Origin of the sequence: uncultured Devosia sp., assembly GCF_913055165.1 — a bacterium.
In the GTDB taxonomy this organism is placed as follows: Bacteria; Pseudomonadota; Alphaproteobacteria; order Rhizobiales; family Devosiaceae; genus Devosia.
The window spans coordinates 1-114,664 of sequence record NZ_CAJXJS010000002.1 but is presented as its reverse complement, the minus strand read 5'-3'; the positions used below and the strand labels follow the sequence as shown (position 1 = coordinate 114,664).

105 protein-coding genes and 5 tRNA genes (1 of these 110 cut by a window edge) are annotated in these 114,664 nt (G+C 60.8%); 65 read left to right on the top strand and 45 right to left on the bottom strand.

Translation table 11 applies throughout. The features are described from left to right. On the top strand, positions 1–211 hold the 3' portion of the coding sequence (locus QZ564_RS01660; protein WP_297103723.1) for a DUF192 domain-containing protein. The gene continues 278 nt to the left of window position 1, outside the view; only the last 211 of its 489 coding nucleotides appear in the window; the start codon falls outside the window, past its left edge; it ends in the stop codon at positions 209–211. On the opposite strand, the gene QZ564_RS01655 is transcribed toward QZ564_RS01660, so the two are convergent. Then, positions 195–881: a hemolysin III family protein gene (locus QZ564_RS01655; RefSeq protein ID WP_297103721.1), complete on the bottom strand. Its 687-nt coding sequence runs from the start codon at positions 879–881 to the stop codon at positions 195–197. The genes QZ564_RS01660 and QZ564_RS01655 overlap by 17 nt on opposite strands. Before the next feature lie 43 nt (positions 882–924). Here QZ564_RS01655 and QZ564_RS01650 point away from each other — a divergent pair, with 43 nt between their 5' ends. After that, a complete protein-coding gene (locus QZ564_RS01650) occupies positions 925–1,560 on the top strand; it encodes a metalloregulator ArsR/SmtB family transcription factor (protein ID WP_297103719.1) in 636 nt (211 codons plus the stop codon). Between the two features lie 42 nt (positions 1,561–1,602). Here the strand turns inward: QZ564_RS01650 and QZ564_RS01645 are convergent, their stop codons facing one another. The 3 genes from QZ564_RS01645 to QZ564_RS01635 all read right to left on the bottom strand — a co-directional run bounded on the left by QZ564_RS01645 (position 1,603) and on the right by QZ564_RS01635 (position 3,688). Then, the gene (locus QZ564_RS01645) at positions 1,603–2,349 is read right to left on the bottom strand and encodes an HAD hydrolase-like protein (RefSeq protein ID WP_297103717.1); all 747 of its coding nucleotides are present in this window, start codon (positions 2,347–2,349) and stop codon (positions 1,603–1,605) included. A gap of 159 nt (positions 2,350–2,508) precedes the next feature. Continuing rightward, positions 2,509–2,585: transfer RNA gene (locus QZ564_RS01640), tRNA-Arg, on the bottom strand. 56 nt (positions 2,586–2,641) lie between these two features. Further along, complete coding sequence (locus tag QZ564_RS01635; protein ID WP_297103715.1) at positions 2,642–3,688, bottom strand: LacI family DNA-binding transcriptional regulator; 1,047 nt, start codon at positions 3,686–3,688, stop codon at positions 2,642–2,644. A 224-nt stretch (positions 3,689–3,912) separates the two neighbouring features. On the opposite strand from QZ564_RS01635, the gene QZ564_RS01630 reads away from it, so the two are divergent. From QZ564_RS01630 to QZ564_RS01595, 8 genes are all read left to right on the top strand, one after another. Further along, entirely contained in the window at positions 3,913–5,139 is a 1,227-nt protein-coding gene (locus tag QZ564_RS01630; protein ID WP_297103713.1) for an ABC transporter substrate-binding protein, read from the top strand. 56 nt (positions 5,140–5,195) lie between these two features. After that, positions 5,196–6,101, top strand: a complete 906-nt coding sequence (locus tag QZ564_RS01625) for a sugar ABC transporter permease (RefSeq protein WP_297103834.1) — start codon at positions 5,196–5,198, stop codon at positions 6,099–6,101. A gap of 49 nt (positions 6,102–6,150) precedes the next feature. Beyond that, positions 6,151–7,032 carry a carbohydrate ABC transporter permease gene (locus QZ564_RS01620; RefSeq protein WP_297103832.1) on the top strand — a complete coding sequence of 294 codons (882 nt, stop codon included), beginning with the start codon at positions 6,151–6,153 and terminating at the stop codon, positions 7,030–7,032. Between the two features lie 4 nt (positions 7,033–7,036). Continuing rightward, positions 7,037–8,122: a sn-glycerol-3-phosphate ABC transporter ATP-binding protein UgpC gene (gene ugpC, locus QZ564_RS01615; protein ID WP_297103711.1), complete on the top strand. Its 1,086-nt coding sequence runs from the start codon at positions 7,037–7,039 to the stop codon at positions 8,120–8,122. A 167-nt stretch (positions 8,123–8,289) separates the two neighbouring features. Beyond that, on the top strand, positions 8,290–9,039 hold the full coding sequence (locus QZ564_RS01610; protein WP_297103709.1) for a sugar phosphate isomerase/epimerase: 750 nt from the start codon (positions 8,290–8,292) through the stop codon (positions 9,037–9,039). A gap of 2 nt (positions 9,040–9,041) precedes the next feature. Next, entirely contained in the window at positions 9,042–10,184 is a 1,143-nt protein-coding gene (locus tag QZ564_RS01605) for a Gfo/Idh/MocA family oxidoreductase (RefSeq protein WP_297103708.1), read from the top strand. 165 nt (positions 10,185–10,349) lie between these two features. Then, complete coding sequence (locus tag QZ564_RS01600; protein WP_297103706.1) at positions 10,350–11,408, top strand: sugar phosphate isomerase/epimerase; 1,059 nt, start codon at positions 10,350–10,352, stop codon at positions 11,406–11,408. A gap of 112 nt (positions 11,409–11,520) precedes the next feature. Beyond that, positions 11,521–12,672, top strand: coding sequence for a Gfo/Idh/MocA family oxidoreductase (locus tag QZ564_RS01595; RefSeq protein WP_297103704.1), 1,152 nt, complete (start codon positions 11,521–11,523; stop codon positions 12,670–12,672). A gap of 31 nt (positions 12,673–12,703) precedes the next feature. Here the strand turns inward: QZ564_RS01595 and QZ564_RS01590 are convergent, their stop codons facing one another. The 3 genes from QZ564_RS01590 to QZ564_RS01580 form a co-directional block, all read right to left on the bottom strand. Beyond that, complete coding sequence (locus QZ564_RS01590; protein ID WP_297103702.1) at positions 12,704–13,567, bottom strand: TraB/GumN family protein; 864 nt, start codon at positions 13,565–13,567, stop codon at positions 12,704–12,706. A gap of 98 nt (positions 13,568–13,665) precedes the next feature. Further along, positions 13,666–13,971: an ETC complex I subunit gene (locus QZ564_RS01585; RefSeq protein WP_297103700.1), complete on the bottom strand. Its 306-nt coding sequence runs from the start codon at positions 13,969–13,971 to the stop codon at positions 13,666–13,668. Positions 13,972–13,999: 28 nt separating this feature from the next. Further along, positions 14,000–14,076, bottom strand: a tRNA-Pro gene (locus QZ564_RS01580). A gap of 102 nt (positions 14,077–14,178) precedes the next feature. Here QZ564_RS01580 and QZ564_RS01575 point away from each other — a divergent pair. After that, positions 14,179–14,931, top strand: a complete 753-nt coding sequence (locus QZ564_RS01575; protein WP_297103698.1) for a phosphatase PAP2 family protein — start codon at positions 14,179–14,181, stop codon at positions 14,929–14,931. Here the strand turns inward: QZ564_RS01575 and metC are convergent. Further along, positions 14,913–16,100, bottom strand: coding sequence for a cystathionine beta-lyase (gene metC, locus QZ564_RS01570; RefSeq protein ID WP_297103696.1), 1,188 nt, complete (start codon positions 16,098–16,100; stop codon positions 14,913–14,915). The two genes, QZ564_RS01575 and metC, sit on opposite strands and share 19 nt — an antisense overlap. Positions 16,101–16,318: 218 nt before the next feature. On the opposite strand from metC, the gene QZ564_RS01565 reads away from it, so the two are divergent. From QZ564_RS01565 to QZ564_RS01545, 5 genes are all read left to right on the top strand, one after another. Beyond that, positions 16,319–17,335 carry an amino acid ABC transporter substrate-binding protein gene (locus QZ564_RS01565; RefSeq protein ID WP_297103694.1) on the top strand — a complete coding sequence of 339 codons (1,017 nt, stop codon included), beginning with the start codon at positions 16,319–16,321 and terminating at the stop codon, positions 17,333–17,335. Positions 17,336–17,510: 175 nt separating this feature from the next. Beyond that, on the top strand, positions 17,511–19,046 hold the full coding sequence (locus QZ564_RS01560; protein WP_297103693.1) for an ABC transporter permease subunit: 1,536 nt from the start codon (positions 17,511–17,513) through the stop codon (positions 19,044–19,046). 10 nt (positions 19,047–19,056) lie between these two features. After that, on the top strand, positions 19,057–20,193 hold the full coding sequence (locus tag QZ564_RS01555; protein ID WP_297103691.1) for an amino acid ABC transporter permease: 1,137 nt from the start codon (positions 19,057–19,059) through the stop codon (positions 20,191–20,193). A gap of 5 nt (positions 20,194–20,198) precedes the next feature. Further along, a complete protein-coding gene (locus QZ564_RS01550; RefSeq protein WP_297103689.1) occupies positions 20,199–21,002 on the top strand; it encodes an amino acid ABC transporter ATP-binding protein in 804 nt (267 codons plus the stop codon). A gap of 102 nt (positions 21,003–21,104) precedes the next feature. Continuing rightward, positions 21,105–22,127, top strand: coding sequence for a transporter substrate-binding domain-containing protein (locus tag QZ564_RS01545; protein ID WP_297103687.1), 1,023 nt, complete (start codon positions 21,105–21,107; stop codon positions 22,125–22,127). 12 nt (positions 22,128–22,139) lie between these two features. On the opposite strand, the gene QZ564_RS01540 is transcribed toward QZ564_RS01545, so the two are convergent. The 10 genes from QZ564_RS01540 to QZ564_RS01495 all read right to left on the bottom strand — a co-directional run bounded on the left by QZ564_RS01540 (position 22,140) and on the right by QZ564_RS01495 (position 30,985). Next, positions 22,140–22,853 (bottom strand): alanyl-tRNA editing protein, encoded by a 714-nt coding sequence (locus QZ564_RS01540; protein ID WP_297103685.1) that lies wholly within the window; start codon positions 22,851–22,853, stop codon positions 22,140–22,142. 8 nt (positions 22,854–22,861) lie between these two features. Then, positions 22,862–24,313 (bottom strand): cardiolipin synthase, encoded by a 1,452-nt coding sequence (cls, locus tag QZ564_RS01535; protein WP_297103683.1) that lies wholly within the window; start codon positions 24,311–24,313, stop codon positions 22,862–22,864. Positions 24,314–24,407: 94 nt separating this feature from the next. Next, complete coding sequence (locus QZ564_RS01530) at positions 24,408–25,457, bottom strand: cysteine synthase A (protein ID WP_297103681.1); 1,050 nt, start codon at positions 25,455–25,457, stop codon at positions 24,408–24,410. A 162-nt stretch (positions 25,458–25,619) separates the two neighbouring features. Continuing rightward, on the bottom strand, positions 25,620–27,038 hold the full coding sequence (locus QZ564_RS01525) for a deoxyribodipyrimidine photo-lyase (protein ID WP_297103680.1): 1,419 nt from the start codon (positions 27,036–27,038) through the stop codon (positions 25,620–25,622). A gap of 54 nt (positions 27,039–27,092) precedes the next feature. After that, on the bottom strand, positions 27,093–27,545 hold the full coding sequence (locus tag QZ564_RS01520) for an SRPBCC domain-containing protein (RefSeq protein ID WP_297103678.1): 453 nt from the start codon (positions 27,543–27,545) through the stop codon (positions 27,093–27,095). Further along, entirely contained in the window at positions 27,542–28,762 is a 1,221-nt protein-coding gene (locus tag QZ564_RS01515) for an MFS transporter (RefSeq protein WP_297103676.1), read from the bottom strand. The genes QZ564_RS01520 and QZ564_RS01515 overlap by 4 nt, the downstream gene beginning before the upstream one ends. 94 nt (positions 28,763–28,856) lie before the next feature. Continuing rightward, a tRNA-Asn gene (locus tag QZ564_RS01510) sits at positions 28,857–28,932 on the bottom strand. A gap of 95 nt (positions 28,933–29,027) precedes the next feature. Continuing rightward, entirely contained in the window at positions 29,028–29,639 is a 612-nt protein-coding gene (locus QZ564_RS01505; RefSeq protein WP_297103675.1) for a molybdenum cofactor guanylyltransferase, read from the bottom strand. After that, positions 29,636–30,823, bottom strand: coding sequence for a benzoate/H(+) symporter BenE family transporter (locus QZ564_RS01500; protein WP_297103672.1), 1,188 nt, complete (start codon positions 30,821–30,823; stop codon positions 29,636–29,638). The genes QZ564_RS01505 and QZ564_RS01500 overlap by 4 nt, the downstream gene beginning before the upstream one ends. An 88-nt stretch (positions 30,824–30,911) precedes the next feature. After that, positions 30,912–30,985 (bottom strand) — tRNA-Cys (locus QZ564_RS01495). 143 nt (positions 30,986–31,128) lie between these two features. Here QZ564_RS01495 and QZ564_RS01490 point away from each other — a divergent pair. The 7 genes from QZ564_RS01490 to QZ564_RS01460 all read left to right on the top strand — a co-directional run bounded on the left by QZ564_RS01490 (position 31,129) and on the right by QZ564_RS01460 (position 38,970). Further along, the gene (locus QZ564_RS01490) at positions 31,129–31,341 is read left to right on the top strand and encodes a hypothetical protein (RefSeq protein WP_297103670.1); all 213 of its coding nucleotides are present in this window, start codon (positions 31,129–31,131) and stop codon (positions 31,339–31,341) included. Positions 31,342–31,433: 92 nt separating this feature from the next. Continuing rightward, on the top strand, positions 31,434–31,619 hold the full coding sequence (locus tag QZ564_RS01485) for a hypothetical protein (protein WP_297103668.1): 186 nt from the start codon (positions 31,434–31,436) through the stop codon (positions 31,617–31,619). Between the two features lie 84 nt (positions 31,620–31,703). Continuing rightward, on the top strand, positions 31,704–32,357 hold the full coding sequence (locus QZ564_RS01480) for a protein-L-isoaspartate O-methyltransferase (protein ID WP_297103666.1): 654 nt from the start codon (positions 31,704–31,706) through the stop codon (positions 32,355–32,357). A gap of 126 nt (positions 32,358–32,483) precedes the next feature. After that, positions 32,484–33,851 carry a TolC family outer membrane protein gene (locus tag QZ564_RS01475; RefSeq protein WP_297103664.1) on the top strand — a complete coding sequence of 456 codons (1,368 nt, stop codon included), beginning with the start codon at positions 32,484–32,486 and terminating at the stop codon, positions 33,849–33,851. 184 nt (positions 33,852–34,035) lie between these two features. After that, a complete protein-coding gene (locus QZ564_RS01470) occupies positions 34,036–34,788 on the top strand; it encodes a DUF2497 domain-containing protein (RefSeq protein ID WP_297103662.1) in 753 nt (250 codons plus the stop codon). Between the two features lie 415 nt (positions 34,789–35,203). Continuing rightward, positions 35,204–37,957: a valine--tRNA ligase gene (locus QZ564_RS01465; protein ID WP_297103660.1), complete on the top strand. Its 2,754-nt coding sequence runs from the start codon at positions 35,204–35,206 to the stop codon at positions 37,955–37,957. Between the two features lie 5 nt (positions 37,958–37,962). Next, positions 37,963–38,970 carry a CorA family divalent cation transporter gene (locus QZ564_RS01460; RefSeq protein ID WP_297103658.1) on the top strand — a complete coding sequence of 336 codons (1,008 nt, stop codon included), beginning with the start codon at positions 37,963–37,965 and terminating at the stop codon, positions 38,968–38,970. Positions 38,971–38,985: 15 nt separating this feature from the next. Here the strand turns inward: QZ564_RS01460 and QZ564_RS01455 are convergent, their stop codons facing one another. Continuing rightward, positions 38,986–40,668: an ABC transporter ATP-binding protein gene (locus QZ564_RS01455; RefSeq protein ID WP_297103830.1), complete on the bottom strand. Its 1,683-nt coding sequence runs from the start codon at positions 40,666–40,668 to the stop codon at positions 38,986–38,988. 806 nt (positions 40,669–41,474) lie between these two features. On the opposite strand from QZ564_RS01455, the gene QZ564_RS01450 reads away from it, so the two are divergent. Further along, positions 41,475–42,281 carry a tetratricopeptide repeat protein gene (locus tag QZ564_RS01450; RefSeq protein ID WP_297103655.1) on the top strand — a complete coding sequence of 269 codons (807 nt, stop codon included), beginning with the start codon at positions 41,475–41,477 and terminating at the stop codon, positions 42,279–42,281. A 4-nt stretch (positions 42,282–42,285) separates the two neighbouring features. Here the strand turns inward: QZ564_RS01450 and xth are convergent, their stop codons facing one another. From xth to QZ564_RS01435, 3 genes are all read right to left on the bottom strand, one after another. Then, positions 42,286–43,065: an exodeoxyribonuclease III gene (xth, locus tag QZ564_RS01445; RefSeq protein WP_297103828.1), complete on the bottom strand. Its 780-nt coding sequence runs from the start codon at positions 43,063–43,065 to the stop codon at positions 42,286–42,288. 14 nt (positions 43,066–43,079) lie between these two features. Next, positions 43,080–44,180: a serine hydrolase domain-containing protein gene (locus tag QZ564_RS01440; RefSeq protein WP_297103827.1), complete on the bottom strand. Its 1,101-nt coding sequence runs from the start codon at positions 44,178–44,180 to the stop codon at positions 43,080–43,082. A 69-nt stretch (positions 44,181–44,249) separates the two neighbouring features. Next, entirely contained in the window at positions 44,250–44,603 is a 354-nt protein-coding gene (locus QZ564_RS01435) for an iron-sulfur cluster assembly accessory protein (protein ID WP_297103653.1), read from the bottom strand. Between the two features lie 86 nt (positions 44,604–44,689). Between QZ564_RS01435 and QZ564_RS01430 the strand changes: the two genes are divergently transcribed. From QZ564_RS01430 to QZ564_RS01380, 11 genes are all read left to right on the top strand, one after another. Next, positions 44,690–45,838, top strand: coding sequence for a deoxyguanosinetriphosphate triphosphohydrolase (locus QZ564_RS01430; RefSeq protein WP_297103651.1), 1,149 nt, complete (start codon positions 44,690–44,692; stop codon positions 45,836–45,838). 186 nt (positions 45,839–46,024) lie between these two features. After that, on the top strand, positions 46,025–47,770 hold the full coding sequence (gene argS / locus QZ564_RS01425) for an arginine--tRNA ligase (RefSeq protein WP_297103649.1): 1,746 nt from the start codon (positions 46,025–46,027) through the stop codon (positions 47,768–47,770). A gap of 73 nt (positions 47,771–47,843) precedes the next feature. After that, positions 47,844–49,892, top strand: a complete 2,049-nt coding sequence (locus tag QZ564_RS01420; protein WP_297103647.1) for an SPOR domain-containing protein — start codon at positions 47,844–47,846, stop codon at positions 49,890–49,892. 68 nt (positions 49,893–49,960) lie between these two features. Beyond that, positions 49,961–50,749, top strand: a complete 789-nt coding sequence (locus QZ564_RS01415; protein ID WP_297103645.1) for a ScpA family protein — start codon at positions 49,961–49,963, stop codon at positions 50,747–50,749. Next, positions 50,746–51,417, top strand: a complete 672-nt coding sequence (gene scpB, locus QZ564_RS01410; RefSeq protein WP_297103643.1) for an SMC-Scp complex subunit ScpB — start codon at positions 50,746–50,748, stop codon at positions 51,415–51,417. The genes QZ564_RS01415 and scpB overlap by 4 nt, the downstream gene beginning before the upstream one ends. Positions 51,418–51,539: 122 nt before the next feature. Beyond that, entirely contained in the window at positions 51,540–51,758 is a 219-nt protein-coding gene (locus tag QZ564_RS01405; RefSeq protein WP_297103641.1) for a twin-arginine translocase TatA/TatE family subunit, read from the top strand. Positions 51,759–51,818: 60 nt separating this feature from the next. Then, positions 51,819–52,625: a Sec-independent protein translocase protein TatB gene (gene tatB, locus QZ564_RS01400; RefSeq protein WP_297103639.1), complete on the top strand. Its 807-nt coding sequence runs from the start codon at positions 51,819–51,821 to the stop codon at positions 52,623–52,625. Continuing rightward, entirely contained in the window at positions 52,626–53,459 is an 834-nt protein-coding gene (gene tatC, locus QZ564_RS01395) for a twin-arginine translocase subunit TatC (RefSeq protein ID WP_297103637.1), read from the top strand. Between the two features lie 116 nt (positions 53,460–53,575). After that, positions 53,576–54,904 carry a serine--tRNA ligase gene (serS, locus tag QZ564_RS01390; RefSeq protein WP_297103635.1) on the top strand — a complete coding sequence of 443 codons (1,329 nt, stop codon included), beginning with the start codon at positions 53,576–53,578 and terminating at the stop codon, positions 54,902–54,904. Then, a complete protein-coding gene (gene surE, locus QZ564_RS01385) occupies positions 54,904–55,677 on the top strand; it encodes a 5'/3'-nucleotidase SurE (RefSeq protein WP_297103633.1) in 774 nt (257 codons plus the stop codon). The genes serS and surE overlap by 1 nt, the downstream gene beginning before the upstream one ends. Positions 55,678–55,862: 185 nt before the next feature. Next, positions 55,863–57,158, top strand: coding sequence for a M23 family metallopeptidase (locus tag QZ564_RS01380; protein WP_297103632.1), 1,296 nt, complete (start codon positions 55,863–55,865; stop codon positions 57,156–57,158). A gap of 69 nt (positions 57,159–57,227) precedes the next feature. Here QZ564_RS01380 and QZ564_RS01375 read toward each other — a convergent pair whose 3' ends face one another. Further along, the gene (locus tag QZ564_RS01375; protein WP_297103822.1) at positions 57,228–58,040 is read right to left on the bottom strand and encodes an ATP-binding protein; all 813 of its coding nucleotides are present in this window, start codon (positions 58,038–58,040) and stop codon (positions 57,228–57,230) included. 244 nt (positions 58,041–58,284) lie between these two features. Here QZ564_RS01375 and yajC point away from each other — a divergent pair, with 244 nt between their 5' ends. From yajC to QZ564_RS01355, 4 genes are all read left to right on the top strand, one after another. Further along, entirely contained in the window at positions 58,285–58,632 is a 348-nt protein-coding gene (yajC, locus tag QZ564_RS01370; protein WP_297103630.1) for a preprotein translocase subunit YajC, read from the top strand. Between the two features lie 62 nt (positions 58,633–58,694). Then, entirely contained in the window at positions 58,695–61,244 is a 2,550-nt protein-coding gene (gene secD / locus QZ564_RS01365) for a protein translocase subunit SecD (protein WP_297103628.1), read from the top strand. Continuing rightward, on the top strand, positions 61,228–61,635 hold the full coding sequence (locus QZ564_RS01360; protein WP_297103626.1) for an MTH938/NDUFAF3 family protein: 408 nt from the start codon (positions 61,228–61,230) through the stop codon (positions 61,633–61,635). Before secD ends, QZ564_RS01360 begins: the two co-directional genes overlap by 17 nt. Further along, complete coding sequence (locus tag QZ564_RS01355) at positions 61,635–62,480, top strand: phytoene/squalene synthase family protein (RefSeq protein WP_297103624.1); 846 nt, start codon at positions 61,635–61,637, stop codon at positions 62,478–62,480. The genes QZ564_RS01360 and QZ564_RS01355 overlap by 1 nt, the downstream gene beginning before the upstream one ends. A 22-nt stretch (positions 62,481–62,502) precedes the next feature. On the opposite strand, the gene QZ564_RS01350 is transcribed toward QZ564_RS01355, so the two are convergent. The 4 genes from QZ564_RS01350 to QZ564_RS01335 form a co-directional block, all read right to left on the bottom strand. Continuing rightward, positions 62,503–62,946 carry a YiiD C-terminal domain-containing protein gene (locus QZ564_RS01350; RefSeq protein WP_297103621.1) on the bottom strand — a complete coding sequence of 148 codons (444 nt, stop codon included), beginning with the start codon at positions 62,944–62,946 and terminating at the stop codon, positions 62,503–62,505. Beyond that, the gene (gene trmFO / locus QZ564_RS01345) at positions 62,943–64,325 is read right to left on the bottom strand and encodes a methylenetetrahydrofolate--tRNA-(uracil(54)-C(5))-methyltransferase (FADH(2)-oxidizing) TrmFO (RefSeq protein ID WP_297103619.1); all 1,383 of its coding nucleotides are present in this window, start codon (positions 64,323–64,325) and stop codon (positions 62,943–62,945) included. Before trmFO ends, QZ564_RS01350 begins: the two co-directional genes overlap by 4 nt. 126 nt (positions 64,326–64,451) lie before the next feature. After that, positions 64,452–64,601 carry a DUF1127 domain-containing protein gene (locus tag QZ564_RS01340; RefSeq protein WP_297103616.1) on the bottom strand — a complete coding sequence of 50 codons (150 nt, stop codon included), beginning with the start codon at positions 64,599–64,601 and terminating at the stop codon, positions 64,452–64,454. A 197-nt stretch (positions 64,602–64,798) separates the two neighbouring features. Continuing rightward, positions 64,799–64,951, bottom strand: a complete 153-nt coding sequence (locus QZ564_RS01335; RefSeq protein ID WP_254673066.1) for a hypothetical protein — start codon at positions 64,949–64,951, stop codon at positions 64,799–64,801. 260 nt (positions 64,952–65,211) lie between these two features. Here QZ564_RS01335 and QZ564_RS01330 point away from each other — a divergent pair, with 260 nt between their 5' ends. Beyond that, the gene (locus QZ564_RS01330; protein ID WP_297103611.1) at positions 65,212–66,108 is read left to right on the top strand and encodes a division plane positioning ATPase MipZ; all 897 of its coding nucleotides are present in this window, start codon (positions 65,212–65,214) and stop codon (positions 66,106–66,108) included. Positions 66,109–66,117: 9 nt separating this feature from the next. On the opposite strand, the gene QZ564_RS01325 is transcribed toward QZ564_RS01330, so the two are convergent. Continuing rightward, the gene (locus QZ564_RS01325; protein WP_297103609.1) at positions 66,118–66,534 is read right to left on the bottom strand and encodes a helix-turn-helix domain-containing protein; all 417 of its coding nucleotides are present in this window, start codon (positions 66,532–66,534) and stop codon (positions 66,118–66,120) included. A gap of 90 nt (positions 66,535–66,624) precedes the next feature. Here QZ564_RS01325 and QZ564_RS01320 point away from each other — a divergent pair, with 90 nt between their 5' ends. Further along, complete coding sequence (locus QZ564_RS01320) at positions 66,625–67,035, top strand: DoxX family protein (protein ID WP_297103607.1); 411 nt, start codon at positions 66,625–66,627, stop codon at positions 67,033–67,035. 52 nt (positions 67,036–67,087) lie between these two features. Here QZ564_RS01320 and QZ564_RS01315 read toward each other — a convergent pair whose 3' ends face one another. Next, positions 67,088–67,657 (bottom strand): DJ-1/PfpI family protein, encoded by a 570-nt coding sequence (locus tag QZ564_RS01315; protein WP_297103605.1) that lies wholly within the window; start codon positions 67,655–67,657, stop codon positions 67,088–67,090. A 161-nt stretch (positions 67,658–67,818) separates the two neighbouring features. Here QZ564_RS01315 and QZ564_RS01310 point away from each other — a divergent pair, with 161 nt between their 5' ends. After that, positions 67,819–68,976 (top strand): D-alanyl-D-alanine carboxypeptidase family protein, encoded by a 1,158-nt coding sequence (locus QZ564_RS01310; protein WP_297103602.1) that lies wholly within the window; start codon positions 67,819–67,821, stop codon positions 68,974–68,976. Here QZ564_RS01310 and QZ564_RS01305 read toward each other — a convergent pair. Together QZ564_RS01305 and QZ564_RS01300 are read right to left on the bottom strand one after the other, a co-directional pair. Next, entirely contained in the window at positions 68,973–69,215 is a 243-nt protein-coding gene (locus QZ564_RS01305; RefSeq protein WP_363311325.1) for a sulfurtransferase TusA family protein, read from the bottom strand. The genes QZ564_RS01310 and QZ564_RS01305 overlap by 4 nt on opposite strands. Further along, positions 69,205–69,684: a CAP domain-containing protein gene (locus QZ564_RS01300; RefSeq protein WP_297103600.1), complete on the bottom strand. Its 480-nt coding sequence runs from the start codon at positions 69,682–69,684 to the stop codon at positions 69,205–69,207. The genes QZ564_RS01305 and QZ564_RS01300 overlap by 11 nt, the downstream gene beginning before the upstream one ends. A gap of 246 nt (positions 69,685–69,930) precedes the next feature. Here QZ564_RS01300 and QZ564_RS01295 point away from each other — a divergent pair, with 246 nt between their 5' ends. Then, the gene (locus QZ564_RS01295; protein ID WP_297103597.1) at positions 69,931–71,445 is read left to right on the top strand and encodes a histidine kinase dimerization/phosphoacceptor domain -containing protein; all 1,515 of its coding nucleotides are present in this window, start codon (positions 69,931–69,933) and stop codon (positions 71,443–71,445) included. A 22-nt stretch (positions 71,446–71,467) separates the two neighbouring features. Here QZ564_RS01295 and QZ564_RS01290 read toward each other — a convergent pair whose 3' ends face one another. Then, on the bottom strand, positions 71,468–72,310 hold the full coding sequence (locus QZ564_RS01290) for a FadR/GntR family transcriptional regulator (protein ID WP_297103595.1): 843 nt from the start codon (positions 72,308–72,310) through the stop codon (positions 71,468–71,470). 168 nt (positions 72,311–72,478) lie between these two features. Next, positions 72,479–73,537, bottom strand: coding sequence for a sn-glycerol-3-phosphate ABC transporter ATP-binding protein UgpC (ugpC, locus tag QZ564_RS01285; RefSeq protein ID WP_297103593.1), 1,059 nt, complete (start codon positions 73,535–73,537; stop codon positions 72,479–72,481). Positions 73,538–73,869: 332 nt separating this feature from the next. Here ugpC (QZ564_RS01285) and QZ564_RS01280 point away from each other — a divergent pair, with 332 nt between their 5' ends. From QZ564_RS01280 to QZ564_RS01250, 7 genes are all read left to right on the top strand, one after another. Beyond that, positions 73,870–75,270, top strand: coding sequence for an extracellular solute-binding protein (locus QZ564_RS01280; protein ID WP_297103590.1), 1,401 nt, complete (start codon positions 73,870–73,872; stop codon positions 75,268–75,270). Positions 75,271–75,409: 139 nt separating this feature from the next. Further along, positions 75,410–77,371, top strand: a complete 1,962-nt coding sequence (locus tag QZ564_RS01275; RefSeq protein ID WP_297103587.1) for an ABC transporter permease subunit — start codon at positions 75,410–75,412, stop codon at positions 77,369–77,371. 77 nt (positions 77,372–77,448) lie between these two features. Then, positions 77,449–78,120 carry an FCD domain-containing protein gene (locus tag QZ564_RS01270; protein ID WP_297103584.1) on the top strand — a complete coding sequence of 224 codons (672 nt, stop codon included), beginning with the start codon at positions 77,449–77,451 and terminating at the stop codon, positions 78,118–78,120. A gap of 97 nt (positions 78,121–78,217) precedes the next feature. After that, a complete protein-coding gene (locus tag QZ564_RS01265) occupies positions 78,218–79,354 on the top strand; it encodes a sugar ABC transporter substrate-binding protein (RefSeq protein WP_297103581.1) in 1,137 nt (378 codons plus the stop codon). 69 nt (positions 79,355–79,423) lie between these two features. After that, entirely contained in the window at positions 79,424–80,950 is a 1,527-nt protein-coding gene (locus tag QZ564_RS01260; RefSeq protein WP_297103578.1) for a sugar ABC transporter ATP-binding protein, read from the top strand. Positions 80,951–80,955: 5 nt separating this feature from the next. Continuing rightward, entirely contained in the window at positions 80,956–81,993 is a 1,038-nt protein-coding gene (locus QZ564_RS01255) for an ABC transporter permease (RefSeq protein ID WP_297103819.1), read from the top strand. Between the two features lie 9 nt (positions 81,994–82,002). Next, positions 82,003–82,965, top strand: a complete 963-nt coding sequence (locus QZ564_RS01250) for an ABC transporter permease (protein ID WP_297103575.1) — start codon at positions 82,003–82,005, stop codon at positions 82,963–82,965. Between the two features lie 24 nt (positions 82,966–82,989). Here the strand turns inward: QZ564_RS01250 and QZ564_RS01245 are convergent, their stop codons facing one another. Genes QZ564_RS01245 through QZ564_RS01235 form a run of 3 tightly spaced genes read right to left on the bottom strand, consistent with a single transcriptional unit; the run spans position 82,990 to position 86,132 of the window. After that, the gene (locus QZ564_RS01245; protein WP_297103572.1) at positions 82,990–84,147 is read right to left on the bottom strand and encodes a mandelate racemase/muconate lactonizing enzyme family protein; all 1,158 of its coding nucleotides are present in this window, start codon (positions 84,145–84,147) and stop codon (positions 82,990–82,992) included. A 55-nt stretch (positions 84,148–84,202) separates the two neighbouring features. Continuing rightward, the gene (locus tag QZ564_RS01240) at positions 84,203–84,949 is read right to left on the bottom strand and encodes a ribonuclease activity regulator RraA (protein WP_297103568.1); all 747 of its coding nucleotides are present in this window, start codon (positions 84,947–84,949) and stop codon (positions 84,203–84,205) included. 22 nt (positions 84,950–84,971) lie between these two features. Further along, complete coding sequence (locus tag QZ564_RS01235; RefSeq protein WP_297103565.1) at positions 84,972–86,132, bottom strand: mandelate racemase/muconate lactonizing enzyme family protein; 1,161 nt, start codon at positions 86,130–86,132, stop codon at positions 84,972–84,974. A gap of 280 nt (positions 86,133–86,412) precedes the next feature. Here QZ564_RS01235 and QZ564_RS01230 point away from each other — a divergent pair, with 280 nt between their 5' ends. The 3 genes from QZ564_RS01230 (at position 86,413) to QZ564_RS01220 (ending at position 90,924) form a co-directional block, all read left to right on the top strand. Further along, entirely contained in the window at positions 86,413–87,114 is a 702-nt protein-coding gene (locus QZ564_RS01230) for a GntR family transcriptional regulator (RefSeq protein ID WP_297103561.1), read from the top strand. 110 nt (positions 87,115–87,224) lie between these two features. Continuing rightward, the gene (locus QZ564_RS01225; RefSeq protein ID WP_297103558.1) at positions 87,225–88,586 is read left to right on the top strand and encodes a mandelate racemase/muconate lactonizing enzyme family protein; all 1,362 of its coding nucleotides are present in this window, start codon (positions 87,225–87,227) and stop codon (positions 88,584–88,586) included. Between the two features lie 985 nt (positions 88,587–89,571). Continuing rightward, complete coding sequence (locus QZ564_RS01220) at positions 89,572–90,924, top strand: hypothetical protein (RefSeq protein WP_297103555.1); 1,353 nt, start codon at positions 89,572–89,574, stop codon at positions 90,922–90,924. On the opposite strand, the gene QZ564_RS01215 is transcribed toward QZ564_RS01220, so the two are convergent. Beyond that, on the bottom strand, positions 90,905–91,378 hold the full coding sequence (locus QZ564_RS01215; protein ID WP_297103552.1) for a transglutaminase-like cysteine peptidase: 474 nt from the start codon (positions 91,376–91,378) through the stop codon (positions 90,905–90,907). The genes QZ564_RS01220 and QZ564_RS01215 overlap by 20 nt on opposite strands. 330 nt (positions 91,379–91,708) lie before the next feature. Beyond that, positions 91,709–91,785: transfer RNA gene (locus QZ564_RS01210), tRNA-Arg, on the bottom strand. Between the two features lie 55 nt (positions 91,786–91,840). Between QZ564_RS01210 and QZ564_RS01205 the strand changes: the two genes are divergently transcribed. Continuing rightward, entirely contained in the window at positions 91,841–92,338 is a 498-nt protein-coding gene (locus tag QZ564_RS01205) for a peptide deformylase (protein ID WP_297103548.1), read from the top strand. Between the two features lie 50 nt (positions 92,339–92,388). Further along, positions 92,389–93,514 (top strand): peptide chain release factor 2 gene (gene prfB, locus QZ564_RS01200; RefSeq protein ID WP_297103544.1). Its coding sequence is split into 2 segments (ribosomal slippage): positions 92,389–92,457 and positions 92,459–93,514, totalling 1,125 coding nucleotides; the frame shifts between segments, so codons are not numbered across the junction. Positions 93,515–93,570: 56 nt separating this feature from the next. Here prfB and QZ564_RS01195 read toward each other — a convergent pair. Together QZ564_RS01195 and QZ564_RS01190 are read right to left on the bottom strand one after the other, a co-directional pair. Then, positions 93,571–94,701, bottom strand: a complete 1,131-nt coding sequence (locus tag QZ564_RS01195) for a M23 family metallopeptidase (RefSeq protein ID WP_297103541.1) — start codon at positions 94,699–94,701, stop codon at positions 93,571–93,573. 71 nt (positions 94,702–94,772) lie between these two features. Further along, entirely contained in the window at positions 94,773–95,261 is a 489-nt protein-coding gene (locus QZ564_RS01190; RefSeq protein ID WP_297103538.1) for a peroxiredoxin, read from the bottom strand. A gap of 212 nt (positions 95,262–95,473) precedes the next feature. On the opposite strand from QZ564_RS01190, the gene QZ564_RS01185 reads away from it, so the two are divergent. After that, positions 95,474–98,881, top strand: coding sequence for an AsmA-like C-terminal domain-containing protein (locus QZ564_RS01185; protein WP_297103536.1), 3,408 nt, complete (start codon positions 95,474–95,476; stop codon positions 98,879–98,881). Between the two features lie 50 nt (positions 98,882–98,931). On the opposite strand, the gene tyrS is transcribed toward QZ564_RS01185, so the two are convergent. Both tyrS and QZ564_RS01175 read right to left on the bottom strand, forming a co-directional pair. After that, positions 98,932–100,176 (bottom strand): tyrosine--tRNA ligase, encoded by a 1,245-nt coding sequence (tyrS, locus tag QZ564_RS01180; RefSeq protein ID WP_297103533.1) that lies wholly within the window; start codon positions 100,174–100,176, stop codon positions 98,932–98,934. 150 nt (positions 100,177–100,326) lie between these two features. Further along, a complete protein-coding gene (locus tag QZ564_RS01175; protein ID WP_297103529.1) occupies positions 100,327–100,989 on the bottom strand; it encodes an alpha/beta hydrolase in 663 nt (220 codons plus the stop codon). A 287-nt stretch (positions 100,990–101,276) separates the two neighbouring features. Here QZ564_RS01175 and QZ564_RS01170 point away from each other — a divergent pair, with 287 nt between their 5' ends. The 9 genes from QZ564_RS01170 (at position 101,277) to aroA (ending at position 109,923) form a co-directional block, all read left to right on the top strand. Further along, positions 101,277–102,422 carry an aminotransferase class V-fold PLP-dependent enzyme gene (locus QZ564_RS01170; protein ID WP_297103526.1) on the top strand — a complete coding sequence of 382 codons (1,146 nt, stop codon included), beginning with the start codon at positions 101,277–101,279 and terminating at the stop codon, positions 102,420–102,422. A gap of 63 nt (positions 102,423–102,485) precedes the next feature. Next, positions 102,486–104,015, top strand: a complete 1,530-nt coding sequence (gene sufB, locus QZ564_RS01165) for a Fe-S cluster assembly protein SufB (protein WP_297103523.1) — start codon at positions 102,486–102,488, stop codon at positions 104,013–104,015. 2 nt (positions 104,016–104,017) lie between these two features. Beyond that, a complete protein-coding gene (locus QZ564_RS01160; protein ID WP_297103521.1) occupies positions 104,018–104,380 on the top strand; it encodes an ADP-ribosylation/crystallin J1 in 363 nt (120 codons plus the stop codon). A 39-nt stretch (positions 104,381–104,419) separates the two neighbouring features. Continuing rightward, positions 104,420–105,181 carry a Fe-S cluster assembly ATPase SufC gene (gene sufC / locus QZ564_RS01155; protein ID WP_297103518.1) on the top strand — a complete coding sequence of 254 codons (762 nt, stop codon included), beginning with the start codon at positions 104,420–104,422 and terminating at the stop codon, positions 105,179–105,181. Positions 105,182–105,184: 3 nt separating this feature from the next. Further along, positions 105,185–106,396, top strand: a complete 1,212-nt coding sequence (sufD, locus tag QZ564_RS01150) for a Fe-S cluster assembly protein SufD (RefSeq protein WP_297103515.1) — start codon at positions 105,185–105,187, stop codon at positions 106,394–106,396. 136 nt (positions 106,397–106,532) lie between these two features. After that, positions 106,533–107,753 (top strand): cysteine desulfurase, encoded by a 1,221-nt coding sequence (locus tag QZ564_RS01145; RefSeq protein WP_297103513.1) that lies wholly within the window; start codon positions 106,533–106,535, stop codon positions 107,751–107,753. Positions 107,754–107,827: 74 nt separating this feature from the next. Beyond that, positions 107,828–108,160, top strand: coding sequence for an SUF system Fe-S cluster assembly protein (locus tag QZ564_RS01140; protein ID WP_297103817.1), 333 nt, complete (start codon positions 107,828–107,830; stop codon positions 108,158–108,160). Between the two features lie 52 nt (positions 108,161–108,212). After that, positions 108,213–108,593 (top strand): iron-sulfur cluster assembly accessory protein, encoded by a 381-nt coding sequence (locus QZ564_RS01135; protein WP_297103511.1) that lies wholly within the window; start codon positions 108,213–108,215, stop codon positions 108,591–108,593. Positions 108,594–108,645: 52 nt separating this feature from the next. Next, on the top strand, positions 108,646–109,923 hold the full coding sequence (gene aroA / locus QZ564_RS01130; RefSeq protein ID WP_297103508.1) for a 3-phosphoshikimate 1-carboxyvinyltransferase: 1,278 nt from the start codon (positions 108,646–108,648) through the stop codon (positions 109,921–109,923). Here the strand turns inward: aroA and QZ564_RS01125 are convergent, their stop codons facing one another. From QZ564_RS01125 to QZ564_RS01115, 3 genes are all read right to left on the bottom strand, one after another. Beyond that, positions 109,924–110,991, bottom strand: a complete 1,068-nt coding sequence (locus tag QZ564_RS01125) for a GGDEF domain-containing protein (protein ID WP_297103505.1) — start codon at positions 110,989–110,991, stop codon at positions 109,924–109,926. A 140-nt stretch (positions 110,992–111,131) separates the two neighbouring features. Further along, on the bottom strand, positions 111,132–112,526 hold the full coding sequence (locus tag QZ564_RS01120; RefSeq protein WP_297103501.1) for a DEAD/DEAH box helicase: 1,395 nt from the start codon (positions 112,524–112,526) through the stop codon (positions 111,132–111,134). Positions 112,527–112,857: 331 nt separating this feature from the next. Next, a partial coding sequence (locus QZ564_RS01115) for a DNA topoisomerase IV subunit B (RefSeq protein ID WP_297103499.1) occupies positions 112,858–114,664 on the bottom strand: 1,807 nt, incomplete at its 5' end.

Sequence of the window (114,664 nt, the reverse complement as noted above, 5' to 3'; positions counted from 1 at the left end):
CAATACCTATATTCCGCTCGACATGCTTTTCATTGAGGCCGATGGGACGGTGCTCAATATTCACGTCAACGCGCGGCCGCACGATACCACCTCCATCCCGTCGTCCGGCCCGGTTCAGTTCGTGCTGGAAATTCCCGGGGGGCGTTCAACTGAGCTTGGGATTGAAGCGGGCGATACTGTCTCGCACCCGCGGATCACATCCGGGCAATGACCATGCAGTCGATCACCGCCCACAGGTGAAGGCTGGCGCCGGCGACCACGAATACGTGCCAGAGCGCGTTTTGGAATTTCAGCTTTTCCCAGAGGTGAAAGACGATGCCAGCCGAATAGGTGATGCCGCCGGCGAGCAGCAGCCACAGGGTCGTGGACGGCAAGGCCTGCCCCAATGACTGGAAAACCAATACGCCGCTCCAGCCGATCGCCAGATAGAGCAGGATGGCCACTCTTCCGAACCGCTCCGGCACAATTAGCTTCAGGGCCACGCCAACCAGCGAGGCTCCCCACACCAGGCTCATCATCACGACACCGCTGGGCGTGCCGCCGATAACGGCCAGAAATGGCGTGTATGATCCGGCGATGAACAGAAAGATCGCGGCTTGGTCGAGTCTTGCCAGGTAATTCTTGGCCGGTGTGTTGGGCCATAGGTTGAACGCCAGGGAGACGCCCAGGACCACCACCAGGGTGGCGACATAAACGGCCAGCGCGGGGAAGGCCTCGGGGGCTGTCTGTAAAAGCGCCAGCGTCAGCAGGGCGGAGCCCGCCGCGATCGCCACGACCAGCCCCAGGATGTGCACCGCCGCGTCAACGACCAGTTCCGCTCTGGAATAGGCCCGGCGCAGGCGCATTCCCATCCGGGCACGTCGATTGGCGATACTGGTCATCATCCGTTCCTCCTTGCCTCCATGCTGTGGCACATATGTGACCATGACCTTTCTCGACCATCACACTTGGCGCGAGGGTGAACAGCGGACGAAAAATCCTGGTGAACAAAACGCTCATGCCAAAGAAGGCGTCTTGACGGGTAACGCTGCCGTTACTTTAACCAGTCACATGACCAAACGTTCCAAGCCCCCGATCGCCGTCTATTCTGCCTTGGCGGACGCCACTCGATGCCGAATAGTCGAGCTTCTTCTGCCCGGCCCCATACCGGTACATACGCTGGCCGATGCCTTTTCGATCAGTAGACCCGCGATCTCGCGGCACCTGCGGGTGCTCAAGACGGCCGGCCTGGTCATCGAAGTCAAAAAAGGGCGGGAAAACCTCTACACCCTGAAGGTCGCAAAGCTTGCAGGCGCAGTGAATTGGATCAACGGCATCGCCATGCCTGAGATCAAATCCGCTTCGGTTCAGGAGACGGCGGCCAATGTCGTCACGCCGCGGCCAGCAGAAGTTGAACCAACACCTGTCGCGAGTACAGGGAAGGCGAAGGCGCCATCGCGGCGTCGAATTCAGCAAGTTGATGGTGGTGGTGTGGCGGATGAGGCACCGCTATTTGCCCGTAAGCCGGAACGCATCGCGGAGCACGCCAAGGTGGTTACTCAGATGGGGTTTGATTTCTAGCTATCAATGCCGATCGGCGGGGCCGCTATCGCAAATGCGCCGCTAGATCAGGGGAGCGGGCAGGGGGCCCCCTATGGCGACATCTTCGTCACCTCGGTCAAACGCAAGTCGCACAGCCCGCTCAAAATCGGACGGTGTCCACATGATCTGCGCTGGCGATAGCCGGGCTTCCACAGCCCCCATGGCCGCACGCGCGCCCAAGGCGAAGGGCCGGATGGTCTGGCCGATAACCTGCGAGGCTGCCAGGGCGGCGCCGATATCCTTGCGCTGGTCACCGATATACCAGATCACGTCATTGCGCCGCAGTTCGCGGCCCATTCCTTTGAGGGCGACCACGATTGAGTCGGGCCATGGTTTCCCACGCGACACGTCCTCCCGGAAAACTGCAGAACTGAAAAACGAGTCGAGCCCGAAGGTGCGCAATACATCGTGGCCGTAGCCACGACCTAGTCCGTTGCTGACCACGCCGAGCGCCACACCTTCTTCCTTTAGTTTTTCCAACACGGTTCGCATGGTTTCGCACGGCTGGAGCATCTGCTCGACGCTCTTGCGGCGAACCTTGTGAATCACCCGATGAACGAGCAGTTTTGGCGGGCGCGCCGGAGCAGTCATTTGGCGCCGGGCAAGCCGGAAACGCGCCACCAGGCGACCGCCCCGGTGCGAGCAATCGTCTAGGAATTCCAGCATCTGCAGCACGCGCGGATTGACGTGGTGCACCAAGGTTCCATCGAGATCGAACAGGACGATGGTGGGTCGGTTTGCGTCGTCAGCCAGTGGATCTGCCCCCAAATTAGGCTGCTACGTTGGCGCAATTCGTGGATGTGGACAACCTTTATCGACATCCAGACCACCTTCTGGGGACAAATCAGCCGATCCGGATTCCCGATCGGTGCCCATGCGCCGCCGATGTTCACCCAAGCGGCCTGGCTATTGGTGAGATGGGCGAGGTGGCGATCCCGACAGGATTCGAACCTGTGACCAACAGCTTAGAAGGCTGCTGCTCTATCCAGCTGAGCTACGGGACCGGACCGAGGCCTGTTTACCTCATTTTGCCACCAAGGCCATACCCCTAGAGCAGCGATCAGTCCTGTCCTCTCATGGGCACATGCGCGGTACTTTCGCGCACAATCAATTCGGAGTTGAGAACGATTCGGAGCGGCGCGCGCTGATGGTCGTCATCTTCAAGGATATCAATCAGGGCTTCGGCCGCCATGCGCCCGATCAATTCGCGCGGCTGGCGCATTGTCGTAAGCGGCGGGGCATAGTGGGCCGCGACGCCCAGATCATCAAAGCCGACCAGTGAAATATCACGAGGACAAAGTATCCCGTATTGGCGGAGGCCGGACAGGAATCCGATCGCCGATTCGTCATTGGCCGCAAATACTGCCGTAGGCCGTTCGCTGAGCGACATGAAGTGAGCTGCTGCGGCAAATCCCCTCTCAATGTCGAAATTGCCCCGAAACAACCACTGCTGCCGCATGGCAAGACCCGCACGGTTCAGCGCGTTTGCGTACCCGGCCATGCGGTCGCGTGCCACGACGTTGTGATCGGGCCCCAGCAAATGCGCGATATGACGATGCCCCAAATCGATCAGGTGCCGGGTCGCGCGTTCGGCCGCCACGACATTGTCGGTTAGAACGGTGTGAAATCCGGAATTGGGTATCTCCTCGCAGGCCACGACCAACGGCACCGAATTGGGGGCGCGCACAAGCGCTTGCAGGGTGCCGGGATCGAGCGAGCCGTCGAGCAGCAGCAGGCCGTCCGCACGATTGGAAAGCATGTAGTCCTGGAGCCGTTGCGCGGGCGTTCGGGCCAGGAAGAGATTGGCAACAAGAACACCATAGCCCCGGTTGGTGGCCTCGCGCTCAACAGCATCGAGTATGGAGGAGAAAAAGGAATTGCGAATGTCGGGCAAGGCAACCAGGATCGTTTTTGCCGTGCGCTGGCGCAAGGAACGAGCCGCCTGGTTCAAAGTGTAACCGGTTACACGGATGGCCTCGGAAATGCGCGCACGTGTCCCCTCGCTGACCCTGTCGGGGCTCGACAAGGCGCGGCTTACAGTTGCGGTTGATACTTTCGCAAAGCGCGCAACATCTTGAATTGTCGGTGTTTTTCTAGTTTCGGTCATCCCTGGCAGCGCCCCCTCCCGCTGTCAGTCATGCAATCGGTCTAAATCGATCTTGACATCTCCGCAAGGCTTGTATGAAACTCTTGAAATCGATTGCACAACCAGTTTGCACTGAGCCGTGCAATCGATTACACACAGTTGTGGGCTGCCACATTGGAAGGGCAGCCATGCGACTGGTGCATCGCTGGAGCATTTGCTCCTCGTGTTCGTTGGGAGGACAACCTATGAAAAAGTTTGCAGTGGTTGCCGCTATGGCAACTGCTTTCCTTGGCTCCACGGCCTATGCAACCGATCTTGAAGTCACGCACTGGTGGACTTCCGGTGGTGAGGCTGCCGCTGTGGCCGAACTCGCCAAGGCGTTCGACGCTTCGGGCGACCACTGGATCGACGGCGCCATTGCCGGCGGCGGCGGTACGGCTCGTCCGATCATGATCAGCCGCATCACCGGCGGTGACCCGATGGGTGCGACCCAGTTCAACCACGGCCAGCAGGCCCTGGAACTGGTCGAAGCCGGTCTGATGCTCGATCTGACGGACGTTGCCGAAGAGAACAACTGGAAGGAAGTGGTGTTCCCGCCGTCCCTTCTGGATGCCTGCACCGTCGATGGTCGCATCTATTGTGCGCCGGTCAACATCCACTCGCCCGAATGGCTGTGGCTGTCGAACAAGGCCTACGAAGATGCCGGTATCCCTGTTCCGACCAACTGGAACGAATTCGTGGAAACCGCTCCGCAGCTCGAAGCTGCTGGCAAGATCCCGCTGGCTCTGGGCAATCAGCCCTGGCAGTCGAACCTGGCCTTCGGCGCCATCTCGATCGCCGTTGCCGGTCTTGACGTCTGGAAGCAGGTGAACGTCGAGAAGAACATGGACGTTGCCGCTGGTCCGGAATACGCCGCCGTCTTCCAGGCCGTCGCTGACGCTCGTGCACTGGCTGCCAAGTCCACCGTTCAGGACTGGAACCAGGCAACCAATCTCGTGATCACCGACGAAGCTGGTGGTCAGATCATGGGTGACTGGGCTCAGGGTGAGTTCCAGGTTGCCGGTGAAGTTGCTGGTGAAGACTACACCTGTCTGCCCGGTCTTGGTCTGAATGCCTATCTGTCGACCGGCGGTGACGCGTTCTACTTCCCCAAGCTCGACGATCCAGAGCAGGAAGCTGCCCAGAAGCGCCTGGCTGCTCTCCTCGTCTCGCCTGAAGTCCAGGTTGACTTTAACCTGAAGAAGGGTTCGCTCCCGATCCGCGGCGACGTCGACCTGTCGGCTGCCAATGACTGCATGAAGAAGGGTCTGGAACTGCTTGCTTCTGGCAACATCCTCCCCTCGGGTGACATGGTCTGGTCGCCGGACGTGACGAAGCAGAACGAAGACCTGATGGTCGAGTTCTGGAAGTCTGACATGTCGCCGGAAGACGCCCATGCTCAGTGGGTTGCCAACCTGAAGTCGGGTCTCTGATTTCGATCTGAATGCGGGGCCGCCTTTTCGGGCGGCCCCGAATCCGTCTTAAGGGAATAAGGGGGCGCAGAGTGGCAGGCTTTCAGCCCGGACGTCTGTTCCGAAATATCAACGCGAAGATCGCGGCCATTCCGATGGTCTTTACTGCGCTCGTCGTATTCGTCGGCGGTACTCTATGGACCGTCGTCTATTCTTTTACTGATTCTAAGTTGCTCCCCAGGCTGAACTTTGTTGGCTTTGAGCAATATGAACGTCTGTGGTCGACCAGCCGATGGCTCGTCTCGATCCAGAACCTGATGCTTTACGGCGTTTTCAGTCTGGTCTTTACCATCACGATCGGTTTTCTGCTGGCAGTCCTGATGGATCAGAAGATCCGCTTCGAAGACGCCTTCCGCACAGTCATGCTTTATCCTTTCGCCTTGTCATTCATCGTGACGGGCTTGGTGTGGCAGTGGGTTCTCAATCCCCAGTTTGGCATCGAGCATATCGCTCGCAGTCTTGGTATGGATTGGTTCTCCTTTGATCCCCTGAACAATCCGCAGACTGTCCTGTTTGGCCTGCTCATCGCCGGGCTCTGGCAGGGTACGGGTTTTGTCATGTGCCTGATGCTCGCTGGTCTGCGTGGTATCGACGAAGAAATCTGGAAAGCTGCGCGGGTGGATGGCATTCCGCGCTGGAAAGTCTACGTCTTCATCATCATTCCAATGATGCGCGCTGTCTTCATCACGACGCTGGTTATTGTCGCTTCCGGCATCATCCGCCTCTATGACCTTGTGGTTGCCCAGACTTCTGGTGGCCCCGGCAATGCAAGCCAGGTCCCGGCAATGTACGTGTACGACTACATGTTCCAGGCGCAGAATCTCGCCCAGGGCTTTGCGGCCTCGAGCATGATGTTGCTCTCGGTGTTGATCGTGCTCATTCCGTGGGCTTACCTCGAATTTGGAGGAAAGAAGCGTGTCTGATACCGCTCTTCCAGGCAGTGCAGCGGGCGTGTCATCGGCTTCGGCCGAAATGACCGGCGCCCGCGGTGCAAAGCCGCAGCGTCGCATCTCGCCACGCAACATCATGATCTACGGCACACTGTTTGTAGTGTGCGTATACTACGCCTTGCCTCTCTGGGTGATGATCATGACCTCACTCAAGGGCATGCCAGAGGTTCGTCTGGGCAATATTTTCGCTCCGCCTATGGAGGTCACATTCCAGCCTTGGGTGAAGGCCTGGGCGGAGGCCTGTACTGGCTTGAACTGTGATGGTCTTTCGCGCGGCTTCTGGAATTCCGCACGGATCACCATACCTTCGGTTGTGGTGTCCATCCTGATCGCTTCGATCAACGGCTATGCCCTGATCAACTGGAAGTTCAAGGGTTCGGACATCTTCTTCACGATCCTGATCTTCGGTTCGTTCATCCCTTACCAGGTGATGCTCTATCCGATGGTGATTCTGCTTCGCGAACTGGGTATTTACGGTACCTTGCAGGGGCTGGTTCTGGTGCATTCCATCTTCGGCATGCCGATCCTGACACTGCTGTTCCGGAATTACTTCTCCTCACTGCCTGAAGAACTGTTCAAGGCAGCACGCGTGGACGGGGCAGGGTTCTGGCGGATTTACTTCCAGATCATGCTGCCGATGTCGATCCCGATCTTCGTGGTGGCCATCATCCTTCAGGTGACTGGTATTTGGAACGACTTCCTGTTCGGCGTCGTGTTCACCAAGCCCGAGCTCTACCCCATGACCGTGCAGCTCAATAATATTGTGAACTCGGTTCAGGGCGTGAAGGAATACAACGTCAACATGGCGGCCACCGTGCTCACCGGTCTTGTCCCGCTATTCGTCTACTTTGTCTCCGGCAGGCTCTTTGTGCGCGGCATCGCCGCCGGTGCCGTGAAAGGCTAATCCCATGGACTATTCCATTCAGGTCAAAAATCTGACGCTCAACTTCGGCAATGTCAGCGTTCTCAAGAGCCTTGATCTCGATGTGAAGGAAGGCGAGTTCATCGTCCTCCTCGGCTCATCGGGTTGCGGCAAGTCAACCTTGCTCAACTGCATTGCCGGTCTGCTCGACATCACCGACGGACAGATTTTCATCAAGGGCAAGAACGTTACCTGGTCCGAGCCGTCGCAGCGCGGCATCGGCATGGTGTTCCAGTCCTATGCGCTCTATCCGCAGATGTCGGTTCGCGGGAACCTTTCGTTCGGCCTCAAGAACGCCGGTTTGCCCAAAGCCGAGATCGAACAGCGCGTGAAGCGCGCTGCCGAAATTCTTCAGATCGAACCTCTGCTCGAACGCAAGCCCGCGGCCCTGTCCGGTGGTCAGCGCCAGCGCGTTGCGATTGGTCGTGCCCTTGTGCGCGATGTGGACGTCTTCCTGTTTGACGAACCACTCTCCAACCTCGACGCCAAGCTGCGCTCGGACCTGCGAGTGGAAATCAAGCGCCTGCATCAGCGGCTGAAGAACACTATGGTCTATGTGACCCACGATCAGGTCGAAGCCATGACCTTGGCCGATCGCATCGCGATCATGCGCAATGGTGTCATCCAGCAGTTCGATACCCCCAGCGGCGTCTATAACCGCCCGGTCAATCTCTACGTCGCCAGCTTTATCGGCTCGCCGTCCATGAACTTCTTCGAGGGCAAGCTGACCGACGGTGGCAAGACCTTTGAGTTCGCCGATCTGCGCATCCCCGTTGGGGACTATGCCTTTGATAGCAAGCCCGCGGATGGGACCAAAGTGGTCCTGGGCATCCGTCCCGAGCATGTTTCGATCGGGGAGGAAGCTGCCAAGTCCAGCTTCTCTGTTCCCTGCGAAATCGAAATCGTTGAACCGATGGGCGCGGAAGTCGTCGCCTATACGCGCGTCGGCGGGCAGACTCTGACCTTCCGCTGCAGCAGCGACATCGAACTCAAGGATGGAGACAAGGTCACCCTTGGCTTCGATATTGCGCGAGGCTCCATGTTCGACGCCACAAGCGAGCGGCGCCTGTAGATTTCCCTGAAAAGCGAAAGGCGCCTATGGGCGCCTTTCCGCCGATTTTGGCACCCGATTTTACTTTTGCGGCAGTCGTTCTGTCCGGGCGCAGCGACGCTCGCCCCTGGTGAGGCTATCTCCCGGCGCGACCTGACTACGCACTCAATTTCACGATGAGGCCTAACATGGATTTTTCCTATCAGCTTTATAGCGCCCGCAACGAGGCGTCCCTCGACGAGACACTCAAGACCCTTGCGGGCCTGGGCTACACCCAGGTTGAAGGCTGGGGCGGCCAGTTCGCCGACCCGGCAGCACTCGCCCAGAGCCTCAAGAATGCCGGCCTGACCATGCCGACGGCTCATATGGGCTACGGCCAGTTGGAGGATACCGACGCAGCCCTCAAGATCGTCGATACCGTCGGCATCCAGACCGTCTATTGTCCAGCACCGCCTTCCGAGGCCTTCCGCACCGGTGGTGGCAACTGGCAGGAGTTCGCTGAGGGTCTCGCCAGGATCGCCGCGGCCTTCAAGGCGGCCGGCAAGGGCTTCGGCTATCACAACCACCACTGGGAATTCGGCAAGGACGCCAACGGCAAGACGCCGATCGAGCTGATCCTCGAGGCTTCGCCCGACACGCAGTGGGAAATGGACCTCGCCTGGGTCGTCCGTGCCAATGAAGATCCGATCTTCTGGATGGAAAAGCTGGGCAACCGCATCACCGCAGTCCACGTCAAGGACATTGCCCCTGCCGGTGAAAAGACCGATGAAGATGGCTGGGCGGATGTGGGGACTGGTACCCTGGACTGGCCGAATTACATCAAGGAAATCAAGGCCAAGACCAAGGCCCGCTACTTTGTGGCCGAGCATGACAAGCCGAGCGATGCCATTCGCTTTGCGCGCAATGCCGCAGCCGCCCTGAAGGGCTACGGAGTCTGACAATGGCAAAGACCTTTGGCGTCGGCATCATGGGTGCCGGCAACATCTCCGCCGCCTATCTCCGACTCGCGCCCCTGTTCAAGGGTCTCGAAGTGCGCGCTGTGGCCGATATTCGTCCGGAAGCAGCAAAGCTGCGCGCAGACGAGTTCGGCGTTGCCGCCCAGACTCCCGATGAGTTGCTCAAGAACAGCGAACTGGACGTCATCGTCAACCTGACGATCCCTTCGACGCACTATCAGGTGTCCATGGACATCGTGTCGGCCGGCAAGCATTCCTATTCGGAAAAGCCCTTTGTGCTGACCGTTGAAGAAGGTCTGGCCCTCAAAAAGGCTGCGGACGAGCGGGGCCTCAAGGTCGGATCGGCGCCCGACACATTCCTCGGCGGCGCCCACCAGCAGGCGCGCGAGATCATCGATAGCGGCAAGCTCGGCAAGATCATGAGCGGCACGACGCACGTGATGAGCCGTGGCATGGAGCACTGGCATCCCAATCCGGACTTCTTCTTCCAGCCCGGTGGCGGCCCCATCCTCGACCTCGGTCCGTACTACATCACCGATCTGGTGCATTTGCTGGGACCCGTGAAGAAGCTTTCGGCCTTCACCAATATGGCGCGTGCTGAGCGGGTCGTGACTGCCGACGGTCCAAACAAGGGCAGCATCATCAAGGTCGGCACCCCGACCACCATCCACGGAATTCTCGAGTTCCACAACGGTGCCGTCGTCACGATCGGCGCCAGCTGGGACGTTGCGGCTCACGGCCACCACAATATCGAGCTCTATGGCACGGACGGCTCCATCTTCGTGCCGGATCCGAACTTCTTCGGAGGCGACCTGGTCACCACGGGCATCGAGGGCACCCGCACTCCGGTCGAGCCGTGGGACCATCCCTTCGGCAAGCCCAACCAGGATCTCGACAAGGCCACTCCGCGCGCCAACTATCGTTGCGCCGGCCTGGCAGACATGATGCAATCCATCGAGACGGGCGAAACCGCGCGCTGCGGCCTCGACGTTGCCTTGCATGTCGTGGAGGTCATGACGGGCCTGCTCGAGGCCGGTGAGACCGGACAGGTGTTGACGCTGAAGACCACCTGCGAGCGGCCACGGGCACTCGGAATCGCCGAAGCACGGGCCTTGCTGCGAGCTTGATGAACGTGCCTCATTGACAGGCTCGCGATGCCGGTCAAGATTAGCGCCTAACATGTCAGGGCGGCGAGAAATCGCCGCCCGTCATATATGCGGGGCCACAACCCGCAGTGACTAAGGGACTGACCCCGTCCATGCGGCTTGCGGGGCAACAAGAGGAGAAACCACATGGCAACCACCATCAAGGGCCCGGCAATATTCCTGGCTCAGTTCGCGGGGGACACTGCGCCCTTCGACACGCTCGACAATATCTGCAAGTGGGCGGCCGATCTGGGCTATAAGGGCGTGCAGATCCCGAGCTGGGTTTCCAGCTTCATTGACCTCGAGAAAGCCGCAAATTCAAAGACCTACGCTGACGAGATCAAGGGCGTCGTCAACAGCCATGGCCTTGAGATAACCGAATTGTCGACGCACCTGCAGGGCCAGCTGGTTGCTGTGCATCCGGCCTATGACACGGCTTTTGACGGTTTTGCGCCCGCCAGCGTCCATGGCAATCCGAAGGCCCGCCAGGAATGGGCTGTCCAGACCATGCTGCACGCTGCCAAGGCCTCTCAAAACCTTGGGCTGACTGGCCACGCCACTTTCTCCGGCGCTCTGGCCTGGCCCTATGTCTATCCCTGGCCACAGCGCCCCGCAGGCCTGGTCGAGGAAGCCTTTGACGAACTGGCCCGCCGCTGGACGCCCATCCTCAATGCGTTCGACGAAGCCGGTGTCGATGTCTGCTACGAAATCCACCCCGGCGAAGACCTGCATGACGGCGTCTCGTACGAGATGTTCCTTGAGCGCGTGAACAACCATCCCCGCGCCAATCTCCTCTACGATCCGAGCCACTTCGTGCTGCAGCAGCTCGATTATCTGGACTACATCGACATCTACAAGGATCGCATCAAGGCCTTCCACGTGAAGGATGCCGAGTTCAATCCCACAGGCCGGCAGGGCGTCTATGGCGGCTTTCAGTCCTGGGTGAACCGGGCAGGGCGGTTCCGCTCGATCGGCGATGGCCAGGTCGATTTCCCGGCAATCTTTGCCAAGATGGCCGCCAATGATTTCAAGGGCTGGGCCGTGCTGGAATGGGAATGCGCCCTCAAACACCCCGAGGATGGCGCACGTGAAGGTGCCGAGCTTATCAAGAGCTACATCATCCGCGTGACCGAAAAGGCCTTCGATGACTTCGCCAGCGGTGGTACGGACCAGGCGGCAAATCGTAAGATGCTGGGTCTGTCCTGATCGGGACGCCCCTTCGGTCGTCATTGCCCGGCTGGTCCGGGCAATATGCTGGCCACTCGGTCAATCCGGGTGGTGACGACCGGCGAAAGAATGCAGAATTGGGAGAGACAAAATGGCAGAAAACGGCGCTAAGCCCATTCGCCTGGGCATGGTTGGTGGCGGTACGGGGGCCTTTATCGGCTACGTTCATCGCATAGCATCGCGCATTGACGGAGACTTCGAACTGGTCGCGGGCGCTCTCTCGTCCCGCCCTGAGGTCGCTAAGGAATCCGGCAAAAACCTGGGTCTGGCGGAAGATCGCGTCTACACCTCCTATGAGGAAATGGCCAAGGCCGAAGCCGCGCGGCCCGATGGCATCCAGGCCGTGTCCATTGTCACGCCCAACCATATGCACTTCGGACCCACCAAAGCCTTCCTCGAAGCCGGCATCCACGTTATTTGCGACAAGCCGATCACCTCCACCCTTGAGGACGCGCGCAAGCTGCTGGACATTAAGCCGGCCAAGGGCGCCAAATTCCTGCTGACCCACAACTACACCGGCTATCCGCTGATCCGTCAGGCACGGGAGTTGGTCGCCTCCGGTGCTTTGGGCAATATCCGCGTCGTGCAGGCCGAATACGCCCAGGACTGGCTGACCGAGGCCGCGGATGAAGATAACAAGCAGGCTGCTTGGCGCACGGATCCTGCGCGCTCCGGTGCAGGCGGCGCCATTGGCGACATCGGCACTCATGCCTACAACTTGCTGCGCTTCGTGACTGGCCTGAAGACCGAAGCCGTCGCGGCCGATCTGACCGCCTTCGTGCCAGGTCGCCAGCTGGACGACAATGTGCACATCATGTTGCGCTTCGAAGGCGGAGCCAAAGGCATGCTCTGGGCCAGCCAGGTGGCGGTAGGCAAGGAAAACGGCCTCCAGCTGCGCGTCTATGGCGACAAGGGCGGCCTCGAATGGAGCCAGGAGAACCCCAACTACATGTGGTTCACCGAGTTCGGCAAGCCGCGTCAGCTGATCACTCGCGGCGGCTCGATTTCGGTGCCGCCGGCCGCCTCGATGAATGTGCGCATTCCGGCGGGCCATCCCGAGGGCTACCTCGAAGCCTTCGCCACGCTTTACAGCCAGTTTGCTTCGGTCATTCGTGGCGACGGTGCCGACTTTGAAAAACTTCTGCCGACAATGGCTGACGGTATCGAAGGCATGCAGTTCATAACCGCCTCGGTGAAGTCCAGCCAGAACGACAGCCGCTGGACCAGGTTCAGCGACGTCTAGCGAACGCGCGGTGGGCCGGCGCAGAGCCGGCTCACTGCACTCTCTTGCTGGCGTAGCCACGCGCCTCGAGCAATCGCACCACGCTGGCGTTGCCGGCCAGATGCGCGGCACCTACGACCAGCAGCGCGGCCTCGTCAGCTTCCAGCATCTGCTCGATCTGCCCGACCCAGTTGCGATTGCGGTCGTCAATGAGTCGCTCGACCATCCCGTGGTCGTATCCCCCCATCTGTTCCGTAAAGATTTCGCCCAGAGACTCGGGCTCACCTCGCGTCCAGACGTCGACCATTCGGTCTATGTCGATCTGGAGGACGTGCAGGGTATCAATCGTGGCTTCAAGCATGGCGACCTGCTCCTCCATGCTTCCACTGGCAAGAAAGCGGAGCTGTTCCTCAGGCGTTTCGAGGAAGCCGGCATGCCCATCGGGCAGTTCTGCTGATAAGACGGCCTCTACGCCAAGCGGCGCCTCGTAGCCCGCGTCAAGCAGCGGACCGGTAGAAAGCGTGGTAGCCGCCATCCAGGGCTTCATTGTCAGCAGCATCGGCATTGGAATGCCGTATTGCCCTGCTGCTGTCCGGAGCTTTTCGGTCAGTTCCTCGCCGATCAGTTCGCTGAGCAGCGTGCCATCCCGGTTGAAACCCAGTTCGTACGATAGCGGCATCACCGCCATCTGGGCCTCCATGCTCACATCGGTCTCAAAATAGACCCTTACGGCCTTGGACAGCACCTTGTCGAACAGCGGACTGCGCCATTCCGTTTCGGCGGGCAGCAAATGTACCGAGCCGAACAGCCAGACTGAGCTGTCCTCGTCACTCACCTGCCACAGCGCCGGAGCCGCCATGGGGGCAGTCGACACGGCCAACCAGAAGGGAAGCGTGAAAATTGAGCGTATCAGCATGGCCATTCCGGTGTTCACGGGCTTTGCCAATGCTACCGCCGAAAAGCAAAGCGCCGCAATCTCTTGCGGCGCAAAACCGAATCAATCTGCTAGTAGAATCAGTGCGTCCAGGGCGTCTTGCGGTCTGCCCGGAAATTGTCCGGATAGCTGACGCGCTTCGGAGTTGGCTCATGAGCCGGCTGCACCGAGTAGGGGATGCCATTGCGCTGCGCATAGGCCTCGGCCGCTTCAAGCGTATCGAATGACAGGCGCACCTGCTGGTTCATGTCCGAGCTGCTGGTATAGCCCATCAGAGGGTCTATGCTGCGGGGAACCGCCGGTTCATGCACGAGAACCCATTGCTTGGACTTGCCCTTGCCGGATTGCATGGCATTGCGGGCGGGTCGGTATATGCGGGCGGTCATGCAAAGTCCTCAACACGATGCGGGCGAATGGTCGGAGTACAAAGATTCGAACTTTGGACCCCCGGTTCCCAAAACCGGTGCTCTACCAGGCTGAGCTACACTCCGACATCGCAACCTCCAGTTAGCGTGTTCCCTGATATAGGGCAAGTCCATCCATTCGATATCACCGCGCATTGACGCGGTCGTTCAAGGATACGAAACAAGGGCATGTTTGATTTCAGCCAAAGATGGCCGCTTGGCCTCACGCACAAGAACTGGCCGGACTATCTGGCGTGGCTGATTCTGGTCCTGTTTCTGCTGGTCTTTGTCGATGTATGGGTGTCCCAGTCGGTGCAGGCCTGGCCAGACGTCTGGCGCCAGCCCTTCGCCTTCATCACCGATTTCGGACTGTCCGATTGGGTGCTCCTGCCCAGTCTTGTCGTCTTTCTGGTCTCGCTGGCCGCTGTAAGGCTCCTCAGGCCGGGTTTCTACCGGCGCGTCAGCTGGGAAATGACACTGGTGTTCAGCTTCATTTTCCTCGGCGTCGGCGCGCCGGGCCTCCTGACCAACCTGCTCAAGCGATTCTTTGGCCGCGGCCGTCCGAGCCAGTTTGACGAGAGCGGCGCCTTTTCCTTCCAGCAGCTCCTGAACGACTGGACTTTTCAGAGCTTTCCTTCGGGCCACGCCACGACCGCCATGGCGCTGGCCTTTGTCATCGGCTTCATGGCGCCGCGTTTTTTCCGGCTGATCCTTCTGGTGAGCCTGGCGACTGGAATCTCGAGAATCGTCATTGGGATGCACTATCCCACCGACGTGGTCGCCGGTTTCGCCATCGGCACCATCGGCGCCTATGCGGTTCGCAACTTCTACGCCTCCCGCCGCTGGCTCTTTGCCTATCGTCGGGACGGGTCGGTTCGTTTCAGGGGGGCGCCCAATATGCGCAGGGCCTGGCGCCGTGTCATTCAGCGCGCACGGGCATAACGCTCAAGCGCGGCACGCAGATCCGCCTTGAGGTCTTCCACGCCTTCAAGGCCAATATGCACCCTGAAGAGGTTGCCCGGCTCATTCCATGGCACCACGGTGCGTGCCTTGGTTATTGTGACCGGCAGGCACAGGCTCTCATAGCCTCCCCAGGAATAGCCCATGCTGAAAATCTGCATGTGATCGACAAAGGCCGCGACCGCAGAGCGTGGAGCGGGCTTGAGCACAAAGGCGAACAGGCTTCCTGCGCCCGTAAAGTCGCGCTTCCACAAGTCATGGTCGGGGTGGCTGGGCAGGGCAGGGTGCAGCACATGCGCCACCTCGTCCTGCGCCTCCAGCCATTGCGCGATTTCCATGGCGCGCTCTTGGTGCTCTTTCATCCGGATCGCCAGGGTCCGGAGCCCCCTTGCCACCAGGAATGCCTCGTCGCCGGACGTGAAGAACCCCAAAAGGGTCCGCAACCGCTCGATATCGTCCCAGGCCTCCCGGGTCGCCGAGATGGTGCCAGCAAAGGCGTCGGAATGGCCCACGAACATTTTTGTGGCTGCGTGCACCACGATGTCGGCGCCTAGGGCCAGCGGGCGGTGGTAGAGGGGACTGGCCCAGCTATTGTCCACGATCAGGCGGGCGCCGCCAGCATGCGCGGCAGCGGCCAGGGCCGGGATGTCTTGAATTTCAAAGGTGAGCGAACCGGGACTCTCCGCCAGTACAGCACGCGTATTCCGTTGCAAAAGGTCGGACAATCCGGCGCCGATGCGGGGGTCATAGAATCTCACGCTGACGCCCATGCGCTCAAGAAAGCCGTCCGCGAACTTGCGTCCGGGTTCATAAGCGCTGTCCGTAATCAGCACATCGTCCCCGGCCTTGAGGCACGACATCAGGGCAATTGTGATAGCTGCAAGGCCCGAAGGCACCAATTTGGTTCGATATGCCCCTTCGAGCTCGCTGACCACGCTCTCCACCGATTCGGTCGTTGGATTGCCAGCGCGTCCATAGAGATAAGCTTGGGACTGTGCGTCCAGGTCGGCGAGGGTTTTGAACAGGACTGTAGAACCGCGATAGACCGGCGTATTGACGAAGCCGAACTGATTGTCGGGATTCCGTCCAGCATGGGTAAGCGCAGTCTCTATCGAGTGGGAGCGTCCTGACTCAGGTGGATTTTCAGGCATGATTCAATGTTGCTCAAAAACGGATCACGTCGCGCGTCTGGCTAAAAAAGAGACAGAGATATTGTCTCAACCCGCCATCGACCCTTGACGTTGGGGACATAAGAAGGTTGCATGCTTAGCAGCATCCAAACCGCGCACAAAGCGGTGGTGCTGTCGGAGCCGCGGGAAAAGGTCGGCTCCGAACACACAGGGTCAGGAAACAAAAGGCAAAAATACAAATGCAAAAAGCGCTCGTATCGATCGCAATCGCGGCTTCGCTGGGTCTCGGCGCGACAGCTGTCAACGCTGCTACCCTCGATGACGTGAAGGCCAAGGGCTACATCCAGTGCGGTGTCACTGGTGGTGTGCCAGGCTTCTCGGCCCCCGATGCCAACAACAACTGGACCGGCCTGGAAGTTGACTTCTGCCGTTCCGTCGCGGCCGCCATCTTTGATGATCCGGATGCCGTTCGCTACACCCCGCTCACCTCTCAGGAGCGTTTCGCTGCTCTGTCTGCCGGTGAAATCGACATCCTGTCGCGTACCACTACCTGGACCATGAGCCGCGATACCGACCTCGGCATCGTCTTTGCCGGCGTCATGTACTACGACGGTCAGGGCTTCATGGTCCGCAAGGCCGATGGCATCACCTCGGCTCTGGACCTGTCCGGCGCTGCCATCTGCATCGAGTCCGGCACCACTACCGAGCTGAATGCTGCCGACTACTTCGAAACCCATGGCATGGAATACTCGCCGGTCGTGTTCACCGACCAGGACGAAGTTGTGAAGGCCTTTGAAGATGGTCGTTGCGACGTCTACACCACGGACTCCTCGGCACTGGCCGCTGAGCGTTCCAAGTTCGGCAACCCCGATGATTACGCGATCCTGCCCGAAATCATCTCCAAGGAGCCGCTTGGCCCGTCCGTCCGTCAGGGCGACGATCAGTGGTTCTACATCAACCGCTGGACTTATTACGCGCTGCTCGAAGCTGAAGAGCTGGGCGTGACCTCCGAGAACGTTGATGAAATGCTCGGCTCGGACAATCCTTCCGTCAAGCGTCTGCTCGGCGTGGAAGGTGATTTCGGCACCCCGATCGGCCTGACCGCCGACTGGGCCTACCGGATCATCAAGCATGTGGGTAACTACGGCGAGTCCTATGCCAAGCATGTCGGTCCGGAAACTGACATTGGCCTGGAGCGTGGCTTGAACGCACTGTGGACCGATGGCGGTCTGCAGTACGCGATGCCCATCCGCTAAGGCGAAATCCAGTTCTGGCGCCCCCTCGGGGGCGCCAGTTCGTCGTGGGCAGGTGCGACGGTTGGCATTTCGTATGGGGATAACCCGGTCGCTGGGGCGATCGGGCTAAATTGAGTCATCCCTGAAATGGTCCAGTCGGAGCCGCACTGCCCTCTGCTAGGGGGACATCCGCCACATGGCCGTCCAGGATAATCTCGCGGCACCACCGCGAACAGCCTTCTACAATGATCCGGTAATTCGAGGCATTATTTACCAGATAGTGGTCGCCGGCCTCGTCGTCGCCTTCTTGGCGTGGATCATCTTCAATACAGCCCAGAATCTCGCGGCGCAGAACAAGTCGACTGGCTTCGGCTTCCTGTTCGAGACATCCGGTTTCGGTATCAGCTTCACTCTCATTCCCTTCGATCGGTCTTCCTATTATTGGCAGGCCTTTGTTGTCGGGCTCCTCAATACCTTGCTTGTTGCCGTCATTGGCATTGTCTTTGCGACCATGCTGGGCTTCGTGCTGGGTGTCGCGCGTCTGTCCTCGAACTGGCTGATTGCCCGGTTCGCGACGGTTTATGTTGAGGTGATCCGCAACATCCCACTCCTGCTGCAGCTCTTTTTCTGGTACTTCGCCGTTCTCAAGGCCATGCCTGCGGTGCGCCAGTCGTTCGAATTGCCGCTGAGCATCTTCGTCAACCAGCGCGGCATCATCGTCCCGCGTCCGCTGCCCGATGCGGAAATCTTCTGGGTCGTAGTGGCTGCGGCCGCTGCCCTGGTCGGGGCAATAGCGCTTGTGGTCTGGGCGACCCGTGTCCGTACGCGCACGGGGCATTACCCGGTTTCCGTTGCGCAGGGTTCCCGCTTTGCCGGGGCGATCGTCGCCTTCCTGGTCGGCTATCTGGCCATCAGCATGCTGGGATCAGTCGTTCCTGCGGTGTCCGCGGTGTCGTTCCTGCCCTTGATCGGGGCGCTCGTCCTGGCCGGCCTGTCTCTGACAAAATATGGCTTCTATGGCCGGGTTTTCATCGGAACGGCGATTGGTTGGGCCGTGGCCGACTTCCTGTTGTCAGGCATGTTTGGCTGGCTCCCTCGCGGTGTTATCGTCCTGGGGGCGGCCCTGATCGCTCTGGGCGTGGCCTGGACCATGCTGACCTCGGATCGGCGCCCGGCCGCTACAGAAGGCAAGTTCCCTCTGGCCTTGCCCATCCTGATCGTCGTTGCCATCCCGGCGCTCGTCTACTGGTTGACCGGGGCAAGCCTGGCCTTCGAAATCCCAGTCCTTGAACGCTTCAACTTTGCCGGCGGGCTGCAGCTCGTGCCGGAAATGGTGGCCCTGGTTGTCGGTTTGACCATCTACACGGCCGCCTTCATTGCCGAAAACGTGCGAAGCGGTATTCAGGCCGTCAGCAAGGGGCAGACCGAAGCTGCCTCGTCGCTGGGACTGCGGGAAGGTGACCGGCTTCGGCTGGTCGTGGTGCCGCAGGCCATGCGGGTGATCATCCCGCCCCTGACCAGCCAATATCTCAATCTGACCAAGAACTCATCACTGGGTGCAGCCATCGGCTACCCCGAATTGGTCAATGTGTTCATGGGCACCACGCTCAATCAGACGGGTAAGGCTATCGAGGTGATTGCAATTACCATGCTGGTCTATCTCACGCTGTCCTTGACGACGTCGGCGTTCATGAACTGGTACAATGCGCGTGTCGCGCTGGTCGAACGGTAGGAGGTCCAGCATGTCATTCTCCTATGTCCGCGATCACATGGTCGAGCCGCGCCCAGCGCCGGTGAATACGGCCGGACCCATAGCCTGGGCCCGCCGGAACCTGTTTGCGACACCCAGCGACAGTCTCATGACTATCCTGGCAATTGTGCTGTTGATCTGGGCCATCCCGCCCATATACGGCTTTGTCGCCCCCAACTTCCTTGGGGGAGACGCGGTACCGCCTGGCGGAATCGTGGAGGAATGCCGGCTGGAAACTGCCGGTGCATGTTGGGCCTATATCTCGGCCCGCATGAGTTTCTTCATCTACGGCTTCTACCCCGCTGAAGAATATTGGCGGCCAAATCTGGTGTTCGCACTGGGCGCTCTGCTGATTGTTCCACTGCTGATCCCGCGGGTCCCGTTCAAGCGCACCAACGCGATCCTGTTCTTCGTGGTCTACCCGGTCATCTGCTTCTACCTGCTCAATGGTGGGGTCTTGGGCATGCGCCCGGTGCCGACAGAGCAGTGGGGCGGCCTCCTGGTGACCCTGATCATCTCGCTGGTGGGCATCATCTGCTCGATTCCGATCGGTATTCTGTTGGCCTTGGGGCGGCAGTCCAAATTACCGATCATCAAGACGCTCTGCGTCATGTTCATTGAGCTCTGGCGCGCCGTGCCGTTGATCACCGTCCTGTTCATGGCCTCGGTCATGCTGCCGCTGTTCATGCCGCAGGGGACCACGGTCGACAAACTGCTCCGGGCCCTGGTTGGTGTGACGCTCTTCTCGTCAGCCTATCTGGCCGAAGTGGTCCGCGGCGGTCTGCAGGCATTGCCCCGTGGCCAATATGAGGCCGCCTCGTCGTTGGGTTTGAGCTACTGGAAGTCCATGTGGTTCATCATCCTGCCGCAGGCGCTAAAGCACGTCATTCCGGGCATCGTGAACAGCTTCATCGCCTTGTTCAAGGATACGTCGCTGGTCTCCATCGTCGGCATCTTCGACCTGCTGAACACTGTTCAAGCGGCAAGTTCTGACATCGAGTGGTCATCTCCAACCCAGGCGATTACCGGCTATCTGTTCGCCGGCATGGTCTTCTGGGTTTTCTGTTTCGCCATGTCCCGTTACTCCATCTGGATGGAGCGGCGACTGGACACCGGGCACAAAGGGTAACGTCAATGAGCGACATGTCCTCACACAGCGCCGAAGAGCGCACCGTCAACACCAGCCAGATGAAGGTGTCCGACACCGAAGTGGCAATCGACGTCGTCGGCATGCACAAATGGTATGGCGACTTCCATGTGCTGCGCGACATCGATCTGAAAGTCATGCGGGGCGAGCGTATCGTCATTGCCGGCCCTTCGGGGTCCGGCAAGTCGACCCTGATCCGCTGCATGAACCGCCTCGAAGAGCACCAGCAAGGCCAGATCATCGTCAATGGCGTGGAATTGACCGCAGACCTCAAGCGCATCGATGAGGTGCGTCGCGAGGTTGGCATGGTGTTCCAGCACTTCAACCTGTTCCCGCATCTGACAATCCTGCAGAACTTGACCCTGGCGCCCATCTGGGTGCGCGGCATTCCGCAGGCAGAGGCGGAAGCTACCGCCATGCACTATCTGGAGCGGGTCAAGATCCCCGAGCAGGCCAACAAATTTCCCGGCCAGCTCTCGGGTGGCCAGCAGCAGCGTGTGGCCATTGCCCGCTCGCTCTGCATGCAGCCCAAGATCATGCTATTTGACGAGCCAACTTCGGCCCTCGACCCCGAAATGGTCAAGGAAGTGCTCGAGGTCATGATCAGCCTGGCAGAAGAAGGCATGACCATGCTCTGCGTGACCCACGAGATGGGCTTTGCCCGTCAGGTCGCCAATCGGGTCATTTTCATGGATCAGGGACAGATCATCGAGCAGAACGATCCGGAGACATTCTTCTCCAATCCACAGCACGAGCGCACCAAGCTCTTCCTGAGCCAGATCCTGCACTAGGACCGGCCTGGATCACATAAGCTGGGGGTCGGGCCGTGCGGCGGCTTGACCCCTTTTTCATGCCGTCCAATATGCGGGCTGGAGAATGGAAGGCAGTGCCTGTTGCTCAGACTCTTAAAGCCATTGCTGATCCTGGTCGCCATGGCAAATGCGGTGGCGGTGGCACCCGCTGGCGCCCAGACGCTGGACGCAGTGCGCGAACGCGGCTTCCTCATTTGCGGCTCCAGCAACCCACTTGCGGGCTTTTCCCAGCAGGATATTGATGGTCGCTGGTCGGGTTTCGATGTGGACCTTTGCCGCGCCCTGGCGGCGGCTATTTTCGGTAATCCCGACCTGATCGAGTTCCGATCCTATCGTGGCGAAGCGAGGTTTGCGCCTTTGGAAACCGGCGCCGTCGATGTGTTCATGCGCAATGGCGCCTGGACTATGGGGCGCGACATTCGCTATGGCGCGCGCTACGTCGCCCCCGCCTTCTATGATGGCCAGGCTTTTCTTGTGCCCCAGTCGATGGGTGTCGTTTCAGCATATGAACTGGACGATGTCAGTATCTGCGTGGCTGATAGCTACGGTGAGATCGAGGCTCTCGACGAGTTCTTCTTCCTCAATCAGACCAGCTATCGCGCCGTGGCTTATGAGGACGTGGCCGATCTCGCCACGGCCTATCGCAGTGGTTTGTGTCAGGTCATATCGGCGTCCGGCCGGCAATTGCAGGCGATACGGCGGGAACTGGCGGATCCGGCACAACACCGGGTTCTGCCCGAGCGAATCTCCAAGGAGGCCCTGGGGCCAGTCGTGCGCGGGCAGGACGATCAATGGTTTCAGATCGTCCGCTGGATGCTCTTTGCGCTCATCGAGGCAGAAGAAGTCGGCGTGACCAGCCTCAATATCGACTCGCTGTCCGCCGCCAGGACACCGGCGGTGCGGCGAATTCTTGGCGTTGAGGGAGATTATGGGGCGGCCCTTGGACTTCGCCCAACCTTCATGGCCGATGCCATTCGGGCGGTCGGCAACTATTCCGAGCTCTACGACCGGCACTTTGGCCCGCAGACCGGCGCGGCGATGCTGCGTGGGCAAAATGCGCTTTGGGCCAACGGCGGATTGCTCTACGCGCCGCCGATTCGCTGATCACCGTCGCGCTCACGCAAAGAGCAAGTTGACCCGACGGTTCTGCTTGCCCTTCTTCTCGATCTTGCCCAGGACCACTCTGCCGATCTCGGCGGTTCCGGCAACATGGGTGCCGCCGCAAGGCTGCAGATCGATATCGCCGATACGGACCAGCCGTACCTTGCCCTGACCCATCGGCGGCTTCACCTTCATCGTCTTGACCAGCTCTGCCTTGGCTTCCATTTCTGCGTCCGTGATCCATTCCGAGGTGACCGGATGGTCTGCGTCGATCATGGCGTTGAGCTGGTTTTCCAGGGCACCCAGGTCCTCCGGCACTTCGGGCATGTCGAAATCCAGGCGCCCTTTGTCTTCGCCAATCGAGCCGCCGGTAACGGGGAACGGGAAGATTACTGACAACAAATGCAGCGCCGTGTGCATCCGCATCAGGCGGTACCGGCGTTCCCAATCAATGTTCAGCGTCACCATCTCTCCCGAGGCGGGCGCGTTGGCGCCACTGCCGGTTAGATGCACGATCCGCGCCTTGTCACCGTCTGGGTGTGTGGCGGTTGCTATCGCGATAACCGTGCCATCGCCGCGCACGATCCGGCCGCTGTCGCCCGGCTGCCCACCTGACGTTGCGTAGAAGATCGTCTTGTCGAGAATGATACCGCCGTCTGTAGTCACCTCGATCACCTGCGCGGTAGTCGATTGCAGATAGGCGTCGTCGCGGAAAAGGAACTGGGTCATCGCGTCTCTCAAAGCACAGGGGACAGCAGGCGTGCCGCCTGGGTGGCCAGATAAAGCCCCCGATGGCGCGATTGCACCTCGGCCAGGCCAACCTGCCGGCAGGATTCAAAGTCTTTGGACAGCATGTCGTCTACGCCTGCAATTGTGCCCGCATCCGTGAACCAAAGGGTAATTTCGAAATTAATGGCGAAAGAACGGTTGTCGAAATTGACACTGCCTATGGTCGCCATTTCGTCATCCACCAACACCACCTTCTGATGCAGGAAGCCGGCCGTGTAGCGATAGACGGCGATGTCGTGCAGTACCATGGCGTCGGCATGCGCCATGCTGGCCAACCAGACCAGCAAGTGGTCGGGATTGTCCGGCAGCATGATCCGCACATCGACCCCCCGCAGCCTGGCGGCAAACAAAGCCGTGCGGATGTCGGTATCCGGCACGAAATAGGGACTGACAATCCACAGCCGCTTCCGGGCCCGGCCAATCAGGTCCGTGAAGGCAATGGCGCATTCCTCGAGTTTGTCAGCCGGACCACTCCCCATGACCAGCACGGATTTGTCGCCAAATGTTTCGAGGTCCGCAGGCGGCCGATTTGGAAGCCGCTCGCCCGTTGCCCATTCCCAATCCTCGTTGAACAGCAGGGCACAACCCAGCGAGGCCGGCCCGGAAATCTTGACGTGTGTGTCTCGCCACGCGCCCAGCTTGGGATCCTCGCCCATATACTCCACACCGACATTGAGCCCGCCCACCCAGGCATGCTTGCCGTCGGCCACAACGATTTTGCGGTGATTGCGATAGTTGATGCGTGTGGGGCCGAATAGGCGCAGCAGCTTGTGTCGGCCATTGAAGCTCGACACTTTCACGCCTGCCTCAGCCAATTCTCGCCAATAGCGCTTGGGAGTCCAGGTACTGCCGACATCATCGTAGAGCAGATAGACAGCCACGCCCGCACGCGCCTTGGCGATCAGCAAGTCGGCGAGCTGCCGTCCGAGGCGATCGTCGCGAAATATGTAGAACTGTACCAGGAGGTATTCTTTTGCGGCCTCTATGCCGGCGAAAATCGACTCGAAAGTCGCTTCGCCATTCACAAGCAGTTCGACCTCATTGCCCTTGAGGAACGGCAGTTCCGACACCTGCACCTGTACGGGCCATTTGGCGTCTGTTTCCCCATCGATCAACGCCAGGTCGCGTGCGCGCAACGGCCTGTTGGCCCGGCCATTCTGCATCCGGTCGGTGGCATAGTCGTCGAAAAGCTTCCACCCGAAAATCAGGTAGAGCAAGACGGTGGGAATGGGCAGCAGCAGCAGCGAGAGCAGCCAGGCGATGGAACCCTGCGGGGTGCGGGAATTGAGAATCTCCCGGATGGCGCAGACAATGGCCAGGAGATAGACGACACCCATGATGAGCGCCACGAGATGCAGGTCTGCCACCACGGCGCGTAAAATGTCGTCTATTCCGAACACGATGACCCTTCAGCAAAGTCTGAAGGGTCAGTGTATCAGGCCAAGGGTCGGGAGCAATGACCTGTCGCGCTCGCCGCACTCAGTTTGGCCCGGCTCAAGCGGGGTCGGCCACCATGACGCTGGAAATGTCGATGGGTGCGCGCTGTTCCAGCCATTGGGGAACGGGCAGATTCTTGCCGCGCAGGAAGCTCGGGTTGAAGATCTTGCTCGCATAGCGGTTGCCGTAGTCGCACAGCACGGTGACGATCGTCTTGCCGGGGCCGAGGTCGCGGGCCATGCGCACCGCGCCGGCGATATTGATGGCGCTCGATCCCCCAAGGCACAGACCCTCATGCTCGAGCAGGTCGTAGATATAGGGCAGGGCCTCTGCGTCCGGAATGCGGTAGGGCATGTCGACCGTCAGGCCTTCGAGATTGGCTGTGATGCGACCCTGGCCAATACCCTCGGTGATCGAGTCACCTGAGGATTTCAGCTCACCATGGGCATAATATTCGTAGAGCGCCGCACCCTCGGGATCGGCCAGGCCGATCTTGATGTCCGGATTGCGGGCGCGCAGCGCTTCGGCAACGCCCGCCAGCGTCCCGCCTGACCCCACCGCGCAGATGAAGCCATCGATGCGCCCATTGGTCTGCTGCCAGATTTCCGGCCCCGTGGTTTCCACATGCGCGCGTCTGTTCGAGACATTGTCGAACTGGTTGGCCCAGATGGCGCCGTTGGGCAGCTCATCATTGAGCTTTTCGGCCAGCCGCCCGGAAATCTTGATGTAGTTGTTGGGGTTGCGATAGGGCTTGGCCGGCACCTCGATCAGTTCCGCACCATAGAGCCTGAGCGCATCCTTCTTTTCTTGGCTCTGGGTTTCGGGGATGACGATGACGCTTTTGAACCCCAGCGAATTGGCAACCAGTGTTAACCCGATGCCGGTATTGCCCGCCGTGCCCTCGACAATGGTGCCACCCGGCTTCAGCTTCCCCGATTTGACCGCATCATGGATGATGAACAGCGCCGCGCGATCCTTGACCGACTGGCCGGGATTGAGAAACTCCGCCTTGCCCCAGATATCGCAACCGGTCAGCGTGGACACGCGATTGAGGCGGATCAGCGGCGTGTTGCCGATGGCGGAGATAAGGTCTTCGTGCTTGGCCATGGATCTGTTTTCTAGGGGAGTAAGACCTTTATCGTAGGGGGGCGATGAGGTGGCGGCAAGCGGCAAGCGCAGGATTCGGCAGGGCTTTTCCCGGATCAGCCTCGCGGCGCAAGGGGCACTCGCACCGCTGTGCCCCCGGAGCATGAATTTGCTTGAGATTTGCTATCCTGGCGATGGCAGCGCACCGAAGGCCTCAAGGGCGCGGGCGCGCGTCGCCTTGAGATCGACCATGGCTCGGGGATAGGTCTCACCGGGCACCACGCCCGCTTCGCGCAGTCTGTCCGCCTCGGCGCTGGACGGATCGTGAATGTGCTTGTCGGGCAACGCCGCGATTTCGGGAACCCACCGCCGTACATAGGTGCCATTGGGGTCAAAGCGTTCGCCCTGGGTTACCGGATTGAAGATGCGGAAATAGGGTGCCGCGTCCAGCCCGCAGCCCGCGACCCATTGCCAGCTTGCCGGATTGTTCGCCTCATCGGCATCGACCAGGCAATCCCAGAACCACTGCTCGCCCAGGCGCCAGTCGATCAACAAATTCTTGCTCAGAAAGGAGGCCACCAGCATGCGTACGCGATTGTGCATATAGCCGGTCTCCCAAAGCTCCCGCATCCCCGCATCGATGATCGGAATGCCGGTGCGGCCCATTTGCCATGCCCGCAACTGTTCCGGAGCCTTGCGCCAGGACAGGTCCTGGAATTTGCGCTGCATCGGTACCTGGCGGATGTCGTGTCGATGATACAACTGGTGATGGCTGAAGTCGCGCCAGGCCAGCTCGGACAGGAATTTCTCGATCGCCGCGGCCTTGTCCGGGTGCGCATGCGCATGGGCCCGTGTAGCGTGCCAGATCTGCCGGGCGCTGATCTCGCCGAACCGCAGATGCGGCGACAATCGGGAGGTCGCGTCCACGCCGGGAAAGTCGCGATCTCGGGGGTAGCCGGCAACCTGCTGGTCAAGGAAAATGTCGAGCCGCTCCTGTGCGGAGGCTTCCCCGACCGTCCAGTACGGCACAAGCTTGTCCGCCCAATGCGGCTGCTCATATCCGGTGTCGATCGCCGGCGCCTTGATCTTGTCCCCTCTGCGGGATGGACGGGCCAGCGGCTGATCAATGTGTTGCTCTTTGAGCGACTTCCAGAACGGGGTGAACACTGAATAGGGCTTTCCTTGCCCGGTCTCGATATCCCAGGGTTCGACAAGCACATTGCCGGGGTAGGACGTGACGGTCACGTCCTTATCGCGGAGAGCGGATTTGATTTCCGCATCCCGCCGACGATCTGCCGGCGCATAGCGCCGGTTCCAGTGAAGTGCCTCAGCGCCCGTTTCGCGCAGGACCTCGTCCATTACCGCCCGGGCCGGGCCCGTTTCGACCCGCAGCGGCACCCCGATATCGGCCAGCGATCCTGCAAGCGCCTTCAGCCCGTGGTGCAGCCACCAGCGCGCAGCGGCGCCGGGAGCCCGCATGTCATCATCGGTTTCGTGGATATAGAGCGCTACGATGCGTTCGCCCGAACGGCATGCGGCTGCGAGGGCAGGATTGTCGGACAGTCGCAGATCGTTGCGCAACCAGACAAGGTGTGTAGGCATGGAAAACCTCTTGGTATTCCTGCACTACGTCGCCGGCACCAGGATGGTTTGGAATTATTCCAGAAGTTCGGCCAGTTCCTCCAGAGCCGCGTTCCAGGCCTCCATCGAGAAGATGCGGGTCTGCGCATCCGCGTGAGGCAAGCCACGTTCGGTAAGGGTGATGCGGGTGCTGTCATCACCAATGGCCATGAACGCAATGTCGAGCACGAAGATCAGTTCGCTGTCGTCACCTTCATCCTTGTGGATCCAGGACAGCACAAGGCGCTCATCCTCCACGAAGGTCAGGACGTCGCCGCTGACTTCGTGGTCGGCCTCATCCTCGTCTTCGGCAAAGGTGACAAAGCGGTACTGCCCGCCTTCAAAGGCGTCGAACTCGGCCTCGTCCGCTTCCCATTGTTCGATCAGGGCCGGGTCCGTCCAGGCGGCGAAAACGTCGGACACATGCGCGGCAATGGTCCGCGTCAGCGTGATCTGGCTTTCGCCATCATCATCCATGCCATCGCTCATGATGTAATCCTCTCAGGATGCAGTTCAGCCGTCCGCGGCAGGAAGACAGTCAGAATACCCAAGGCTGGCAGGAAGGCGCAAATCTGGAAGACGGCGATCATGCCGATCCAGTCTGCCAGAGCGCCCATTACCGCGGCGCCAAGCGCGCCAATGCCAAAGGCGAATCCGAACACGAAACCGGCAATCATGCCCACTTTTCCCGGCACCAGTTCCTGGGCATAGACCACCATTGCCGAAAATGCCGAGGACAGGATGAGCCCGACCATGATGCTCATCACACAGGTCCAGAACAGGTCGAGATAGGGCAGGGCCAGGGTGAAGGGCAGGGCGCCCAGGATCGACACCCAGATCACGGCGAGGCGCCCATATTTGTCCCCCACAGGCCCCCCGATAAACGTCCCTGCCGCCACTGCACCCAGGAAAGCAAAGAGATAGAACTGCGCCTCCTGGGCCGAGAGCGCGAACTTCTCGATCAGGAAGAAGGCATAATAGCTTTTGAGGCCCTCGATATAGATGAACTTGCTCAGGAGCAGGGCCCCGATCACCGCGAAGGCCACTATCAGCCGTTGCCGCGACAGTGCGGGTTTGCGGATGATTGCCGCGGGTCGCGCGGCCGACTGCCGTTGGTGATCGACAAACCAGCGTCCCACATGGGTCATGAGCAAGAGGCCGAGGGCGGCCACGATCAGGAACCAGAATACGCTTGCCTGCCCCATGGGCAGTAGAATCAACGCAGCCGCGAGGGGGCCGAGTGCCGTTCCGGCGTTACCACCCACCTGGAACAGGGATTGCGCGAAGCCCAGCCGGCCGCCTGAGGCCATTCGCGCCACCCGCGACGCCTCCGGATGGAAAAGGGCCGATCCTGTACCTAGGACGACCGAAGCGGCAAACAGCAGCCAGAAACCATTGGCCGCCGCCAGCATGGCGACCCCCGCCGCGACGATGGCCATGGACAATGCCAGCCAATAGGGTTTCGGCTTGATGTCACCCGAAAGCCCGAATGCCGGTTGCAGAAGGCAGGCCGTGATTTGCTGGCCCAGCGTCAGCAGTCCGATCTGCAGGTAGCTCAAGCCATAGCTTTCCTTGAGCAACGGATAGAGCGCGGGCAGCATGAACTGCAATAGGTCGTTCAGCAAATGGGCGCCGCTGACGGCAAGTATGATCGTCAGCGCGGTGCGTTGCGCGTCCGGCGCGGGAGCGGCGGCAATGGTGGTCATGAAAAATCGCCGGAATGTCGAAATACTGCCGTCCTACGCCAGTCAGCGCGCAAGGGCAATCGTGGGATAACGGCCAATTGGGGATGAAGGGAAATGGCTCCGCGAGCTGGACTCGAACCAGCGACCATTCGATTAACAGTCGAACGCTCTACCAACTGAGCTATCGCGGAACACTTTCGTGCGCCCTCTTTGCGAAGGCGTGGTCCGTGTACCCAAACCGATCCGGTTTGCCAAGCCCCTAATCTCGCCTCGTGTGAATAAGTTGTCACTCCTCTGACGAACGGGCCCGGCGGGACAGACCGATCAGGTCTTCCATCGTGTTGAGATTGGCGAAGGGATCGACGTCACATGCGTCTGCCCAATCTACCTCCACCGCGCCCAGCTCGGCCAGCAAAGCCTTGGCGCTACGGGGTGCGGTGCCGGCCCCGATCCGCTCAGGCAAGCTGGCCAAATCCGAAACACGCCAGGCCGCATTGGTGGGGTAGATATTTCCGCGCCAGCTCGCCTGCGCCGCACGGGCGCCCCCGGAAAGTGCATCCACCAGCCTGGGCACAAAGTTGTCCGGAAGAAATGGCGTGTCGACCGCGACCGAAAGCAGGATTGTGTCCGGTTGCGCTGTCTCGCGAATATGGCTGGCCGCCGCAATCAGTCCTGCAAGCGGGCCACCAATGGGCAGATCGAGGTCAGTCAGGCCAATCCCAAAACCGCCATTGGCGCCATCTCGACCCGTCGATACCAGAAGTGTTTCATGACTGAGGCCAAGCTGATCTATGACCCGTTGAAGCAGCGTCCTTCCGCCGACGCGGAGGTCCGCCTTCCGCACCTGGCCAAGGCGGCTGCCAGAGCCACCGGCCAATATGACAGCGAATACGGTCACTTCCCTTGGCCCTGCCGCAGCAGAATCAGCAATGCGATGCCGCCCACAAGTCCCCAGAAGGGTGCCCCCACCCCGGCCACAGTGATTCCTGAGGCGGTGGTTACAAAGGTTAGAATGGCGGGAAGCCGTGCTTCCTCGGCCGCCAGTGCACCGGCCAAAGCGCCCGCCAGGCTGGAAAAAAGCGCCAGTCCGGCCACGGCCTGAATCAAGACTGGGGGCACGGCCGCCACAAAGGCTGCGGCCAGTCCGGCCACCAGACCGAGCAGCATATAGGTCGTTCCGGCGGCAACAGGTGCAGGCCATCGGCGATCCGGATCGCTATGGGATTCGGGGCCGGCGCAAATGGCTGCGGTGATGGCGGCCAGATTGCTGGTAATACCGCCCACGGCCGCGGTGGCGGCGCTGGCCAAGCCAGTCAGGACGAACAGTGGACCAGGCTGCAATTTGTATCCATTGGCCTGCATCACGGCGATGCCCGGCAAGTTCTGTGACGCCATGGTTACCACATAGAGCGGCAACGCAATGCGTACGATCGCATCGATCGTGAAGCTGGGCAGAACCGGGACAAGCGTAGGCCAGGCGCCGTCAAAAGTGTCGGGCGGCAACTGAGTCGTTGTGGCGAGAATGATACCCGTGGCCACCACGGCGAGCGGCACCGCATAGCGGCGCGCAAAGCGCAGGCCAAGCGCCCAGACCGCAATGATGGGCAGGGCATGCCAGGGCATTTCGCCGACGGCGTTGAGCGGCGCAAGGCACAGCGTCAGCAGCATGCCGGCCAGCATCGCATTGGCAATGGCTGAAGGGATGGCCGCAATGGCACGCGCGAGTGGCCTGATCAGCCCAGTGAGAATCACAAGACCCGCACAGACGAGAAAGGCGCCGGCCACCGCAGGAAATCCGCCAACGGGTTCTCCCACCGTCAGCAGGAACGCCGCCCCCGGCGTACTCCAGGCAAAGCTCACGGGTATGCGAACCCGCCATGCAACCACAATATTAAGTATGGCGATGGCCAGGCAGATGGAAAACAGCCCGGATCCCGCCTGTTGCGGCGTGGCTCCGGCAGCGCTCAGCGCAGCCAGTATGAGCGTGAACGTGCTTGCGCTGCCCACGATCGCCGCAAGCGCTCCTGCCATGACGGGTTGGGCAAAATCGGAACGGTTGAGTGATGCTGCGCCGACGGACATGGCGATTCCCTGGACTTGAACGCCGCGCAAGCTAGCCGCTTGCACCCCTCGGCGCCACCCGGTCACCAACCCTCATGTCGCTGGAAACTGGAGGCCGCGTCCGGAATCGAACCGGAGTACACGGATTTGCAATCCGCTGCGTAACCACTCCGCCACGCGGCCTCTGGCCGCTGTACCTATTGGACGCCAATCGCTTATGCAATAGGCTGCGTGGGGCAGGGTGAATTTTCTGGCGCGCACTGCGGGGCGGGCAGAAGGGCGGTCGGCATTTGCCACGCCGAGGGCTGGTGAGAAACAGGCAGTCGATGCAGTTCAAGGTGACCTCGGCCTACTATGACGAAGCAAGCAAGTATTTGCTTTACACCGCGACCGGCGAGCGAGACGGCGCCAAATATACCGTCTCTTCCCGTGTGAAATGCCTCAAGCCGCCCAATACGCCCGAGCGGCTGCATATGGTCGTTCTCCTGGCCCTGACCGACCAGTTCAAGCGTCCCAGCCCCTCTGGCAAACGCGGCTAGCCGCACGGCGCCCGGCCCACACTGCTCTGCCCAGTGTGATGGAACGCTCGATGGAACTCCGAATTGCTCCGATATCAGCAAGGAGAGTTTATATGGTCGAGGACAAGCATCGAACCGAACCCGCGCCTTTGGAGACGGAGCGCGGCGAGCAGCAGGACGATAACATAGATGATCTGGGTCATCGTCCCGACGGCACCGAACAGGACCAGCCAGTCGACCCGGCCGATGACGATTCGACTGGCTCGAAAGGCCCTGGGTTCGGCTCAGCCAACAGATAATTCGTAGCGTCCGGTCAAGGCCGGTTGCCTTTGCAAGGACAAACGCATATTCACGTCCAGCATATGCAACCTCGGAATATCAACTTGGCCGGCATCGACTACAAACTTGCCCGCAAAGCCATGGTCGACGGCCAGATTGCTGTCAGTTCCGTGGTCGACCGTCGTCTGCTGGCGGCGTTTCTCGATATTCCGCGCGAGCGATTTCTGCCCGAGGATCGGCGCGCGATGGCCTATAGCGATGTCCCGCACCCGCTCGGGAACGGCCGGGTTCTGCCACCGGCAGTGCAATTTGCCCGGATCGCCCAGCTCGCAGCCATTGGCCCCCAAGACCGCGTTCTGGATGTCGGCAGTGGTAGTGGCTATTCGGCTGCTATTCTGGCCCGGCTGGCCGTTGCGGTCGTTGCCTATGAAGGCGACAAGGAACTGGTAACCATTGCCCAGCACACTTTGGGCGATCTCGATATCACCAACGTCTCGGTGGTCACCGATATTCGCGAAGCGCAGGCTGCTGGGCCATATGACGTGATCCTTCTTGAGCAAGCCATACTCGAACCTCCTGAGACCTATCTGTCTTGTCTGGCGCTGGGTGGCAGACTGGTCGCGGTTGTAGGCTTAGGGCGGGCAGGTGTGGCGACCCTATGGACCCGAACAGCGGAAGGTGTGGTATCGAGGCCGCATTTCAATGCGTCTCTTCCAACACACCTGCCGGACGATCGGCGCGAGGAGTTCGTGTTTTGAGGGCGTCTGTTGCCATACGGCCACGCATCGGCAAGAAGATGCAATTAAAGTTTGCTACTATTGGCCTGAATCGGTTGTACACCCCAATGGGCGGGCATATCTGTTTGGGGGTCTGGAGGCGGGTTGATGAATAGTTTTCGGTTTATGCGGGTTGCCGCCTGCGCCCTGTTGCTCACCTGTTCGTCTGTGGCGGTTTCGCAAGCACAGTCTATCAGCCAGGCACTGGCATCGGCTTACGATCATGCCCCCGACCTACAGTCTGCCCTGCTGAGCGCAAAGGCCTCCGCTGAAGGGATTGTCCAGGCCAAGGCCGGAGCGCTGCCAACCATTGGCGCGTCCATCAGCGGCAACCAGAGCGCCAATCTTGTTGGCGGCAACTGGACCAGCGGCAGCTCGCTGACTACGGGCCTCTCCTACAACCAGACCATCTACGACAACAATCGCACCGCGGCCCGCGTTGAGGCCGCCCGCGCCGCCGCCGAAGTGGCCGAATACCAGATCCGCAACACCGAGCAGAACGTGCTGCTGCAGGTGGTGCAGGCCTATATGTCGGTATTGAGCGGGCGCGACCTTGTGGCCCTGCGTCGCGACAATATCACCTTCTTCCAGGCCCAGTTGCAGTCCGCGCAGGATCGCCTCGATGTCGGCGAGGGTACGCGCATCGATGTCGCTCAGGCCCAGGCGCGTCTGGCACAGGGTCAGGCCGCCTACCAGGCTGCTGTCAGCACCCTGCAGACCAGCGAAGCTACTTTCCAGCGCCTGGTCGGCCAGCGTCCGCAAGGGCTTTCGACCAGTCACGGCTATGCCAATCTGATCCCGCGATCCATTGATGCTGCCATTGCCGAAGCGGAGATCGGGCATCCGGCCATCATGCTTGCCAAGGCCAGCATCCGTGCCGCCCAGGCAGGCAGCGATGCCGCTCAGGCCGCCTTCGGCCCAACGGCGACCGTGTCGGGTTCGCTTGGCTCCAGCTGGACCGGGCCGTCGGGCGGCCCGCGCGACGGTATAAGTGCCTCCTTGGGCTTTCAGATCACCATCCCGATCTATGCCGGCGGTGCAATCGGTTCGGGTGTGCGTCAGGCCAATCTGAACCAGATCAAGTCCGAGGTCGACGCCATGGCGGCCTACGACCAGATTCGCGAAGCCGTCATCTCCGCCTGGACCGGTATTCAGAGCGCCGATGCGCAGATCAGCGCCGCCCGGGCTGCGGTGACCTCCAGCAACACCGTGCTCGATGGGGTCATTCAGGAACGCGATCTGGGCACAGCCACCACGCTCGACGTCCTCAATGCCCAGGCCGATCTGACCAGCGCCCGCGAAACCCTGATCAACGCGTCCAACGGCAAGACCATCGCAACCTTCTCCCTCCTCAGCGCCATGGGGCGCCTGACCGCGCGTGATCTTGGCCTCCCGGTCCAGATCAAGACGGCCGTGCCCTATACGCAGGCGGTCGAGGATGTCTGGCAGGAACTGCGGACGGTCGTGGTCGAATAGACCCCAGCGACGCCTCAAGATGATGTGGCCGGGCAAGTCCCGGCCACAACTTTTCGTGGAAGACCTTCACTTCCCGCCTTGGGATGATTCCTAAATCGGCCCCTTATGTTTAAGCTGTTCCTTACGAATCAGGGTTGGCGGCTGCGGACGTCTCCCCAGTCGGGCGCATGAGTAAGAGGCACTGATGAACAAGCCGGCACCCAAAGAACCGTCCATGGATGAGATTCTGTCGTCCATCCGGCAGATTATCGCCGACGATGATGCTGCCGGTGCACCCCGCCGTCCATCGGTGCAGTCGGCCCCGCCGCCGATGCAGGCGGCACCCGCCAAGCCGCTGGGCGAGCAGGATGATCGCGACCTCAGCGACATGCTGGACGACATCGAGCCCCTGGCGCTGTCTCCCTCCCAGATCGTGGAAGAGGGTGATGATGTCGAAGGGTTCAGCTTCGACTCCATCCTTGCCGATACGGAAGGGGCGGATGCCGAGGGCCCGTCTCTGGTGGAGGCCGAGGACGTCACCTTCGATGCCGAGGATGATCTGCCCAGCTTCGATCCCGCGCCCACCCGCGAATTGCCGGAAGACAAGCCGCAGCCGGTGGCTAAGGCCGCACCCCAGCCCAGGTTCGATCCCGAGCCTGAGCCTGTCTTCGAACCGGAGCCGGTTGAAGAGCCCATGGCCCAGGCCGATGCTTTGCCCGATCCCACTTTGACAGCCGACATGGCCGATGAGTTGCTGGAGCCTGCAACGCGCGCCGCCGTGCGCGGTTCGATCGGCAAGCTGACCGCGCTTGGCATTGGCAATCCGAGCCTGACCATTGAAGCCATGATGCGGGATATGCTGCGCCCCATGCTCAAGGAATGGCTGGATGAAAATCTGCCTGCCGTGGTCGAGCGCATGGTCGAGAAGGAAATCGCCCGGGTCTCGCGCGGCGAGTGACTTCGAACCGTCCCGCAGGGCAAATCCCTCCGGTGGAGGGATTTGAGGTGAGAAGGCCATGAGAGCTACGCTCGAATGGCGAGCGTCCCGCAGGGCAAATCCCTCCGGTGGAGGGATTTGAGGTGAGAAGGCCATGAGAGCTAAGCTCGAATGGCGCGCGTCCCGCAGGGCAAATCCCTCCGGTGGAGGGATTTGAGGTGAGAAGGCCATGAGAGCTATGCTCGAATGGCAAGACCGTCCCGCAGGGCAAATCCCTCCGGTGGGGGCATTTGAGGTGAGAAGGCCATGAGAGCTATCCGCGAATGGCGCGTGGCTTCGCCTTGACCCCGCACCCCGCATTTGCTTGAAGACTGCCAACCTATTCCGGCCCGCCACGGTCTATCCTGGCGGGTCGCTGCTGTTCGCGAGTGACGTGATGCTTGAAAAGACCTATGAACCCGCCGCCGTGGAAAGCCGCATCTACGATGCCTGGCTGGACGCCAACGCCTTTGCGGCCGGGGCAGGGGCCAAGCCCGGGGCGGAAACCTTCACCATCGTCATTCCGCCGCCCAATGTCACCGGCTCGCTCCATATCGGGCACGCGCTGAACAATACCATCCAGGACATTTTGGTGCGCTTCAACCGTATGTTGAAGAAGGACGTGCTCTGGCAGCCGGGCACCGACCACGCCGGCATCGCCACTCAGATGATCGTCGAGCGCCAGCTCGCCGAGAAGCAGCTCGATCGCCGCACCATGGGCCGCGATGCCTTCATTGATCGGGTCTGGGAATGGAAAGCCGAAAGCGGCGGCACCATCATGAATCAGCTCAAGCGCCTGGGCGCTTCGGCCGACTTCAGCCGCGAACGCTTCACCATGGGCGATCGCGGCCAGCCTGATGACCAGATGGTTCGCGCCGTCACCAAGGTTTTTGTCGAACTCCACAAGCGCGGCCTCATCTATCGCGCCAAGCGCCTGGTGAACTGGCATCCGGGCCTCGAAACCGCCATCTCCGATCTCGAAGTGGAGAATATCGAGGTCAAGGGCCACATGTGGCATCTGCGCTATCCGCTGGCCGATGGCGTAACCTACCAGTTCCCGATTGTGGACGAAGAGGGCAACGTCATTGGCCACGAAACCCGCGACTACATAATCGTTGCCACCACCCGGCCGGAAACCATGCTGGGCGACGTCGCCGTTGCCGTGCATCCCGAAGACGAGCGCTATGCCGGCCTTGTCGGCAAGTTTATCGAGCTGCCGCTGGTCGGCCGCCGCATTCCTGTCGTTGCCGACGAGTACGCCGACCCGACGCTGGGCACTGGCGCGGTGAAGATCACCCCGGCTCATGACTTCAACGACTTTGAAGTCGGCACGCGCGCCGGAGTCGAACCGATCAATGTCTTCACCACGCGCGGCGCCATCATCGATGCCGATTTCGTCCCCGCAAAATATCGCGGCATGGATCGCTTCGAGGCCCGCAAGGCCATCGTCGCCGATCTCACCGCCATGGCCGAGGATAACCCGACGCGCGGCCTCAGCCATATCGAAGACAAGAAGATCATGGTGCCCCATGACGAGAAGTCCAAACTCGTCGTCATCGAGCCCTTCCTGACCGACCAGTGGTGGGTCAAGGCCGACGTACTGGCCCAGCCGGCGCTCGCCTCGGTGCGCGAGGGCCGTACCAAATTCGTGCCCCAGCAGTACGAAAACACCTATTTCGCCTGGCTCGAAAACATCAAGCCGTGGTGCATTTCGCGCCAGCTCTGGTGGGGTCACCAGATTCCGGCCTGGTACGGTCCGGACAACGAGGCCTTCGTTGCCTATAGCGAGGAAGAGGCAAAGGCCGCTGCTGAAAAGCACTATGGCAAGCCCGTCGAACTGACCCGTGATCCGGATGTGCTCGACACCTGGTTCTCCTCCGCCCTCTGGCCGTTCTCGACCCTGGGCTGGCCCGACGAGACCCCCGAGCTGAAGCGCTATTATCCGACCGACGTTCTGGTCACCGGTTTTGATATCATCTTCTTCTGGGTCGCCCGCATGATGATGATGGGCCTCGAATTCCTCGACAAGGAACCGTTCCACACCGTCTATATGCATGCCCTGGTCCGCGACGAGAAGGGCCAGAAGATGAGCAAGACCAAGGGGAACGTCATCGACCCATTGAAGCTCGTCGACGAATATGGTGCCGACGCGACCCGCTTTACTCTCGCTGCCATGGCCGCGCAGGGTCGCGACCTCAAGCTCGCCATTTCCCGGGTCGAGGGCTATCGAAATTTCGTCACCAAGCTCTGGAATGCGGCTCGTTTCCTCGAGATGAATGAATGCCGCCGCGTCGAAGGTTACGACCCCAAGGCCAACGCGCTGCCCCTCAATCGCTGGATTGTCGGTGCCACCGCCCGCGCCCTCGCGTCCGTGCGTTCGGGCATCGAGGACTACAAGTTCAACGAAGCTGCCAACAGCGCCTATGACTTCGTCTGGGGCACCTTCTGCGACTGGTTTGTGGAATTCGCCAAGCCCGTCTTCATGGGCGAGGACGAAGCGGCCAAGGCCGAAACCCGCGCCACCGCTGCCTGGGCGCTCGACCAGATCCTGATCATGCTGCATCCGATGATGCCCTTCGTCACCGAAGAGCTGTGGGAAGAAACCGGCAAGTTCGGTCCGGCGCGCGAGAGCATGCTGATCACCACTGAATGGCCCGATCTCTCGGGCCATGAAGACGTGGAGTCCGACGCCGAATTGGCCTGGCTGATCGACGTCATTTCCAATGTCCGTTCGGTCCGCGCCGAGATGAACGTGCCGGCCGGCGCCAAGCTGCAAATGGTGGTCACCGGGGCAGGGGAGCAGACCTTGTCGCGCCTCGTTGCCGGCACCTCGCTGATCTCTCGTCTGGCCCGTCTCGAAGAGATTTCGCCGCGAAACGAAGTGCCGGGTGAATCTGCTCAGTTCGTCGTCGGCGATTCAACCTTCGCCTTGCCTTTGGCTGGCGTCATCGACATCGCAGTCGAAAAGGCCCGCCTGGAAAAGGAAGTCGGCAAGCTCGACGGCGAGATTGCACAGATCGATAAGAAGCTTGGCAATGAGCAATTCGTGTCCAAGGCACCCGAAGAGGTGATCGAGGAGCAGAAGTCGCGCCGCGAGGCGGCCATTGAGCGTCGCACGAAAATTGGGGAGGCGCTGCAGCGCCTGAGCTGATCGTCATGAGCAACACCGCCAAAACGCCGAACGAACGAGCACTGTTCAACGGACTTGTGGGCAGCGGTGCGGTGCTCATCTTTGACGGCAAGGGCGGGATGACGCGGCACGAACCCGATGACGATCATCCCGCCGTGCCGTCTGGCGGCTTCAAGCTCGTTGTCGGCAATTCCAAGGGTCCCGAATTCAAGCTCTGGCTCAAGAACGAATTGGGCGAGTTCAACTCGGGCCTTGTCACGGCACCGACCTCCCGTAGCCGCTGCAGTGTGCTCGACGACAGGGCCCTGGTCATCCTGCGGGTCGTACGCCCTGGCGCCGAGCCGCACGATGTGGGGCGGCAGTTCCTGACCATCTGGATCGAGAAGAGCCGGGTGATCATTGCCTCGGAGCTGAACATCCTGGATTTCCTCGGCCTTGCTAGGGTCGAGCAGGTTGAACACGCTCCCACCAGCCCCGCTGACCTCATCGCCCGCCTGGCCCTCCGCGCCACAGACCGGCTGGAGCCGCTGATCGAGATGCTCGGGGACCGCTTGGATGAGGTCGAGGAAAGCCTGATCACCAACCGGACGGAAAGAGCCCAGGACAATCTCGAACACTTGCGGCGCACCTTGATCAGCTTCCGCCGGCTTGTCTGGCCGCAGCGCGACGCCCTCACCACGCTGGAAGTCGAGGACCTGTCCTATTTCTCGGATCGTGATCGGCTACGTTTGCGCGAAGCGGCGCTGCGAACCGCGCGCATCGGCGACGAGCTTCAGGCGCTGTCCGAGCGGGCAGTCCTCGTGCATGAAGAGATCATCGACGATCGCGCCGAACAGATGAACAAGGCCATGCTGCTGCTGGCCGCCGTAACGGTGATCTTCTCGCCGCTGACATTGATCACCGGTCTGCTGGGCATGAATGTCGCCGGCATTCCTTTCGCTGAAAGCGGTGCGGCTTTCTGGGTGGTCTGTGCCGCCATCGTGGGGCTGGGGCTTATCGTGCTGTGGGTGATGCGGCGACGCCACTGGATGTAGCGCCGCCGTGACGCGTCAGATGCGCCCCTGCATCGCATGCAGTGCGGCATAAGCGCCGTTCTGGTCCATCAACTGCTCATGCGTCCCTTCCTCGACAATCCCCTCCGGCAAGAGCACCAGGATGCGATCTGCATGGCGAACGGTCGATAAGCGGTGCGCGATGACGAGCGTCGTGCGTCCCTTGACCAGCGTCATCAGGGACTGCTGGATCGCGCGCTCACTCTCATTGTCCAATGCGCTGGTGGCCTCGTCGAAAATCAGCACCGGCGGGTTCTTGAGAAAGGCCCGGGCAATTGTCAGTCGCTGCTTCTGCCCACCGGAGAGCTTGACGCCGCGCTGACCGATATCGGTGTCATAACCCTGGGGCAGGAAGGTGATGAAATCATGCGCATTGGCGGCCTTGGCAGCCGCAATGATTTCGTCCTCCGACGCGTCCGGGCGGCCATAGCGCAGATTGTCCGCCACAGTGCCGCTGAACAGATACACATCCTGCTGGACCACGCCCACATTCCGTCGCAGCGAAGACAGCGTCACTTGGCGTACGTCTTGCCCGTCCAGCGTCACCTTGCCGGCATCGACGTCATAGAAGCGCGGGATCAGGCTGCAAAGTGTGCTCTTGCCCACCCCTGACGGACCGACGAGCGCGACGAACTCACCCGGGCGGATGGTCAGTGAAAGACCAGACAACACCCCTGGCGCGTCGGACTCATAGCGAAAGCTGACATTATCGAACGCGATCGCGCCGCGAACGCGTTCAAGCGCATGGGCCTCCGGCGCATCGGCAATATCGGGGTCGGTTTCGAGCAATTCCATTGCCCTGACAAACCCCGTATATCCTTCTTGCCAAAGGCGGATGAAATTGTCGAAGCGCTTGATCGGATCGAGCAGCACACCCACGCAAAGCAGCAGGGTGAGCAGCCCCGCCGCCTCGATTTCGCCCGACAGCATCCGCATGGCGCCCAACACGATCACCACGATCGTGACCAGTTGCGCAAAGCCGTCCATGCCGCTCCACAGCAAGGCTTCGCTGCGATAGCCATCGGATCGGGAGCGCAGGAAGCGGGCATTTTCCGCCTCGAAGCGCGCCATCTCGTCGGCCTCATTGGCAAAGGATTGCACGACGCGGACGCCGCCCAGCGCATCCTCGACGCGCTCGTTCACCCCGGCAATCCGCTCCTTGGAGGTGCGCAGCGCAATGTTCATCTTGTTGTTGAAGTATAACGCGTAACCAATTGCGAACGGGAGCAGGCCTGCAATGGATAGCGCGATGATCGGATCAATCCAGATCAGCACCGCCATGGCGCCGGCGAACTTCAGCACGCTGATCGCAAGGTCCTCGGGACCATGATGGAACAGCTCGCCCAGCCACAGTGAGTCATTGGTGATCCGGCTCATCAGCTGGCCCGTGCGCTGCCGGTCATAAAAGCTGAACGACAGTCTCTGGCAGTGCTCGAACAGCTCGCTGCGCACCTGCGCCTCGATGCGGGCCCCCATCACGTGACCGCGATAGTCCACGAAATAGGTGGCCAGGGCCTGCACGGCGAAAATGGCCAGCAGGATGCCGCCGAGCTTCAGCAGCTCCCCCACGGCGTCGGGAGAGCCGGCCAGTTCCGGGAGCCGGGTGACAATCAGATTGGCCAGTAGCGGCAAGGCGATTGCCGTAACCGACACCAGCACCGCGCAGGCCAGCACGGCCATCAGCAGCGGCAGGTGCGGCCGGTAATAGGAAAGGAAGCGTCGCCAGCGCGCGCGACCAATGGCCGACGCGGCGGGCGACGTGCGTGGGACGAAGAAGAAACGGGAGAGGGCGCTAGCTCGTTTTGCGGCGCTCGCGGCTCCGGCAGAAGGTTTCAGAGACATGAATGTAGCTGTCCTGTTGCAGACCAAGGGTGTTCCGGTTGAACAGGATCGCTTTCATCATTCTCTCCCGCGCTCTGGCGCTACGCCGCAACTATGCGCGCACACCGCGCTCCATGCAACGCGCGGGGCTACCCTGCAGGCGCTCTGTGACGATTCGGCAACAAACCCTCCGATTCACCCTACGGAAATCTCACATCAACGATTTGGCGATGTTTCCCGCCACAATCTGATCTTATTGCAGGCTGCATGGCATTCGGGGGCGGGTGCTGGCACGACTGATCGACGCATGTGTGGCGGGTCAGGCAGTGCCGATTTATCCCCGGGGCAGATGAACGAGCAATTGGCGCAAGACGCCAGAAACGGTGGCTATGGACGACCCGCTTGAGAGCATGACTGTCTTGGCGCGCATCTCGTCCGGTGCAGGGGTCGCCAACCCTGAACGCGGTTGTGATGACTTGGGCCGAATGCTGTCACAAAGCGCGTTTACGAATTGTTCAGAACTCACTTTGTCCGGCCGCGTCATCCGGGCAATATCGTCACTTATCAATGGCGGCAGGGCATCAGCGCCCGTCGCATCGTCGGCCCTGTCTCAGCGGGGATCGGCTCTCGGTTATGCCCGTGATCGCCTGGGCAAAAGGAGTGTTATGCGCACCACTTGGGACAAGTCCCTTGCCTGCGCCGTGTCCGGAGCGTTACTGGCCCTGGGCCTGGCCGCGCCCGCTTTCGCCCAGACTGCCGCCGAGGCGGCCCAGGATTTCGCCCGGACGCTCGACGGCACCGGCGCCTTTGTCTCCAACGACACCTATCTTTCCGCGCTCGAAAGCGACGCCGCCGCCGGTCGGCCCCTGGCGCTCTGGCAGCTTGGGACCATGTATGAAAATGGCGAGGGCGTCGACAAGGACCCGGTCAAGGCCTTTGGCTATTTTGCCCAGATCGCCAATCAGCATGCCGACGCTGCACCGCGCGGGCTGGAAGCCGATATCGTGGCCAATTCCTTCGTCAAGCTCGGCGAATATTTCCGCCTTGGTGTGCCCGAAGCGGGCATTTCCCAGAATCCGGCCGAATACCACCGCATGCTGATGCACGCCGCCACCTATTTTGGTGACCCCGAGGCGCAATATCGTATTGGCCTGCTGTACCAGCAGGAAGAAGGTCTGGGTCTGAGCCCGATGCTTTCGGCCCGCTGGCTCCAGTCCGCCGCCCACAAGGGCCATTGCCTGGCCCAGGCACAGCTTGGCAACCTTCTGTTCAACGGCATGGACACCTATCCGCCCCGTCCGGCCGAAGGCTTGATGTGGCTCAATCTGGCGCACACCACATGTCTGGGGACCTCGGACATCGGCGTGGCCGATGAGTTGCTGAATCGCGCAATGTCCATCGCCACGCCCGAAACCCGGGCCGCTGCGCTTGAGATGGCCAATTCCGGCGTTGCGGTCAGCGCCCAGTTCTGACGCCTCAGAAGCTGAAGGCGCCCTCGACCGGCACATGGTCACTGGGCTTGTCCCAGCCGCGCACGTCCTTGTGCACCACCACATCGTCCAGCCGGTCCGCGGCCTGGGGTGACAGCATCAGGTGGTCGATGCGGATGCCGGCATTGCGCCGCCACGCGCCCGCCTGGAAATCCCAGAACGTATAGGCTTCCTCGGCCGTGATCGCCCTCAGCGCATCAGTCATGCCCAGATTCCGCAGTATGCGGAATTTCTCCAGGCTTTCCGGGCGATAGAGCGCATCGCCCCACCAGGCCTTGGGGTCATGGGCGTCGATCGGCGCCGGGATCAGATTGAAATCACCCATCAGGATGAAGGGCTCTTCGAGCGCCAGGCGGCCTTCCACAAAGCTGTTGAGCCGGTCCATCCAGGCCAGCTTGTAAGGGAATTTTTCCGTATCCACCGGGTTACCATTGGGCAGGTAGATATTGCACACCCGCACCACACCGCCATCGAGCGAGAACACCCCCTCGATCAGGCGCGCCTGCTCGTCCTCGTCATTGCCCGGCAGGCCGCGATGCACCTCGTCGAACGGCAGCTTGGAGAGGAGGGCCACGCCGTTCCAGCTCTTCTGGCCGTGGGTTTCCACATTGTAGCCCAGGGCCTCGAACTCGGCGCGCGGGAAACCTTCGTCCACCGTCTTGATTTCCTGCAGGCCGACAATGTCGGGCTTCTCCTCCTCCAGCCAGCGCAGCACCAGTTCCAGGCGGGCCTTGATGCCGTTGATGTTCCAGGTCGCGATACGCAGGGTCATGGCGGGCCTCAGGTCAAATCGGAGTAGACGGCCTTGCGCAGGGCGCGCGGAAAAGCCAGCTCGCCACCATAGAACGCCGTATTGCTCAGCGAAACCATGGTGATCCGGTTCACCGGATCGATCGACCAGATGTGTCCGTAAATACCGCCCCAATTATTGGTGCCCGCCGGCCAATAAAGATCAGCTCGGGCGGGATCGGTCGTGTAGCTGCCGAGGAAGCTGAAGGCCTGGCCAGGCTCGCGCTCGTAGCCCATCTGGTCCTGCATGGCCATCTTCGCCGTTTCGGGCCTGAGCACAGCTCCGCCATCTGCCAGCATCGCATTGAGGAATCGAATGAAATCGGGGCCCGTGGTCGCCATGCCGCCGCCGCCGCACTCGAATGCCTTCTCGTTGAAGATCCGGGCAGGGGAGAAGCGGGTGATGCCACCCCAGGGGTTCTTGGCCGCGTGCGGCTCGCCCATGCGCACTGGCCTGTCTTCGCCATCGGCATAGGGGACGGCAAGACGGTCGCGGTCGGTCACGTGGAAGGCTGTGTCGGCCATGCCAAGGGGTTCGGTCACATAATGCGCGACAGCGTCCCGCAAACGGCCGCCATGCAGCTTCGCGACGACGCCTCCGAGCACGTCGATCGCCATCGAGTAGAACCAGGACGTGCCGGGCGGATAGGAAAGCTCCTGCGCGCCGAGCAGCGGCAGCAACTCATCCAGGTGCATATCCGTATCGGTCAGCCCGGCGCTGATCCGCGGGTCCTTGTCCGAATAATCGTAGATCAGCCCGGCGGTGTGCGTCAGCAGGTGCTTGAGCGTGATCACCGGCTGACTGCCGTCGGCCAGCTTTGGTTTGAAATAGGGCAGATAGTCCGTGACAGGATCGTCTACGCGCACCAGTCCTTTGTCGGCCATTGCCAGCAATGTGGCCGCCACCATCGGTTTGGTCAGCGACGCCGCGCGGAAAATCGTGTCCTGCTGCATCGGCGTCCCGGCCTCACGGTCGGCGAGCCCGGCTGCGCGTTGATGGATGATCTGACCATCCTTGGAGATAACGACCACGGCGCCAACCAGCTTGCCGCTGGCAACCGCCTCATCGATCACTTTGTCGGTGGCTTGCATATTGGTCACGGCATTCCTCCCCGCCTTCTTGTGCCGGGTCGCTGCCGATTCAACAACAGTAACTTGTTGCTAGACCGCAAAACTCGTGCCGCAGCCACAGGACGCGACCGCGTTGGGGTTCTTGATTTGGAAGGACTGCCCGATCAGGTCGTCGACAAAGTCAATCTCCGCCCCACCCATGAACTCCAGGCTCAGGGAATCAATCAGAACGGTCGCATCGCCCTTCTGCAACACCAGATCATCACTGGCGGGTGTTTCCTGCACCAGATTGTATTCGTACTGGAAACCCGAACAACCGCCGCCAGCCACCGAAATCCGCAGCACCGTACCGGGCGCTTCCTTGGAAAGGATGCGCGAGACGCGCTTGGCGGCGCGATCCGAAAGGGTTACGGCAGGGGCATCGGCAAGTGCTGCGTCGGTCATGGGAAATCCCGTGTCGGTCGTAATGTCATAACGCTGGTCATAAGATAGGCGTTCAACGCCGGGTTGCAAAGGGCCGAACAGAGCAGATGCGAAACACCGCTTCCTACGCCAGCAAGGCATCGCAGTCCCTCGGACGTCTCTATGACACGGGGGCAAGTCCCACGCGCTCAGAATTTCAGCGCGATCGGGATCGCATCATCCACTCAACGGCCTTTCGCAGGTTGCAGCACAAGACGCAGGTTTTCCTGGCCCACGAAGGCCGCCACTTCCGCAACCGGTTGACCCACACGCTGGAGGTCAGCCAGATCGCGCGATCCATCGCGCGGGCGCTGGAACTGGATGAGGATCTGGCCGAAGCCATCGCCCTCAGCCATGATCTGGGCCATACACCTTTCGGTCACGCTGGCGAGCGGGCGCTTGATCGAGCCATGGAGCCCTTCGGCGGCTTCGATCACAACGTACAGGCATTGCGGGTCGTGACACGCCTGGAGAACCGCTACGCAGAGCACGATGGCCTCAATCTGACTTGGGAGACGCTGGAAGGTATTCTCAAGCACAACGGGCCTCTGCCGCATCTGGTTGACCTGGCGGAACTTCCGGTGCCGGCGGACCTGCGCGTCAACACCCATGCCAGTCTCGAGGCCCAGGTTGCCGCGATTGCTGACGACATTGCCTACAATGCCCATGACATTGATGATGCTCTGCGGGCCAACCTCGTAACGCTCGAGGATTTCCTGGGCGTCCCCATGGCCGGCTCGATCGTAGAGGAAGTCTTTGCGCTTTATCCCGGCATTGCCGCCAAGCGGCAGACCCATGAAGTGCAGCGGCGGATGATCACCCGTGCCGTCGAGGACGTTATTGTCACCGCCCAGAAAAACATTGCATCCGCGGGCGTGTCGTCTCCTGAGGACGTCCGGCAGGCCGGCCGTACCCTGGTGGGCTTCTCCGCAGGCATGGCTTCGGACGAAAAACAGCTGAAATCCTTCCTGTTCAACCGTGTCTACCGCCATGAAGACGTCATGGTGCCGGTGCGCGAGAGCGAAGCCGTGGTGGAGCGTCTCTTCGCCGCCTATATGGCCGACGCCGATATGCCGGGTCGCTGGGGCGAAGCCGGCAGGGCGGTGGCCGGCCTCGAGCGCGCGCGCATTGTCGCTGACTATATCGCCGGAATGACTGATCCTTACGCGCTCGACGAGCATCAACGCTTGTTTGACGCTCGACCGGATTTCCGTTAACCGGACCGCATATCGGTGAGGCGACCTTTGCCCCGTCCCCAACCTCAGGTCCGTCCTCGGGCTTGACCTGAGGACCTCTCTCAACACCGCCGAAGCGGCGGCCGGCCCTCGGGTCGAGCCCGAGGGTGGACTGGCGGTTGTGGCAAAGTCGAACTTCGCCCAAACAGGACACATTGGTTACAGGCCATGGACATTTTCGCCCTTTTCACCACCCGGGTCACCGAGGCCCTGCGCGCCGACTATCCCCAGCTCGACAATGAGCTGCTGACGCGTGTCGTGGTGGAGCCGCCGCGCGACCCTGCCCATGGCGACCTGTCGACCAATGCGGCAATGGTTGTGGCCAAGCCCTTGGGCAAGAACCCGCGCGAAGTTGCTGCAGGTCTGGTGGAGCGCTTCAAATCCGCTCCGGACATCACCTCCGTTGAAGTGGCCGGCCCTGGCTTCATAAATTTCCGGCTCGCGGACTCCATCTGGCACCAGGTCCTCAAGGCCGTCGGCGCGCAGGGCGAGAACTATGGCCGCACGAACCTGGGCAAGGGCGAGCGGGTCAATGTCGAATATGTCTCGGCCAACCCGACCGGCCCCATGCATGTGGGCCACACACGCGGCGCCGTTTTTGGCGACGCGCTTGCTTCGCTCATGGCCTGGTCGGGTTATGACGTAACCCGCGAATATTACATCAACGATACCGGAGGCCAGACAATAATCCTGGGCGAGTCGGCCCTCCTGCGCTATCGCGAGGCGCTGGGCGAAACGATTGAGATTCCGTCTGGCTTCTATCCCGGAGACTATCTGATCCCCGTGGGCAAGGCGCTTGCCGCCGAGTATGGCAAGTCGCTGCTCGACATGTCCGAGCAGGAAGCCGTGCTCATCGCGCGTGAGGCGGCCCTCGCTGCCATGATGGATCTGGTCAAGGCTGACCTGGCCCAGCTCAACATCCATCACGACGTCTTCTTCTCCGAACGCACACTCCACGGGCAGGGCGGTGACATCCAGACAACGCTGGACTGGCTGCGCGAGGAAGGCATGGTCTATGAGGGTCGGCTGGAGCCGCCCAAGGGCAAGACACCCGAAGATTGGGAAGATCGCGAACAAACGCTGTTCCGCGCAACCGACTATGGCGACGACACTGATCGCGCCCTGATCAAGTCCGATGGCTCCTACACCTATTTCGCCGCCGACATCGCCTATCACCGCAACAAATATCTGCGCGGCTTCAAGCACATGATCAACGTGCTGGGTGCCGATCACTCCGGCTACGTCAAGCGCCTGCAGGCGGCCGTCAAGGCCGTCTCCAACGGCGAGGCCGATATCGATGTGCGCATCTGCCAGCTCGTCCGCCTGCTAAAGAACGGTGAGCCGTTCAAGATGTCCAAGCGCTCGGGCGATCTGGTTCTGCTTTCTGATGTCGTAGAGGAAGTGGGTGCCGATGCGACCCGTTTCATGCTGCTCTTCCGGCGCAACGATGCCGCGATGGACTTTGATTTCGCGCTGGTCAAGGAACAGACGCGCGATAATCCCGTCTTCTACGTGCAATATGCCCATGCGCGGGCCTGCTCGATTTTCCGCACGGCAGAGCGCGACATGCCCGATCTCGATATCTCCTCGGCTGCCCTGGCCGGTGCGGAGCTGGAACTGCTGGGCAGCGCAGCCGATATTGAACTGATCCGCCTGCTTGGCGCGTGGCCGCGGACCGTGGCTGCCGCCACGATTGCGCATGAACCCCACCGGATTGCGTTTTATGTGCACGAGCTTTCGGCGGCCTTGCATGGCTTCTGGGCCAAGGGCAAGGATGACCCGCAGTTACGATTTGTTAACCAATCGGACCCGAAGTTGACTCTAGCTCGACTCGCACTCGTCGACGCCGTTCGTCAGGTAATCCGCAACGGCCTTGGGATTTTGGGGGTCTCGGCGCCTGAGGAGCTTTCATAATTCGGGCGCATTGGTGTGAAAATACGCGGCAAAATCCTTGACAGGACATTCCGCATTCTAGGGGCGCTGCCACATGACGTCAGCGAAACCGCAATCGATGGCCGCACAGACTGAAGCACCGGACGATCTTATTGCCGAATTGGCGCGGCTGATGGCCGACGAGGCCCGCAGCGACAAGCCGGACGATAGGCCCAAGCCTGTGCCGGTCCGTATTCCGGGCGACACTGCCGAGGCGCCGGCACAGCGTCCTCAAGTCTCCGAAACGGCGGCACCTGCGGTCGAGCCGACTTCGCTGAGGCCGTCCATCCGCATCCCGGGCGATCAGAACGCCGACGCCCCGGAGCCGGTGGAACCCTTCTCATTCGACTTCGGCCTGGGCAATGCGCGGAGCGAACCAACCATGTCGCCTGCGCCCCAGGTTGTGTCGGCTGCCGCGCCTGCGCCAAAGGATGAACCAGAGGACTTGGCGCCGCTCGACCAGGACAGCCTGGCTGATCTCATCGCCGCCGAACTGGCGCAGGACCGCTCTGCGCCAGAGCCCGTCCGGCAACCAGAACCCGAAGACACTTCGGCTAGTGCCGACAGCTTCGGCATGCCGCCCATTTTCGGCCTGGGTGATGGTACCCCACGCACCGTTCAGCCACAGCCGACCGAGGATGCCCCCCCGCCGGCAGCGCCCGCGCCGGTCGCGACGCCCGAACCGCCCGCACAGGCAAGCCCGGCCTCTGCGCATGGCACGTCTGATCCCCTCGACGACATCGAAAGGCTGGTCGGTCCCGCCGTCCGCCTCGCGACCGCCAATCCGCCTCCTGCCAGCCCCGCCTTGCGCAGCCTGGCGACCCCCACGGTTGCCACGCCCGTCCAGGCCGAACCGGCCGAGCCCGCCACCGTAGAGACCCCGCCTGCCAAGCCCGCGACCGCCGAGCGCGCCTCTGACCTCAGTTCAGTGGACGAAGCCATCCTGGCCGCCGCTGCTGCTACTGGTGCGCATGTCGAATGGGTCAATGACGGTCCGGATGCGCCCCGCGCGCCTGAGGCCGATACCGAGGCCCTGCCACCCCCCGCTCGGGCGCCCATGCGCCTCAACCGCGCCGTGGCCGGCCCGCTTGTCGCCATTGCCCTGTTGGCGGTTGCCGGTTTCGGGCTCTATTGGGTGCTGGGGCAGGGCGGTGGCACGGACGAACCGGCGCCGCTTCTCGTCGCCGATACCAGTCCCACCAAGGAAGTCCCCGAGACCCCGGAGGCCGCCGAGGTGCCCCAATCCGTGGTCTTTAACGAAATATCCGGCGCCGATGCCGGAGCCGAAGAGCAGCTTGTGTCCCGCGACCAGGCCGATACCGAAGCCGTGGTCGCCGCCAATACCGCGCCCGCCGCTGCTGGCGTGCTGGCCAGCAGCGACTCCAGCACCGTCGATCCCAATCAGGATGGTTTGGTCAATCGCAAGGTCCGAACCGTGACCGTGCGGCCCGACGGCACCATCGTCAGCGGCGATGACAGCCTCGCGGGGTCGAGCATCCTTCCCGTGGATCGTCCCGAGGTTCCGGAAGTTCCCGGCGCCGATTTCTCGACGCCGGAGCTCGTCGCCAGCGCGCAGCAGGCCGAAGCGGCCGCTTCCACTGCAACTTCCCAGGCGACCGACGTCGCCGCGACCCCCGCGGCCGCCACGAATGCCATAGCAGAGCCCGGGGCCGATATTCCCGTCGTGGACGCCAACGGCGCTGCTATCGCCGGCTCGACCGTGCGCATGCCCATGGAGCGGCCTGCCGACTTTGCGTCCATCGCTTCGGCAGCCGCCGCGCCTGCACCGGCCGCTGCTGCCGCGGCACCCGCCGCCGCCCCGGCCACGCCGCAGCCGACTACCGCGGTCGCTTCGGGCGGTTCAGCGTCGGCCTATGTGCAACTGGCGTCCCAGCGCAGTGAAGAAGCCGCGCGTCAGTCGGCGCAGGCCATCGCCACCCGCTACGGCGTCCTGTTCGGCGGCGCCAGCCTTGAGATCCAGCGCGTCGACCTTGGCGAGCGCGGCATCTACTACCGTGTGCTGGTGCCAGCCAACTCCCGCGAAAGCGCCGCCAATATCTGCACCAACGTCAAGGCCGCCGGTGGCGATTGCCTCCTGCTCTAGCACTTGCTTGACGCTTGGTCCGCCACCGGACAAGGATGGGGCATGCTTCCCATCCCGACGGGCCAAGAATGACTGAGGCCGATATCAACTGGTTCGATACGCCCGCGCCGCCTGCTGCGGAAGACGTCCTGCATGTTGACGTCGGCGGCTATGAAGGCCCGCTCGATCTGTTGCTGGATCTGGCCCGCCGGCAGAAGGTCGATCTGTCGGCGATTTCCGTCCTTGCCCTGGCCGAGCAATATCTGGGCTTCATCGACAAGATCAGGGCCCGCCGCATTGAGGTGGCCGCCGATTACCTCGTGATGGCCGCATGGCTGGCCTATCTCAAGAGCCGCCTGATGGTGCCGCAGGCTCCCGGCGACGAGGAACCGAGCGGTGAGATGCTCGCCGCCATGCTGCAGTTCCGCCTCAAGCGCCTTGAGGCCATGCGCACTGCCGCCAGCCGGCTGATGAATCGTCCCAGGCTCGGCTTTCAGATTTACGCGCGCGGCGCCCCCGAGCCGATCGAGATTGCCCGCCGCTCCATCTGGGAAGCCAGCCTCTACGACCTGCTCAAGGCCTATTCCAGCCAGCGCGAACGCGGCGTTGTCACCGATTACACGCCGCGGCTGCGGACCGTCTGGTCGCTTCAGGATGCGCGAGACATCCTGAAGCGACTGATCGGGGAAAGCCAGGAATGGGTATCTCTCGACGCCTATCTGGTGGACTATCTCACCACGCCCGCCGAGCGTGCGACGGTTCGTGCCTCGACCTTCGCGTCCAGCCTGGAACTGGTGCGGCAGGGCGAGATCGATATCCGGCAGACTGAAACCTTTGGCCCGCTTTTCATGCGTCGCCGGCGGAGTGATCGCGCGTGAGTGAATCTGTTCAAGCCGACCAGTCCGGCGAGGTGCTTCGCCGCCACCTGCGCATTCTTGAAGCCTTGCTCTTTGCCTCCCAGGAGCCACTCCGCGCCGTCGACATGGCACCTTATCTGGGCGAAGGGGTCGATATTGCCCTCCTGCTGACTCAGCTCCAGCAAGAATATGCTCATCGCGGCGTCAATCTGGTGCGTCGCGGCGAAGGCTGGGCCTTCCGCACGGCTGAGGATCTGGGTTTGCTCTTGCGCCGCGAGGAGCACGAGACGCGGCCACTGTCCCGCGCGGCCCTCGAGACCCTGTCGATCATCGCCTATCACCAGCCGGCCACGCGCGCCGAGATTGAGGAAGTGCGCGGGGTGGCGACCGGGAAGGGGACGCTGGATTTGCTCATGGAAGCCGGCTGGGTGCGGATGCGCGGACGTCGCCGCACGCCGGGTCGCCCGGTCACCTATGGCACCACGGATGCCTTTCTCGATCACTTTGGGCTTGAGAGCCTTTCGGACCTTCCAGGCCTCGATGAGCTCAAGGGGGCAGGGTTGCTCAGTGGCCGCCTGCCGCCGGATATGCAGATTCCTCTGCCCTTCGATGGCGCTCTGCGCGACGACGAGGACCCGTTGGACCCGTCCGATCCGGGGGACAACGAAGTGGAGGACGAGCAAACGTGAACCGGCAATCCACCTTTCGGCGGGGCGAACGGCAACACGTTCTTGTGTTCGGGTGCATTTAAACCTATTTCTCGGTCTATCTATCGCGTGTAACGCGTATCAGGAGTTCTAGGGAGACCATCATGCACGCGCCGTCTATTTGGGGCATTCTCGTAGTTGCCGTTGTCGTTATCCTGCTGTTCGGCCGCGGGAAGATTTCCGGTATGATGGGTGAAGTCGCCCAGGGTATCAAAGCCTTCCAGAAGGGCATGAAGGACGACGACAAGCCGGCCGAACGCCTGCAGGCTGACGCCCCCAGCACCGTCGATGCCAAGGAAGTGGACAAGAGTAAGGACGCCTGAGCGCGTCCATTTGCCCATTCCTCATAGTGGCGGCCTGTCCGCCGTCCGGAGACTGAATACATGCTCGGCCTAGGCTGGACAGAGATGCTGGTGATCGGCGTTGTCGCGCTGATCTTCATCGGCCCCAAGGACCTGCCTGTGGTCATGGGCCGCGTTGGCAAGGTTATTGGCCAGATTCAGCGCATGGGGCGGGAGTTCCAGCGGGAAATCAACAAGACCACGGGCCTCGATGAGGTACGCAATCTGCGAACCTCGATCACCTCGCCGCTCAAGCAGACTGCCGATGAAATCCGCAAGGAATTCAACGCCATCGGCAAGGACGGCAAGGAGGCGCCCAGCGGCGCTCTCAAGCCCACTGACCCCACTCAGGAAAGCGTCGTTGAGGCCATTCAGCAGCAGGCTGGCATGGCGCCAAAGAAGACCAATGACGAAATGGCGGCCGAATATGGCTTCACTTCCAGCAAGTCCGAGCCTGTAAAGGCCGCGCCGCGCACCGCTGCCAAACCGGCACCCGCCACCAACCCTGCAAAACCCGCAGCGGCCAGGACTGCATCTGGCAAGGCCGCTGCCAGTAAGCCTGCGTCTGGCAAAGCTGCACCCGCCAAGGCCGCCACGAAATCGACAGCCAAGGATCAGCCGGCGGACGCTGCTGCCACCGCAGCGGCCAAGTCGCCCAAGGCGCGTGCATCCAAGGCCGCCGCTCCTTCCACGAGCACTGCTGCTTCAGAAAAGCCTGCGACGGCAAAGCCCGCGCGAAAGACGCCTGCGAAAAAAGTCGCCAAGGCCGGTGCAGAGGAGGCCGCCAAGCCGGCAAAGCCTCGTGCGCCGCGCAAGAAAGCTGCCGCAACGGCCGGAAAGACTGAGTAAATGGCCGAATCGCAGACCAAGATCGAAGACAAGAACAAGCCCGAGGTCGAGGACGAGCTGGCCGGCAGCGAAGCGCCGCTGCTTGAGCATCTGGTAGAACTGCGAAAGCGCCTCATCCGCGCGGCCATCGCCGTGGTCGTGCTGATGGTCGTGTGCTTCATCTTTGCCGGGCATATTTTCGACATTCTGCTCAACCCCTATCGGTCCATCTACCCCAATCCGGGCGATATGGAGCTGATCTACACGGCGCCGCAGGAATTCTTCTTCACCCAGCTCAACCTGGCCCTGTTCGGTGCCATTTTCCTGGGCTTTCCCTATGTGGCGACCCAGATCTACGGATTCGTGGCACCGGGGCTCTACAAGCATGAGCGCAAGGCGCTGATCCCCTATCTGGTGGCCACGCCGATCTTCTTCCTGCTCGGCGCCATGATGGTCTATTTCGCCGTTCTGCCCATGGCCTTGCACTTTTTCGCCGGTATGCAGACCGAGGAAATCAAGCTGCTGGCCAAGGTCTCCGAATATCTGGGCCTGGCGACGACCCTGATCCTGGCCTTTGGCATTTGTTTCCAGCTGCCTGTGGTCTTGACCCTCTTGGCCCAGATCGACCTGGTGAACTACGAAATGCTCAAGAAGGGGCGGCGCTATGCCATCGTGGGCATTCTGATCGTGGCTGCCCTGGTTTCGCCCCCCGATCCCATTTCACAGATCGGTCTTGCCTTGCCGATGTATGCTCTCTACGAACTCGCTATTCTGTCGGTCCGCTATGTTCAGAGGCGGCGCGAGGCGGCCATCGCCAAGCAGGATGCCGAGCTGTCCGGCTCATCTTCCGAATAGCTGCGCTCGGTTTCGGGCGCAGCCACCTGTGCCCGAAGCGCTCGCAGGCGCGTTCCGGGCTCATCACCCAAGGCCTGCGCTGTCGATGAAGAGGCGGGCCAGGCCCGTAATCAGCAATGTTCGATATCAAGTGGATCAGAGACAACCCTGATGCGTTCGACGCGGCCATGAGCCAGCGCAAGAATGTGTCCGTGCGGTCCTCCGATCTCATCGCGATAGACGAGCGTCGCCGCGCCATCATCGTCCGTCTCAATGAGGCGCAGGAAAAGCGCAACAGCCTCTCCAAGCAGATCGGCCAGGCCAAGGCGCAGAAGGACGAAGCCAGAGCCCAGGAACTCATGGCCGAAGTTGCTCGCCTCAAGGAGATCATCCCGGAGGGTGAGGCCGAAGAGCGTGCCGTCGAAAAGGAACTGCGGGACATCCTCTCGGCCATCCCCAATATGGCTCTTGACGATGTGCCTGTGGGTGACGACGAGGCCGACAATGTCGAATATTTCGGCGCCAATGGCACCGCCGAAACCGCTGCCAAGGCGCGTCCGGCCAAGCCGAGCTTCACCTTCGCGCCCAAGGAACATTTCGAAATCGGCGTCGTCGAAAAGGACATGGATTTCGAGATCGCCGCCAAGCTCTCCGGCAGCCGCTTCGTGGTTTTGAAGGGCCAGATCGCACGCCTTGAACGCGCCCTCGGCCAGTTCATGCTCGACCTGCACACGACTGAACATGGCTATCTTGAGATCCAGCCACCGGTTCTCGTCCGCGACGACGCGCTCTTTGGTACCGGGCAGCTTCCTAAATTCGAGGAGGACCTGTTTTTCACCCCGCATGGCGAAAGCCGGCTCGCATTGATCCCCACCGCCGAAGTGCCCATGACCAACTTCGTGCGCGAAACCATCCTCGCCGAAGAAGAACTGCCCCTGCGCTTCACCGCCCTGACCCCATGCTTCCGCTCCGAAGCCGGATCGGCTGGGCGCGATACCCGCGGCATGCTGCGCCAGCACCAGTTCGACAAGGTGGAGCTGGTCTCCATCACCACGCCCGAAGAGTCGATCAATGAGCATGAGCGCATGCTGGCCTGCGCCGAGACCGTGCTGCAGCGCCTCGGCCTGCATTACCGCGTCATGACGCTCTGCACCGGCGATATGGGCTTTGGCGCCCGCAAGACCTACGACCTTGAGGTCTGGCTGCCCGGGCAGGATACCTATCGTGAAATTTCTTCGGTCTCGGTCTGCGGGGACTTTCAGGCTCGCCGTATGGAAGCGCGCTATCGCCCATCCGGCGAAAAGCAGGCGCCGCGCTACGTGCATACGCTCAATGGCTCTGGCACCGCTGTCGGCCGCTGTCTCATCGCCGTTTTGGAAAACTATCAGCAGGAAGATGGTTCGGTGCTCATTCCAGAGGCGCTGCAGCCCTATATGGGTGGGTTGACCTCCATCGGCGGCAAGTAATGAGCCTGCGCATCCTCATCACCAATGACGACGGCGTGGATGCGCCTGGCATTGCCGTGATGGCCGAGATCGCCGCGGCGATCTCGGATGATGTCTGGATCGTTGCCCCGGACGGAAACCAGTCCGGGGCAGGGCACCGCTTCACCTTCGGCCGGGAATTGTCCTTCGAGAAGCTTGGCCCCAGGCGCTTCGCCGTCACCGGCGGCTCACCGGCCGATTGCGTCGTTGCCGGCATGACCCATATTCTGGGCGATCGGCCCGCCGATCTGGTTCTCTCCGGGGTCAATGCCGGGCAGAACCTTGGAGATATCGTCAACTGCTCGGGAACGGCAGCCGGCGCCCGCGAGGGCGTGCTGCAAGGGGCCCTGGGCATCGCCATGAGCCAGTCCATGGATTACGACGTCTCGCACAAGCCCGACTGGTCCAATGCCACCCGCTTCGGCGCCGAGGTGGTCGAGGCCATCATCGCCACGCACAATGGCGACGACGTCTTCTACAATGTCAATTTTCCCTATTGTGACACCAAGGAGGTGGTGGGCCTGACCGCCGTTGCGCATCAGCGCTTCTCGCGCTCGCCCATCCGCTACTACCCCAGCGACAATGACGGTCGCTTCTTCATGGCCATTCCCGAGACGCCCCTGCCGCTCGACCCGGCCGCTGATTTCGAAGTCCTGCGGCGCGGCAATGCCATCACGGTGACACCGTTCGCCCTTCAGCAGACCCACCAGGCGGCGCTCCGGCGCCTCGGCAGTATCTCCCTCAAGCGGCCCTAACAAATCGCGTTCAGAATGCGTTCATTTTTGGGGGCCTGGCCCCACTCCAGGCCTCGCCTTAACCTTACCCACCCCTGAATCACCTCGATACGAATTCGCTCAAATCGCATCAGCCTTAAACTCGTCTTTACCTTACCGGCGTAGCGTCAGCCTTAGTTGTTGAGTACCTGCGTACGAGTAAGCCGATGAGTATTCGCGTTTTTCCGCGGACCCATAGAAGCGCGGTCGCCGTTGCCGGTGTTATGATCGCCGCCGTTGGATTGTCCGGCTGTTCGAGCCTCGGGGGTCGCAGTTTCAGCGACAATACCGTCACCGGCTCGGTCGCGCAGTCGTCCCCCACAACTCTCAATCAGCCCATGCCGCCAACCCTTGGTGCACCCCAGCCGGTGCAGGTTGCCAGCATGGAGTTCCTGCCGCCGGCCAATGTCGGCGCATCCTGGAGTGGCGGCAATACACTGCCACCCGCGCCGGCAAGCAATGGCTTCATGCAGCCATCCGGTGTGACCTCGCCCATCGGCGCTTCGGCCTCGACGGTGCAGACCCAGGCTCTACCTGCATTGAGTTCGTCGTCATCTATGGGAAACACGCAAGCCATGCCTGCTCAGCAAAACCTTGCCCCGCTGCCGGCCGCTCCTGCCGCCGTTGCCATGGGCACACCCGCATCGAATGCGGCCCTTCCGGTCAACTCCAGCGTGCCGGTCCAGTCCGCAGCCAATACCAATGCCTATATGCACACCATCGCGGGCGGCGAGTCGCTCTACACCATCGCTCGCAAATACGATGTGACCACACAGGCGATCGTTCACGCCAATGGTCTGAGTTCGCCTGACAAAATCATCGTCGGCCAGAAGATCATCATTCCGGGCCGGTCTGATCTGCTCAGCGCCAAGCCCGTGCAGGTGGCGAGCGCGGACTCCACCGCCGCTGCGCCGACGCTTCCCGCAGCGCGTCCGACCAACCTCGCCACTGGCAATGTGCTTCAGCAGGCGGCAGCGCCGACCGCGAAGACAACGCCTGCTGCGACCACTCCAGCCGCTGCCCCGGCCGGGGCCCAGGTGACCCAGGTTGCGACCGTGCCGACCACGCCAGCGCCGGCTGCCGAACCGGTCTCCTCCGGTGAGAAGTTCCGTTGGCCCGTCTCGGGTCGGGTCATCACCGATTTTGCCGCTTCGCGCGGCACGGGCATCAATATCGATGTTCCGGAAGGCTCCACCGTCAAGGCCGCCGAAAATGGCACTGTCATCTACGTGGGGTCTGGTGTCGAGGGCTACGGCAACCTCGTCCTTGTTCGCCACCCCAACGGCTATGTGTCGGCCTATGCGCACCTCAAGGACATGAGCGTGTCCAAAGGCGCCGTGGTCAACCGGGGCGATGCACTGGGCACCGTTGGGCAGACCGGTTCGGTCTCAAAGCCGCAGCTCCACTTCGAGCTGCGCAAGGGGGCAACGCCGGTCGATCCGGTGCCGCTCCTGGCCAGCTAGGCGCTGCCAGACCTCCAGAACAGCAAGAAGGCCGGAAGTGGTGCTCCGGCCTTTTCGTCTTCTTGAGGCCTATACCGCCTTGCCTTCCTCGCCCGCGAGGGTCCGTACCAATTGGATCGCCACTCGTCCTGATCGCGCGCCGCGCGTCGCGGCCCACTCTATGGCTCGCGCCCGAAGCGTCTCCGCATCGATGCCGAGGCCGTAGTATTCCGCGTATCCCGATACCATGGCCAGGTAGTTCTCCTGGTCGGAATTGTGGAAACCCAACCACAGGCCAAAGCGGTCCGAGAGCGATACTTTTTCCTCCACGGCTTCGCTGGGATTGATCGCGGTTGAACGCTCATTCTCGATCATGTCGCGAGGCATTAGATGGCGCCGGTTGGAGGTGGCGTAGAACAGCAAGTTATCTGGCCGCCCCTCTAATCCTCCATCAAGAATTGTCTTGAGCGACTTGTAGCTCGTCTCGCCACTGTCAAAGCTGAGATCGTCGCAAAAGACTATGAATCGTGCCGGCTTATCGGAGATCTGTCGCATCAACAGTGGGAGGGACTCGAGCTCCTCCCGGGCGATCTCAACCAGTATCAGGCGCTCAAAGCCTGTCCTGGAGACAATGTCGGCATGGACTGCCTTGACCAGGGAAGACTTTCCCATGCCTCGCGCACCCCAGAGCAGGGCGTTATTGGCCCCGTGTCCTCGCGCGAATTGCTCGGTATTGGCGAGCAGGATGTCACGGACCTGGTCGATACCCTTGAGCATCGCCAAGGGCACCCGGCTGACCTTGGAAACGGGCAACAAGCGGCCAGATTCGCCCTGCCAATGATAGGCGTTTGCCTCGCCAAGTGTGAATGGTGTCTGCCCGTCCTGGGCCAGGGAACGAGCTATGGTGTCGAGCGCGTCGGCGATTCTGCCCAGATAGTCCTTGGTTTTCACCCGATAGTCCTTTGCTTGTGGCGCGGCAATCTGTGCCCCTTATTGGCTTTGCAATGAGCCGACCCCAAATGTATAGTCCGCGCGATTTTGGCCGGGGCGCAAGTGCAGAGAAGCCCGATAGCGTCCACCGTCTGATTGGCGGGACCGGGCCGCCCTTCCACAAAAGCACAAAAAGAATCGATAAGGAGTTCGCTTGATGTTTGTAACGCCCGCCTATGCTCAGGACGGTGTCGGGGCCCCTGGTGGCATGGCTGACATCTTCATCCAGTTGATGCCGATCGCCCTGCTGGTGCTGATCTTCTGGCTCTTGATCTTCCGCCCGCAGCAGAAGCGTCTCAAGGCCCAGCAGGCCATGCTGGCGGCAATTCGCCGGGGGGATACCATCGTGACCACTGGTGGCATCGTCGGCAAGGTGACAAAGGCCGTCGAGGGTGAAGACCTTGAGGTTGAGGTTTCCCAGGGCGTCAAGGTCAAGGTTGTGCGCGGCATGGTGGCCGACGTTCGCTCCAAGTCGGAACCGGTCAACGACAACAAGCCCGCCTGACCTGTTCAATACCCGGGATCGGGGCCTTCGGGCTCCGTTCCTGCTTTCAGGACTATTTCTCGATGCAGTCTTCGCCCATCCGCACCGCCGTCATCATTCTCGTCGCGACCATTGGCCTGCTCTTTGCAGTGCCCAATTTCCTGTCAAAGGACGTCGTCGATGCGCTGCCGGATTGGCTGCCCAAGCAGGCCATGGTCTTGGGCCTCGACCTTCAGGGTGGCTCGCATCTGCTGCTTGAAGTCAACCGCGAGAGCATCGTCACCGAACGCCTTGCAGACCTCAGGCGCGACACCCGCAACCTGCTGGCCAACGAAAACGGCATAGGCAACATCATCACGACGGATGTCGCCACCAACACAATAACGATCGAGCTGACCGACCCAACGCAGAAGGCCGCCGCTCAAAACGCCATTCAGGGCCTGCAGAATACCCTGTCCAATACCTTGTTTGCCGGGGTTGGCACCGACGAGCTGACATTTGGTGAAACCGCTGATGGCAGGCTCACAATCGCGCTCACCCCCGAGGGCATCAGCCAGCGGATGAGTGCGCTTGTTGCCCAGTCTGTGGAAGTCATTCGCAGCCGTATCGACGAGTTGGGGACTACAGAGCCGACCATCCAACGGCAGGGTGATACGCGCCTCTTGGTGCAGGTGCCGGGCTTTGGTGATAGCGAGCGCCTCAAAAACATCATCTCGCAGACCGCCCGTCTCACGTTCCATATGGTTTATCCGGGCATGACGGCCGACCAGGCCGAGGCGCAGGGCCTGCCGCCTGGCACCATGATCCTGCCCAGCCAGGATGGCTCTCGTGAATTGCTTTACGAAGAAATAGCCCTTGGCGGCGAGTCGCTGAGCGATGCCCAGCCGAGTTTCGACCAGCAGCGCGGTATTCCCGTCGTGTCCTTCCGCTTTGACACGCGCGGGGCCATCACCTTTGGCGAGATCACCTCCGCAAATGTCGGCCAGCGCTTCGCCATCGTACTCGACAATACGGTCATCACGGCGCCCGTCATCCAGCAGCCGATTACCGGCGGCTCGGGTCAGATCAGCGGCAATTTCACCACGGCTTCCGCCAACGACCTGGCGGTTCTGCTCCGCGCCGGCGCCTTGCCGGCAAGCCTTGATGTCGTCGAGGAACGGTCTGTTGGACCGAGCCTGGGTGCCGACTCCGTGCGTGGCGGCGTGATCGCCGGCATCATCGGCGGCATTTCGACCGTCGTCTTCATGCTGATCGCCTATGGCACTTTTGGCGCTTTTGCCAATGTAGCCCTGCTGCTCAATATCGGCCTCGTCATCGGCGCTCTTTCGGCCCTGGGCGCGACGCTCACGCTGCCAGGCATCGCCGGTATCGTGCTCACCATGGGCATGGCCGTGGACGCCAATGTTCTGATCTTTGAGCGTATGCGCGAGGAGCAGTCGGCGGGGAGGGGACCGGTGCAATCAATCCAGGCCGGCTTCCAGAACGCCATGAGCGCTATCCTGGACTCCAACGTCACCACCTTCATCGCCGCCGTGGTGCTGTTCTTCCTGGGCTCCGGACCGGTCCAGGGTTTTGCTGTGACGCTGGCGATCGGTATCGTCACAACTCTCTTCACCGCCTACTTCGTAACCATGCTCATCGTGGGCCGCTGGTATTCGTGGCGCCGTCCGAAAAAACTCAAGATTCAACTTCTGCGCATCGTGCCGGACAACACCACTGTGCCGTTCATGAACTGGCGGCGCATCGCCATCATTGGGTCCATGGTGCTCTCGATCGGCTCTGCGGGACTCTTTGTCTTTCATGGCATGAACCTGGGCATCGACTTCAAGGGCGGCACGTCTATCGAAGTGCAGCATCAGGGCGGACCTGCCGATGTCGGCCAGATTCGCGAACTGCTGAGCCCGCTCGAACTTGGCGACGTTCAGGTCCAGGGGTTCGGTACACCCGAAGACGTGCTGATCCGTATTGAGTTGCAGGAGGGCGGACCCGAAGCACAACAGGCGGCAGTGGACTCCGTCGTCACCGTCCTTGAAGCAGAGAATTACGAACTGCGCCGCACCGAGGCTGTGAGTGGCACCGTGTCGAGCGAACTGGCCCTGTCGAGCACCATCGGGCTGTCCGTCGCTGTCCTCGGGATTCTCATCTATCTCTGGTTCCGCTTCGAGTGGCAATTCGCCGTGGGAGCAATTGTCTCGACACTGCACGATGTGATCCTGACGCTCGGATTCTTCTCGCTGACCGGCATCGAATTCAACCAATCCAGTATCGCGGCGATCCTGACTATCGTGGGTTACTCGCTCAACGATACGGTAGTGGTGTACGACCGCGTCCGTGAGTTCCAGCGCAAATTCCGCAAGATACCGCTGGTCGAGCTGCTGAACCGCGCTATCAACTCCACACTGTCCCGCACCGTTCTGACCGGTCCCACCACCCTGTTTGCCCTGCTCGCGCTCGCCATATTTGGCGGGGAGGTCATTCAGAGTTTCGTGCTGTCAATGATCTTCGGCGTGCTGATTGGCACCTATTCGTCGATCTTCATCGCGGCACCGATCCTGGTGAATCTGGGTCTCAAGGAGCGCCCTGAGACCGAGTCTGAAGGCAAGGAAAAGGCTGCCGATGGCGCTGCCGTCTGACAATGGCCCTGGCGTGGGAACGGGTTTTCCGCGCCAGGTCGGGATTGATGCATATGGGAATGGCGGTTTCCGCTTCGCCGATATGTCTCACAAGGGCTCCTTGCTGTGCCTGCCCGGCGGCATGGTGGATTGGTCAGTAGGGACCGCAGCCGAGTTGACGCTTGAGAGCCTGGAGCCAGTGTTGGATCAGGCCGACGCACTCGACGTGCTGCTGATCGGCCTCGGTGGCGATATCGTGGCGATCGATCCTGCCATTCGCCAGGTTTTCCGGGAGCGCAACGTGATCATCGAAGCAACGCAGACGGGCGGGGCGGTGCGCACTTACAATGTGCTCCTTGCCGAGGAGCGTGCCGTCGCTGCCGCGCTTATTGCCGTCGAGAACGCGCGCTAATGACTGATGCGAGCTTAGAGTATGCGGCCGAATTTCTGAGGAAATCGGATCGTGACCGCTATTTGGCGTCCCTGGTTCTGTCTGCGGAAAAACGTCCAGCAATAACGGCGCTCTACGCCTTCAATGCCGATATTGCGTCGATACGCGAGCGGGTATCCGGCCCGCAGCCCGGCGAAATACGCCTGCAGTGGTGGAACGACGCGCTCTCCGGCGAGGGGCATGGCGCCGTGCGGCAAAATCCTTTGGCTGACGCCCTTCTTGAGACCCTCGAGCGCTACAACCTTCCCGCCGGAACGCTGCTCCGCCTGGTAGGCGCGCGTCGCTTCGACCTTTACGACGATCCAATGCCGGATATTGAGACGTTCGAGGGCTATGCGGGGGAGACGGCCTCGACGCTGTTTCAATTGGCGGCCATGGTACTGAATGACGGAGAGCCGGTGGAGCCCGGAGACGCCGCCGGCCATCTCGGCGTGGCCCAAGCCATGATCGGCCACCTGCGTGCCTTCGGCCATGTCTCAGCACAGGGCCGCATCATGTTGCCGTGGTCGATCCTTGAGGCCAATGGCGTCCGCGAGGCCGAGGTGTTCGCAGGGTCGGAGAGCGAAGGCCTCCACGCTGCCATGAGCCAGATAGCCGAGCTTGCAACCGATCACATTGGGAAGGCCAGGACCTCGGTCGCGGCTCTTCCTGGCCAGGTTCGTCCGGCCTTTGCCGCGATGACCCTGCTGGAGGCGCAATTGGCCTCTTGGCAGAGAGCCGGGAAGGGAGCCTTTGCCGCCCCGCCAGATGAGCCCGATTGGCGCAAGATCGCTCGCCTGGCCTGGTGGGCGCTCCGAAACAGATAGGCCTCGCGATCAGCAGCAGATCTCAGCGCCCGGTTCCGATCGCCACAAACTCGCCTGTGAAACGGGCCGCTATGGCATCCTCGAATACGAGTGTTGCAGACACCGTCCTGCGCGCCTTGCCGTGGCGCTTGAGCTGCTGGATGAAGCCAGCCCAATCTGCGTCGTCCAGATGTGCGATGGCCTGTGCTGGTCCAGACACCGGCTTGAGGAAGTCGGTCTGGTTCCTTTGCACCACCAGGTCACAGGTGACGTTGGCCTCCAACCGCAAATGCAACACTGACCAGGCGGCCAGAAGCATGGCCGTGGAAATACTGCCGCCGAACATGGTGCCATGCACGTTGACATTAGGTTCAAGCGGCACGTGCAGGGCCACGGATTCTGCACTGGCCTCGATCACCGATACCGCCATGGCCCGCGAAAGGGGCATGTGCAGATACAGGTACTCGGCCAGTGCCGTTGGCGTCATGCCCAGGCCTTGAGGTCTTCCAGCGCGCGGCTGGTTATCGCCCGGCGCTTGGCGATGGTCTTGTCCGGCCCGCGCCACCGCTTGACCCCTTCGGGCTTACTGATGGTCACCTCGGGAAACAGTCCGAAATTGACGTTCATCGGCTGAAAGCTGCGCGCGCCGCTATAGCCTTCCGCTTCAATGTGTCCGCCAGTGATGTGGCCGATCAGCGCGCCCAGCGCCGTCGTTACCGGCGGGGTGGCCAGGGAACCGCCCAAGGCTTCGGCCGCTGTCATGCGACCGGTAATGAGGCCCACCGCAGCGCTCTCGACATAGCCTTCCACCCCGGTCACCTGCCCGGCAAAGCGGATGCGAGGATCAACCTTGAGCTTGAGGTCCGGCGCCAAAACCTTGGGGGAATTGATGAACGTGTTGCGGTGCAATCCACCCAGACGAGCGAATTGCGCGTTCTCAAGCCCAGGGATCATCCGAAAGATTTCGGTTTGGATGCCGTAGCGCATCTTGGTCTGGAAGCCGACCATGTTCCACAGCGTACCCAACGCATTGTCCTGCCGCAGTTGCACGATCGCATAGGGCTTGACGGTCGGGTTGCGTGGATTGGTCAGTCCAACAGGTTTCATCGGGCCATGTCTCAAGGTCTCCGGTCCGCGCTCGGCCATCACCTCGATGGGTAGGCACCCATCGAAATAGGGCACCTTTTCCCAGTCCTTGAATTCATGCAGCGGAGCAGATTTCAGCGCCTCGACGAAGGCGTAGTATTGGTCCTTGTCCATGGGCAGGTTGAGATAGTCCGCCCCTGTGCCGCCCGGGCCCGCCTTGTCATAGCGCGATTGCTTCCAGGCAATGTCGTGATTGATGCTGTCATAGTGGACGATCGGAGCGATGGCGTCGAAGAAGGCCAGCGAATCCTCGCCGGTCTTTTCCAGCACCGCATCGGCCAGCGCCGGCGAAGTCAGTGGACCTGTCGCAATGATGACGTGCTGCCAGTCGCCCGGCGGCCACCCCGCGACCTCCTCTCGGACAACGGTGATATTGGGATGGTTGCTAATGGCCTCGGTCACGGCCCCCGAAAAACCGTGACGGTCCACAGCGAGAGCGCCGCCGGCTGGCAGCTTGTGCTGGTCCGCTGCGCGCATGATGATCGAGTTGCAGCGCCGCATCTCTTCGTGCAGCAATCCGACGGCGTTCTGTTCGTGGTCGTCGGATCGGAACGAGTTGGAACAGACAAGCTCTGCGAAGGCGTCGGTCTCATGCGCATCTGTACGCTTGATGCCTCGCATCTCGTGCAAGATGACTCTCGCGCCCGCCTCGGCTGCCTGCCAGGCGGCTTCGGACCCGGCTAGGCCCCCGCCAATAATGTGAATGGGTTCGTTTGACATGGCGAGCCAGATACCAAGCCCGCTTGTCCGGAGCAATCGGCGTTTGCTTCGCCCGGCCTCAGAATCAAAACGCTCGCATCTCAGAGAGAAGCGAGCGTTCGGTTTGAAGTCTTGGAGCCGTCGAACTTACAGAGTGTCGACATGATTGCGAGCAACGCGGCTGATGTCGGTGCGCGAAATGCCCAGATCGTTGAGCTGGCGATTGTCGAGAGCAGCAAGCTCACGAACGGTCTGCTGGTATGCGGCCCACTTCTTGAAGGTCTTACGAATGTCCATCGGATGTCTCCTTGTCTTGACGAGCTACATATAGGTCAGCCCATCCCCAGCGAGCAGATAGAGATTGGTCAAACTAGCTATGCGTTTTGCGCAAGTCGTAGGCAGTGCTCGTTCATTGATCATTCACCTATGCGGAAACGTTGCGGCCGCCAGATGGCGATCCGGCGGCCGTTGTAGCAAGGCAGAGGTCGAGGCGCTCAGCGATCAAAAAGCGATCGCGTCATCTTTGAGAAGTCCGGACCGGAAATCCCTAGTATATCGGCATCGCGCGTCGAGGGAACGTCCATTTCCCGCAACGTCTGCTTGATGTCGACCAGGCGCTTCAAGCGCCAGACGGCTCGCACAAACATGGCAGAATCCCTTTGCGGTTTACTGAAGTGCCAGGAGACGATGCCGGTGTTCGCAGAGGTCAGCTAGCCACCATTGGTCACGTCGCGCATGCGTCAGGCGCATGGAAAGTTCATTGAAACGACGCATTGTGGTCTTTTTCGGCACCCCGGGCATTCCCCCGGCAGCCGCCTGAGGTGATTAATGAACCATTGACCATGTTTTCCCTTGTGCGAAGCGTCCCAAATCAACACACTCCGGCAAGTGATTTGGGGAGTCGACGGTGCGGCAAGGCGCGCATGTCATTGTGGTTGGCAACGAGAAGGGCGGATCGGGCAAGTCGACGACCGCCTTTCACCTGGCCATTTATCTGCTCTACCAAGGATACAAAGTCGCCTCGATTGACGTCGACAGCCGGCAGCAGACGCTCACCCACTATGTGCGCAATCGGCGGGACTGGGCTCGCTCCAAGGGGCTGAGCCTTCCCCATACAACCCACTATCACCTGCCATTGGCGAGAGGCGATTCGGCGCGCGAGAACCACCGTATCGAGTTCGATCTTTTCCGCCAGGCAATTGGCGAAGTGGAGGCTTCTGCCGATTTCATCGTCATCGACACACCGGGTTTTGACACGAATCTGGCTCGGTTGGCCCATTCGCTGGCCGATACCTTGGTCACGCCTGTAAATGACAGCCTGATCGACCTCAGTGTGATGGCGCAGGTGGACCCAGTGACTGGTGAGCCCCGGGAGTTGAGCCATTACGCGCGGCTGGTGCAGCGCGCCCGGTCTGAGCGCCTTGCCATCGATGGACGCAATATCGACTGGGTTCTAGTGCGCAATCGAATCTCAATGCTGTCATCCCGCAACATGCGGCAGGTACAAACCATGCTTGAGCGCATCGCCATGCGTCTTGGCTGCCGGGTTGCCGACGGCATTGCCGAGCGGGTCATCTTCCGATCCCTGTTTGCGACCGGCATGACCGTCTTTGATCCCCTCGATGATGAGCTTCTGGGCGGTGTGCCTTCAATGTCTCACATGAGCGCTCGACAGGAATATCGGGCCTTGGTGAACGCGCTCAATCTGCCGGCCAGTCGACGGGCGGAAGCGCGCCAGGAAGTCCTTTCTCGCCCGGCGAATGACGTGAACCGGTTCAGCCACATGGCGCACAGTGAGCCTTGATTCGCTCTGTCATCCTCGCGCGTAGGCAATCTTTCTGGCGTTGTCGGACGTAACGGCAGACTCCCTGGCATCATAAATGGCCCGCGCTTCGACGATCGCGCCGTGATTTTCTGCCGACCAATCCCACAATGCACTGATAGGCACCTGCAGGGTCTTGCCCAGCTCGGTCAGGCTATATTCCACGCGCGGCGGCACCTCTGGATAAATCGTGCGGGTCACCAGTCCGTCACGCTCGAGATTGCGGAGTGTCAAGGTCAGCATGCGCTGAGAGACACCATTGATCATACGCTTGAGCTCGTTGAAGCGTAGCGTCCCGTTTCGTCCCAACATGCCGACCACCATGACACTCCACTTGTCACCGATCCGGTTCAGCACATCCGACATCGCCGAGCAGTTCGAATGCTGCGAAGTATCGGTAAGTGACATTGATGTGCCTCCTTGTGTGGGTAACTCAGTAACAAATATAGAGACAGTTACTCGTTTATACCAGAGTGTGCAACGGCAGGGGAGGTAGCGGTGAGCAATTCGACCGGGTTGAGAGGCTGGAACATAGGGCTATGGATAGTGCAGGTGGCCCTGGCCGTATTCTACGGCATGGCTGGCGTGATGAAACTGACGCAGCCCATTGAGGGGCTGGTCGCATCCGGAATGGCCTATGCAGGCGACTATCCGGAATTGCTGACGCGGTTTATCGGCACGATGGAAGTTCTCGGTGCAATTGGCATCATCTTGCCCGCCGCCACGCGTATCGCACCGCGATTGACGCCGCTAGCGGCGCTCGGATTCTCAGCTATTCAGGTCCTTGCCATCGGACTGCACACGACACGCGGCGAGTTCACAATTCTGCCGTTCAACCTCGTGCTGCTGGCTCTGTCGCTCCTTGTGCTTTGGGGGCGAACGAGCAAGGCTCCAATAACGCCTAGATAAGGGCGCCGCGCCGACTCCATGCGATCGAATACGTCGGCGCGGCCGGCCCAGTCTATGCGGCTCGATGCTCGGCGGCATAGAGATCGAGATAGAAGTCGAGGTCGCCAGTGCGTAGCCCCAGTGCGTCGAGGACGGCGCCCATGAAACTCACGGGGGCCGTGCCCGGGGCCGTGACGATGCCGCGGTCGAGAACAGCCCTGGGCGTGCCAACATAGTACTGTGCCCCGGCATAGCCGGTCGATGGTAGGCTCTCGGGACCATTCGCAGTGTGGCGGACATCGTTCAGCAGACCAGCGCGCGCCAGCGCCATGACGCCGTCGCATATGCCGCCAACGACCAGCGATTTGGCCCTGGCTTCGCATAGCAGGCCCGAGACGTCGGGTGCGTCGGGCTGCGCCCAGATCGTACCACCATTGACCAGGATGGCGTCGAAATCCTCGACGGAAGCTTCCTCAATGGCCAGGTGCGGCAAGACCTTCAAACCACCCGCCGATGTCACGGTTTCGCCGCCGGGCGACGCAAATCGGGTCTCCAGGCGATAATATTCTCGGGCACCCGCATTGAGCAGGGCGGTCTCCCAGTCGGCGAAGCCCGGGGTCAGAATCGTCAGCAGCGACTTCATCGCGCACCTCCATTTTGATGCGAACACAATCTGCAGTGTGTGTGACAAGGTACGTCAGCACGTTCACACCGGCGTCAGACGCCTAGCGCTTTCTTGAGATTGCTGGGGCCGGCTGCTAAGAGGGGCGCTCTTTCAATACACACCCGCGGAGTCGTTCTCCCTTGCTGCTTGCCCGCCGTCTCTTGCTCGTTCTCATCCTGGCATTTGCTGGCACTTTTCAGGCCTGGGCCAATCCAATGCTGGTGGTGGATCGGGCGACCCTGCAAGTGCTGTACGCAGAGGAGGCGGGACAACCCTGGCATCCGGCGTCGCTCACCAAGCTGATGACCGCCTATGTGACTTTCGAAGAGATTGCCAAGGGTACGGTTACCCTGGATACGCCGGTGACCATTTCGCGCAATGCCTTCAACCAGGCGCCCAGCAAGTCGGGGCTGAAGGTCGACAGCACTGTCACCCTCAAGGATGCGCTCTATATCCTCGTCGTGAAGTCCGCGAACGACATCGCCGTAGCCATCGCCGAAACGGTGGGCGGCAGCGAGTCGAATTTCGTCGCCATGATGAACGAGACCGCCGCGCGCATGGGCCTTTCGGCCACCCATTTCGTCAATCCGCATGGGCTACACGACCCGCGTCAGGTCTCCAGCGCACGGGATCTGGCCGTCATCGCGCTCTACATCGAGCAGAGCTTTCCCCAGTACATGCCCATGTTCCGCACTGGCGTCGTCAATCTCGGCAAGGCGCGGCTTGAATCCAACAATGGGTTGCTCGAGGCATTTGCCGGCACCACCGGCATGAAAACGGGCTATGTGTGCGCGTCCGGTCTCAACATCGTGGCGACGGTCGATCGAAACGGGCGGCGCCTCCTGGCTGTCGTTCTGGGCGGGTCCTCGGGCAGGGAGCGCAACGAAAGGGCGGCCGAACTCTTTCTCAATGCTCTCGGTGGCCGCCTGCAGCCCACGGGACAGACAGTTCTCACCTTGGCGAACGCGATTGGCGCAAGCCCGGTCGATATGCGGCCCCTCATCTGTGGCAAGAATGCCAAGGAATATGTGGCGGCCCAGGAGGCGGCGTTTCCAATGGGCCTGGAAGATCAGCCGTCCTACCTGACCGATGAAATCTTCGTCAGCGAATACACCGCCGTCGACCTCGGTCGTATCCGGGCCGGCATTGCACTGCCGCGTCCCAGACCGCCTCATTCGCCCATGTTTGGGGGCGTGCCTGCCGTGGAGAGCGCCGCAATTCGTGATGTCCTGCGCGGCGGCGTCAATGTTGGGGGCATTGATATCGCGTTGCCCAGACCACGACCTGCCGACCTCTAGTATTGATCCTGACGAGCCTTGGTCACATTGAACTGCAGGTGGCCGTCCGCCGGTTCTTCCGCGCACTCATGCCCGCGCTGCCTGCAAAGCAAGGGAATATCGATCCTGGCCATAGGGTCAGTAGCCAATATCACGACCCTCGTACCGGCCGCGGCGTCCTCCAGGAATTTTTCCAGTTTGAGGACGGGCAGGGGGCATTTGAGTCCCCTGGCATCGATAATCTGAACCTCAATTTCCAAGGACGAGCACCCAATAGACGCCGTAGCTCGACGACGGGTTGAAGGCGACAGCGACACCTGCCTTGCTGGCCGGGGCAGCCAAGCCGACGGCATCCGCCGCATTGTTGCGCCAGCCAGAGAAGGTCTCGGCAAAGGTTGAATAACCCGCACTCAGCTTCATCTGCACAAGCGCCTGCGGCTTGGTGGGCGCCGTGCCGGTTTGCGCGTATTGGCTCGCGAGTGCCTGAGCCGTCGCGTTCAATCCAGCATCGGCGACCAGGGGTGATACATTGCGGGTCGCACGATAGGCATTGATCAGCCCGATCGCCTGTTGGGAATCAAGCGTCGCGTTCGGTTGGTCCATTCGCGCAGACAGAGCCGGCGCCAGGGCTGCAGGCGCGCTGGCTCCGCCGAAGGAAGAACAGGCGGCCAGCACGGTCACCGTCACGGCGGCGAGGCCGAGATTTAGTAGCCTGGGGAGGTTTGGCATAAATTTCCTTCCGGGAAAAACTAGGTTTCTGACTTAACATCCGTCGCCTACGACGGTCTTAACACCGCGGATCTGCTTAATCTTTCTAGTGCGGGAGCGATTTCGCCTGTTATGCGTTGAATGCGCTACGCGCCCCCTGCGATGCAGGGTTTGCCGAAAACAGCGCGCAAAAGAGGCGGCATTGTGGGGGAGGCGAGGCTGAGGGACAGTAGCAGGCGAAAGCTGGGCGACGTAAAGGCCACGACGGTGGCCATCGCCTTTGTGACGCTGTGCCTTGCGATGTTTGCCGGTGTCTTTGCCTATTTTGTCTTTCAGGCCATTGGTCAGACCAGAATGCGCCTTGAGGAACGCGCGCAAGGAGCCGCTCAAGTTGTGGCAATTAACGCCGGCTGGATTTCCCAAGTCGCCAATCAGACACTTCGCCGGGTAGATGCAGTGCTGGGTCCTCAACTCGCCACTGATCCCACCACCCTGGAGGCAGCAGTTGAAGGCCTGCCCGAGGAAGTCGATGTCTATGTAATTGACGCCGAGGCCAACACCCTCTTCTCCACCGTCCCTGGGGCGAGAGATGTCAGTGTCGCGGATAGGGAGTATTTTACGGCGCTGAAGGCAGGCGCGCAGTCCTATATGTCCGGCTTGCTCACAAGTCGCCTCACCGGTGAGAACATCTTCGTCTTCTCGCGCAGGCTGTCGCGAAACGGCGAGATGGCGGGCGCGGTCATGGTTTCCTTCACGGATTCTCTGATGCAGAACTTCTGGGTCAACATCGAACTTGATCCAGGCTCCACCGTAAGCCTTGTGCGCCGCGATGGGCAGTTGATGGCACGCTATCCCGCGGTCAGCACGCCTGTCGACCTCTCGTCTCACCCGTTGATAGCCGAGCATCTGCCAAGTGCCGAAGCTGGGACATACTTCTCTGCGGCTTCACCTGTGGACGGCATTGCCCGCGTTGTGAGCTATCGCTCGGTTCCGGGTACTGAGATTGTCGCCTTGGCGTCGATCGCCACGGACCAGACCTGGGACTCGTTGCGCTCCGCGATCATAACGGTGCTCATAATCGTGGCGCCGATTATTCTCGGCCTGATTGGCGGTGGCATCTGGATCGTGAGCCTGCTTCGGCGCGATGCGCGTCGCCGCAGCGAACTGGAAGCCGCCAACGAAACCAATGTGCTTCTCTTTCGCGAGATACACCACCGGGTGAAGAACAACCTGCAGTCCGTCCAGTCACTGGTTCGCATGCAGGACATGCCTGCCGCCGCGCGCATCGACCTTCAGAGCCGGCTCAGCGCCATGGCCGCGATGCATGAGCACATCTACAGGCATGACAAATACGAGGATATCGATGCCAACGATCTGGTGCGGGTGATCGTCGATGAAGTGGTTCACGCCTACGGGGTTAACGTAGAGGTTCGATACGATCTCCAATCCGTCCCTGTGGATCGCGACCACGCGACCCCATTGTCGCTATTGCTGAGCGAACTCGTGACCAATTCTCTCAAATATGCATTTGAAGATCGCCAAGCAGGTACAATTTCTGTGGCCTTGCAGGACCTTGGCGCTGGGCGATGCAAGCTGGTAGTTGCCGACGACGGCGTTGGTATCGGCGAAATCCCGGAAACACCCACAAGCATGGGCATGCGCCTCATCCGGGGCGTGGTGTCACAGATGGGCGGGACCTATCGCTTCGCCAATGACAACGGAACGCGATTTGAAGCAGAGCTCGCCCTTGTCATTGCCGGGCATGGGGCCGCTAGGGCGTAACGCGCCACAACAAATACCGATACTAAGTGCAGGCTGCGTTGGCGGCCAAAATTCGTGCAACGCCCTCGGACAAGGCGCCGTCGGCGCCCGTTTCCAATCCGAGCAGAACGTCCTTCAAGGAGTCGTCGATGAGAATTTCCATCCGCATCCTGGCCATATCTGCATTTTGCACACGGATGGCTTCAAGCACGTCGAGATGTTGAAGCAGCCTGGCCGGCTTGAGAGCTGCGGATTCAACCCCATCCCATCCCGAAGGTAGCGTCTTTTGCATGATGGCGCGCAGTTGGCCACTGAAGGCTCGGATGAAGGGATTGTGTGTCGCAACAAGGATTTCGAGATGAAAGCTGAGATCCGCGGACAGTAGAGCGTCCCGATCTTGGCCGGCTGATTTCATCAGTTGGTACGCCCGCTCGAGGCGATCGAGTTGCTCCTGAGTGCGAAGTTGCGCGGCCAAGGCTGCCGCACCCGGCTCAATCATGCGTCGAAGAGGGTGCAGGCTCGTTACAATTTCCTCGAGCGGTCTGGTTTCAAGATGCCAACGCAAGACATCGGCATCCAGCATGTTCCAGGAGGCGGGCGGGGTGACGCTGGTGCCCACCTTGGGTCTGGCGACAATCATCCCTTTTGCCGTTAGTTGCGCATAGGCCTCCCGCAGGGCCGTCCGGGTGATGCGATACCTGGCAAGCATGCTCGCTTCGTCCGGAAGGCGCTCATCGGCGGGGTAGATCCCGCTAACGATCTCACGCCCCAATAGCTGCAGGACCTTGATATCGGCGCGATTGGCCAGCCTGGTTGATGCCCTATGGCCGTCCGCTGGGTTGGACTGGATGGGGGCAGCGTCGTCGGAAAAGTCGCGAAAAGCCATAAACTAGGTCGAGTCAGGATGTCGAAGGGCAGAGGTGCACATGGGCGTGCGTCCCAATACCCCTTTAGTGTCGCCGAAGATAGTGCGACACAACAACCGCCCGGAGCCTATGGCTGCTAGGCCTCCTGTGCATAGGCGTCAGATCAGGAAGGTGTGGTATCGGCGCGACTAGTCGCCAAGCCGGGCACCCGTTTCGGGATCGAAGAGGTGGACTTGCTTGGCCGCGATACTAATGCCGATCGTGTCACCCGGCCTCATGGGAATCCGTTCGCGGAAAACCCCCACCAGTTCCTGGCTGCCGATGCGGAGAGCGACCTGTGTTTCTGAACCTGTTGGCTCAACGACCAGAATCTCGGCCTGAAGGCCGGCCGGGTCGAGCACCAGGTGTTCCGGGCGAATGCCCAGCTTGACGGGGCCGTCGCGCAGCGGCACCGCTTCGGGGTCTAGCGGAATGGCAGGTACGTCTGGAACGACAAAACTTGTTCCTTCGATGCTGCCGTCGAGGATGTTCATCGCGGGCGAGCCGATGAATCCGGCCACGAATAGGTTGTTGGGGCGGTCATAAAGATCCAGCGGAGATCCGATCTGCTCGACATATCCTGAACGCATCACCACGATACGGTCCGCCATTGTCATGGCTTCGATCTGGTCATGCGTCACATACACGGTGGTCGTGTTCAGGCGTCGATGGTTCATCTTGATCTCGCTGCGCATCTGCACCCGCAGTTTCGCATCGAGGTTGGACAAGGGCTCGTCGAACAGAAACACCTGCGGGTTGCGGACAATCGCCCTTCCCATAGCTACGCGCTGGCGTTGGCCGCCGGAGAGGTGTCGTGGATAGCGCTCAAGATAGGATTCCAGCCCCAGAACCTCAGCGGCATTGGCGACGCGCCGCCGAATTTCATCGCGAGGGACATGCGCCAGCCTGAGAGAGAACCCCATGTTCTCCTCGACTGTCATATGAGGATAGAGCGCGTAGGACTGGAACACCATGGCAATGTCCCGGTCCTTGGGGGCAAGGTCATTGACGACTTGCCCGCCGATCTCGATCTCGCCGCCGGTGATGTCCTCTAGTCCGGCAATCATGCGCAGCAGGGTAGATTTTCCGCATCCGGACGGCCCGACCAGAATGACAAATTCGCCATCGGCGATGTCGATTGTCACGCCATGCAGCACTTCCAGATTGCCGTAATTCTTGCGCACGTCACGGATCGTTACAGCGCCCATTCTTCCCCTCCTGTTCGTATTGCGCGCCCTATTTTTTTGGTCCGCGCAACGCGCCTGAGGTCACGGCTCAGGCTCGTGCAATTGCTCAATGTTTAATCGACGAAATCAGATCAAACAACCCTTTTGTCCGACAATAGCTTGACCAAAGGAGTCCAGAGACGTAATAGTCGGCTTATTCACTGCCAATGCTGGGACAAAAGAGCGTGTCGCGGTGAAGGAGGGGCGAGGGATTGGCCCCATAGGGGAGGACTTGGCGTCCACTGGCTTTGTCAGGGCCCACGCATGGCGTGCGGATGCCGGTCGCATGTTCCACTGAGGAGGAGATTGGGACTATGTCGTCAAACAAATTTACTCGGCGCGATGTATTGCGCGGCGGTAGTGCTGCTGGTCTGGGACTGCTGGCGGGAAGCCAGGGCCTCCCGGCGTTTGCCCAGGATGCACCCGCAGAATTGGATTTGCCCACCGGCAGCGCCGGCAAGCTCACGGTTATTCACCGCACCGAATACTTCGAGGCAGCCCAGAATCTGTTCCGCGATACAGTGACCAAGTTTGCTGCCGCCAATGGTGCGGAGCTGGACATCTCGACCACAAATCCGGAATCGTTTGGCGACTTCCTGGGCAAGATGTCGGCTGCTGTCCGAGCCGGCAATCCGCCGGACCTTGCCTACACCAGCAACGTCTCGGTGCCGCAAATGCACCTGCTGGGCCTGCTTGAGGACGTCAATGACGTCGTCGAGGAAGCCATCAGCAAATATGGCAATGTGATGCGCGGCATCAATGCCGAGAAGTCCGGCATGATTGACGGTCGCTGGGTGGCAATTCCGTTCATTGCCAATACCACCGGCACCTTCTTCCGGGGCGATAAGCTGGCGGAAAAGGGTATAGACCCGCAGACATTGGACACATGGGAGCAGCGGCGCGAAGCGGCCCTCGCCATATCAGACCCTGACAACGGTTTCTGGGGCTGGGGATTGACGGTCAACCAGTCTGGTGACGGTTGGGGCGTAGCCTCAGGCATCCTCAATGCTTTCGGCGGTCATTTTACCGACGAAACGGGCACCAAGGTCGAATTCGACTCACCGGAGACGGTTGCGGCCTACGAGTTCGTCCGCGAGACCTACGACCGCAACGGCAAATACGCGGCCATGCTGCCGCCGGGCGTCGAAAGCTGGGGCGATATTTCCAACAACGAGGCCTATCTGGCAGGCAGTATCGGCTATACGCACAACGCGTTCTCGGTCTATGCGGCGGCCAAGCGTGACAATAACCCGGTCTTCCCGAACACGGTGCTTCTGCGCCAACCCAACGCCAACAACGGCGATAGCCGAGACGGTGGTGCCGTGGGTGGCTGGCTGACCATCTTCAAGGGTGCGCCCAATGTCGATCTGGCCAAGAAACTGGCGCTCGACCTGCTCGATCCGGCAAACTTCACGCCAATGTCTTCGGTGGCCGGGGGTCTCTTCATGCCTGCCTATGAAAACCTCTGGACTGAGGACTTGATTGCGGCTGATCCGAATTTCGCAATCATCAAGGATCAGGTCAGCGTGCCCGATCCGTTCATCGGCGCCTCCTGGCCGGCGCAGCCTGCCGCGCAGATCGATGCCATCCGCGCCCAGGGCATCCTTGAACAGTCCATGGGCAATGTGATCGCCGGCCGCATGACGTCCGAGGAAGCGGTCAAGGACGCACACAACAAGATCGTCCAGCTCTTCGAAGAAGGCGGCATCATGTAGGTCGAAAGCCAGGTCCGGCGGGGCGTGATTGCCCCGCCGGCGGCTGATGACCGACCAGCGTCAGCGCGGCCAGCTGGCCGTGCGGCGCTCCCCCATTTTCGGCTGGGCATCTGGTGCGGTGCCCTGATGGAGTGCAGGCATGGAAGACCGGATGACTTTGTCCGTAGCGGGGGCGCCGCCGCGGAAGTCGCGCAAGAAGTATCTTGAAAATCTCTTCGGGCCCGACTGGAAGGTGGGGCAGTTGTTCGTGCTGCCCATGGTCCTGATCATGGTGCTGCTGATCTTTTGGCCGTTCGTCAATGCCATCTTTATCAGCACCACGGCGTTCAATTTCCTGACCGGGGAAACCGTAGGCGTCGGCCTGCGTAATTATGAACGCCTCTGGACCAACAGCGATTTCCTGCAATCCATCCAGAACACGGTTGTTTTCACGTTCTGGTCGCTATTGCTCAAATTCATCGTCGGGATGTCGGTAGCCCTCATCCTCAACAGTCGACTACCCTTCCGAAGCCTTCTCAGCGGCATCATGCTGCTTCCCTGGATCGTGCCGGAGATCGTTACGGCACTTGCCTGGAAGAGCATCTACGATCCCATGTTTGGTGGGCTCAATCCGATCTTGCAGGGGGTGGGCGTCATCGACCGGCCTCTTGGTTGGCTTTCCGACCCGAATATGGCGATGGGCTCAATTATATCCGTCAACGTCTGGAAGGGCATACCCTTCTTCGTGTTGCTGTTGTTGGCCGGATTGAAGGCGGTTGATCGCGAACAGATCGAGGCAGCCCAGGTGGATGGCGCCAATGCCATCGAGCGCTTCAGGCACGTTACGCTGCCCAGTCTGCGCTATGTCATCGTGGTGACGATGCTGTTGTCGTTCATATCTACCTTCAACCAGTTCGGCCTGCCGTTCCTGATGACCGCTGGCGGCCCTAGCGGTGCCACCAAGCTCTATTCAATCCTTGCCTATGAAAAAGCGATTGGATCGCTGCAGTACGGTCCGGGCATTGCCATCGCCTTCTCGGTGGCGCCGTTGATGGCCGTGCTGATCTGGCTGTTGGCGCGCTTCATGCGGCACGACGATAAGCGCGATGGTGGGTTTGATGCTCGACCAGGCATTGCAGATCGCCTGGTGGCCCTTGGTGCCAAGGGCGTCAACCTGTTGTTGGACATTGTCTTCTGGCCCATCCAAATGGTGTTTGGAGCATTTGAAGCGCTGATCCGTCGCCTGCGTATCGCTAGTGGGCGCCCAGCGACCCAACCGATGACCAGTGCAGCCGTGCGCCGCGAGGGTGGTCCTTGGCTGCGCGTGGCGCTGTTGGTGCCGGTGCTGCTTTTTGTGGCCTTTCCTTTCTACTGGATCGTTATTACCTCGCTTAAATCTACCGAGCAGATCAGCCAGCGCGTCTCGATATTCTGGCCCGAGCCAGCCACGCTTGAGCAATACCGGTCTCTGGTTCAAGACACACCCTTCTTGACCTGGTTGCTGAACTCCGCCTTCGTGTCGGCTGCCGCGACCGTCATTTCTGTCGCGCTGGCCTCGCTTGCGGCCTACGCATTGTCGCGGCTGCGGTTCCGTGGCGCCGGCATGCTGACGACCCTGTTGTTGATCACCTATCTGCTGCCCGGAACACTTCTCTTCATTCCGCTCTATCAGACGCTGACATCGATCGGCGTGATCAACTCGCACGCAGCGCTGATCCTCACATACCCCACCTTCCTCCTTCCATTCGCGACGTGGGTCCTGATGGGGTATTTCCGGTCCATACCGGTCGAACTTGAGGAAGCCGCGCGTATCGACGGTGCAAGTCGCTTCTACATTTTCTGGCGCATCACCCTGCCTTTGGCAGCACCGGCGATCCTCTCGGTGACTTTGTTTGCCTTCACCAATGCCTGGAACGAGTTCTTGTTCGCCTTCGTCTTCATCACCTCCGAATCCCTGCGCACGCTGCCCATTGGGCTGCAGTCGCTGGTGGTTGGCGATATCCTGCCCTGGGGCAAGTTGATGGCGGCCTCGCTGCTCACCGCGGTTCCGGTGGCAGTGCTCTACATCTACGCGCAAAGATTCCTGGCCGAAGGTCTCACAGTTGGGGCAGTCAAGGGATGACGACGAAGCGCTCCGGGAAGACCGCCAACGGTCGGGCGCCGGCGAGGGAACATGCGGCGCCATCAGCAGTCGATGCGATGGTCATCAAGATCAGGAAACTGATCTCCGATGGGGGCCTGCAGGTTGGCGACAGCCTGCCCACCGAAAAGGAGCTGTGCGAGCGCTTCGATGCCGGACGCAATACCGTCCGGGAAGCTATGCGTATCCTCAAGGCCTACGGGGTGGTGGCGGTGCGCCCCAAGGTGGGAGCCACGCTGATCGACGACCGCATGGAGCGGGCACTCGACCTGTTCTCGTTTAACACGCTCGACATATCCCGCCGCACCTTCAACGACATTCAGGGGTTCAGGAAGCTGATAGAGGTCGGTACCGTGGACACCCTGTTTGACAATGTCGGCCCTGCAGACATTGCCGAACTCCGGGAGATCAACGCCCGGTTACAATCCGCGCAGACAATTCCCGAGGCGTCCGAGCAGGATTTCTGCTTTCACCTGCGGCTTGTCTCAATCCTCAACAACAGGGCGGTGCGCGATGTCTACCGGATCATGAAGCCGGTGATCATCCGCATTATGGAGCGGGCCAAGGAGTTGCGGGACTTCAACCAGGACACGTTCGAGCAGCACGACGCGATTGTCGATGCGCTCGAGCAGCGCGATCGCATCCACTACCAATATGCGCTGGTGTCGCATCTTGAACTGGGACTTTGGGCCTTCGAGGAGGAGTCGGGGTCCGAGCAGCGAGCGCTTTAGGAGCACCTGCTGCAAATCATGTGCAGGTCGTTCGGCTCACGCGAGCCGGCCACCTGGGCATCACGTCGAAGAGACGTTTTAGAGAGGGAGGACGACTATGAAGACCATGAGTGTAACACTACTGGTTGCGGCGGGAATACTCGCGTCGACCAGCCTGACATTGGCCGGCCCGGAAGTGGTTTCGGGACCGGGAGCCGATCCATCTTGTTTTGCGCCCTGGAATGCGGACACCAAGTACCTGCAATGGCCCGCCCAGGACGGCCCCTATCGGATCGCCGTTGTGAACGGGTTCGTCGGCAACACCTGGCGTATCCAGATGATCAAGACCGCCAAGGCGTTCGCCGAGGATCCCGCGATCAAGGACAAGATTGCCGAATTCAAGGTCGTCTCTACCGGCACCGACGCCCCCGCACAATTGGGGGCCATCGAGGACTTCATCAATCAAGGCTTCGACGCGATCGTCACCATTGCGGTGTCCCCGGATGGCTTCGACCGTGTTATTCGCCTGGCCGATCGCGAAAATGTCGTGCTGGTGCCTTTCGACAACGTGCTCGATACCGATGCGGTGATGCAGGTCAACGAAGACCAGACCGAGATGGGTCGCCAATGGGCCCAATTCATCATTGATGAGCTTGCGGCCCAGGGAAAGACCGGCGGCAAGATATTGGAGGTGCGCGGCCTGGCCGGCAACTCGGTTGACCGTGACCGATCGGCCGCGATCCACGAGACCTTTGACGCCACCGGTGGCGACTGGGAGATCGTGGAAGTCGTGGGCAACTGGGATGATGGCACTGCACAGAAGGTGACGGCAGACGCCATTGCCGTTCATGGTCAGTTCGACGCGATTGCAGTCCAGGGCGGCACGACCGGTGCCGTTCAGGCGCTGATGGATGCCGGGCATCCCATGGTGCCGATTGCGGGCGAGTCCGAGAATGGCTTCCGAAAGCTGGTTGCCGAGCATGCCGATGACGGCCTGAAGGGCATCTCGATCGGCCAGTCTCCCGGCCTGGTAGCAATAGCCATGAAGGCTGCGGTCTCGGCCCTCGAAGGCAATGTCATGCCGCAGCTCATCTCGGTGCCGCTGCCTGTCGCCACCTATGACGAACTGGAAGATGGCCTGAACTACTGGTCTGACCTGCCGGACAATTTCTTCACCGTGAACGAGTTCCCGCCCTGTGGCGTGAACATTTCCGGCCCGGCGATCATGGCGCAGTCTGAGGCCGACGTGAACTGAGCCAATCCGGTGGCGCCGGTCATCGGCGCCACCACTCCGTTATCATTTGGCCCAGGGGCATCGCCAAACATGTCTGACCAACCCTTTCTTCAGCTGACGGGGATCTCGAAGCACTTCGCTGGCGCCCGAGCTCTGGAAAATGTCGACTTTGCCTGCAAGCGCGGCTCCATCCATGCCGTACTCGGCGAGAATGGAGCGGGTAAGTCGACCCTGATCAAGATCATAGCCGGTGTCCTCGAACCGGACAGCGGCGCGATGTTTCTTGAGGGCCAGCAAGTCCGGTTCAGCAATCCGGCCGAGGCGAATTCGGCCGGGGTGGTCTGCATTTTCCAGGAACTCTCTCTGGTTCCGGACCTGACCGTTGCAGACAATATCAGCCTGGCCGCACCTCCTCTGAAGTTTGGGATGATCGACCGGCGCGCCCAGTATCGCTTTGCCGAGGCTGTTCTGGCGCGCATCAAATGCGAGGATGTCGATCCGAATGCGCTCGTGAAGGATCTCTCGCTTTCCCGCCGGCAAATGGTTGAGATCGCCAAGGCGGTCGGAAAATCACCCAAGCTGTTGATTCTGGATGAGGCAACATCGGCCCTGACCCGTAAGGACGTGGAGACGGTCTATGGCCTGCTGGAGGATCTTCGGCAGGACAATGTGGCGAGCCTGTTCATTTCCCACCGCATGAACGAGGTGGAAAGGCTGTGTGACACGCTCTCGGTCTTTCGCAATGGTCGGCATGTCGAAACGTTCACCAAGGGCACCAAGACTGACCGAGAGATTGTCCGGCTTATGATCGGACGCGAGGTTGACGCACATTTTCCGCCAAAGCCACAAGCGGAGAGAACGGCGCCCCACCTGCAGTTCAACGATCTGTCCTGGGAAGGGCGCCTGAAGGGGGCCTCTTTGTCGGTAGGTAAAGGAGAAATCGTGGGCCTGGGCGGCCTGGACGGCCAGGGGCAGAAGGAGCTCATGCTGGCACTGTTTGGCGTGCTGCGGGGCGTCGAGGGGACAGTGAAGGTTGGGGAGAAGACCGGCGCGCCGCTGTCACCTGCAGCAGCGAAACGAGAACCGCGCCGCATCTGCCTGGTGCCCGAAGACAGGAAGACCGAGGGATTGATGTTGCCCATGTCGATATCGGACAACTTGCTCGCTGCTTCCTATTCCCGGGTATCGGTTGGCCCCTTTATCGACCCGGCCCTGGAAAGCGAGGCGGTTGATGCGGCGATCGCCAAGCTTCAGATCAAGCTGGGATCGCCGCAGGATGCCGTGGCCACGCTGTCCGGGGGCAACCAGCAGAAGGTGGTCATCGCAAAGTGGTTGATGACCGACCCTGATGTCATCCTGCTCAACGATCCGACGCGCGGCATCGACGTTGGCACAAAGCAAGAGATTTATCGCCTGATGCGCGAGCTGGCCGACGAGGGCCGCGCGATACTCTTCTATTCCACAGACTATGCCGAGCTCATCGGCTGCTGCGACAGGGTTGCCATCATGTATGACGGGTCCATCGTTGCCGAGCTGGCTGGCGCCGCCATCAACGAGGAGGCGATTATTGGCGCTTCCCTAAACCTTCATGCGTCGGGACCGGAGGCCGTTTCGTGACTGCCATGTCCGCCCTCTCGACCAATATGCGTCAGAACCGCGGTCTCTACGGTGCCGTTATTCTGCTCAGCATCATCTACCTGATCTACAATATCCTGCATCCGCGTGGATTTTCTTCGGCAGTCCTGATCCAGAATGCCAATGAGTCAGTGGCCATTGTTTTCGTGGCCATGGCTCAGACGATACCGGTCCTGCTAGGCGGCCTGGATTTGTCGGTGGGGGCAGTCATGACCCTCGCGGCCTGTATCGCCTCGGTTCTGGTCAATGGTTCGCCTCTTCAGATCGTGTTCGGCATGGTCGTGACGCTGGCCGCGGGCACCGCCTTCGGGCTCTGCAATGGCCTGATCGTCGTCTACGGGCGCATCCAGCCGATTATCGCAACCTTGGCCACCGGCGCCATTGCGATCGGCCTAGCACTCTTCATCCGGCCCAAGCCTGGGGGCGACATTGACGGAGACCTCAACTGGGCCCTGACGAATTCGCTTTGGGACTTCGTAGAAACCTACGGCCTGTTTGATCCGGACGCGCCATGGTTTGCCCCCGTGGCATGGATCCCAGTGCCTCTGCTCATCATTCTGGTGTTCGGCGTCTGCGTCTGGTTGCCGTTCCGCCGCACCGTCTTGGGCCGCACCATCTACGCAATCGGCTCGGCAGAAGGCGCAGCCTTCATGTCCGGCCTACCGATCAACCGCGCCAAGGTCGCGGCCTTCACCCTGGGAGGATTCTTTGCCTCGTGCGGTGGGCTCTACCTGGCAATACAGACTGCCTCGGGCAATGCCGACATTACCCAGGCCGGCGCCTATACGCTCAACTCCATTGCCGCCGTGGTGTTGGGTGGCACGTCTCTTCTGGGCGGAATGGGCGGGGCAATCGGTTCACTGATTGGTGCGCTGATCCTTCGCGTCATCTCGTTTTACTTCCGCATCCTTTCCATTGATCCGCTCCTGCAGCCCCTTGTGGAGGGGATCGTGCTGCTCGCTGCCGTGAGCTTGGGGGCCTTTCGCGTGTTGCGGGTCAAGAACCGTCTCGAACTCTTCCGCTAGGATACCGCCATGCAGTCTGCTCTCTTGCACCTCAGATCGGAAGACAAGCCAGTACTTGTCTCTGCCGGCTTCATCGTGGTGATCCTCGTTCTCGGCACCATTTACACCCTGTACACACAGGGTACGGCACCTCTGTTTTCGCCGAACTACCTTCTGCAGCAATTGCAGACGGGCGCCTTTCTCGGCATCGTCGCCGCTGGCATGATGATGGTGATCTTGCTGGGGCATATCGATCTCTCGATCCCCTGGACGCTCACCGCAGCCGCTATGATGGCCACCGCCGTCGGCGGTGACCTCGCTTTGCCCACCGGTATCGCCGTTGGAATAGCGGTTGGCCTGGTCAATGGCATTGGCGTTGCCTATCTGCGCATTCCATCCATGATTTTCACCCTGGGCGTAGACTCAGTGATGCGTGGGCTCATGGTCTGGCACACGGGAGGTTTTGCCCCTCAGGATCAGGCGACTCCGCTGATGCGCTTTCTGGCGGCAGAGAAATTGTTCGGCGTCCCGGTGGCCATTTTCGTCTGGGCAGCAGTTTCGGTCGTAATTGTGCTGCTGCTGTCACGAACCGCATTTGGCAGGTCCATTTATGCCACAGGCAATCGCGAAGCGGCCGCCTACCTCTCTGGCATCAGAACTCGCTGGGTTATCGTGGGGGCTTTTGTGGCCTCGGGGGTATGCGCGGCGACCGCTGGCATCCTTCTGGCCGGCTATTCAACGAAGGCCTACCAGGGCATGGGCAATGCCTATCTTTTGCCCGCAATTGCGGCGGTCGTCATTGGTGGCACACGTATCCTGGGCGGGCAGGGGCGCTATATAGGCACACTGGTCGGCGTCACGCTGATCGTATTGCTCAACTCGGTGCTTTCGATCATGCAAATGCCCGAGGCTGGGCGCCAGGTGATCTATGGCAGCGTTATCGTTGGCATGCTGCTGGTCTATGGACGCGACACGCGCAGCCTGAGTGGCTGAGCGTGCCGCGCAGTTGCGGTGGGCCTAAGCAAACCAGGTGGTGCCGGGATATTGGTGGGCCCGGGCCACCTCTTGATTGAGCTCAAGCCCGATGCCGGGCCTGTCACTCAGCTTGATCTTGCCGTCCTGGATGATGTCGCCACCGTCGGTGATCGTCGACCAGTAGTCGCGATGGAACCAGTGGAATTCCAGCACCAGGAAATTGGGAATGGTGGCGCATACATGCGCGGACGCCATCGTCCCGATAGGCGACGACACGTTGTGCGGTGCGAAAGGCACTGAATAAAGATCGGCCAGCTCGGCAATCTTGCGGCACTCCGAAAGCCCGCCGCACTTTGGAATGTCGGGCATGATGATGTCGACCGCTTGCTGTTCGAGCAATTTGCGGAAGCCGTGCCGCAGATAGAGGTTCTCACCAGCGCAGATGGGCGTAGACGTACTGCGGGTAATTTCCGCCATGACGTCAATATTTTCGGGCGGAATGGGTTCTTCCAGCCACATCAACTGGAGATGTTCGAGGTCGCGGGCCAGGCGGATGGCACTGTGTTTGTCGAGGCGCGTATGGAGGTCACAGGCGACTTCCACGCCCTTGCCGGCGGCTTTCACAACCATCTCCGCCAGTTGCACCATGCGATCATGCTCCCACTTGTTGGGAGTCATGTTGAACCTGTCCTTTTCGTACCAGCCAGTTTCGCTGCCTGTGTGACCATAGGCGCGGATGTCGAGATCGACCTTGAGGGCGGTGAAACCCGCGGCGAGCACCTGATCGACCTCGGCCTGCACCTCGTCCATGTTCATGCCAGGCGACACCTCACAGTCGCAGTACACCCGAATGTTGTCGCGGAACTTGCCGCCCATCAGCTCGTAGATCGGCACTTTCAACGCCTTGCCCTTTAGGTCCCAAAGAGCAATTTCAATACCTGTCAGCGCCGTTATCAGCGCCCCGGCAAAACCGCCTTCAAAGACAAGGCTGCGTCTGGTTTCTTCAAAAATGGCGTCAATTGCAAAGGGGTCGCGGCCGACCAGTTTGTCGGCCAGTTCACGCTCGATGATGGCGATCGCCTGATGGCCGCCATGCACGCATTCGCCCAGGCCGGTGATGCCGGCATCCGTCTCGATACGGACCCAAAGGTGCATGCAATGGCCGCGAGTCGCCGCCGTCTTGACCGAAGTGATTTTCAAAGGTGCCTCCCCCGGGCCGTCAATTGGTTCGCTGCAAATTATGCTTGGAAAAAACCTACGCCGGCTTCGCCGGATTGAGCTTACGCCAGGCTTCGTACTCGGCCTGGGCGTCCGGATGCAGCGGATAGTAGCGCTGCAGCGAAGCGCCCTGCATAAGCTTCATGCGGGAAAACTCTTCCCACTCGGCATGCTTCTGGCCATCGTCCAGCACCCGCTCGGCCATGGATACCGGCACCACCACCGCCCCGTCGTCGTCGGCCACGATGATGTCTCCCGGCACGACGGTCACGCCGCCGCAGGCAATCGTGACGTTCACAGCGTTGGGATAAATGTCGGTCTGGACGTGATAATTTGGGGACCAGCCCTTCAACCAGAGCGCCAGGTCCAGTTTCTCCACATTCGGGCGATCACGCATCACCCCGTCTATGATGATGCCGGCGCCCCCACGACCCTTGAAATAGGTCGACATCATGTCGCCGAATATGCCTGATCGCATATCGCCGCGGGCATCCACCACCACTACATCGCCTTCCTGGACGTGATAAAGTACGTGCCGGTGCAACTGGGTCTCCGGATCGGCATATTCGCCTTCGTTGAACAGGTCTGGACGCTGGGGCAGGCATTGCAGCGTCAATGCCGGACCGCAGATGATCTTCCCCTTTATCTGAGGCAGGATGCCGGTCATGTGCGGGTTGCGAAATCCGAGATGGCCGAGTGTGCCAGCAATGGTAGCCGCACCCAGACTCTTCAGCCCCTCGATCAGGTGTTTTGGCGGCCGGTTGATGTCGGCTGTCGTGATCATTTGGTCCTCCCTTGCCCCGACCTTACCAATTGGTCACGGAGCCATCCCTTCGCCGCAAATGCGGCGCTTCCCAGAAGCTGAAGCTCTGCTTGGCCAGCGAGGCTTCGTTGACCTCTATTCCCAGCCCGGGTGCATCGCTGACCGGGTAGACCGCACCCTCGAGGCGCGGTTGAACAGGGAAGAAGTCGGAATCGTCGAAGCCAAGCTCTCTTTCTGGTTCCCGCGTCTCAAGCCAGGCGAAATTGGGTACTGCCGCCGCAAAGTGGATTGTGGCTGCGGTGCACACCGGCCCCAGAGGATTATGCGGCATGAGGTCAACATAGTGTGCTTCGCTCCAGCCGGCGATCTTCATCGCTTCTGTCAGGCCGCCTACATTGCACACGTCCAGGCGATTGAACTGATGCAGACCCCGCTCGACATAGGGCAGGAATTGCCACTTGCTGGAGAATTCCTCGCCAATGGCGAACGGAACATCTGTCATCGTCCTCAGCGATGCGTAGGCCTCCGGCGTTTCGTCCCGGATCGGCTCTTCAAGAAAGTCGAGGACGCCACGGTCGAGCTTGCCGCAGAAACTAGCTGCCTCGGCAACGGACAGACGGTGATGGTAGTCGATACCCAACACCACCGCATCGCCCAGTTGCTCGCGGGCCTTGTTCAAGAGGCGTGCCGTCGGCGCGATGGACTCGCGAGGCTCGAACAGGTCGCGGCTGTCCTGGCCGATCGGAAAGAAACGGATAGCATCAAACCCCAATGCTCGCAGCTCTTGCGCCCGTTCCACCGCACCTTCATTCCCACTGTCGCCGGTAGAAGCGAAAGTGGGAATGAAGGTGCGATGCTTGCCTCCGAGAAGCGCATAGACGGGCACCCCCAGAGCCTTGCCCTTGATGTCGTGCAGCGCGATGTCGATGGCGGAGATGGCCGCCTGCAATACCCTGCCGCCTTCGAAATATTGGCTACGATAGAGTTCCTGCCATATCCGGCCAATCTGCAACGCGTCTTGGCCGACGAGAAATTCCCGATAGTGCTCGATAGCGCCGACAACCGCTTTCTCCCGGCCGGTGAGCCCACTTTCGCCCCACCCGCTGAGGCCCTGATCGGTTTCGACCTTGACCAGCAGCTGATTTCGAACCCCCACCCGAACCGGATAGGACTTTATGCCGGTAATCTTGATGGCTGGGGTCATGACGGTTCTCGGGAGGTCCTCGGTCGCCAATGGGCACTGGCTGATTTCGCGAAGGCCAAGTAGACGCCGATAATGCCGCCTGGGAGGGGGCCCCCAGACAATCGGAAGGCTGCTTCGGCGCCACCTGTGCTGACCTTGAGAACGATATAGAAGCCATATTGCGTGTCAACTACGCCTGATTATACATTATTTGTAGTCTTTCGTGGCGAATGTAGCCCGAGTGGTGGTGCCGGTTTCTGGCAGGGCCAGGTCTAGTTGAGCAGGAGCGATCGCTATCGGGATGACAGAATTCAAGGCACAGCCACCAGCGGGATTAGAGCCCAGCGCTGCCTCGCGCGCGGGAGCATCTGTCTACGAGCTCATTCGCGATGACATCGTCTCGGGGCGGCTGAAGGCCAATGAAAGGCTGGTTGTGGCCGAGCTGGCGCAACGTCATCGCACATCCACAAACCCGGTTCGCGAGGCGCTGCAGCTCTTGCGAGGAGAGGGCTTCGTGGTCTTCTCGCCCAACCGGGGCGCACGCGTCCGGCCGATCGATCAGGACTTCGTTAGGGACATCTACGAGATCGGCGTGTTGATCGAGCCGGCCCTGGCGCGCTGGTTTGTGGGTATGGCAACGCTGGAAGACATAGCTGAACTCGAGGCCATCCAGGATGAGATCGAGCGCAACAATTTTGCCGATCCGATCCGCCACAGCGAACTCGACACAAGGTTTCACACCATCATGTATGAGCGCCACTACAATCGGCATGCCGCCGAGTTGTGGTGGAAGCACCGCGAGGTGTTGCGCGCGGTCAGTCGGCGCTTCAGCTTCACCCTGGCGCGGCGCGCGCAGGTCATGCGCGAGCATCGAGAACTCATACAATGCATCAAAGACGGCGACGCCGAACGAGCAGCAGCGCTGGTCGCCCAGCATGTCGAGGGTTCAGGACGCCACATTCTGGAGCAAATGCGTGCCGCTGAGGCCGCCCGTGCCGGATAGCGGTGCCACGGCATGGGGGTAGGGGCCGATTGAGCACATTCGACCACCACGAGAGCTTCAGCGAAGCAGGATGCACCGGGCGTGAGTTCACTGATCAAGAGGGGAAGACCATGGACGCCGCAACAACGGACGAAACGATTCAGTCCAACATCCGCACGGCCTCACGGCCTAGCGAACTCCGCATCACTGACCTCAGGGTTGCCGAGATTATTGGGGCCCCGTTCACCTCGGTGCTGATCAAGATCTACACCAATCAGGGCATTGTCGGGTTCGGAGAAGTGCGCGACGGTGCCAGCGCAACCTACGCTCTCATGCTCAAGTCTCGGCTCCTCGGTGAAAACCCTTGCGATGTGGATCGTCTGTTCCGCCGCATCAAACAATTTGGTGGCCATGGGCGCCAGGGCGGGGGTGTCTCAGGCATCGAGATTGCCCTGTGGGACCTTGCTGGCAAGGCCTATGGAGTGCCGATCTACCAGATGCTCGGCGGCAAGTTCCGGGACCGGGTTCGTTGCTATTGTGATACGGATGCAGAACGGCCCAGCGGTACAGAAACGGGCCGAAGGCTGAAGGCCCGTATGGACATGGGGTTCACCTTCCTCAAGATGGACCTTGGCCTCATGCAGATCGCCGATATCCCCGGGGCGGTTGTGGCGCCGGCAGGTTCGCTTGAGGGTTATCGGGTTCACCCGGAGCGGGGGCCGGCCAAGACCTTGGAAGATCGCCGTGCCCGCAACGCGATTTATGACACACACAATGTCCGCCACCCCTTCAGCGGCTTGCACTTCACCGATAAGGGCATCGACCTGCTCGAACAGTATATTCACGAGGTGCGCGAGGTAATCGGCTACGAGGTTCCGCTGGCCATTGACCATGTCGGGCATATTTCGCTGCAGAACGGCATCCGGTTGGCCCGGCGGATTGAAAAATACGTGCCAGCCTGGCTCGAGGACGTCATTCCCTGGCAATATACCGAGCAATATCGTCAGTTGCAGGACGCGACGACGGTACCGATCTGCACCGGCGAGGACATCTACCTTAAGGAAGGCTTCGAGCCACTGCTCAAGAGCGGCGGAGTGTCCGTCATCCATCCGGACTTGCTGACCTCTGGCGGAATCCTCGAAACGAAGAAGATCGGGGACATGGCCCAGGACCACGGCGTGGCCATGGCAATTCACATGGCCGAAAGTCCGATCGCCGCCATGGCGGCAGCGCACGTCGCCGTTGCCACAGAAAACTTCATGGCACTGGAATACCATTCGGTTGAGGTCGACTGGTGGGACGATATCGTCACCGGCCTTCCCAAGCCTTTGGTCAATGATGGCTTCATAGAGATGCCAGACAAGCCAGGGCTGGGTATCGACGATGTTGTGGACGATGTCATCGTGCAGCATCTCCAGCCGGGTGTCGCCGGCATTTGGCAGGCCACCAAGCAATGGGACGACGAATATTCTTGGGACCGCACCTGGAGTTGACCTGAGCGACCAGGCCCAGACTAGTCGGTAGCTCGCCTTCAGCTACCAAGGCTATCGATCCCAATGAGCCCGGCTTCTGGATCAGCCGAGAAGATACTGGTCTTATTCATCTTGGAGCGCGGGAGGCAGCGCCCCGACTTGCCGCATAAACTCAAAACTCGGTTGGCCCGTTGCCACTCTCGCCTACCGGAGCGCCAACTGCGCCTCAGGGCAACAATTTTAATAAATTTGTCCATCGTCAAAGGAGCATGGCGCCTCCGCGATACTTTGTCATGACTTGAAGGTGAGTGCCTGTACTGCAAGTCCAATCGGCGCTGCAGGGAAATCTGCTCTTGCTCTTCAGTGTGTACAGTCGATGACAGGAGTGTTGAGATGAGGACAAAGTATCTTTTGGGCAGCTTGCTCGCTGTTAGTGCGCTCACCGCGCCCATCACGGCCCAGGCGCAGCAATTTTTGACCATCGCGCAAGTACTGAGATCATGCCCCGACTTGGACCAGGCCAGGGATTGTCCTGACGCAGCGGCGGGCTTTCTTGGTGCCGGAGCGCGGAGCGATGTCGAGATTTCCACCCTGGCTCTTAATCTCGCCCAATCGGGACGCTTTCCGCGCGTCCCCCTTCCGGTCTGCCTCAATACGGCAGATGGTATTCGCGTTCTCGCCCGTGGCGCCAATTCCGGTGCAACAACACGTCAGCTGAACAACATTGCCGACAGCCTGTGCCTCGGCGGCGGCACCGCGGCAATTCCGGGCGCCACTGCTCCGGGACCGGCTGCTTCGCTTGTTTCGGAGACGACTGGCGAGACAACCACCAGCACCAACGGCGGTAGCACCAACGGCGGTGACACCAACGGCGGCGGCAGCACCAACGGCGGTGACACCAATGGTGGTGACGAAAATGGCGGTGACGACAATGGCGGCCACGGCAATGGCGGTGACGATAATGGCGGCCATGGCAATGGCGGTCACGGTAATGGCGGCCACGGCAATGGCGGCCACGGCAATGGTGGTCACGGCAATGGTGGTCACGACAATGGTGGTCACGGCAATGGTGGTGACGACAATGGCGGCCATGGCAATGGCGGCCACGGTAAGGGCAAAGGTGGCAAGGACTGATATGGCTGGCCCGATCGAGCCGGCATGTGCCGAAGTGCAATCACGCCGGGGGGGCGCTCGATCGTTCCCCCGGTGGCGGGGGCCGAGTACTGCGGCCGCACTGGTCTTCGGAGCGGCCGCTCTGACGTCCCTTGCGGGTCTTCCGGTACAAGCCAACGAAGACGACTATCCAGCGCGCAAAGACTGGTCGAGCTATTGGGAAGGCAGCCTCAATATCTCTGTATTCGTCTTTCGAGACCTCAACCGCGACGGTCTGTACAACCTCGGCGACCAGCCCATGTCGGGCATTCTGGTCGATGTGACTGGACCTGGCCGTCCGAGCTGGAGTGCCTCCAATGGCGCGGGTTTCGCCAATTTCACGATGTCTGGTACCCGGACTGATGGCGACATCATGTTTGAAGGGACCTATGATTTTGCGGTCCGCGTGCCGCCGCAATGGCAGGTCACCACGCGAAATGCTGTTCAGACAACGCAGTTCCGGTTGCGGCCGGGTAGCCCAGCCGACCTGATTGCAGATCCCGCGCCGGCGCTTGTTGGCCTGGCACCAAATCTGACGATCTTCGGGACGCTTCCCGAAAACTTGGATGCGGCGCCAGTCCTGTCTGGGCCACACCGGGCGATCCGGCGTCTTGAGGTCGATCCCGCGCATCACTTTGTTGCTCCAGTCGAAGAGGGTGAGTGGCATAGCCAGACAACCCCCTCCCGGGCGGTCCAGGTGACGACCACGCCGGTACAGATCGCGCAGGCCTGGTGGACATCGTTGACGGACAAAGGTGCAGCCGGAACAAAAATAACTTTTGATGACCTTCAAAGTGAAGGCGTCCTCAAGATTCCATCAGGTTACGCCGGTCTGGGTTGGGACAATTTCGTCATGACGCACCGGAAATTCTATGATCCGGAGGGCTATCGCAACGGCGTCATGTCTGGGGAGTTTCTCGCGTACAACGGGTCAGGGCATCCCGCGGCGATCACCAGCTTCGAACCGTTTGATTTCGTCGGCGGTTATTTCGGCGCATCAGCGCTGGATGCGGAAGGAGAAACTTTATTGATCTCCGCCTGGCGTGGCGATGAACAGGTGTACCATGAGCAGATGACGCTCTCCGCCCTCGGGCCCACCTACCTCGCGGCCGGCTTCGAGGACATCACCCGTCTCGAGTTCCGGACTGCGCACTATTGGCAGTTCACCGCCGACGACCTGACTGTCGTTACGGGGTCCAGACCATAGGGTCGGCACTTGATACCGCGACAATGCGATAGGAAACCTTGTTGAGCGGCAGCACATCGGCAACCAGATTGTCGAGGACCAGATCGTCGTGGTCGGTCTTGACGATGAGGATAGCGTGATCGATCCCCTCCCGGGTTCGAACATGTGCCATGCGCAAGGCGCTGGAAGGCAGCCCTGCGCGCATCAGGGCGTAGCGTTTGCTTAGCACATAGTCCTCGCAATCACCCGAGCTTGCCCCGAGCGTCCAGACGTCGGGGCCAGGATCGTTTCGCGGCCGGATCGACCGGTTGACCTGACTGTTGACCCGCCGGATGCTTTCGAGCACTTCCCTGGTCAGCGCCACCTGGGACTTGCCTCCGCCGCGGCAATGTGCCGGCTGCTCAAGGCAGAACAGCTGGAAACCCAGCGGCGCTGCAGATGCGGCAAGGCCGATTGACGGCGTTGTGGAGAACATGAGGGCTGCGAGCGCAGCCGCGAGAGGAAGCTTGATAGCTTTTGCTGACATAGCCGCACCGCAGTTCAATAGCGCCGGCCAGCCTGCCGATAGATGTGTTAACGAATTCTTGCGCTTCGATGCGCCTGGCCGCCCATGCCTTCGGCGTCCCTACTGTCTCGTACTCAATTATTGGGAGGCGACAATTCCTTGCGATGGCAATCGTGCCGCCCGCAACCACAATCAGTAAGTCGTTCACAAGCACGTGAACAGCGCTCGACTCGTGGACGCGCCACGATGGTGGGGGAGCCATATCTTGCATGGCCGGCCAGAGAGTAGCGTATATGCAAATGGTGATCCCGGCGGGATTCGAACCCACGACCCCAGGATTAGGAATCCTGTGCTCTATCCTGCTGAGCTACGGGACCAGCCGATAGTCGACCTACCAGTCAGAGGCATCGCACGCAAGATGGGCAATACCCCGTGACCTTCATCCACTATCCCGATGACCGCTTCAATATCCCCGCTGTCATGCGCGATCTCGACGACCGGCTGCTTGCCATTGGCTCGGAACTTCTTGCCGCGGCCACCGAAGCACAGGCCTACGGCCTGGCGGCGGTGCACATCGGACATGTTGAACCGGTCGCCGTAGTCAGCCTGAGTGATCCTGGCACACGGGACTATCGTCTCCTTTTCAACCCACAGATCGAGGAACTGAACGGCGATGTGGTTAGCGGCAAGGAAGGGTCGGTCTCAATGCCCGGTATTGAGGTAGAGGTGAACCGCCATAGCGTTGCGCGCATTTCCTTCACCGACGCTTCAGGCGTCGCACAGGACCTCCAGCTCAGCGGCTTTCCAGCCCGCGTCGCCCAGCACGAGATTGACCAAGTGCATGGTATCTTCTTCTTGTCCCGCGTCTCCCGCCTGAAACGTGAAACGGCGATCAAGCGATACACCAAGCTTGGGCGCCGCATGGGTTGATCCAGGGATGGGGTTTCGCTAAACGGACACCCACTGTACAAGGAAGACCAATGCGCGCGGAAATCGAAAAGACCGTTGCCGAAATCGAGCAGGTTCTGACCCTGCTGAGGAGGCATCTTTGACTGGGATACAGCTCAACTCCGTCTCGACGCGCTAAACGCGCAAACCGAATCTCCGGACTTCTGGAATGACCCGGAGAAGGCCCGTGTCGCCATGCGCGAACGGGACGAACTCGACGTCGCCGTCAAGACGGTGCGCGAACTCGAATCCGGTATCAGCGACAATGTCGAGTTGATCGAGCTGGGTGAGGCCGAGGGCGACGACGAAATCGTCCGCGACGCCGAGCAGGCTCTGATCGACCTCAAGGCCACCGCGCGCCGCACCCAGATCGAGACCCTTCTGTCTGGCGAAGTCGACGGCAACGACTGTTACGTCGAAATCCACTCCGGTGCCGGTGGCACCGAGAGCCAGGACTGGGCGAACATGCTCTTGCGCATGTATACCCGCTGGGCCGAGGCTAGGAAAATGAAGGTCGAAACCATCGAAATTCACGATGGCGAAGAGGCAGGCATCAAGTCCGCGACTATTCTGGTCAAGGGCCACAATGCCTATGGCTGGATGAAGACCGAGAGCGGTGTCCATCGGCTCGTGCGGATCAGTCCTTATGATTCCGCTGCCCGACGTCACACCAGCTTTTCCAGCGTCTGGGTCTATCCGGTGGTCGATGACAACATCGACATCGAAATCCGCGAGGCTGACCTCAAGGTCGATACCTATCGTGCCTCCGGTGCTGGTGGACAGCACGTCAACACAACCGATTCGGCCATCCGCATCACCCATGTGCCGACGGGCATCATCGTTGCCTGCCAGCAGGAGCGCAGCCAGCACAAGAACCGCGCCACGGCCATGAACATGCTCAAGGCGCGACTCTATGAGATGGAATTGCAGAAGCGCGAGGAAGCGGCCAACGCCCAGGCCGCCAGCAAGACCGATATCGGCTGGGGCCACCAGATTCGCTCCTACGTCCTGCAGCCATACCAGATGGTCAAGGATCTGCGAACGGGCGTGGAGAGCGGCCAGCCATCGGTGGTCCTGGATGGCGATCTCGACGAATTCATGGAGGCGGCCCTGGCGCAGCGTGTCGGTGTTGCAACCGACATAGCCGCGGAAGACTGAACTCCGCCTCGACCAAGCGAGCCCCGGCGCCAAGCCGGGGCTTTCGCGTTTTTGGACTAGTTCAGCATCGCCAGGATGCGCTTGCCAGTGTCCAGAAACGGCTTGGGATCCACACTCTTATCGGCCTTGTGAACCTCGAAGTGCAGATGCGGTCCGGTCGACCGGCCCGTTGACCCCACCTTGGCAATTGGCGTTCCCGTTTGAACCTTCTGCCCACGCTGTGAAAGGTAAGCGCTCAAGTGCGCATAGCGGGTTGTCAGCCCATTGGCATGTTCGACTTCCACCACCTTCCCGTAGCCGGATCGTTCTCCAACAAAGGTGACAACGCCCTCGGCGGCGCTCAATACCGAGGTCCCCGTGGGAGCTGCAAAGTCCAGGCCCGAATGGAACGCGCGTCCGCCGGTGAAGGGGTCGCGGCGATTGCCATAGCCCGAGCTCTGGCGATAACCTCCCGCCAACGGCATATGCACTGGCGCGCTTTGGAGGCTGTCTCGCGCAGCCTTGTACTGCAGCAGGGCCTCCATGACGGCATTGGCGTCCTCGAGCATGGGTGAGGGGGCTTCTGTGCCGTCCTGAGCCAGCAATAGCGGCCCTCCCACACCATCTGGCTGGGCCTTCGGCAACTCGATTTTGATTCCGAGCGTGGACAGCTCACCAACGATGCGCGCAGTGCGCTCCGTCGCTGCGTTGGCAATGCCACTCATCGCCATCTGGGTTTCGTCCATCATCTGGGTCACCGAGGCCGAGGTGGCAGCAATGTCGGGATTGCCGGCGGCCGTTGTCACCAGCTGGGGGGACGCCGAATCGAGGTCCCCGACGGAAGCCAGACCCAATTGATCCGCCTTCGTAACCAACGCCCGGACCAGCTGGTGCTGCTCCAGCAGTACCTCCTGCTGGGCCGACAATTCTTGCAACTGCAGGTTGATATCGCCGGCCTGCGCATAGTTGCGGGAATGAAGGCGGTCGATCTCGACCCGCATCTGTGCGAGCCGGTCTTCATAGGCGGTCACGACCAGTTCGTTTTGACCGCTCAGCAGCCTTGCTATGTCTGGCGCCATCAGGAGCGCAGTACCTTGTACGGCATTCCCGCCGAGTAGCAGGGCGAACATGGTGTAAAACAGGGCCGGATGGATGCCGCGCTTGGCGCGCTTTTTGTCCCCAACACTGAAACTGGCAGACTGACGCAACGCCACAACTCCAAACACCCAGCAACATGGTTACTTGAGTATGTCGGCGCTTGGTTAAAAAAGGCGAAAGCCTATGTTCGTGGGGCGGATGCAAGTACCTCGTCGAGCGCTGCGAGCACTTTTTCGGCATGCCCCTTGATCCGGGTGGCCCGGATGACCCTGGCGATCCTTCCCTCGGCATCGATGATGAAGCTGGTGCGCACGAGCCCCATGAACTCCCGGCCGTAAAGTTTCTTCATCCGCCAGAGGCCAAAGGCTTCGATCACTGCCCGGTCGGGGTCGAATGCCAGTGGAACCTTCAGACCGTACTTGGCTCGAAACTTCAGGTGGCTTTCGCGTGTGTCTGGCGATACCCCGACTAGAAAAGCGTCGCGCGCACCGAAGGCATCCGACAGCGCGGAAAACTCCTGATTCTCGTCCACGCAACCACCGGAGTCGTCCTCCGGGTAGAAGAACAGCACCACGGGATGTCCGGTCAGGTCCGTCTTCCTGATGGTGGAACCGTCGTCGCGATGAAGGACGAAATCGGGTGCCGGGTCGCCGGGCTTGAGATGTGTCATGGCTCATCCTGCTTTTCTGCAGGATGAATAGAGGGTGTCAGCGCCACATTCCAGCCGGTATCATCCATCAATGCAGCGGATGATTCTGATTGCGGCTGGCGGAGCAGGGCCTGCCGATCTTCGACGTGGTGGCAGTGAACCAAGCAACAGCACCAGATCCGTCCTCGACACAGCCATCTGAACCACCAGCGCGGTCCCCTGGGCTCGGCCGTATGCGCCGGGCGACGATTTGGGTCCTCGGCGTTCCTAGTCTGATCCTGCTGCTGCTTTACGTGGTCATGCTGATCACACCGATCCGCATTCCCTTCACCGGTCAGGCCATCCGCAGTTTCGTGCAGAACTTCGTGCCTGAGACTGCCGATCTGCAAATGGGCGACATGGCTCTGGCACTGGAGGCGGGCGTGTGGCCGGTCATTCAGTTCGCCCCGGTAGAGTTCACGGACAGCAAGTCGGGTGCACGCATTGAAATGGATGCGTTGGAAGTCGGCTTCTCCCCCGCGCGCGCCGTTTTTGGTCAACCGGGTACGACAATCACTATTGTCGGCCCGCATATTCAGATCGTGCAGGATCTTTATGGTCCACGTCCCGGAACGCTCGAGATCGAGGAGGATCCTGATGGTGGCCCGCCCACCGTGCGGGTGCTGGAAGGTGCGGATAGTTTTCCGGCAGTCGCCATCTCTTCGGGGGGCATTTCCTTTGATGCTGGCGCCGCCCCGCCGATGCGCTCGGACAATGACTGGCTCATCTACAACCTCGAAGCCACCGAGCTTGCTGTTGCCGATCTAGTGGAACAGACGGCCCAGGGACGGTTCTCCAGACTAGTGGTTCGAGACGGCCATATTGACATGGCCGATCCCGTCTACGGTCTCTTCCGGCAATTCGAGGCCGTGTCCCTAGAAATCGGGCCTGTTCCCGGCGAACCCAAGGTGACCGGCGAATTCAGCGCGCGCGTTGGCGGTCAAACGGTCGTGGGGACAATCGAGCGCTCCGTCGACCCAGACGGTATACGGCGCTTGCAGGCTGACATCACCAATCTGGATTTTTCGGCCTTCCTTCCTTTCATTGACGATCACGACAGCTTGGCAGCGATGCGGGGCACCGGTGCCATTTCCTTCGACGTCGCCTTTGCGGGCGATACCGGAACGCTCACTGGTGGTGATTTCAAGCTCGATCTGACGGGTTTGGACTTGCGTCTCGGAGATGACTTTTTCCCCGTGGCCAGTTCCATTCTTGATGTCACCTGGGAGCCGGTCCATGGGCGGTTCCACCTGGAAGAGGGCGCGCTTCAGATCGGCCGTTCGACTGCCAGAATATCAGGCGTTTTCGCTCTTGGGCTTGATCCCACTTACGGACCAACTATCGGTATGTCCCTGACGGCGCGGGATGTTGTTATCCACCCCAACGACATGGATGCGCCCAAAACGCCATTTGAACTGGTCGAATTCTCTGGCTGGTCGGCGCCGCTCTATGGCGCCTTGGGCATCGACCGTCTAACCGCCTCCAAAGAGGGCGCAACGGTGGAAACCGCAGGTCGCATCGACATGCTGCAATCGGGCATGGGCCTGGACATGACTATCGCGGGGCAGGGGGTGACGGCGGACGACTTCAAGCGCCTGTGGCCCTACATCATGTCTGGCGAGAGCCGTAACTGGTTTGTTGCCAATGTCACCGAGGGGCGCGTCAAGAATGCGCGAATGCGCTTCAACTTTCCCGTCGGCACCTTGGCAGTGGGCGATGAGAACGCAGCCCTGCCGCCCGACAGCATGTTGATCGACATCGTCGGCGAGGACGTCGCCATCAAGCCAACCTCTGAAATGGCACCGATTCAAATCTCCGGCGAAACCAGGCTGCGCGTCGATGATGTAAACATGACGATCGCCGGTGGCGGTGGGATATTGGAGACCGATGCTGGCATTGTCACCGTCGTCAATCCAGCCATGGTCATGGACAATTCGGTCCCTGACGAAAGCATTATCGAGATTTCGGGTGACCTCGAAGCACCCATCCCAGCGCTGTTGGCCCTGGTCGAGCAGCAACAACCAGATGCGCTCGAGAACCTGGAATTTCCCCTGGACCTTGATGCCATCACCGGTGCCGTCGATCTGGGCCTCGTTGCGACCATCGCTCTGGGCGACGAGGCGGTCGGTCGAGAGATGGATGTCGACTACGTCGTCAATGGCACCGTGACCGGGTTCGCGAGCAGCCAGCCGATTGAAAGGCGCCGCATTTCTGATGGTCAATTCTCATTTTCCGCTTCGCAGGACAGCTATCAGCTCGGTGGCACTGCAGAGATTGACGGCATGACGGCGGAGCTGTCCGTCGAAGGGACCCCGCAATCCGATCCGGTGGTCCGTCTGGGATCGACAATCGCCGTCGCCGATCTCGCCGAGTTCGGTTTTGATGCGTCCGAGTTCCTAGGCGGGCAAGTCCGCTTCGTGGCACAGCCGCTGGCAGACGGGGCCCTGCAAATGTCGGTGGATTTGGAGGCGGCCAGCCTGAGTATCCGCGATCTTGGCATTTCAAAGCCAGTCGGCACACCGGGCCTGCTGACTGCCGTGGTGCGACCGGAAGGTGAAGTCACCCATTTGGAAGATATTGCGCTTGCGTTTGGTAGTGTCCGCCTCGGCGGGCGGCTGGACTACCATGCCAGTGACGGTCTTTTGGCGGCCAATTTCAGCGAGTTTGCCTTGAGTGACGGCGACAGTGCTACGGTAGACCTATCGCCGGTTGAAGGGGGCTTTTCTGTGCGGATTCGCGGCCGCCAGCTTGATCTGAAACCTGTTCTGAGCCGGTTCTTCAGCCTGGGCCAGGGGAGTGGCGGCGTACAGTCGACCCAGTTCGACCAGGCCTTAATCCTGGATGTCCAACTGGATCGGGCGATCGGCTATTACGCCACGACCGCATTCAATCTCGATCTCGACATGTCCCTGCGTGGCATGAACCTCACCCGGGTCAACCTCACCGCCCAGTTCGATGAGGGCAACGCAGTGTCCATCACCACCAACCCCGCGCCCAATGGCAGAACATTGTCCATGGCCTTCAATGATGCCGGGACGGTGCTGCGGCTCCTCGGCATCTATTCACAACTGGCCGGCGGCTCGGGGAGTCTGGTGATGACCACGAACCGCCAGCTCGACCAGGAGACCGGACAGCTGGTCATGCGCAACTTCTCCATTGTCGATGAAGACAATGTTGTTCAGATCCTCGGTAATCACTCCGATTCCCGGGCTGCCATTGCTGCCAGCAACCGTCTCGACTTCCGTGCCGGCCAGGTCGATTTCATCCGCAAGAGCGATCGCGTCGAGGTGACGGACGCGGTGCTCGCCGGAGACACCGTGGGCGGCACGCTGCGCGGCTTCATCTATACCGACCAGCGCCAATACGATCTCACGGGAACCTATGTGCCCCTCTTCGGTCTGAACAACATCTTCCAGCAATTGCCCATTCTCGGCCCGCTGCTCGGCGGTCGGGATGGAGAGGGCCTGGTCGGCGTGACCTTCGCCGTGCGCGGTCCCCTGCAAGACCCGCAATTCCTGGTCAACCCGCTATCGATCCTCGCCCCCGGCATTTTCCGGGAGATGTTCGAGTTTCGTGCCCGCGAATTGCCGCCGGCACAATAAGATAGGGCGCCCGCTGGGGCGCCCTGGATCCATCCGCAACAGTGCGATTACTAGACCGGCTTCAATAGCGCATGCCGCTTCTTGCCGATTGAAAGCTTGATGACCCCTTCCGGTAAGAGCGCGTTCTCCGCCAGGGAAAGCTTGTCATCGTCAATGACCGCATCATTGACGCGCACCGCACCCGACGCCACATGCCGCCTTGCCTCGCCATTGGAGGCGGCGAGCCCTGCCTTTACCAGTGCCGAAAGAACACCAATGCCAGCCGCCAGCTCGGCATGGGTGATTTCGGCCGTCGGCAAGGACAGGTCGAGCTTGCCGGTCTCGAAGGTCGCGCGCGCCGTTTCTGCCGCGCCTTCTGCCGCCTCGCGGCCACGCAGCATGGCTGTCACTTCGGTGGCGAGGCGCTTTTTGGCTTCGTTGATGTCGCCGGCCACAACACGGGCAATCTCATCGAGGGGCAGCGTGGTGTAGAGCTTTAGGAACCGCTCCACGTCAGCGTCCTCAGTATTGCGCCAGTACTGCCAGAAGTCGTAGGCCGAGAGCATGTCCGCATTGAGCCAGATGGCGCCATTGAGCGACTTGCCCATCTTGGCGCCCGATGCTGTCGCCAACAATGGCGAGGTCAGCGCATAAAGCTGTGGCGTCCCCAGACGATGGCCGAGGTCGATGCCGTTGACGATGTTGCCCCACTGGTCCGACCCGCCCATCTGTAGCCTCACGCCGTAGCGCTTGTTGAGCTCGACGAAGTCATAGGCCTGCAGGATCATGTAGTTGAATTCGAGGAAGGAGAGCGACTGCTCGCGATCAAGCCGTTGCTTGACCGAGTCGAAGCTCAGCATCCGGTTGACCGAGAAATGCTGCCCCACGTCACGCAGGAATTCGAGATAATTGAGCGGCATCAGCCACTCGGCATTGTTGAGCATCAGCGACTTGCCCTCGCTGAAGTCAAGGTAATTTGCGAAGACCTGCTTGATGCTGTCGATATTGGCCTGGATCATATCCGGCGTCATCAGCTTGCGGGCCTCGTCCTTGAAGGACGGATCGCCCACCATGCCCGTGCCGCCGCCCATCAGGGCGACTGCGCGATGACCGGTCTTTTCCAGCCAGTGCAGCATCATGATCTGGATCAGGCTGCCCACATGGAGTGAGGCGGCCGTGGGGTCGAAACCGATGTAGGCGGTGACGGTTTCAGTGGAGAAGAGATTGTCCAGCCCCGCATCGTCCGAGGTCTGGTGGATGAATCCACGCTCGGACAGGGTACGCAGGAATTCAGATTTGTATTCGAACTTGGTCATCTTGGTGCGATCCAAAGGCCGTCCCTGTCACAGGGTCGTTCCCGCAAGAGCGGGAACCTCTGCTTGAAAGGACCACCGGTAGAGAAACGGAGGTCCCCGCTTTCGCGGGGGTGACACCGAGGTGTTTCAATCGCAGTTGTGCGCCCTGAACTAGCGCCCGCCGCCGTCCGCGATCTCCTGACGGCGACGGTCGAGATATTCAGCGCAGCGCGTGGTCAGCTCGTCGATCTTGCCTTCGTAGAAGTGGTTCGCCCCCTCCACGATCTGCTGTTCAATTGTGATGCCCTTTTGCGTCTTGAGCTTGTCCACCAGCTTCTGCACGGACGAAGGCGGAGCAACCCGGTCCTTGTCGCCATGAATAATCAGGCCAGAAGACGGGCAGGGGGCTAGAAACGAGAAGTCGTAAAGGTTTTCCGGCGGCGACACCGAAATGAAGCCCTCCACTTCCGGACGACGCATCAGCAGTTGCATGCCGATCCAGGCGCCGAAGGAGAAGCCGGCGATCCAGCAGCCGCGCGATTCACGGTTGATGATCTGCAGCCAGTCCAGCGCCGCGGCAGCGTCCGAGAGTTCGCCGATGCCGTGGTCGAAAACGCCCTGCGAACGGCCCACGCCGCGCGAATTGAAGCGCAGCACGGAAAAACCACGCTCAGCGAACATGTAGAAGAGATTGTAGACGATCTGGTTGTTCATCGTCCCGCCGAACTGCGGATGCGGATGCAGCACGATGGCCACCGGCGCATTCGGTTCCTTGCCCGGCTGGTACCGGCCTTCCAGGCGCCCTTCCGGGCCGTTGAAGATCACTTCTGGCATAAGTTTGTTCCGGCCTTTTCTGGCTCTGTCTCGTCGGCTGTCCGGACCCCTCTGGGGAAAGCTGCTCGCGGCTTGACTAAGCGCGGGCCGCTCCCTAAAACATGGGTCCGAAACACCAGTTTAGAATTATTCGAAACTCGGTTTTGGGCCGCACTGCGGCCCATTGGAGCGCCCCTTGTAATGAAGTTGGGCGGGAAATTTCAAGAAGTGTTTGGTTGCGGCCCCGCAAGAGGGTCCCGCGGCGGGCATAGGAGCTACCATGGGCGCGCATGCGTCCGGAAAGCGCGATGACGAGAGCGGCCACATATCTCGATCACAATGCGTCCGCCCCGCTTCGTCCTGAAGCGCGGGAAGCGATGCTTGGCGCCCTTTCCCTGACAGGCAATCCGTCCTCGATCCATGTCCATGGCCGTGCCCTGCGCAACGCCGTCGAGACTGGCCGGCAGCAGGTAGCACGTCTGGCCGGCGCTGAACCCAGGCAGGTTGTCTTCACCAGTTCGGCAACCGAGGCCATCACCCAGGCGTTGGTTGCCGGCGCAAAGGCATTCTCAGCAGACGCCGTGGCCGTCAGTACGGGGGAGCACTCCGCCGTGTTAAAGGCGGCAGAGGCCACGGGTCTGCCTGTCTGGACAATCGGGCTTGATGCCGAGGGGCGCATTGATCTCGATCAATTGGCCGGAGTTCTGGCGCGCGCCGAAGACGAGAAAGCGACCCTGCTCGTCGCAGTTCATTGGGTGAACAACGAAACCGGTGTGATTCAACCCATTGAGCGCGTAAACGCAATAGTCGGCCCGACGCGCCACACGCTCTTTGTCGATGCCGTGCAGGCCTTCGGCAAGCTGCCCCTGGACTTTGCGGCCTCCGCGCCCGACATGATGGCCATAAGCGGGCACAAGATCGGGGCGCCTGCAGGTATTGGCGCTTTGCTGGCCAAGGCTCATGCTGACACCGCGCGCCTCATTCCCGGCGGCGGCCAGGAACAGGGTCGGCGCGGCGGCACGGAGCCGGTCGCGCTGATTGCCGCCTTTGGTGCGGCTGCCGAGGTGTCGGCCTATGACGCAGAAGCTATGGTTGCACTGACCGGCCGCATTGAAGCGGGCCTAAAGTCCATGGCGCCGGGCGTCGTGATCTTCGGGCAGGGTGCGACGCGTATTGGTAATGTTACGAATTTTGCCGTCCCGGGTTTGAGCAACGCTACGGCCCTGATGGCATTGGACCTGATGGGGCTCTCTGTGTCATCGGGCTCGGCATGCTCGTCGGGCAAAGTTGGCGTGAGCCACGTATTGGCGGGCATGGGTGTTCCCAAGGCGCTTGCTGAAGGCGCCTTGCGCGTGAGCTTCGGCTGGAACTCGACTACGGCGGATGCCGACGCGTTCCTCGCCGGATTTGAGACAATCCTGTCGCGCCAAAAGCAGGCAGGTAAGGCGGCATAGCCGCCACCCGAATATGTGTTCGCGGCGGCCTTGAACCGCCGAGGGACTTGAAGGAGAAGCCGCATGGCGGACTACAACATTCCCACTCTCAAGGAAGAGATTGACCGGGAAACGGTTGAACAGGTTTTGGCGCTCGACGTCGACAAGTACAAATACGGCTTTGAGACCGATATTGAATCCGACGTTGCCCCGCCGGGCCTGACCGAGGAGACCATCCGCTTCATCTCGGCCAAGAAGGACGAGCCCGAATGGATGCTGGAATGGCGCCTGGAGGCCTTCCGCCGCTGGCAGACCATGGAAGAGCCCAACTGGGCCAAGGTCCACTATCCCAAGATCGACTTCCGGAGCATCAGCTACTATGCGGCGCCAAAGAGCTTCAAAGGCCCCAAAAGCCTGGATGAAGTCGATCCCGAGCTCCTCAAGACCTATGAAAAGCTTGGCATTCCGCTCAAGGAACAGGCCATTCTGGCTGGTGTCCAGGGTGCGGGCGAACCGACCGGCACGCCGTTCTCGGGCAATGTCGCCGTGGACGCCGTCTTTGACTCGGTTTCCGTGGTCACGACCTTCCGCGAGGAACTGGCTAAGCAGGGTATCATCTTCTGCTCGATCTCGGACGCCATCCGCGAGCATCCCGAACTGGTGCAGAAATACCTCGGCTCGGTGGTTCCGGTCTCCGACAACTACTATGCCACGCTCAATTGCGCCGTCTTCACCGATGGGTCCTTCGTCTACATCCCCAAGGGCGTCCGTTGCCCGATGGAATTGTCGACCTATTTCCGTATCAACGAGAAGAAAACCGGGCAGTTCGAGCGCACGCTGATCATCGCCGACGATGACAGCTATGTCTCCTACCTCGAGGGCTGCACGGCCCCAATGCGCGACGAGCACCAGTTGCACGCCGCCGTGGTGGAACTGGTTGCCCTCGACAATGCCGAGATCAAGTATTCCACCGTCCAGAACTGGTATCCCGGCGACAAGGACGGCAAGGGCGGCATCTACAATTTCGTCACCAAGCGTGGCGATTGCCGCGGCAAGAACTCGCACATATCCTGGACCCAGGTGGAAACCGGCTCGGCCATCACCTGGAAATATCCGAGCTGCATCCTGCGCGGCGACGGTTCGCGCGGCGAGTTCTATTCCATTGCCATTTCCAACGGCTATCAGCAGGTCGATAGCGGCACCAAGATGCTGCATCTGGGCAAGAACACCTCCAGCCGCATCATCTCCAAGGGCATTGCTGCCGGCTTCTCGGACAATACCTATCGCGGCCAGGTCTCGGCCCACGCCAAGGCCAAGAACGCCCGCAACTTCACCCAGTGCGACTCGCTGCTGATCGGTGACAAGTGTGGCGCGCATACTGTGCCCTATATCGAAAGCCGCAACGGCACGGCCGTCTTCGAGCACGAAGCAACCACGTCCAAGATTTCCGACGACCAGATGTTCTACTGCATGCAGCGGGGCCTTTCCGAAGAGGAAGCGGTGGCGCTGATCGTTAACGGCTTCGTCCGCGACGTGCTGCAACACCTGCCCATGGAATTCATGGTCGAAACCCAGAAGCTGATCTCGATCAGCCTCGAAGGCAGTGTCGGATAGCTATGGTTGACGTCGTCACACTCTATCGTCCTGTCGGACTTGAGGAACTTAAGCTGATCGAAGAGGCAGGCTCACGGGCATTCCCCCCCCGCTTGCCGGATCAGCCCATCTTCTATCCGGTGACCAACGAAGGTTATGCGACGCAGATTGCCCGCGACTGGAACACCCGCCACGGCTCAAAGCAGGGGTTTGTGACGCGCTTCGATGTTGACGCCAGCTACTTGGCGCGTTTCGAGCGTCAGATTGTCGGTGGACAGCAGCACGAGGAATTCTGGGTTCCTGCCGAGGAACTCCCTGAATTTAACGCCCATATCGTCGGCAAAATCGAGGTGATCAGTCACTTCAAAGAGGGCGACGCGCAATGACCTGCATGCGCCGTCCTGCCGAGCATTCCGGAGAAACTAATGACCACGCCCGTTCTTGAAATCCGCAACCTGCACGCCCGCATCGAGGAACGCGAAATCCTCAAAGGTGTGAACCTCATCATCCCGCCCGGCGAGGTTCATGCGATCATGGGCCGCAATGGCTCGGGCAAGTCGACGCTGAGCTACGTACTGGCCGGCAAGGAAGACTATGAGATCACCGAGGGCGAAGTCCTGCTCAACGGCGAAAACATCCTCGAGATGGAGCCCGATGAGCGCGCCGCTGCCGGCCTGTTCCTGGCTTTCCAGTATCCAATCGAAATCCCGGGCGTCGCCACCATGACCTTCCTCAAGGCCGCGCTCAACGCCCAGCGCAAGGCCCGTGGCGAGGCCGAACTGTCGACACCGGACTTCATGCGCGCGGTCAAGGAAGCTGGCGCTCAGCTCAATATCGACAACGATATGCTCAAGCGCCCGCTCAATGTCGGCTTCTCCGGCGGCGAAAAGAAGCGCGCCGAGATCATGCAGATGGCGTTGCTCAAGCCCTCGCTGGCCGTGCTCGACGAGACCGACTCCGGCCTCGATATCGACGCACTGCAGGTCGTCTCCAAGGGCGTCAATGCCCTGCGTGACGGCCAGCGCTCCATGCTGGTCATCACCCACTATCAGCGCCTCCTCAACCACATTGTGCCCGACGTCGTGCATGTCTTCTCGGACGGCAGGATCGTCGAGAGCGGCGACAAGGACCTGGCCCTCAAGCTCGAGGCCCAGGGCTATGCCAGCTACGGCGGAGAGGCTGCCTAAATCATGCGCGCAAACTTTCCTGTTCGTCTCGGCCCGGCCGAGGACGCTCTGATCGCCCAGCTCAAGGCTGCCGGCGCGGACTCCACAGCCGAGCGCATCACCGTGGCCGGCCTGCCGACCCGTCGCGTCGAGAGCTACCACTATACCGATCTAAAGACCCTGCTGCGGGCGATTCCGCCTGTTGCAAACGCAGCCAATGAAGCCAGCGCACCGGCGCTGCGCATTCCCGGTGCCTTCAACCTGATGATTGCCAATGGTGCCATCCAGAATGCCGCCACGGCCCCCGCCGGCGTCATTGTTGGCAAGGCCGATGGCGGTGTGCTGACCACCCGCGACGACGTCTTGGTGCACATCAATGGGGCGCTGGCCAAGGAAGCGCTGACCCTCACGCTGGAAAACAGCGTCGATCCGGTCATCCAGGTGGAGCGTCGTATTGAAGGCGAGGCGGCCCATGTTGCTGATGCGCTGAAGGTTTTCGTGGCTGATGACGCCTCGGCGACGATCGTCGAAACATTCTCGGGATCCGATGCGGCGCATGTGGGGAACCACGCGACCTATCTGTCCGTGGGCAGGAATGCCGTGGTGACCCATATTACCATCGACCTCAGCGCCCGCGCCGTGTCACATTTCGCCACGAACGAGTATCAGCTCGCCGATGGCGCCAGACTGCGCACCCTGGTGATCCATGCCGGCGCCGGGCTCGCCCGTACCCATGTGTTCCCGCGCATGGCCGGTGCCGGAGCCCATGCCGATCTCACTGGCCTCAATTTGGTGGCCGACGGCCAGCATGCCGACATCACTATGGAAACCCTGCACGCGGTGCCGCACACATCCTCGCAGCCGCTGTTCAAGTCCATTGTACGCGGCCGGGCCAAGGCCATCGTTCAGGGCAAGCTTGTGGTGGCCCGCGATGCCCAGAAGACCGATGCCAAGTTCATGCATCAGGGCTTGATGCTCTCCGATGAAGCCGAGATTCTCTCCAAGCCCGAACTCGAAATCTATGCCGACGACGTCGTCTGCGGCCACGGTTCGACCTGCGGGATGATCGATGAAGATAGCTTGTTCTATCTCATGAGCCGAGGCATTCCCAAGTCCGAGGCAGAGACCATGCTGGTGCGCGGCTTCATCGCGGAACTCTTCGATCCGATTGACGACGAAGAGCTCAACGAAGCGCTGCAGACTATCGTCGATAGCTGGCTGATGGTGGGTAAGTAAGATCCCGCCGCCCAGCGTGTCCGCGGGTCGGAAGCTGGGTCAAATGATGAATGTGTGACGCTGAAGGTGCCACATCGTCTCCCTCCCCCTTGTGGGGAGGGACCAAGGGTGGGGGTGTCCCACCACGGAAGCGAACATGACCTTCGACCTCGAAAAAATCCGCGCCGACTTCCCGATACTCGGCGAACAGATTCATGGCCACCGCCTCGTCTATCTTGATAGCGGCGCATCTGCCCAGAAACCCGTCCAGGTGCTGGACCGCATGGATCACGCTTTTCGGCATGAATACGCCAACGTTCACCGGGGCTTGCACACGCTCGCCAATCGGGCGACGGAAGGCTACGAAGCCGGTCGTGAAAGTGCGCGCCGCTTCCTCAACGCGGGACGGGTCGAAGAGATCATATTCACAAAGTCCGCGACCGAGGCGATCAACCTGGTTGCTTCATCTTTCGTTGGGCCGCGCATCGGGGCAGGGGACGAGATTGTCACAACGATTATGGAGCATCACTCCAATATCGTGCCCTGGCATTTCCACCGCGAACGCAAGGGCGCGATTATCAAGTGGATCGACGTCGACGATGATGGCGTTCTCGATATCGATGCCTTCGAGGCGTCGCTGACAGACCGCACGCGTATCGTCGCTGTTACGCATATGTCCAACGTTCTGGGCACGGTGAACCCGATCAAGCGCATCATCGAGATCGCACATGCCCGCGGCATCGCGGTTCTGGTCGATGGTTCCCAGGGGGCAGTTCACACCACTGTCGACGTGCAGGACCTCGACGTCGATTTCTACGTCATGACCGGCCACAAGCTCTATGGACCCACCGGCATCGGCGTACTCTATGGCAAGTACGAACTGCTCGCGGAGATGCAGCCCTACCAGGGCGGTGGCGAGATGATTGAAACCGTGACACTTAACGGCGTCACCTACAACGAGCCGCCGCATCGTTTCGAAGCCGGCACGCCGCCCATCGTTCAGGCCATGGGGCTTGGTGCAGCTCTTGACTATATGCAGATGATCGGCCGCGACGCCATTGCCGCCCATGAGCACGACGTGGCAGCCTACGCGCACGAAAAGCTGAGCCGCATCAATTCCCTGCGCCAGATCGGCACAGCCCCGGGCAAGGGCGGCATCTTCTCCTTCGAGATCGCCGGCGCCCACGCCCACGACGTCGCCACCATTCTCGACCGTTACGGCATCGCCGTGCGCGCTGGCACGCACTGCGCGCAGCCCTTGTTGGCCAGATTTGGTGTTACCTCTACATGCCGAGCGTCCTTCGCCCTATATAACGGCAAGGACGACGTTGACGCTTTGGTGGATGGCATCGAGCGTGCCCAGAAATTCTTCGCCTGAGGAAGAGAGTGATGAGCCAAGAAACCGGAACCGAATCCCCGGCGACCGAAACCGATGTCCGTATCGCCCCGACCATGCCGTCGGGCCTCTCCGAGTCGGAGGTAGAACGGATCACAACGGATTTGATCGGCGCGCTCAAAACCGTTTATGACCCGGAGATTCCGGTCGATATCTACGAACTCGGCCTGATTTACCGAGTGGATCTCGACGATGACCGCAACCTGACCATTGATATGACCCTGACCGCCCCGGGATGCCCCGTGGCTGGCGAAATGCCCGGCTGGGTTGAGAACGCTGCCCGCGGCGTGGAGGGTATTCAGGACGTCACCGTCAATATGGTCTTCGACCCGCCTTGGGACGCCTCACGCATGAGCGAGGAAGCTCAAGTCGCGTTGAACTGGTGGTAAGTTTGCGCGTTTCACCCTATATATCGTGAAACGCCGATAAAGGTACTCGCCCATGGCCTTCAAGATCATGTCGCTGACCGATGCTGCTGCTGAGCGCATCGCCGAAATCATCGAAGATTCCGAAAAGCCCGTGATTGGTCTGCGGGTGGGCATCAAGAATGCGGGTTGTGCTGGTGTGTCCTACACCATGGACTATGTCGAAGCGCCCAACCCAGGCGATGATCACGTGGAGGACCACGGCGTCAACGTCTGGGTCGACCCCAAGGCCACCATGTATCTCCTCGGCACCGTGATGGACTTCGAAGCGACGAAGATGGGATCGAGCTTCACCTTCAAAAATCCCAATCAGACGGGTGCGTGCGGCTGCGGCGAGAGCGTTACGCTGGCTCCGGCCGACCTAAAGGCGCTCGCCGAGGCGAGGACTGGCGCCTGATCTGCACGACGCGATTGCGTCGGTCCTCGGTTTCGCCTAACACCACGGCATCATGCCGAACGCCCTTCCTGCCGCCTATAGAATTGTTCCACCCAACCGTCCGCTTTCAGGTCGTGTTTCACCGCCTGGCAGCAAGTCGATCACCAATCGGGTACTCTTGCTTGCCGCCATGGCCGAGGGCACCAGTCGGCTGACCGGAGCACTCAAGAGCAAGGACACAGTGCTCATGGCTCGTGCGCTGCGCGAGATGGGGGTGACCGTCGAGGAGCCGGACGCCACGACCTTTCTGGTCACCAGCACAGGGCGCCTCGTGGCGCCTGCTGCTCCCCTGTTCCTTGGCAATGCCGGCACCGCAACACGCTTCCTGACAGCCGCTGTCGCAACCATCGAGGGAACCGTGGTTGTCGATGGCGACGAAGACATGCGTCTGCGCCCCATTCGCCCCTTGGTCGATGCCTTGGTGTCCCTTGGGATCGATGCGCATTGCCCCACCGGCTGCCCCCCTGTGACCATCCACGGCACCGGCCGGTTCGGCTCAGGTCGGGTAGAGATCGACGCTTCGCTCTCGAGCCAATACGTGTCCGCCCTGCTGATGGCAGCGCCCTTTGGCGATGGTGCTATCGAGGTCGCGCTCACCGGCAAGGATATCGGCGCGCGCGGTTATGTCGACCTGACATTGGCGGCCATGCGGGCTTTTGGCGCCCAGGTGGAGGATCGTGTGGACGGATCCTGGTTGGTGCAACCGACCGGCTACAAGGCGACCGACTTCCACATCGAACCTGACGCCTCCGCAGCTACCTATCTCTGGGGAATCGAAGCCCTGACAGGCGGCAAGATCGATCTGGGCGTGCCGACCGAAGCCTTCACGCAGCCAGATGCCGCCGCTCAAGCGACAATCGCCCAGTTTCCGAATATGCCTGAAGTTATCGACGGATCGCAGATGCAGGACGCCGTCCCAACCATTGCAGTGGTGGCCGCTTTCAACAACCGCCCGGTGCGTTTCGTCGGGATAGCCAACCTGCGAGTCAAGGAAACCGACCGCATTCGAGCCGTGGCCAATGAACTCAATCGCATCCGCCCCGGCCTGGCGCGGGAGGAGGGTGACGACCTCATCGTCAATGCCGATCCCGCATTGATGGACGTCGCCCATCGCAACGCCACCAGCCGGATCGAGACCTATCACGACCACCGCATTGCCATGAGCTTTGCGTTGGCGGGTCTGCGCATCGGCGGCGTGACCATTCTTGACCCTGCCTGCACTGGCAAGACCTATCCGGAATATTGGGAGATGCTGTCCGGCCTTGGCGTCGAACTGATCCCGACCGCCTGATCAGGCCGCTGACGCGTCCTTGGCGGGCGCTTCGTCGATCTCGACCAGCTCAGTCTCACTGACCACCCGGTTCCTTCCGGCCCGCTTGGCGGCATAGAGGCAGCGATCGGCTCGCTCGATAAGCGACACAGCATTGTCGCTTGCCGTGAACGCCGCCACGCCGAATGACGCCGTGATGCGGCCGAGCTTCTCGTTTGTGGAGCGCTTGAGCAGCTCCTTGGCTTGTATGGCCTTGCGGATGTTCTCCGCGACGATGACTGCACCATCCAGATCGGTCGATGGCAGCACGGCCACGAATTCCTCGCCGCCATAACGAGCGGCAAGGTCTCTGCCCTTGATGTTTGACTTCAATGTCATTGCCACCAGTCGCAAGACCTGGTCGCCTGTCTGGTGTCCATAGGTATCGTTGAACGACTTGAAGTGATCGATGTCGACCAATAGCAGGCTCAGTGCTTCACCCGTCTGTTCGGACTCCTTAATCGCGTCCGCCAGGCCTTCGTCGAAGCTCTTCCGGTTGGCGATCTTGGTCAGCGGGTCGAGCATGGATTCGCGCCGGACATCGTCCAGATCGCGTTGCAGGGCAGCAATATCTTCCCGCGACGCTTCCAGCTTGAGCTCAAGTTGGCGATTGGTATCCTGCATGCGCCGGGTCTCTGCCAACAAGCGGGTCGCCAGGGCCCGCATGTCGTTGGTGCTCAAGTCGCGTTCCAGATCGCCGCTGGCCGACTGCAGCGAACCGGAATAGGCGTTGGCAGTGGTCATCGCACTGTCGATTGCCTCATGCACCGCTTCAATGCGGGCATGCATGCGCTCCGACACGCTCGACATACGGTCGTTTACGTCAGACTTCAGAAATTCATTGTAGAGCGTCTCCGCCAGCTCCGAGGAGGGCACGTTGCCGCTTCTGAAAATGGCGTTGATGCGATTGTTCAGCGACGGGTTCACGCCCGTCGCATAGGTATAGAGAAGCTCATAGAATTGCGGATAGGGGGGAATCCGGCTGCGCTTGAGCAGATCAAACGCCGCATTGGCGTATCCCAGGGTACGCGTAAATTCTTGGTCCGACACTACCCCACCCCGCGCGCCGTTGCGCTCCGACCGTATCGTTCTACGTTAGTTGAGTCGGGACCAGAAAATACAGTCCCGCCTTGCCTTCTAACAAGCTGTGCCCACAATATTGGTGTGCTTTCGCACCAATATTGAAGCACTCACTGCGTCATCCTTGCTGGCCGCAACAGAAATGCTGGCACCGGTCCCGCATCTCCAAACGGCGTATCTGACGGAGAATCCTCAGTTTTCTTGGCCGCACGTTGTCGTGTCGGCTTCTTTGCCGCCGGTTCGGCGCTGTCCCCGCTAACTGCAGATGCGACCGGCTTCTCGGCCACTGGTTTGGCAGCCTTTGTGCGGCGGCCCCGAGCCGGCTTGCCTGTTTCGGCGGTCTCTTGCTTGCCCTCGGTCTGCGGCTTGCTGGCCTTGTCGCCTTCGAGCCAGTCAATCGGCTTCTGAATGAGCTTGAGAATGGCGTCCAGATGCTTGCCATCCGCGGGACCCACAAAGGTGTAGGCGACGCCTGAGCGGCCCGCGCGACCAGTTCGACCGATACGGTGAACATAGTCTTCGGCATGCACGGGCACGTCGAAGTTGAACACATGGCTCACAGCCGGAATGTCCAGCCCTCTTGCCGCTACATCGCTGGCGACCAGCAGCGTCAGCTTGTTGGTCTTGAACGCATCGAGCGTTTCCATACGGCTTTTCTGGTCCATATCGCCATGCAGAGCACCGGCAGAATAGCCGTGCCGCTGCAGGGAACGGGCGAGCGTGGCCACGTCGCGCTTGCGATTGCAGAAGATGATCGCGTTCGTAAGCCCCGCAGACGCGTCAATGCGTGCCCTGAGTGCCGCACGCTTTTCGTCCGGCTTGGACGGCACCTTTACCAGCTTCTGGTCAATGGTGTCGGCGGTGGACGCAGTGCGCGAGACTTGCACATGCACCGGATCTTTGAGGAACCGCTTGGTCAGCCGTTCGATCTGCGGGTCCATGGTGGCCGAGAACAGCATGGTCTGGCGTCGCGGCGGCAAGCGCGAACAGATTTTCTCGATATCGTCGATGAATCCCATGTCCAGCATGCGGTCGGCCTCGTCAATGACGAGAATTTCCACGCCCGTAAGCAGGATTTTGCCGCGATCGAATTGGTCCAGCAGTCGCCCAGGAGTGGCGATCAGCACATCCACACCGCGATCGAGCTTCTTGTTCTGGTCCTCGAAGGACACGCCCCCGATGATCAGGGCCATCGAGAGCCGGTGATTTTTACCGTACTTCTCGAAATTATCGGCGACCTGGGCGGCCAGTTCGCGCGTCGGCTCCAGAATGAGCGTGCGCGGCATGCGCGCACGGGCGCGTCCCTTTTCCAGTAGCGTCAGCATGGGCAGGACGAAAGATGCTGTCTTGCCGGTGCCGGTCTGGGCAATGCCGATCAGGTCCTTCTTCTCGAGAAGGTGGGGGATGGCCTGGGCCTGGATTTCCGTTGGCTTGTCATAGCCAGCGGCGGCTACAGCGTCGGTAACCTTGGTCGATAGGCCCAGTCCGGAAAAGTCGTCGGTCAAGTTGGTCGTTCCACTCAACAGTCTGCCCGCTGCCTTGCCGGACCGAGGGGCTCGGCCGGTGCGCCGGTCGTTGGAATTGCGCAAGTTCTGCCCTGTGGGGCGCGCGTCCCTTGCATGAGAGCGGATGGACTATGAAATACTGATACGCATCCGCACGGTGACATTGCAGCGGCAATCTGTCCGGGCCGGGGTCAATGTCGCGCTGGTGAAACGCCTTAACGGGTCCGTGCCTGCGACCCGCGAGAATATCCCAGCGGCGCGGACCATAGCGCAAACCCCTTATCTGTCAACGGTCTTGGGCCTTGCAAACGTGAACGCGGTTAAGGCCGGCTCACACGTCGAGGTCGGTGACGAAGGCTGCGTTCTCCTGAATGAACTCAAAACGTGCTTCTGGCTTGCTGCCCATAAGGCGGTCAACGGTATGCCGGGTGGCATCCCGGTCATCCAGAACCTTCACCTGCAGTAGCGTCCTGGTCTTGGGAGACATCGTGGTTTCGCGCAGGTGCGCGAAGGGCATTTCGCCCAAGCCCTTGAACCGGGTGGTGTCGATCTTGCCCTTCCCGGTGAACTCGGTGGCCATCAGCTCGGCCCGGTGTGCATCGTCGCGTGCATAGAGCGTCTTGCCGCCCTGGCTGATGCGATAGAGCGGGGGTAGGGCCAGGTACAGGTGGCCGTTTTCGATCAGGCGCGGCATCTCCTGGAAAAAGAAGGTGATCAGGAGCGAGGCGATATGCGCGCCGTCCACGTCCGCATCGGTCATGATGATGATCTTGTCATAGCGCAGATCATCCTCGGTATAGCGGTCACGGGTGCCGCAGCCCAGCGCCTGGACCAGGTCTGCGATCAACTGGTTTGCTGCGAGCTTGTCGCGGCTCGCCCCGGCAACATTCAGGATCTTTCCGCGGAGCGGCAGCACGGCCTGATTGGTACGGTTACGCGCCTGCTTGGCGGAGCCGCCCGCCGAATCGCCCTCGACGATGAACAACTCCGCGCCTTGGGCTGCGTTCTGCGTACAGTCGGCAAGCTTGCCCGGCAGCCGCAATTTGCGCGTGGCGCTGGCGCGATCAATTTCCTTTTCCTTGCGACGGCGCAGCCTTTCCTCGGCGCGCTCGATCGCCCAGTCTAGGAGCTTTCCTGCCTGTTGGGGCGAGGCCGCCAGCCAGTGGTCGAATGCATCGCGCAGGGCCGCATCAACAATGCGAGTTGCTTCCCCTGAGGCCAGCTTGTCCTTGGTCTGGCCGACGAATTCCGGCTCGCGCACGAACACGGATAGCATGGCCGCGCATGATGTCAGAACGTCCTCGGCCGTGAGGTTTGCCGCACCTTTGTTCTTGGTCAGTTCGGCGTAGTTCTTGAGGCCTCGTAGCAGTGCCATGCGCAAGCCGGCTTCATGCGTCCCGCCATCGGGTGTCGGCACGGTATTGCAGTAGGACTGCACGCCGCCATCGCCGATCGTCCAGGCGATCGCCCATTCCACTGAACCGTGGCTGCCCGGCTTCCCGCTGCGTCCGGCGAAAATATCGTCCGTGATCCGCGTTTCGCCCTCGATACGGGCTGTCATGTAGTCCTTGAGCCCGTCGGGATAGTGGAACACCGCCTTGGCCGGAACCTCTTCACTGGCGAGGCTTTCGTCACAGCTCCAGCGCAGCTCCACGCCGCCGAACAGATAGGCCTTGGCGCGCGTCATGCGGAAAATGCGGCCTGCCGAGAAATGCGCTGCCGGCCCGAAGATCTGGGGATCCGGGTGGAAGCGTGTGGTGGTGCCCCGTCGGTTCTGCACGCGTCCGACATTGACCACGTCCTCAACCACCAGGCCGCGGGAAAACTGGATGCGATAAAGCTGCTGGTCGCGGGCGACTTCGACGACCATGTCGTCGGACAGGGCATTGACGACGGACACCCCAACGCCGTGCAAACCGCCTGAAGTTTCATAGGCTTTGCTGTCGAACTTGCCACCGGCGTGGAGGACCGTGTGAACGATTTCGAGCGTCGAGCGGTTGGGAAATTTCGGATGCTTTTCGACCGGAATGCCGCGGCCGTTATCGGTAACCGTGATGTATCCGTCAGCGCCCAGATGCACCTCGATCCGCGTCGCGTGGCCGGCAATGGCCTCGTCCATGGAATTGTCGATCACCTCG

Excerpts from the sequence above, each read along its gene's own strand:
- QZ564_RS01655 (WP_297103721.1), bottom strand. The coding sequence starts at position 881 with ATGACCAGTATCGCCAATCGACGTGCCCGGATGGGAATGCGCCTGCGC.
- QZ564_RS01650 (WP_297103719.1), top strand. The coding sequence starts at position 925 with ATGACCTTTCTCGACCATCACACTTGGCGCGAGGGTGAACAGCGGACG.
- QZ564_RS01635 (WP_297103715.1), bottom strand. The coding sequence starts at position 3,688 with ATGACCGAAACTAGAAAAACACCGACAATTCAAGATGTTGCGCGCTTT.
- QZ564_RS01630 (WP_297103713.1), top strand. The coding sequence starts at position 3,913 with ATGAAAAAGTTTGCAGTGGTTGCCGCTATGGCAACTGCTTTCCTTGGC.
- QZ564_RS01620 (WP_297103832.1), top strand. The coding sequence starts at position 6,151 with ATGACCGGCGCCCGCGGTGCAAAGCCGCAGCGTCGCATCTCGCCACGC.
- ugpC (WP_297103711.1), top strand. The coding sequence starts at position 7,037 with ATGGACTATTCCATTCAGGTCAAAAATCTGACGCTCAACTTCGGCAAT.
- QZ564_RS01610 (WP_297103709.1), top strand. The coding sequence starts at position 8,290 with ATGGATTTTTCCTATCAGCTTTATAGCGCCCGCAACGAGGCGTCCCTC.
- QZ564_RS01605 (WP_297103708.1), top strand. The coding sequence starts at position 9,042 with ATGGCAAAGACCTTTGGCGTCGGCATCATGGGTGCCGGCAACATCTCC.
- QZ564_RS01600 (WP_297103706.1), top strand. The coding sequence starts at position 10,350 with ATGGCAACCACCATCAAGGGCCCGGCAATATTCCTGGCTCAGTTCGCG.
- QZ564_RS01595 (WP_297103704.1), top strand. The coding sequence starts at position 11,521 with ATGGCAGAAAACGGCGCTAAGCCCATTCGCCTGGGCATGGTTGGTGGC.
- QZ564_RS01590 (WP_297103702.1), bottom strand. The coding sequence starts at position 13,567 with ATGCTGATACGCTCAATTTTCACGCTTCCCTTCTGGTTGGCCGTGTCG.
- QZ564_RS01585 (WP_297103700.1), bottom strand. The coding sequence starts at position 13,971 with ATGACCGCCCGCATATACCGACCCGCCCGCAATGCCATGCAATCCGGC.
- QZ564_RS01575 (WP_297103698.1), top strand. The coding sequence starts at position 14,179 with ATGTTTGATTTCAGCCAAAGATGGCCGCTTGGCCTCACGCACAAGAAC.
- metC (WP_297103696.1), bottom strand. The coding sequence starts at position 16,100 with ATGCCTGAAAATCCACCTGAGTCAGGACGCTCCCACTCGATAGAGACT.
- QZ564_RS01565 (WP_297103694.1), top strand. The coding sequence starts at position 16,319 with ATGCAAAAAGCGCTCGTATCGATCGCAATCGCGGCTTCGCTGGGTCTC.
- QZ564_RS01560 (WP_297103693.1), top strand. The coding sequence starts at position 17,511 with ATGGCCGTCCAGGATAATCTCGCGGCACCACCGCGAACAGCCTTCTAC.
- QZ564_RS01555 (WP_297103691.1), top strand. The coding sequence starts at position 19,057 with ATGTCATTCTCCTATGTCCGCGATCACATGGTCGAGCCGCGCCCAGCG.
- QZ564_RS01550 (WP_297103689.1), top strand. The coding sequence starts at position 20,199 with ATGAGCGACATGTCCTCACACAGCGCCGAAGAGCGCACCGTCAACACC.
- QZ564_RS01540 (WP_297103685.1), bottom strand. The coding sequence starts at position 22,853 with ATGACCCAGTTCCTTTTCCGCGACGACGCCTATCTGCAATCGACTACC.
- QZ564_RS01530 (WP_297103681.1), bottom strand. The coding sequence starts at position 25,457 with ATGGCCAAGCACGAAGACCTTATCTCCGCCATCGGCAACACGCCGCTG.
- QZ564_RS01525 (WP_297103680.1), bottom strand. The coding sequence starts at position 27,038 with ATGCCTACACACCTTGTCTGGTTGCGCAACGATCTGCGACTGTCCGAC.
- QZ564_RS01520 (WP_297103678.1), bottom strand. The coding sequence starts at position 27,545 with ATGAGCGATGGCATGGATGATGATGGCGAAAGCCAGATCACGCTGACG.
- QZ564_RS01515 (WP_297103676.1), bottom strand. The coding sequence starts at position 28,762 with ATGACCACCATTGCCGCCGCTCCCGCGCCGGACGCGCAACGCACCGCG.
- QZ564_RS01500 (WP_297103672.1), bottom strand. The coding sequence starts at position 30,823 with ATGTCCGTCGGCGCAGCATCACTCAACCGTTCCGATTTTGCCCAACCC.
- QZ564_RS01490 (WP_297103670.1), top strand. The coding sequence starts at position 31,129 with ATGCAGTTCAAGGTGACCTCGGCCTACTATGACGAAGCAAGCAAGTAT.
- QZ564_RS01485 (WP_297103668.1), top strand. The coding sequence starts at position 31,434 with ATGGTCGAGGACAAGCATCGAACCGAACCCGCGCCTTTGGAGACGGAG.
- QZ564_RS01475 (WP_297103664.1), top strand. The coding sequence starts at position 32,484 with ATGAATAGTTTTCGGTTTATGCGGGTTGCCGCCTGCGCCCTGTTGCTC.
- QZ564_RS01470 (WP_297103662.1), top strand. The coding sequence starts at position 34,036 with ATGAACAAGCCGGCACCCAAAGAACCGTCCATGGATGAGATTCTGTCG.
- QZ564_RS01465 (WP_297103660.1), top strand. The coding sequence starts at position 35,204 with ATGCTTGAAAAGACCTATGAACCCGCCGCCGTGGAAAGCCGCATCTAC.
- QZ564_RS01460 (WP_297103658.1), top strand. The coding sequence starts at position 37,963 with ATGAGCAACACCGCCAAAACGCCGAACGAACGAGCACTGTTCAACGGA.
- QZ564_RS01455 (WP_297103830.1), bottom strand. The coding sequence starts at position 40,668 with ATGGCCGTGCTGGCCTGCGCGGTGCTGGTGTCGGTTACGGCAATCGCC.
- QZ564_RS01450 (WP_297103655.1), top strand. The coding sequence starts at position 41,475 with ATGCGCACCACTTGGGACAAGTCCCTTGCCTGCGCCGTGTCCGGAGCG.
- QZ564_RS01440 (WP_297103827.1), bottom strand. The coding sequence starts at position 44,180 with ATGCAAGCCACCGACAAAGTGATCGATGAGGCGGTTGCCAGCGGCAAG.
- QZ564_RS01435 (WP_297103653.1), bottom strand. The coding sequence starts at position 44,603 with ATGACCGACGCAGCACTTGCCGATGCCCCTGCCGTAACCCTTTCGGAT.
- QZ564_RS01430 (WP_297103651.1), top strand. The coding sequence starts at position 44,690 with ATGCGAAACACCGCTTCCTACGCCAGCAAGGCATCGCAGTCCCTCGGA.
- argS (WP_297103649.1), top strand. The coding sequence starts at position 46,025 with ATGGACATTTTCGCCCTTTTCACCACCCGGGTCACCGAGGCCCTGCGC.
- QZ564_RS01420 (WP_297103647.1), top strand. The coding sequence starts at position 47,844 with ATGACGTCAGCGAAACCGCAATCGATGGCCGCACAGACTGAAGCACCG.
- QZ564_RS01415 (WP_297103645.1), top strand. The coding sequence starts at position 49,961 with ATGACTGAGGCCGATATCAACTGGTTCGATACGCCCGCGCCGCCTGCT.
- QZ564_RS01405 (WP_297103641.1), top strand. The coding sequence starts at position 51,540 with ATGCACGCGCCGTCTATTTGGGGCATTCTCGTAGTTGCCGTTGTCGTT.
- tatB (WP_297103639.1), top strand. The coding sequence starts at position 51,819 with ATGCTCGGCCTAGGCTGGACAGAGATGCTGGTGATCGGCGTTGTCGCG.
- tatC (WP_297103637.1), top strand. The coding sequence starts at position 52,626 with ATGGCCGAATCGCAGACCAAGATCGAAGACAAGAACAAGCCCGAGGTC.
- serS (WP_297103635.1), top strand. The coding sequence starts at position 53,576 with ATGTTCGATATCAAGTGGATCAGAGACAACCCTGATGCGTTCGACGCG.
- surE (WP_297103633.1), top strand. The coding sequence starts at position 54,904 with ATGAGCCTGCGCATCCTCATCACCAATGACGACGGCGTGGATGCGCCT.
- QZ564_RS01380 (WP_297103632.1), top strand. The coding sequence starts at position 55,863 with ATGAGTATTCGCGTTTTTCCGCGGACCCATAGAAGCGCGGTCGCCGTT.
- yajC (WP_297103630.1), top strand. The coding sequence starts at position 58,285 with ATGTTTGTAACGCCCGCCTATGCTCAGGACGGTGTCGGGGCCCCTGGT.
- secD (WP_297103628.1), top strand. The coding sequence starts at position 58,695 with ATGCAGTCTTCGCCCATCCGCACCGCCGTCATCATTCTCGTCGCGACC.
- QZ564_RS01360 (WP_297103626.1), top strand. The coding sequence starts at position 61,228 with ATGGCGCTGCCGTCTGACAATGGCCCTGGCGTGGGAACGGGTTTTCCG.
- QZ564_RS01355 (WP_297103624.1), top strand. The coding sequence starts at position 61,635 with ATGACTGATGCGAGCTTAGAGTATGCGGCCGAATTTCTGAGGAAATCG.
- QZ564_RS01350 (WP_297103621.1), bottom strand. The coding sequence starts at position 62,946 with ATGACGCCAACGGCACTGGCCGAGTACCTGTATCTGCACATGCCCCTT.
- trmFO (WP_297103619.1), bottom strand. The coding sequence starts at position 64,325 with ATGTCAAACGAACCCATTCACATTATTGGCGGGGGCCTAGCCGGGTCC.
- QZ564_RS01340 (WP_297103616.1), bottom strand. The coding sequence starts at position 64,601 with ATGGACATTCGTAAGACCTTCAAGAAGTGGGCCGCATACCAGCAGACC.
- QZ564_RS01335 (WP_254673066.1), bottom strand. The coding sequence starts at position 64,951 with ATGTTTGTGCGAGCCGTCTGGCGCTTGAAGCGCCTGGTCGACATCAAG.
- QZ564_RS01325 (WP_297103609.1), bottom strand. The coding sequence starts at position 66,534 with ATGTCACTTACCGATACTTCGCAGCATTCGAACTGCTCGGCGATGTCG.
- QZ564_RS01315 (WP_297103605.1), bottom strand. The coding sequence starts at position 67,657 with ATGAAGTCGCTGCTGACGATTCTGACCCCGGGCTTCGCCGACTGGGAG.
- QZ564_RS01300 (WP_297103600.1), bottom strand. The coding sequence starts at position 69,684 with ATGCCAAACCTCCCCAGGCTACTAAATCTCGGCCTCGCCGCCGTGACG.
- QZ564_RS01290 (WP_297103595.1), bottom strand. The coding sequence starts at position 72,310 with ATGGCTTTTCGCGACTTTTCCGACGACGCTGCCCCCATCCAGTCCAAC.
- ugpC (WP_297103593.1), bottom strand. The coding sequence starts at position 73,537 with ATGGGCGCTGTAACGATCCGTGACGTGCGCAAGAATTACGGCAATCTG.
- QZ564_RS01280 (WP_297103590.1), top strand. The coding sequence starts at position 73,870 with ATGTCGTCAAACAAATTTACTCGGCGCGATGTATTGCGCGGCGGTAGT.
- QZ564_RS01275 (WP_297103587.1), top strand. The coding sequence starts at position 75,410 with ATGGAAGACCGGATGACTTTGTCCGTAGCGGGGGCGCCGCCGCGGAAG.
- QZ564_RS01270 (WP_297103584.1), top strand. The coding sequence starts at position 77,449 with ATGGTCATCAAGATCAGGAAACTGATCTCCGATGGGGGCCTGCAGGTT.
- QZ564_RS01265 (WP_297103581.1), top strand. The coding sequence starts at position 78,218 with ATGAAGACCATGAGTGTAACACTACTGGTTGCGGCGGGAATACTCGCG.
- QZ564_RS01260 (WP_297103578.1), top strand. The coding sequence starts at position 79,424 with ATGTCTGACCAACCCTTTCTTCAGCTGACGGGGATCTCGAAGCACTTC.
- QZ564_RS01255 (WP_297103819.1), top strand. The coding sequence starts at position 80,956 with ATGTCCGCCCTCTCGACCAATATGCGTCAGAACCGCGGTCTCTACGGT.
- QZ564_RS01250 (WP_297103575.1), top strand. The coding sequence starts at position 82,003 with ATGCAGTCTGCTCTCTTGCACCTCAGATCGGAAGACAAGCCAGTACTT.
- QZ564_RS01240 (WP_297103568.1), bottom strand. The coding sequence starts at position 84,949 with ATGATCACGACAGCCGACATCAACCGGCCGCCAAAACACCTGATCGAG.
- QZ564_RS01235 (WP_297103565.1), bottom strand. The coding sequence starts at position 86,132 with ATGACCCCAGCCATCAAGATTACCGGCATAAAGTCCTATCCGGTTCGG.
- QZ564_RS01230 (WP_297103561.1), top strand. The coding sequence starts at position 86,413 with ATGACAGAATTCAAGGCACAGCCACCAGCGGGATTAGAGCCCAGCGCT.
- QZ564_RS01225 (WP_297103558.1), top strand. The coding sequence starts at position 87,225 with ATGGACGCCGCAACAACGGACGAAACGATTCAGTCCAACATCCGCACG.
- QZ564_RS01220 (WP_297103555.1), top strand. The coding sequence starts at position 89,572 with ATGGCGGCCACGGCAATGGTGGTCACGGCAATGGTGGTCACGACAATG.
- QZ564_RS01215 (WP_297103552.1), bottom strand. The coding sequence starts at position 91,378 with ATGTTCTCCACAACGCCGTCAATCGGCCTTGCCGCATCTGCAGCGCCG.
- QZ564_RS01190 (WP_297103538.1), bottom strand. The coding sequence starts at position 95,261 with ATGACACATCTCAAGCCCGGCGACCCGGCACCCGATTTCGTCCTTCAT.
- QZ564_RS01185 (WP_297103536.1), top strand. The coding sequence starts at position 95,474 with ATGCGCCGGGCGACGATTTGGGTCCTCGGCGTTCCTAGTCTGATCCTG.
- tyrS (WP_297103533.1), bottom strand. The coding sequence starts at position 100,176 with ATGACCAAGTTCGAATACAAATCTGAATTCCTGCGTACCCTGTCCGAG.
- QZ564_RS01175 (WP_297103529.1), bottom strand. The coding sequence starts at position 100,989 with ATGCCAGAAGTGATCTTCAACGGCCCGGAAGGGCGCCTGGAAGGCCGG.
- QZ564_RS01170 (WP_297103526.1), top strand. The coding sequence starts at position 101,277 with ATGACGAGAGCGGCCACATATCTCGATCACAATGCGTCCGCCCCGCTT.
- sufB (WP_297103523.1), top strand. The coding sequence starts at position 102,486 with ATGGCGGACTACAACATTCCCACTCTCAAGGAAGAGATTGACCGGGAA.
- QZ564_RS01160 (WP_297103521.1), top strand. The coding sequence starts at position 104,018 with ATGGTTGACGTCGTCACACTCTATCGTCCTGTCGGACTTGAGGAACTT.
- sufC (WP_297103518.1), top strand. The coding sequence starts at position 104,420 with ATGACCACGCCCGTTCTTGAAATCCGCAACCTGCACGCCCGCATCGAG.
- sufD (WP_297103515.1), top strand. The coding sequence starts at position 105,185 with ATGCGCGCAAACTTTCCTGTTCGTCTCGGCCCGGCCGAGGACGCTCTG.
- QZ564_RS01145 (WP_297103513.1), top strand. The coding sequence starts at position 106,533 with ATGACCTTCGACCTCGAAAAAATCCGCGCCGACTTCCCGATACTCGGC.
- QZ564_RS01140 (WP_297103817.1), top strand. The coding sequence starts at position 107,828 with ATGCCGTCGGGCCTCTCCGAGTCGGAGGTAGAACGGATCACAACGGAT.
- QZ564_RS01135 (WP_297103511.1), top strand. The coding sequence starts at position 108,213 with ATGGCCTTCAAGATCATGTCGCTGACCGATGCTGCTGCTGAGCGCATC.
- aroA (WP_297103508.1), top strand. The coding sequence starts at position 108,646 with ATGCCGAACGCCCTTCCTGCCGCCTATAGAATTGTTCCACCCAACCGT.